The organism is Kluyvera sp. 1366, assembly GCF_054823405.1.
Map to the genome: position 1 here is coordinate 230,687 of NZ_JBTRDW010000003.1, position 114,031 is coordinate 344,717.

General features: G+C 55.5%; 111 protein-coding genes, 7 tRNA genes and 1 pseudogene (2 of these 119 cut by a window edge). 47 read left to right on the forward strand and 72 right to left on the reverse strand.

Annotation, left to right across the window (positions count from 1 at the left end):
• On the forward strand, window positions 1–832 hold the 3' portion of the coding sequence (locus tag ACVLVH_RS07820; RefSeq protein WP_192233261.1) for a sugar-binding transcriptional regulator. 116 nt of this gene lie to the left of the window's left edge; the window shows 832 of its 948 coding nt (coding positions 117–948); the start codon falls outside the window, past its left edge; its stop codon occupies window positions 830–832.
• Between the two features lie 172 nt (window positions 833–1,004).
• On the opposite strand, the gene hisP is transcribed toward ACVLVH_RS07820, so the two are convergent.
• The 15 genes and pseudogenes from hisP to ACVLVH_RS07895 form a co-directional block, all read right to left on the reverse strand.
• On the reverse strand, window positions 1,005–1,778 hold the full coding sequence (gene hisP, locus ACVLVH_RS07825; RefSeq protein ID WP_101763641.1) for a histidine ABC transporter ATP-binding protein HisP: 774 nt from the start codon (window positions 1,776–1,778) through the stop codon (window positions 1,005–1,007).
• Between the two features lie 8 nt (window positions 1,779–1,786).
• The gene (locus ACVLVH_RS07830) at window positions 1,787–2,503 is read right to left on the reverse strand and encodes an ABC transporter permease (RefSeq protein ID WP_008105190.1); all 717 of its coding nucleotides are present in this window, start codon (window positions 2,501–2,503) and stop codon (window positions 1,787–1,789) included.
• Window positions 2,500–3,186 carry a histidine ABC transporter permease HisQ gene (locus ACVLVH_RS07835; protein ID WP_008105192.1) on the reverse strand — a complete coding sequence of 229 codons (687 nt, stop codon included), beginning with the start codon at window positions 3,184–3,186 and terminating at the stop codon, window positions 2,500–2,502. Before ACVLVH_RS07835 ends, ACVLVH_RS07830 begins: the two co-directional genes overlap by 4 nt.
• 194 nt (window positions 3,187–3,380) lie before the next feature.
• Window positions 3,381–4,163, reverse strand: a complete 783-nt coding sequence (gene argT / locus ACVLVH_RS07840; protein WP_101763640.1) for a lysine/arginine/ornithine ABC transporter substrate-binding protein ArgT — start codon at window positions 4,161–4,163, stop codon at window positions 3,381–3,383.
• Between the two features lie 278 nt (window positions 4,164–4,441).
• Entirely contained in the window at window positions 4,442–5,011 is a 570-nt protein-coding gene (locus ACVLVH_RS07845) for a UbiX family flavin prenyltransferase (protein ID WP_061717852.1), read from the reverse strand.
• A gap of 116 nt (window positions 5,012–5,127) precedes the next feature.
• Complete coding sequence (purF, locus tag ACVLVH_RS07850; protein ID WP_101763639.1) at window positions 5,128–6,645, reverse strand: amidophosphoribosyltransferase; 1,518 nt, start codon at window positions 6,643–6,645, stop codon at window positions 5,128–5,130.
• Window positions 6,646–6,681: 36 nt separating this feature from the next.
• Window positions 6,682–7,167 (reverse strand): colicin V production protein, encoded by a 486-nt coding sequence (gene cvpA / locus ACVLVH_RS07855; protein ID WP_064739347.1) that lies wholly within the window; start codon window positions 7,165–7,167, stop codon window positions 6,682–6,684.
• 250 nt (window positions 7,168–7,417) lie between these two features.
• Entirely contained in the window at window positions 7,418–8,167 is a 750-nt protein-coding gene (gene dedD, locus ACVLVH_RS07860) for a cell division protein DedD (RefSeq protein ID WP_192411465.1), read from the reverse strand.
• The gene (gene folC / locus ACVLVH_RS07865) at window positions 8,157–9,422 is read right to left on the reverse strand and encodes a bifunctional tetrahydrofolate synthase/dihydrofolate synthase (RefSeq protein ID WP_192411464.1); all 1,266 of its coding nucleotides are present in this window, start codon (window positions 9,420–9,422) and stop codon (window positions 8,157–8,159) included. The genes dedD and folC overlap by 11 nt, the downstream gene beginning before the upstream one ends.
• 126 nt (window positions 9,423–9,548) lie before the next feature.
• Entirely contained in the window at window positions 9,549–10,457 is a 909-nt protein-coding gene (accD, locus tag ACVLVH_RS07870) for an acetyl-CoA carboxylase, carboxyltransferase subunit beta (protein ID WP_008105205.1), read from the reverse strand.
• Between the two features lie 132 nt (window positions 10,458–10,589).
• Complete coding sequence (locus ACVLVH_RS07875; RefSeq protein ID WP_061717855.1) at window positions 10,590–11,243, reverse strand: DedA family protein; 654 nt, start codon at window positions 11,241–11,243, stop codon at window positions 10,590–10,592.
• 36 nt (window positions 11,244–11,279) lie between these two features.
• Entirely contained in the window at window positions 11,280–12,086 is an 807-nt protein-coding gene (gene truA, locus ACVLVH_RS07880; RefSeq protein WP_192411463.1) for a tRNA pseudouridine(38-40) synthase TruA, read from the reverse strand.
• On the reverse strand, window positions 12,086–13,096 hold the full coding sequence (locus ACVLVH_RS07885; protein WP_101763634.1) for an aspartate-semialdehyde dehydrogenase: 1,011 nt from the start codon (window positions 13,094–13,096) through the stop codon (window positions 12,086–12,088). Before ACVLVH_RS07885 ends, truA begins: the two co-directional genes overlap by 1 nt.
• 101 nt (window positions 13,097–13,197) lie before the next feature.
• A complete protein-coding gene (gene pdxB / locus ACVLVH_RS07890; RefSeq protein ID WP_192411462.1) occupies window positions 13,198–14,322 on the reverse strand; it encodes a 4-phosphoerythronate dehydrogenase PdxB in 1,125 nt (374 codons plus the stop codon).
• Window positions 14,323–14,378: 56 nt separating this feature from the next.
• Window positions 14,379–15,158, reverse strand: a pseudogene (locus tag ACVLVH_RS07895) (AraC family transcriptional regulator).
• Window positions 15,159–15,252: 94 nt separating this feature from the next.
• On the opposite strand from ACVLVH_RS07895, the gene ACVLVH_RS07900 reads away from it, so the two are divergent.
• Window positions 15,253–16,158 (forward strand): DMT family transporter, encoded by a 906-nt coding sequence (locus tag ACVLVH_RS07900; RefSeq protein WP_498949154.1) that lies wholly within the window; start codon window positions 15,253–15,255, stop codon window positions 16,156–16,158.
• A 112-nt stretch (window positions 16,159–16,270) separates the two neighbouring features.
• A complete protein-coding gene (gene flk / locus ACVLVH_RS07905) occupies window positions 16,271–17,302 on the forward strand; it encodes a flagella biosynthesis regulator Flk (protein ID WP_101763630.1) in 1,032 nt (343 codons plus the stop codon).
• A 115-nt stretch (window positions 17,303–17,417) separates the two neighbouring features.
• On the opposite strand, the gene ACVLVH_RS07910 is transcribed toward flk, so the two are convergent.
• Together ACVLVH_RS07910 and fabB are read right to left on the reverse strand one after the other, a co-directional pair.
• The gene (locus tag ACVLVH_RS07910) at window positions 17,418–18,599 is read right to left on the reverse strand and encodes an MFS transporter (RefSeq protein WP_498949155.1); all 1,182 of its coding nucleotides are present in this window, start codon (window positions 18,597–18,599) and stop codon (window positions 17,418–17,420) included.
• Window positions 18,600–18,830: 231 nt separating this feature from the next.
• Window positions 18,831–20,051 carry a beta-ketoacyl-ACP synthase I gene (gene fabB / locus ACVLVH_RS07915; RefSeq protein WP_192411457.1) on the reverse strand — a complete coding sequence of 407 codons (1,221 nt, stop codon included), beginning with the start codon at window positions 20,049–20,051 and terminating at the stop codon, window positions 18,831–18,833.
• Between the two features lie 153 nt (window positions 20,052–20,204).
• Here fabB and mnmC point away from each other — a divergent pair, with 153 nt between their 5' ends.
• The gene (gene mnmC, locus ACVLVH_RS07920; RefSeq protein ID WP_192411456.1) at window positions 20,205–22,217 is read left to right on the forward strand and encodes a bifunctional tRNA (5-methylaminomethyl-2-thiouridine)(34)-methyltransferase MnmC2/FAD-dependent 5-carboxymethylaminomethyl-2-thiouridine(34) oxidoreductase MnmC1; all 2,013 of its coding nucleotides are present in this window, start codon (window positions 20,205–20,207) and stop codon (window positions 22,215–22,217) included.
• A 29-nt stretch (window positions 22,218–22,246) separates the two neighbouring features.
• Here mnmC and ACVLVH_RS07925 read toward each other — a convergent pair whose 3' ends face one another.
• The 6 genes from ACVLVH_RS07925 to prmB form a co-directional block, all read right to left on the reverse strand.
• Window positions 22,247–22,528, reverse strand: coding sequence for a YfcL family protein (locus tag ACVLVH_RS07925; RefSeq protein ID WP_008101252.1), 282 nt, complete (start codon window positions 22,526–22,528; stop codon window positions 22,247–22,249).
• Between the two features lie 30 nt (window positions 22,529–22,558).
• The gene (locus ACVLVH_RS07930) at window positions 22,559–23,104 is read right to left on the reverse strand and encodes an elongation factor P hydroxylase (protein WP_101763626.1); all 546 of its coding nucleotides are present in this window, start codon (window positions 23,102–23,104) and stop codon (window positions 22,559–22,561) included.
• Window positions 23,105–23,171: 67 nt separating this feature from the next.
• A complete protein-coding gene (locus ACVLVH_RS07935; RefSeq protein WP_498949157.1) occupies window positions 23,172–23,969 on the reverse strand; it encodes a sulfite exporter TauE/SafE family protein in 798 nt (265 codons plus the stop codon).
• Window positions 23,970–24,102: 133 nt separating this feature from the next.
• Window positions 24,103–24,930 carry a penicillin-insensitive murein endopeptidase gene (mepA, locus tag ACVLVH_RS07940; RefSeq protein ID WP_498949158.1) on the reverse strand — a complete coding sequence of 276 codons (828 nt, stop codon included), beginning with the start codon at window positions 24,928–24,930 and terminating at the stop codon, window positions 24,103–24,105.
• Between the two features lie 5 nt (window positions 24,931–24,935).
• A complete protein-coding gene (aroC, locus tag ACVLVH_RS07945) occupies window positions 24,936–26,021 on the reverse strand; it encodes a chorismate synthase (RefSeq protein ID WP_101763624.1) in 1,086 nt (361 codons plus the stop codon).
• A 46-nt stretch (window positions 26,022–26,067) separates the two neighbouring features.
• Window positions 26,068–27,000, reverse strand: a complete 933-nt coding sequence (prmB, locus tag ACVLVH_RS07950; protein WP_110866547.1) for a 50S ribosomal protein L3 N(5)-glutamine methyltransferase — start codon at window positions 26,998–27,000, stop codon at window positions 26,068–26,070.
• Window positions 27,001–27,160: 160 nt separating this feature from the next.
• Between prmB and smrB the strand changes: the two genes are divergently transcribed.
• Window positions 27,161–27,709 (forward strand): endonuclease SmrB, encoded by a 549-nt coding sequence (gene smrB, locus ACVLVH_RS07955; protein WP_101763622.1) that lies wholly within the window; start codon window positions 27,161–27,163, stop codon window positions 27,707–27,709.
• A gap of 53 nt (window positions 27,710–27,762) precedes the next feature.
• On the opposite strand, the gene sixA is transcribed toward smrB, so the two are convergent.
• The 4 genes from sixA to ACVLVH_RS07975 all read right to left on the reverse strand — a co-directional run bounded on the left by sixA (window position 27,763) and on the right by ACVLVH_RS07975 (window position 32,343).
• Window positions 27,763–28,245, reverse strand: coding sequence for a phosphohistidine phosphatase SixA (gene sixA, locus ACVLVH_RS07960; RefSeq protein ID WP_101763719.1), 483 nt, complete (start codon window positions 28,243–28,245; stop codon window positions 27,763–27,765).
• Between the two features lie 195 nt (window positions 28,246–28,440).
• Window positions 28,441–30,570 (reverse strand): fatty acid oxidation complex subunit alpha FadJ, encoded by a 2,130-nt coding sequence (gene fadJ, locus ACVLVH_RS07965; protein WP_462061910.1) that lies wholly within the window; start codon window positions 30,568–30,570, stop codon window positions 28,441–28,443.
• Window positions 30,570–31,880: an acetyl-CoA C-acyltransferase FadI gene (gene fadI / locus ACVLVH_RS07970; RefSeq protein ID WP_192411453.1), complete on the reverse strand. Its 1,311-nt coding sequence runs from the start codon at window positions 31,878–31,880 to the stop codon at window positions 30,570–30,572. Before fadI ends, fadJ begins: the two co-directional genes overlap by 1 nt.
• 166 nt (window positions 31,881–32,046) lie before the next feature.
• Window positions 32,047–32,343: a YfcZ/YiiS family protein gene (locus tag ACVLVH_RS07975; protein WP_101763619.1), complete on the reverse strand. Its 297-nt coding sequence runs from the start codon at window positions 32,341–32,343 to the stop codon at window positions 32,047–32,049.
• A gap of 359 nt (window positions 32,344–32,702) precedes the next feature.
• Between ACVLVH_RS07975 and fadL the strand changes: the two genes are divergently transcribed.
• Window positions 32,703–33,986 (forward strand): long-chain fatty acid transporter FadL, encoded by a 1,284-nt coding sequence (fadL, locus tag ACVLVH_RS07980; RefSeq protein WP_192411452.1) that lies wholly within the window; start codon window positions 32,703–32,705, stop codon window positions 33,984–33,986.
• Window positions 33,987–34,033: 47 nt separating this feature from the next.
• On the opposite strand, the gene mlaA is transcribed toward fadL, so the two are convergent.
• From mlaA to ccmA, 10 genes are read right to left on the reverse strand one after another with little or no spacing between them, the layout of a single operon-like run.
• Window positions 34,034–34,801 (reverse strand): phospholipid-binding lipoprotein MlaA, encoded by a 768-nt coding sequence (gene mlaA / locus ACVLVH_RS07985; RefSeq protein ID WP_101763617.1) that lies wholly within the window; start codon window positions 34,799–34,801, stop codon window positions 34,034–34,036.
• A gap of 35 nt (window positions 34,802–34,836) precedes the next feature.
• Window positions 34,837–36,048, reverse strand: a complete 1,212-nt coding sequence (gene ccmI, locus ACVLVH_RS07990; protein ID WP_192411451.1) for a c-type cytochrome biogenesis protein CcmI — start codon at window positions 36,046–36,048, stop codon at window positions 34,837–34,839.
• Window positions 36,048–36,503: a cytochrome c-type biogenesis protein gene (locus ACVLVH_RS07995; RefSeq protein WP_101763615.1), complete on the reverse strand. Its 456-nt coding sequence runs from the start codon at window positions 36,501–36,503 to the stop codon at window positions 36,048–36,050. Before ACVLVH_RS07995 ends, ccmI begins: the two co-directional genes overlap by 1 nt.
• Entirely contained in the window at window positions 36,500–37,057 is a 558-nt protein-coding gene (locus ACVLVH_RS08000) for a DsbE family thiol:disulfide interchange protein (protein WP_101763614.1), read from the reverse strand. Before ACVLVH_RS08000 ends, ACVLVH_RS07995 begins: the two co-directional genes overlap by 4 nt.
• Entirely contained in the window at window positions 37,054–39,012 is a 1,959-nt protein-coding gene (locus ACVLVH_RS08005; protein WP_192233233.1) for a heme lyase CcmF/NrfE family subunit, read from the reverse strand. The genes ACVLVH_RS08000 and ACVLVH_RS08005 overlap by 4 nt, the downstream gene beginning before the upstream one ends.
• Window positions 39,009–39,494 carry a cytochrome c maturation protein CcmE gene (gene ccmE, locus ACVLVH_RS08010; protein ID WP_008101293.1) on the reverse strand — a complete coding sequence of 162 codons (486 nt, stop codon included), beginning with the start codon at window positions 39,492–39,494 and terminating at the stop codon, window positions 39,009–39,011. The genes ACVLVH_RS08005 and ccmE overlap by 4 nt, the downstream gene beginning before the upstream one ends.
• Window positions 39,491–39,724: a heme exporter protein CcmD gene (ccmD, locus tag ACVLVH_RS08015; RefSeq protein ID WP_137386222.1), complete on the reverse strand. Its 234-nt coding sequence runs from the start codon at window positions 39,722–39,724 to the stop codon at window positions 39,491–39,493. The genes ccmE and ccmD overlap by 4 nt, the downstream gene beginning before the upstream one ends.
• The gene (locus ACVLVH_RS08020) at window positions 39,721–40,491 is read right to left on the reverse strand and encodes a heme ABC transporter permease (protein WP_498949268.1); all 771 of its coding nucleotides are present in this window, start codon (window positions 40,489–40,491) and stop codon (window positions 39,721–39,723) included. Before ACVLVH_RS08020 ends, ccmD begins: the two co-directional genes overlap by 4 nt.
• 27 nt (window positions 40,492–40,518) lie before the next feature.
• Window positions 40,519–41,178, reverse strand: coding sequence for a heme exporter protein CcmB (gene ccmB, locus ACVLVH_RS08025; protein ID WP_192411449.1), 660 nt, complete (start codon window positions 41,176–41,178; stop codon window positions 40,519–40,521).
• Window positions 41,178–41,792 (reverse strand): cytochrome c biogenesis heme-transporting ATPase CcmA, encoded by a 615-nt coding sequence (gene ccmA / locus ACVLVH_RS08030; protein WP_192411448.1) that lies wholly within the window; start codon window positions 41,790–41,792, stop codon window positions 41,178–41,180. The genes ccmB and ccmA overlap by 1 nt, the downstream gene beginning before the upstream one ends.
• A 243-nt stretch (window positions 41,793–42,035) precedes the next feature.
• Between ccmA and ACVLVH_RS08035 the strand changes: the two genes are divergently transcribed.
• Window positions 42,036–42,950 carry a formate/nitrite transporter family protein gene (locus ACVLVH_RS08035; RefSeq protein ID WP_137386225.1) on the forward strand — a complete coding sequence of 305 codons (915 nt, stop codon included), beginning with the start codon at window positions 42,036–42,038 and terminating at the stop codon, window positions 42,948–42,950.
• A gap of 87 nt (window positions 42,951–43,037) precedes the next feature.
• Window positions 43,038–43,112: transfer RNA gene (locus tag ACVLVH_RS08040), tRNA-Arg, on the forward strand.
• A gap of 20 nt (window positions 43,113–43,132) precedes the next feature.
• Here ACVLVH_RS08040 and ACVLVH_RS08045 read toward each other — a convergent pair.
• The 3 genes from ACVLVH_RS08045 to ACVLVH_RS08055 form a co-directional block, all read right to left on the reverse strand.
• Complete coding sequence (locus ACVLVH_RS08045; protein WP_192411441.1) at window positions 43,133–43,342, reverse strand: hypothetical protein; 210 nt, start codon at window positions 43,340–43,342, stop codon at window positions 43,133–43,135.
• A gap of 25 nt (window positions 43,343–43,367) precedes the next feature.
• Window positions 43,368–43,598, reverse strand: coding sequence for a hypothetical protein (locus tag ACVLVH_RS08050; RefSeq protein ID WP_137386900.1), 231 nt, complete (start codon window positions 43,596–43,598; stop codon window positions 43,368–43,370).
• Between the two features lie 187 nt (window positions 43,599–43,785).
• Window positions 43,786–44,655 carry an AraC family transcriptional regulator gene (locus ACVLVH_RS08055; RefSeq protein ID WP_277973918.1) on the reverse strand — a complete coding sequence of 290 codons (870 nt, stop codon included), beginning with the start codon at window positions 44,653–44,655 and terminating at the stop codon, window positions 43,786–43,788.
• A gap of 180 nt (window positions 44,656–44,835) precedes the next feature.
• Here ACVLVH_RS08055 and ACVLVH_RS08060 point away from each other — a divergent pair, with 180 nt between their 5' ends.
• Window positions 44,836–45,735 carry a DMT family transporter gene (locus ACVLVH_RS08060; RefSeq protein WP_498949161.1) on the forward strand — a complete coding sequence of 300 codons (900 nt, stop codon included), beginning with the start codon at window positions 44,836–44,838 and terminating at the stop codon, window positions 45,733–45,735.
• A gap of 38 nt (window positions 45,736–45,773) precedes the next feature.
• Here ACVLVH_RS08060 and ACVLVH_RS08065 read toward each other — a convergent pair whose 3' ends face one another.
• Entirely contained in the window at window positions 45,774–46,013 is a 240-nt protein-coding gene (locus ACVLVH_RS08065) for a hypothetical protein (RefSeq protein ID WP_008101313.1), read from the reverse strand.
• Between the two features lie 269 nt (window positions 46,014–46,282).
• On the opposite strand from ACVLVH_RS08065, the gene ACVLVH_RS08070 reads away from it, so the two are divergent.
• Window positions 46,283–47,500 carry an L-lactate MFS transporter gene (locus ACVLVH_RS08070; RefSeq protein WP_277973920.1) on the forward strand — a complete coding sequence of 406 codons (1,218 nt, stop codon included), beginning with the start codon at window positions 46,283–46,285 and terminating at the stop codon, window positions 47,498–47,500.
• Window positions 47,501–48,015: 515 nt separating this feature from the next.
• On the opposite strand, the gene ACVLVH_RS08075 is transcribed toward ACVLVH_RS08070, so the two are convergent.
• The 4 genes from ACVLVH_RS08075 to ACVLVH_RS08090 form a co-directional block, all read right to left on the reverse strand.
• Complete coding sequence (locus tag ACVLVH_RS08075) at window positions 48,016–48,297, reverse strand: putative periplasmic lipoprotein (RefSeq protein WP_008101319.1); 282 nt, start codon at window positions 48,295–48,297, stop codon at window positions 48,016–48,018.
• A 252-nt stretch (window positions 48,298–48,549) separates the two neighbouring features.
• Window positions 48,550–49,353 carry a hypothetical protein gene (locus ACVLVH_RS08080; RefSeq protein ID WP_277973921.1) on the reverse strand — a complete coding sequence of 268 codons (804 nt, stop codon included), beginning with the start codon at window positions 49,351–49,353 and terminating at the stop codon, window positions 48,550–48,552.
• Window positions 49,354–49,362: 9 nt separating this feature from the next.
• On the reverse strand, window positions 49,363–49,815 hold the full coding sequence (locus ACVLVH_RS08085) for a universal stress protein (RefSeq protein ID WP_101763602.1): 453 nt from the start codon (window positions 49,813–49,815) through the stop codon (window positions 49,363–49,365).
• A gap of 7 nt (window positions 49,816–49,822) precedes the next feature.
• Entirely contained in the window at window positions 49,823–50,608 is a 786-nt protein-coding gene (locus tag ACVLVH_RS08090) for an IclR family transcriptional regulator (protein WP_008101326.1), read from the reverse strand.
• A 150-nt stretch (window positions 50,609–50,758) separates the two neighbouring features.
• Between ACVLVH_RS08090 and ACVLVH_RS08095 the strand changes: the two genes are divergently transcribed.
• The 3 genes from ACVLVH_RS08095 (at window position 50,759) to ypdK (ending at window position 53,668) form a co-directional block, all read left to right on the forward strand.
• Window positions 50,759–52,360, forward strand: a complete 1,602-nt coding sequence (locus ACVLVH_RS08095; protein ID WP_336768629.1) for an MFS transporter — start codon at window positions 50,759–50,761, stop codon at window positions 52,358–52,360.
• 5 nt (window positions 52,361–52,365) lie between these two features.
• Window positions 52,366–53,394, forward strand: a complete 1,029-nt coding sequence (locus tag ACVLVH_RS08100; protein ID WP_101763599.1) for an HlyD family secretion protein — start codon at window positions 52,366–52,368, stop codon at window positions 53,392–53,394.
• Window positions 53,395–53,596: 202 nt separating this feature from the next.
• On the forward strand, window positions 53,597–53,668 hold the full coding sequence (gene ypdK / locus ACVLVH_RS08105; protein ID WP_099686956.1) for a membrane protein YpdK: 72 nt from the start codon (window positions 53,597–53,599) through the stop codon (window positions 53,666–53,668).
• A gap of 41 nt (window positions 53,669–53,709) precedes the next feature.
• On the opposite strand, the gene alaC is transcribed toward ypdK, so the two are convergent.
• Both alaC and ACVLVH_RS08115 read right to left on the reverse strand, forming a co-directional pair.
• Window positions 53,710–54,948, reverse strand: a complete 1,239-nt coding sequence (gene alaC, locus ACVLVH_RS08110) for an alanine transaminase (protein ID WP_008101332.1) — start codon at window positions 54,946–54,948, stop codon at window positions 53,710–53,712.
• 118 nt (window positions 54,949–55,066) lie between these two features.
• Window positions 55,067–55,591, reverse strand: coding sequence for a GNAT family N-acetyltransferase (locus tag ACVLVH_RS08115; RefSeq protein WP_280171931.1), 525 nt, complete (start codon window positions 55,589–55,591; stop codon window positions 55,067–55,069).
• A 270-nt stretch (window positions 55,592–55,861) separates the two neighbouring features.
• Here ACVLVH_RS08115 and ACVLVH_RS08120 point away from each other — a divergent pair, with 270 nt between their 5' ends.
• Window positions 55,862–57,553 carry a sensor histidine kinase gene (locus ACVLVH_RS08120; protein ID WP_110866529.1) on the forward strand — a complete coding sequence of 564 codons (1,692 nt, stop codon included), beginning with the start codon at window positions 55,862–55,864 and terminating at the stop codon, window positions 57,551–57,553.
• Complete coding sequence (locus tag ACVLVH_RS08125) at window positions 57,550–58,275, forward strand: LytR/AlgR family response regulator transcription factor (protein ID WP_280171932.1); 726 nt, start codon at window positions 57,550–57,552, stop codon at window positions 58,273–58,275. The genes ACVLVH_RS08120 and ACVLVH_RS08125 overlap by 4 nt, the downstream gene beginning before the upstream one ends.
• Before the next feature lie 31 nt (window positions 58,276–58,306).
• Here ACVLVH_RS08125 and glk read toward each other — a convergent pair whose 3' ends face one another.
• Window positions 58,307–59,272: a glucokinase gene (gene glk, locus ACVLVH_RS08130; RefSeq protein WP_101763595.1), complete on the reverse strand. Its 966-nt coding sequence runs from the start codon at window positions 59,270–59,272 to the stop codon at window positions 58,307–58,309.
• Between the two features lie 160 nt (window positions 59,273–59,432).
• The gene (locus tag ACVLVH_RS08135; RefSeq protein ID WP_498949163.1) at window positions 59,433–61,085 is read right to left on the reverse strand and encodes an alpha-keto acid decarboxylase family protein; all 1,653 of its coding nucleotides are present in this window, start codon (window positions 61,083–61,085) and stop codon (window positions 59,433–59,435) included.
• A 213-nt stretch (window positions 61,086–61,298) separates the two neighbouring features.
• Here ACVLVH_RS08135 and mgrA point away from each other — a divergent pair, with 213 nt between their 5' ends.
• Together mgrA and ACVLVH_RS08145 are read left to right on the forward strand one after the other, a co-directional pair.
• Window positions 61,299–62,288, forward strand: a complete 990-nt coding sequence (mgrA, locus tag ACVLVH_RS08140) for an L-glyceraldehyde 3-phosphate reductase (protein ID WP_277973924.1) — start codon at window positions 61,299–61,301, stop codon at window positions 62,286–62,288.
• A 159-nt stretch (window positions 62,289–62,447) separates the two neighbouring features.
• The gene (locus ACVLVH_RS08145; protein WP_101763592.1) at window positions 62,448–62,804 is read left to right on the forward strand and encodes a DUF2502 domain-containing protein; all 357 of its coding nucleotides are present in this window, start codon (window positions 62,448–62,450) and stop codon (window positions 62,802–62,804) included.
• A 45-nt stretch (window positions 62,805–62,849) separates the two neighbouring features.
• Here the strand turns inward: ACVLVH_RS08145 and ACVLVH_RS08150 are convergent, their stop codons facing one another.
• The gene (locus ACVLVH_RS08150; protein ID WP_192411431.1) at window positions 62,850–64,091 is read right to left on the reverse strand and encodes an Nramp family divalent metal transporter; all 1,242 of its coding nucleotides are present in this window, start codon (window positions 64,089–64,091) and stop codon (window positions 62,850–62,852) included.
• 369 nt (window positions 64,092–64,460) lie between these two features.
• On the opposite strand from ACVLVH_RS08150, the gene ACVLVH_RS08155 reads away from it, so the two are divergent.
• The 4 genes from ACVLVH_RS08155 to ACVLVH_RS08170 all read left to right on the forward strand — a co-directional run bounded on the left by ACVLVH_RS08155 (window position 64,461) and on the right by ACVLVH_RS08170 (window position 69,137).
• A complete protein-coding gene (locus ACVLVH_RS08155; protein WP_101763591.1) occupies window positions 64,461–65,651 on the forward strand; it encodes a NupC/NupG family nucleoside CNT transporter in 1,191 nt (396 codons plus the stop codon).
• A 192-nt stretch (window positions 65,652–65,843) separates the two neighbouring features.
• Window positions 65,844–66,932, forward strand: a complete 1,089-nt coding sequence (locus ACVLVH_RS08160; RefSeq protein WP_137386237.1) for an LLM class flavin-dependent oxidoreductase — start codon at window positions 65,844–65,846, stop codon at window positions 66,930–66,932.
• A 5-nt stretch (window positions 66,933–66,937) separates the two neighbouring features.
• Entirely contained in the window at window positions 66,938–67,528 is a 591-nt protein-coding gene (locus tag ACVLVH_RS08165; RefSeq protein WP_498949165.1) for a cysteine dioxygenase family protein, read from the forward strand.
• Window positions 67,521–69,137: a rhodanese homology domain-containing protein gene (locus ACVLVH_RS08170; RefSeq protein ID WP_498949167.1), complete on the forward strand. Its 1,617-nt coding sequence runs from the start codon at window positions 67,521–67,523 to the stop codon at window positions 69,135–69,137. Before ACVLVH_RS08165 ends, ACVLVH_RS08170 begins: the two co-directional genes overlap by 8 nt.
• 125 nt (window positions 69,138–69,262) lie before the next feature.
• Here ACVLVH_RS08170 and ACVLVH_RS08175 read toward each other — a convergent pair.
• Window positions 69,263–69,338 (reverse strand) — tRNA-Ala (locus ACVLVH_RS08175).
• Between the two features lie 42 nt (window positions 69,339–69,380).
• A tRNA-Ala gene (locus ACVLVH_RS08180) sits at window positions 69,381–69,456 on the reverse strand.
• 362 nt (window positions 69,457–69,818) lie between these two features.
• Between ACVLVH_RS08180 and ACVLVH_RS08185 the strand changes: the two genes are divergently transcribed.
• Both ACVLVH_RS08185 and ACVLVH_RS08190 read left to right on the forward strand, forming a co-directional pair.
• Complete coding sequence (locus ACVLVH_RS08185) at window positions 69,819–70,607, forward strand: formate/nitrite transporter family protein (protein ID WP_498949169.1); 789 nt, start codon at window positions 69,819–69,821, stop codon at window positions 70,605–70,607.
• 111 nt (window positions 70,608–70,718) lie between these two features.
• Complete coding sequence (locus tag ACVLVH_RS08190) at window positions 70,719–71,072, forward strand: YfeC-like transcriptional regulator (protein WP_192411427.1); 354 nt, start codon at window positions 70,719–70,721, stop codon at window positions 71,070–71,072.
• A gap of 35 nt (window positions 71,073–71,107) precedes the next feature.
• Here ACVLVH_RS08190 and gltX read toward each other — a convergent pair whose 3' ends face one another.
• Window positions 71,108–72,529, reverse strand: coding sequence for a glutamate--tRNA ligase (gene gltX / locus ACVLVH_RS08195; protein ID WP_101763585.1), 1,422 nt, complete (start codon window positions 72,527–72,529; stop codon window positions 71,108–71,110).
• Between the two features lie 273 nt (window positions 72,530–72,802).
• On the opposite strand from gltX, the gene ACVLVH_RS08200 reads away from it, so the two are divergent.
• From ACVLVH_RS08200 to ACVLVH_RS08220, 5 genes are all read left to right on the forward strand, one after another.
• Window positions 72,803–72,878, forward strand: a tRNA-Val gene (locus ACVLVH_RS08200).
• 49 nt (window positions 72,879–72,927) lie between these two features.
• Window positions 72,928–73,003 (forward strand) — tRNA-Val (locus tag ACVLVH_RS08205).
• A 41-nt stretch (window positions 73,004–73,044) separates the two neighbouring features.
• Window positions 73,045–73,120 (forward strand) — tRNA-Val (locus tag ACVLVH_RS08210).
• 4 nt (window positions 73,121–73,124) lie between these two features.
• Window positions 73,125–73,200, forward strand: a tRNA-Lys gene (locus ACVLVH_RS08215).
• A 161-nt stretch (window positions 73,201–73,361) separates the two neighbouring features.
• On the forward strand, window positions 73,362–73,691 hold the full coding sequence (locus tag ACVLVH_RS08220; protein ID WP_498949172.1) for a FlxA-like family protein: 330 nt from the start codon (window positions 73,362–73,364) through the stop codon (window positions 73,689–73,691).
• Here ACVLVH_RS08220 and ACVLVH_RS08225 read toward each other — a convergent pair.
• Window positions 73,688–74,608, reverse strand: a complete 921-nt coding sequence (locus ACVLVH_RS08225; protein ID WP_101763583.1) for a LysR family transcriptional regulator — start codon at window positions 74,606–74,608, stop codon at window positions 73,688–73,690. The genes ACVLVH_RS08220 and ACVLVH_RS08225 overlap by 4 nt on opposite strands.
• Before the next feature lie 102 nt (window positions 74,609–74,710).
• On the opposite strand from ACVLVH_RS08225, the gene ACVLVH_RS08230 reads away from it, so the two are divergent.
• Complete coding sequence (locus tag ACVLVH_RS08230; RefSeq protein ID WP_498949174.1) at window positions 74,711–75,712, forward strand: bile acid:sodium symporter family protein; 1,002 nt, start codon at window positions 74,711–74,713, stop codon at window positions 75,710–75,712.
• 31 nt (window positions 75,713–75,743) lie between these two features.
• Here ACVLVH_RS08230 and ACVLVH_RS08235 read toward each other — a convergent pair whose 3' ends face one another.
• The 3 genes from ACVLVH_RS08235 to zipA all read right to left on the reverse strand — a co-directional run bounded on the left by ACVLVH_RS08235 (window position 75,744) and on the right by zipA (window position 79,028).
• A complete protein-coding gene (locus tag ACVLVH_RS08235) occupies window positions 75,744–75,962 on the reverse strand; it encodes a DUF3820 family protein (RefSeq protein ID WP_101763581.1) in 219 nt (72 codons plus the stop codon).
• 1 nt (window position 75,963) lies between these two features.
• Window positions 75,964–77,982: an NAD-dependent DNA ligase LigA gene (gene ligA, locus ACVLVH_RS08240; protein WP_498949176.1), complete on the reverse strand. Its 2,019-nt coding sequence runs from the start codon at window positions 77,980–77,982 to the stop codon at window positions 75,964–75,966.
• Window positions 77,983–78,050: 68 nt separating this feature from the next.
• Window positions 78,051–79,028, reverse strand: a complete 978-nt coding sequence (gene zipA / locus ACVLVH_RS08245; protein WP_137386242.1) for a cell division protein ZipA — start codon at window positions 79,026–79,028, stop codon at window positions 78,051–78,053.
• 217 nt (window positions 79,029–79,245) lie between these two features.
• Between zipA and cysZ the strand changes: the two genes are divergently transcribed.
• From cysZ to crr, 5 genes are all read left to right on the forward strand, one after another.
• Window positions 79,246–80,004, forward strand: a complete 759-nt coding sequence (gene cysZ / locus ACVLVH_RS08250; protein WP_101763578.1) for a sulfate transporter CysZ — start codon at window positions 79,246–79,248, stop codon at window positions 80,002–80,004.
• Between the two features lie 140 nt (window positions 80,005–80,144).
• Window positions 80,145–81,116 (forward strand): cysteine synthase A, encoded by a 972-nt coding sequence (gene cysK, locus ACVLVH_RS08255; RefSeq protein WP_101763577.1) that lies wholly within the window; start codon window positions 80,145–80,147, stop codon window positions 81,114–81,116.
• Between the two features lie 388 nt (window positions 81,117–81,504).
• Window positions 81,505–81,762 (forward strand): phosphocarrier protein Hpr, encoded by a 258-nt coding sequence (ptsH, locus tag ACVLVH_RS08260; RefSeq protein WP_101763576.1) that lies wholly within the window; start codon window positions 81,505–81,507, stop codon window positions 81,760–81,762.
• Between the two features lie 157 nt (window positions 81,763–81,919).
• The gene (gene ptsI / locus ACVLVH_RS08265; RefSeq protein WP_110866519.1) at window positions 81,920–83,647 is read left to right on the forward strand and encodes a phosphoenolpyruvate-protein phosphotransferase PtsI; all 1,728 of its coding nucleotides are present in this window, start codon (window positions 81,920–81,922) and stop codon (window positions 83,645–83,647) included.
• Window positions 83,648–83,688: 41 nt separating this feature from the next.
• Window positions 83,689–84,192, forward strand: a complete 504-nt coding sequence (gene crr, locus ACVLVH_RS08270; RefSeq protein WP_097096509.1) for a PTS glucose transporter subunit IIA — start codon at window positions 83,689–83,691, stop codon at window positions 84,190–84,192.
• A 224-nt stretch (window positions 84,193–84,416) separates the two neighbouring features.
• On the opposite strand, the gene ACVLVH_RS08275 is transcribed toward crr, so the two are convergent.
• The 11 genes from ACVLVH_RS08275 to ACVLVH_RS08325 form a co-directional block, all read right to left on the reverse strand.
• Window positions 84,417–85,778, reverse strand: coding sequence for an ATP-binding protein (locus ACVLVH_RS08275; RefSeq protein WP_312464473.1), 1,362 nt, complete (start codon window positions 85,776–85,778; stop codon window positions 84,417–84,419).
• Window positions 85,775–86,455 carry a response regulator transcription factor gene (locus ACVLVH_RS08280; protein WP_008107810.1) on the reverse strand — a complete coding sequence of 227 codons (681 nt, stop codon included), beginning with the start codon at window positions 86,453–86,455 and terminating at the stop codon, window positions 85,775–85,777. Before ACVLVH_RS08280 ends, ACVLVH_RS08275 begins: the two co-directional genes overlap by 4 nt.
• A gap of 176 nt (window positions 86,456–86,631) precedes the next feature.
• Window positions 86,632–87,513: a cysteine synthase CysM gene (gene cysM, locus ACVLVH_RS08285; protein WP_110866517.1), complete on the reverse strand. Its 882-nt coding sequence runs from the start codon at window positions 87,511–87,513 to the stop codon at window positions 86,632–86,634.
• Between the two features lie 72 nt (window positions 87,514–87,585).
• Window positions 87,586–88,674 carry a sulfate/thiosulfate ABC transporter ATP-binding protein CysA gene (cysA, locus tag ACVLVH_RS08290; RefSeq protein WP_101763572.1) on the reverse strand — a complete coding sequence of 363 codons (1,089 nt, stop codon included), beginning with the start codon at window positions 88,672–88,674 and terminating at the stop codon, window positions 87,586–87,588.
• The gene (gene cysW, locus ACVLVH_RS08295) at window positions 88,664–89,536 is read right to left on the reverse strand and encodes a sulfate/thiosulfate ABC transporter permease CysW (protein ID WP_101763571.1); all 873 of its coding nucleotides are present in this window, start codon (window positions 89,534–89,536) and stop codon (window positions 88,664–88,666) included. The genes cysA and cysW overlap by 11 nt, the downstream gene beginning before the upstream one ends.
• Window positions 89,536–90,369 carry a sulfate/thiosulfate ABC transporter permease CysT gene (gene cysT / locus ACVLVH_RS08300; protein WP_064739484.1) on the reverse strand — a complete coding sequence of 278 codons (834 nt, stop codon included), beginning with the start codon at window positions 90,367–90,369 and terminating at the stop codon, window positions 89,536–89,538. Before cysT ends, cysW begins: the two co-directional genes overlap by 1 nt.
• Window positions 90,369–91,385: a sulfate ABC transporter substrate-binding protein gene (locus tag ACVLVH_RS08305; RefSeq protein ID WP_498949178.1), complete on the reverse strand. Its 1,017-nt coding sequence runs from the start codon at window positions 91,383–91,385 to the stop codon at window positions 90,369–90,371. The genes cysT and ACVLVH_RS08305 overlap by 1 nt, the downstream gene beginning before the upstream one ends.
• A 269-nt stretch (window positions 91,386–91,654) precedes the next feature.
• Window positions 91,655–92,551, reverse strand: coding sequence for a Dyp-type peroxidase (locus ACVLVH_RS08310; RefSeq protein ID WP_280171937.1), 897 nt, complete (start codon window positions 92,549–92,551; stop codon window positions 91,655–91,657).
• A 101-nt stretch (window positions 92,552–92,652) separates the two neighbouring features.
• On the reverse strand, window positions 92,653–93,273 hold the full coding sequence (locus ACVLVH_RS08315; protein WP_498949179.1) for an RpoE-regulated lipoprotein: 621 nt from the start codon (window positions 93,271–93,273) through the stop codon (window positions 92,653–92,655).
• Between the two features lie 63 nt (window positions 93,274–93,336).
• Window positions 93,337–93,810: a DUF2919 family protein gene (locus ACVLVH_RS08320; protein WP_498949181.1), complete on the reverse strand. Its 474-nt coding sequence runs from the start codon at window positions 93,808–93,810 to the stop codon at window positions 93,337–93,339.
• Window positions 93,811–93,818: 8 nt separating this feature from the next.
• A complete protein-coding gene (locus ACVLVH_RS08325; RefSeq protein WP_061717913.1) occupies window positions 93,819–94,244 on the reverse strand; it encodes a GNAT family acetyltransferase in 426 nt (141 codons plus the stop codon).
• Window positions 94,245–94,455: 211 nt separating this feature from the next.
• Here ACVLVH_RS08325 and amiA point away from each other — a divergent pair, with 211 nt between their 5' ends.
• Complete coding sequence (gene amiA, locus ACVLVH_RS08330; protein ID WP_498949182.1) at window positions 94,456–95,313, forward strand: N-acetylmuramoyl-L-alanine amidase AmiA; 858 nt, start codon at window positions 94,456–94,458, stop codon at window positions 95,311–95,313.
• A gap of 48 nt (window positions 95,314–95,361) precedes the next feature.
• On the forward strand, window positions 95,362–96,282 hold the full coding sequence (hemF, locus tag ACVLVH_RS08335; protein ID WP_217548937.1) for an oxygen-dependent coproporphyrinogen oxidase: 921 nt from the start codon (window positions 95,362–95,364) through the stop codon (window positions 96,280–96,282).
• A 104-nt stretch (window positions 96,283–96,386) separates the two neighbouring features.
• On the opposite strand, the gene maeB is transcribed toward hemF, so the two are convergent.
• Window positions 96,387–98,666, reverse strand: coding sequence for an NADP-dependent oxaloacetate-decarboxylating malate dehydrogenase (gene maeB, locus ACVLVH_RS08340; protein WP_377725584.1), 2,280 nt, complete (start codon window positions 98,664–98,666; stop codon window positions 96,387–96,389).
• Window positions 98,667–99,007: 341 nt separating this feature from the next.
• Between maeB and tal the strand changes: the two genes are divergently transcribed.
• The 3 genes from tal (at window position 99,008) to ampH (ending at window position 103,353) form a co-directional block, all read left to right on the forward strand.
• Window positions 99,008–99,958, forward strand: a complete 951-nt coding sequence (gene tal / locus ACVLVH_RS08345; RefSeq protein ID WP_101763551.1) for a transaldolase — start codon at window positions 99,008–99,010, stop codon at window positions 99,956–99,958.
• Window positions 99,959–100,027: 69 nt separating this feature from the next.
• Window positions 100,028–102,037 (forward strand): transketolase, encoded by a 2,010-nt coding sequence (tkt, locus tag ACVLVH_RS08350; protein WP_110866508.1) that lies wholly within the window; start codon window positions 100,028–100,030, stop codon window positions 102,035–102,037.
• Window positions 102,038–102,183: 146 nt separating this feature from the next.
• Window positions 102,184–103,353: a D-alanyl-D-alanine-carboxypeptidase/endopeptidase AmpH gene (gene ampH / locus ACVLVH_RS08355; protein WP_008107847.1), complete on the forward strand. Its 1,170-nt coding sequence runs from the start codon at window positions 102,184–102,186 to the stop codon at window positions 103,351–103,353.
• Window positions 103,354–103,445: 92 nt separating this feature from the next.
• On the opposite strand, the gene ACVLVH_RS08360 is transcribed toward ampH, so the two are convergent.
• Window positions 103,446–104,525, reverse strand: coding sequence for a DUF1176 domain-containing protein (locus ACVLVH_RS08360; protein ID WP_498949186.1), 1,080 nt, complete (start codon window positions 104,523–104,525; stop codon window positions 103,446–103,448).
• A gap of 489 nt (window positions 104,526–105,014) precedes the next feature.
• Here ACVLVH_RS08360 and ACVLVH_RS08365 point away from each other — a divergent pair, with 489 nt between their 5' ends.
• From ACVLVH_RS08365 to ACVLVH_RS08400, 8 genes are read left to right on the forward strand one after another with little or no spacing between them, the layout of a single operon-like run.
• A complete protein-coding gene (locus tag ACVLVH_RS08365) occupies window positions 105,015–105,845 on the forward strand; it encodes a DeoR/GlpR family DNA-binding transcription regulator (RefSeq protein WP_101763547.1) in 831 nt (276 codons plus the stop codon).
• A 12-nt stretch (window positions 105,846–105,857) separates the two neighbouring features.
• Window positions 105,858–106,841: a substrate-binding domain-containing protein gene (locus tag ACVLVH_RS08370; RefSeq protein ID WP_110866506.1), complete on the forward strand. Its 984-nt coding sequence runs from the start codon at window positions 105,858–105,860 to the stop codon at window positions 106,839–106,841.
• Between the two features lie 2 nt (window positions 106,842–106,843).
• Window positions 106,844–108,349 carry a sugar ABC transporter ATP-binding protein gene (locus ACVLVH_RS08375; protein ID WP_110866694.1) on the forward strand — a complete coding sequence of 502 codons (1,506 nt, stop codon included), beginning with the start codon at window positions 106,844–106,846 and terminating at the stop codon, window positions 108,347–108,349.
• Window positions 108,342–109,331 carry an ABC transporter permease gene (locus tag ACVLVH_RS08380; protein ID WP_101763545.1) on the forward strand — a complete coding sequence of 330 codons (990 nt, stop codon included), beginning with the start codon at window positions 108,342–108,344 and terminating at the stop codon, window positions 109,329–109,331. The genes ACVLVH_RS08375 and ACVLVH_RS08380 overlap by 8 nt, the downstream gene beginning before the upstream one ends.
• A gap of 16 nt (window positions 109,332–109,347) precedes the next feature.
• Window positions 109,348–110,397 carry an ABC transporter permease gene (locus ACVLVH_RS08385; RefSeq protein ID WP_101763544.1) on the forward strand — a complete coding sequence of 350 codons (1,050 nt, stop codon included), beginning with the start codon at window positions 109,348–109,350 and terminating at the stop codon, window positions 110,395–110,397.
• Entirely contained in the window at window positions 110,397–111,089 is a 693-nt protein-coding gene (gene alsE / locus ACVLVH_RS08390) for a D-allulose 6-phosphate 3-epimerase (protein WP_061717928.1), read from the forward strand. The genes ACVLVH_RS08385 and alsE overlap by 1 nt, the downstream gene beginning before the upstream one ends.
• Window positions 111,086–111,979: an allose kinase gene (gene alsK / locus ACVLVH_RS08395; RefSeq protein ID WP_462061925.1), complete on the forward strand. Its 894-nt coding sequence runs from the start codon at window positions 111,086–111,088 to the stop codon at window positions 111,977–111,979. The genes alsE and alsK overlap by 4 nt, the downstream gene beginning before the upstream one ends.
• Window positions 111,979–112,941: a ribokinase gene (locus tag ACVLVH_RS08400; protein ID WP_210081493.1), complete on the forward strand. Its 963-nt coding sequence runs from the start codon at window positions 111,979–111,981 to the stop codon at window positions 112,939–112,941. Before alsK ends, ACVLVH_RS08400 begins: the two co-directional genes overlap by 1 nt.
• Before the next feature lie 103 nt (window positions 112,942–113,044).
• Here ACVLVH_RS08400 and nudK read toward each other — a convergent pair whose 3' ends face one another.
• Both nudK and napC read right to left on the reverse strand, forming a co-directional pair.
• Window positions 113,045–113,623, reverse strand: coding sequence for a GDP-mannose pyrophosphatase NudK (gene nudK / locus ACVLVH_RS08405; RefSeq protein ID WP_101763541.1), 579 nt, complete (start codon window positions 113,621–113,623; stop codon window positions 113,045–113,047).
• 228 nt (window positions 113,624–113,851) lie between these two features.
• Window positions 113,852–114,031 carry the 3' end of a cytochrome c-type protein NapC gene (gene napC / locus ACVLVH_RS08410; RefSeq protein ID WP_101763540.1) on the reverse strand. The gene runs 405 nt beyond the window's last position, so 180 of the gene's 585 nt are visible here — the last part of the coding sequence; its start codon lies off the right edge, out of view; its stop codon occupies window positions 113,852–113,854.

The following is a 114,031-nucleotide window of genomic DNA, read 5'->3' on the forward strand; positions in this document are numbered from 1 at the left end:
GCAGCGATTGGTCTCCAGCGCGCGTGAAATGGGCATGGTGAGCGTAAAGATTGATCATCCGGTTACCCATTGCTTGCATCTGGCGCGCGACGTTCAGGAGAAATTTGGCCTGCAACTGTGCCGTGTGGTGCCATCCGCCAATCTGGATGATGACGCTATTCAGCAGATGCTGGCAGTGGAAGGCGCGGCGGTGATGGCGCAATACATCAGCGAGGAGCAGCCGCAGGTATTTGGCATTGGTTCCGGTAAGACGCTGCGCTCGATGATTGATGCACTTCCCTGGGTTGAACGACCGCAGCATCAGTGCGTTTCGATGATTGGCGCGATTGCGCGGGACGACTCGGGTACGCGCTACGACGTGCCGCTGAAGATGGCGGAGAAGATGCAGGGCAAGTATTTCTTCATTCCTGCGCCGCTGTATGCGGATACGCCCGAAGATAAAGAGATGTGGATTCAGCATCAGGTTTATCAGCGCGTGACGTTACGCGCCTTGCAGGCGAATGTGGCCTTCGTTGGCATCGGCGAAGTGCAGCCCGGCTGCCCGCTGCATGCCGAAGGCTTTATCACCGATGCGCAAGTTGCTGCGCTCAACGCGCGCGGCGTGGTGGGCGAAATGCTCGGGCACTTTTTCAATCAGCAAGGTGAACGCGTGTGGGGTGAAACCGATGAACTGCTCACCAGCGTGTTGCTGGAGAGCCAGACGCAACGCCAGATTATTGGCTTTGCCGGCAGCGAGCGTAAATATCCGGCGATTCGCGCGGCGTTGCAGGGCGGCTGGGTGTCAGGTCTGGTGACCGATGAGGATACGGCGCTGAAGTTGTTGCGGGGATAGAGGGTGCTTGCTGTCCCCCATCCCGGCCTTCCCCCGCCCGCGGGGGAAGGAGACGCTGCCAAATGCCACTTCAACACCCACAGATAGCAGCATCTTCCTCCCCCAATTTTGGGGGAGGACCGAGGAGGGGGACAGCGAGCACTGGCCGGGATGGGGGACAGCGGGCACAAAACTACTTCAACGATCCCTTCAAAAACTGCTGCAAACGTGGGCTTTTTGGATTGCCGAACAGCTCATCCGGCGTGCCCTGCTCTTCAATTTTGCCCTGATGCAGGAAGATCACATGATTAGAGACGTGACGAGCAAACTCCATCTCATGCGTCACCACCACCATGGTTTTGCCCTCTTCCGCCAGTTTCTGCATAATGCGCAGCACTTCGCCGACCAGTTCCGGATCGAGCGCAGAAGTGGGTTCGTCAAACAGTAACACTTCAGGCTCCATCGCCAACGCACGCGCAATCGACACGCGCTGCTGCTGACCACCGGAAAGGTGCACCGGATATTTGGCACGCGCACGCGCATCAATGCCGACTTTATCCAGATACTTGATCGCACGCTCACGCGCTTCCGCCTTGCTCAGCCCCAGCACCTGAATCGGCGCTTCGGTAACGTTGTCCAGCACCGTCATGTGGCTCCACAGGTTGAAGTGCTGAAACACCATGGTCAGGCGCGTGCGCAGCATACGCAGCTGCTCTTTGTTCGCGACTTTCAGTTGACCATCGGTGTCGCGCACCAGATTGATCTGCTGGTTGTTGACCGCAATGGTGCCTTCGCTCGGTTTCTCGAGGAAGTTAATGCAGCGTAAAAAGGTACTTTTCCCGGAACCGGACGAGCCAATAATGCTGATCACATCGCCGGCATTTGCCTGCAGCGATACGCCTTTCAGAACTTCATGTTCACCGTAACGTTTGTGCAGTTCGGTAACGCTTAATTTATTGTCAGCCATAGTGATACTCAATGCGATGAAGAAGGTTTTACGTGCGCCAGGAAGCGTTGTTCAGCTTTGCGGAACAAGCTAATCAGCCCGTAAGAGATAATCAGATACAGCACCGCAGCGATGCCAAACGCGGTAAACGGCTGATAGGTGGCCGAGTTGATATCGCGCGCGATTTTTAACAGATCCGGCACCGTCGCGGTAAACGCCAGCGCGGTGGAGTGCAGCATCAGGATCACTTCATTGCTGTACGCCGGCAGCGCGGTGCGCAGTGCCGACGGCAGAATGATGCAGCGATACAATTTAAACGGTGAGAAGCCATAGGCGCGCGCCGCTTCGATTTCACCGTGCGGCACCGAACGAATCGCACCGGCAAAGATTTCGGTGGTATAGGCGCAGGTGTTCAGCGTGAACGCCAGCAGCGTACAGTTCAATCCACTGCGGAAGAAGGCGTTCAGCAGCTCGGTGCCCTTCACAACTTCCAGCGTGTACATGCCGGAGTAGAACACCAGCAGCTGCACATACAGCGGCGTACCGCGAAACACATAGGTGAACAGCCAAACCGGCGTGGAGATAAAGCGGTTAGAGGAGACGCGCGCAATCGCCAGCAGCACCGCGAGCGAACCGCCAATCACCACCGAGATGATCAATAACCACAGCGTAATCGCGATGCCGGTAAAACGGTAACCATCGGTCCAGAGCAGCTGTTTCCAATACTCCTGAATAATCTCAATCATAGCTCTGCCCTTTTCACACCCACCGTGTAGCGACGTTCAAGCCACCACAGCACGCCATTCGACAGCGTGGTAAACACCAGATAAATCACACCTGCCACAATGGCGAAGTAGAACGGCTGCCAGGTACTTTTACCTGCCAGCTGCGTGGCTTTCACCACATCTTCCAGCCCCAGCAGCGAAACCAGCGCCGTGGCTTTGAGAATAACCTGCCAGTTGTTGCCGATGCCCGGCAGCGCGAAGCGCATCATGGCCGGGAACAGAATGCGACGGAAGGTTTGCGAGCCGGTGAAACCGAAGGCGGTTGCCGCTTCGATCTGCCCTTTTGGCACCGCGAGGAACGCACCACGGAAGGTTTCAGTGAAGTAAGCACCGTAGATAAAGCCGAGCGTGATGATACCGGCGACCATCGGGTCGATATCAAATTGCGCCAGTCCCAGCGCATCAGTGAGGGTATTCAAGGCGATCTGCAGACCGTAGAAGATCAGCAGCATCAACACCAAATCGGGCACACCGCGGATTAAGGTGGTGTAGCCTTCAAACAGCATCGCCAGCGGGCGACTGCGGGAAAGTTTGGCGCCAGCGCCAATCAAGCCGAGCACCACCGCCAGCAACACGGAACTGAGCGCCAGCTCCAGCGTTACAAGGGTGCCCTTGAGGATTACTTCGGAATAGCCATACAACATGGGTTCAATCCTGTCGTGAGGGTAAGTTACAAACGCTGCCCAACTGACGGACAGTCCTAACCAGGAAATTTGAATCGCAGGATGGATGGCGGCAAGCGTATGAAGCCGGGCAGTTTACATAGGTAAGCGCCCGGAGTGAATACTTATGTGCAACCTTCCTGCCTTTCACAGACCAGGATTAGGAAACAGGATAATTAATCGCCGTACACGTTGAAATCAAAGTACTTCTTAGCAATCTTGTCGTAAGTGCCGTCTTTACGCATCTCAACAAAAGCTTTATCGATCGCGGCCTTCAGATCGGCATCATCTTTACGCAAGCCCATACCGGTACCGACGCCAAAGATCTTGTCGTCTTTCACTGCCGGGCCGGCAAACGCATATTTAGCGCCAACAGGCTGCTTCAGGAAACCTTCGCTCGCCTGCACTTCGTCCTGGAACGCGGCATCAATACGACCGGCATTCAGATCCTGATACACCAGATCCTGGTTAGCGTAAGGCGTAACGGTGACACCTTTTGGCTGCCAGTACTCTTTTGCATAGGTTTCCTGGGTGGTGCCCTGCAGCAGACCGATGTTTTTCCCTTTCAGGGATTCAATGGTCGGTTGCAGCGTAGAACCTTTCGGTGCCACTAAGCGCGCGTTCGCCGCATACAGTTTTTCAGAGAAGTTGATCTCTTCCTGACGCTTTTCGGTAATTGACAGAGAAGAGATGATGGCGTCGATCTTCTTCGCTTTCAGCGACGGGATCAGCGCATCGAAATCACTTTCCACATAAGTACATTTAGTCTTGATACGTTTACAAATTTCGTTCGCCAGATCGATATCAAAGCCCACCAGCTGACCTTGCGCGTTCTTGGATTCGAATGGCGGATAAGTCGGGTCAGTTCCGATGCGCAGCGACTGCGGCACAGCGGCGAAGACGCTCGCGCTACTTACCATTGTCAGCATCAGAGAAAGAGCCAGAACTCGCTTTTTCATAGGTAACCCTCAAGTGAAGTGCTTATTGTTATGTGGTGCGTGATGTGTTGGTTTGCGCTGTAAGCTGTGCACGTTTCATGCCAGTTGTGCGAATTGGCTAAACGCTGCGCAAGCGCGCTAAATACTGCGCCGGTTAGCGGCGCAAGCACTTAGTTTGTGAGGGAAATATAACAGTGGTGTGAGGAAGAAAAAGCGACATTGTTAACTTTTGGTGCACAAGATGCACGAAGAGTGATCGCACACGCGAATTTGCACACGAGCAGTGCATTAATGCACCATTATGCACCACTCCAGCGAGTGAAAAGATCTTCTGGCAGCTCAATATCGAACTGATCAAGCACACGATTCACCGTTTGATCGACTAAATCGCCGATGGATTGCGGACGATGATAGAACGCTGGCACCGGCGGCATGATCAGCGCGCCCAGCTCTGCGGCGGTGGTCATCATGCGCAAATGTCCCAAATGCAGCGGCGTTTCGCGTACGCACAGCACCAGCTTACGCTGCTCTTTCAGCACTACATCCGCCGCGCGGGTTAGCAGGCTATCGCTGTAGCTGTGCACGATCCCTGACAGCGTTTTCATCGAGCACGGCGCGATCGCCATGCCGAGAGTCTTGTAAGATCCGGATGAGATGCTGGCGGCGATGTCGCGCACGTCATGCACCACATCGGCCATCGCTTGCACCTCGCGCAGGCTGAAATCGGTCTCCAGCGCCAGCGTTTGCCGCGCGGCGGGGCTGATCACCAAATGGGTTTCCACCTCCGCCAGCGGTTGCAGCACTTGCAACATGCGCACGCCGTAGATCGCGCCGCTGGCGCCGGAAATACCAATGATCAGTCGTTTCATAATTCAGCCTTGCAGGTTCAGATTGCGGCAATGATAGCGGCTCACTGAACAAAAATACAAAAACAAACAGGGCGGGATTGCGCCCGCCCTGCTTTTACTCTGCCATAACCTCTGGCTTAGCCTTCGTTGTGCAGCTCCAGACCTTCCACTTCTGTCTGACGCGCGATGGCTTTGGAATCGTCATTACGTAGCGACTGCAGATACTCAAGGTACTGTTGATCGACATCTTTGGTGACGTAGATGCCGTTGAATACCGAGCACTCAAAGTTGGCGATATCCGGGTTCTCTTCACGCACCGCTTCAATCAGGTCGTTGAGATCCTGGAAAATCAACGCATCCGCTTTAATCAGCTGGCAGATCTCATTCACTTCACGGCCATGCGCAATCAGTTCGGTAGCGCTTGGCATATCAATGCCATAGACGTTCGGGAAACGGATTTCCGGTGCCGCCGAGGCGAGATAGACTTTTTTCGCGCCCGCTTCACGTGCCATCTCAATGATCTGCTCGGATGTGGTGCCGCGAACGATGGAGTCATCCACCAGCAACACATTCTTATCACGGAACTCAGCACGGTTGGCGTTCAGCTTGCGGCGAACGGCGCTGCGGCGCTGCTGCTGGCCGGGCATGATAAAGGTACGGCCAACGTAGCGGTTCTTCACGAAGCCCTGACGATATGGCTTGTCGAGGATACGTGCGATTTCCAGCGCGATATCGGTTGAGGTTTCCGGAATCGGGATCACCACATCGATATCCAGATCTTCCCACTCGCGGGCAATTTTGTTACCCAACTTGGTGCCCATACGCACGCGTGCGCTGTACACCGAGATTTTGTCGAGGAACGAGTCCGGACGCGCAAAGTAGACGTATTCGAACAGGCACGGATTGGTTTTCGGGTTCTCGGCGCATTGACGCGTAGAGAGCTGGCCCTGCTCGGTGATGTACACGGCTTCGCCAGGCGCTACGTCACGAATGAACTCGAAGCCCAGCGTATCCAGCGCGACGCTCTCTGACGCCACCATGTATTCGGTGCGGCCATCGGCGATAACGCGCTTGCCCAGCACCAGCGGACGAATACCGTTGGGATCGCGGAAGGCGACCATTCCGTGTCCGATAATCATTGAAACCACTGCGTAAGCGCCGCGCACCTGCTGATGCACAGCCGCCACCGCAGCAAAAATGTTGTCAGCTTCCAGCGGATAGTGCTGAAAACGGTCCAGCTCCTGCGCGAAGATGTTCAGCAGGATTTCGGAATCTGAGGTGGTATTAACGTGACGGCGACCCGTTTCGAACAGCTGTTTACGCAGTTCGTGGGCGTTAGTCAGGTTGCCGTTATGCGCCAACGTGATGCCGTAAGGAGAGTTCACGTAGAAAGGTTGCGCTTCAGAGGCGCTGGAGCTGCCTGCCGTTGGGTAGCGCACATGACCAATCCCGATGTTGCCCTGCAGACGCTGCATATGGCGCGCTTCGAACACATCGCTGACCAGGCCGTTGGCTTTACGCAAACGGAAGCAGTTAATAGCATCGATGGTACAAATGCCGGCGGCATCCTGCCCGCGGTGCTGAAGCACCGTTAACGCGTCATAGATTGACTGGTTTACTGGCATGAAACCGGTGATACCAACAATACCGCACATATTGTCATTTCCTCATTAGCCGCACTCCCGATGGTGTCACCGGGGTAAAAAACTCGACGTGCTTTTCAGGTAATCGAAAAACCACCTGATGATGTAACTGAACTGGGGAATGAGTTGCGACTGTTGCCAGTCCGGGCTTTTAGAAAAGCCGGTGAATGTATCGAGAAAGAACAGCATAGCAGACACGATCAGCACACCGCGCAACGCCCCGAAACAGACACCCAACACCCTGTCGGTTCCCGACAAGCCGGTTTTTTCAACCAGCGAGCCGATCACATAGTTCACGATGGCACCCACAATCAGGGTGGCAACAAACAACACCGCGATAGCGATGCCGTTGCGAACCAGTTCGTCGTCAAAACCTGTAAACCAGACTGCAAGGTAGGCGTAATAATGACTGGCGACAAAAAACGCGCATCCCCAGGTAACGAGAGATAAGGCTTCCCGGACAAACCCGCGAATCAGGCTGACCAGAGCCGAAAAACCAACTACCGCAATAATGACGTAATCAATCCAGATCATGAACTCTTCCAGCCCAGTGCTATCGCACCCCTGCATCCAGTTCGGGGCGCATTCTAACAGAAAAAGAAAACGTTTGCGTAGGGTTTTCCGGTTCTGTTTCCGCAAAAAGGGCGATGAAAAAAACTTTCCTCGCCCTGTGTATTATCAGTGATTTAATCCACTGATATTCAATGATTTTCCTGTCGCGCTTCGCTACAAAAACTTTGTAAAGCCGCGCCTTTTTCTGCTATTGGCGCGGCTTATCAGCGCGTTATCGCGCGCTATACGGTTTCACCACGCCACCGAGGCCGGAGATGCTTTGCAACTCACTCAGCGAGCCTTGCAGCTTCGCTTTATTGGCATCCGGACCGACGTAAATGCGGGTGATTTGTCCCTGCACCGGCGTAGACGGCACGGTAAAGGCGCGATAACCGGAAAGACGCAGTTGCGCCACAATCTCGCTCACTTTCGCCGCATTCTTCAGCGCTCCGAGCTGCACCACAAATGCCTGACCAGCTGGCGCTGCGGGTTCGCTCTGCTTCGGCGTTTCCACCGGTTTCGCCTGCTCTACCGGTTTCGGCTGCTCGACGGGCTTCGGCTTCGGTTGCTCCACCGGTTTTGGCTTTGGCTGTTCAACCGGCTTCGGTTTCGGCTGCTCGACCGCTTTTGGCTTCGGCTGTTCCACCGGTTTCGGTTGCACTTGCTGATGCACCGGCGGCGGCGTAACCACGCTGGGCTCGCTATTCTGCGTGGGCTGCGCGCTGCCGTTAGTGGCGGTTTTACCACCGTTCTGATTCTGGGCCGCGCCCGCCCCTTCCGGCGGCTGCGCCGGCAAGGGTTGCGTCACCGGCGGCACCATTTCGCTATCCTGCTGATCGTCCGGTTTTGGCACCAGCGGAATGGCGGCGAACTCTTCTTTATAATGTTTCTTCTTACCGTCCAGTAGGCCGGGCAAGACGATGACACCAATCGCCACCAGAATGACCGTACCGACTAAGCGATTTTGGAACTTACTTGCCACTGCCGTTCTCCGCTGCCATCGATTCCATAACCTGCGCTACGGTGTGGAAAGAGCCACACACCAGAATCACATCTTCGGGACGCGCCTGCTGACGCGCCGCTTGCCAGGCTGCATCAACGTTGCTGTAAGCCACACCGCCGTCCAGATGAGCCAGCAGCTCATCGGCGGAGGCACCGCGCGGACCGTCGAGCGGCGCGCAGTACCAGCGATCAACCTGTGGTGCCAGCGCCGCCAGCGTGCCCGCGATATCTTTGTCGTGCAGCATGCCGACCACCGCATGCACTTCACCGCTGTGCGGCTCTTCAGCCAGACGCGAAGCCAGATAATAAGCGGCATGCGGATTGTGCGCCACATCGAGAATGACGCGCGGCGCTTCGCTGACGGTCTGGAAGCGCCCCGGCAAAATCGCCAGCGGCAGATGCTGACGAATAATCGCTTCGCTTACCGTTAAACCCGACGCACGCAGCGCGGTCAGCGCGGTGGCGGCATTGGGTAACGGCACCTGCGGCAGCGGTAAATCGCGCAGCTCGCCGTGCGCATCCTGCAACGTCCAGCTGGTACCCGTTTGCTGCCACTGCCAGTCGCGATTGCGCTGCAGCAACACCGCGCCCTTCTCCGCTGCAACGTCGGCGATGGTGCCCGGCATATCGGCTTCACCGACAATTGCTGGTTTACCTGCGCGGAACACGCCGGCTTTTTCCCGGCCGATACTTTCACGATCCGGACCCAGCCAATCGGTGTGGTCGAGCGCGATGCTGGTGATCACTGCCACGTCGGCATCGACAATATTGGTGGCATCAAGACGTCCGCCCAGGCCGACTTCAAGGATCACCACGTCGAGATTCGCCGCGCGGAACAGATTGAAGGCCGACAAGGTGCCGAACTCAAAATAGGTGAGCGAAATATCACCGCGCCCGGCTTCAATCGCGGCAAAACTGGCGCTGTGCTGCGCTTCATCCAGTTCAGCGCCCTGCACCCGTACACGTTCGGTGTAACGCACCAGATGTGGCGAGCTGTAAACGCCCACGCGATAGCCCGCGGCCATCAATAGCGTTTCCAGCGTGCGGCAGGTGGTGCCTTTGCCGTTGGTGCCGGCGACGGTGAAGACAAAAGGAGCGGGTTTGAGCAGGTCGAGGCGTGCGGCGACGCGTTGAATACGATCCAGACCCAGTTCAATGGCCTGCGAATGCAGATGCTCAAGATAATGAAGCCACGTGGCCAAAGGCGACGTGGCTTGAGGAAGAGATTTGTCCATGTGTCCCGTTCAAAATCAATACATCGAGTAACTTAAGGTCGCGGACCACGTTGGATGCAACCTTAAGTATTCTATGTAGACGGTGCATTGGAGGAAGGAAACATTACTGCCTCATTCCGTTGCCTGTCAGGCTTCGTTGCTCTCCGGCTCAGCCACATTTGGCTGATCACCATCCAGCTGCGGCGCTGGCAGGTTCATCATTTTCGCCAGCAGGCTTGCCAGCTTAAAGCGCATTTCCGGACGACGGATGATCATGTCGATCGCGCCTTTCTCGATCAGGAACTCACTGCGCTGAAAGCCCGGCGGCAGTTTTTCACGCACGGTCTGCTCGATAACGCGTGGACCGGCAAAGCCAATCAGCGCTTTCGGTTCCGCCACGTTGAGATCGCCCAGCATCGCGAAGCTGGCTGAAACGCCGCCCATGGTTGGGTCAGTCAGCACGGAGATATACGGCAAGCCGCGCTCCTGCATTTTCGCCAGTGCCGCACTGGTTTTCGCCATCTGCATCAGCGACTGCAGCGCTTCCTGCATACGTGCACCGCCTGACGCGGAGAAGCAGATCAGTGGGCAGTTGTCTTCCAACGCCTGCTCAACGCCACGCACAAAGCGCGCGCCAACCACTGAACCCATTGAGCCGCCCATAAAGGAGAACTCAAAGGCCACAGCGACAATTGGCATGCCGTGCAGCGTGCCTTTCATCGCCACCAGCGCATCTTTCTCACCGGTGTCTTTCTGTGCGGCGACCAAACGGTCTTTATACTTCTTCGAGTCGCGGAACTTCAGCAGATCTTTCGGTTCCAGCTCGCTGCCCAGCTCAACCAGCGAACCTTCATCCAGCATGCTATGCAGACGCTCACGGGCGTGCATGCGCATGTGATGGTCGCACTTCGGGCAGACCTCGAGGTTACGCTCCAGCTCGGCGCGGTACAGCACCTGCCCACAACTATCGCACTTGGTCCACACCCCTTCCGGGATGCTGGCTTTGCGCGTTGGCGTGGCAGTGCTTTTATTCAGTATGCGTTCAATCCAGCTCATTGATGACCTTTCTATTTAATGCTGACCTGGTCCAGTCTTCTCATTGCTGCTGAAATCACCTTCAGCAGGCCGTAAATGTCGCTCATTAAACCACAACCCGTTCACGCTGTGGATAAAAATCTGGTAACGAGCTTACTGCGACTTCTGCTGGCGGCGATGACGCCACACTTCAATTACGCCTGGCAGTATCGAAACCACGATGATGCCGACAATCAGCAGCTTCAGGTTCTCCTGCACAATCGGCAGGTCGCCAAACAGATAACCGGCGTAAGAGAACAGCAGCACCCACAGCAGTGCGCCCGTCACATTGTAGAGCGCGAAGTGGCGATAAGACATGTGTCCCATCCCCGCCACAAAGGGGGCAAAGGTTCGCACGATTGGTACAAAGCGCGCAAGTATAATGGTTTTGCCGCCGTGGCGATCGTAGAACGCGTGGGTTTTATCCAAATAACTGCGACGGAAAATTTTCGAGTTCGGATTGCTGAACAGCTTCTCGCCGAACAGACGCCCAATCGTGTAGTTCACCGCATCACCCAGGATGGCAGCGATCACCAACAGCGTTACCATCAGGTGCACGTTGAGATCGTTACCCGGCAAGGCCGCCAGCGCACCGGCAACAAACAGCAGGGAATCGCCTGGCAGGAACGGCGTGACCACCAAACCCGTTTCACAAAACAGAATCAGGAACAGAATGGCGTAAATCCAGATGCCGTACTGCGCCACCAGCTCGGCCAAATGCACATCAATATGCAGAATAAAATCGACTAAAAAGTGGATGAAATCCATATAACCACAACTCCCCTAACACCCAACAATTAACGGTTAATCCGCGAGGAACAACGGTCCCAACGCAGGCTGAGGTAATGCAAAGTGGGATGGATAATCCACCGCTACCAGATAAAGCCCCTCGGCTTTGGCGGTCGCCGCCGCCAGCTTACGATCTTTGGCCGCGAGCAGCGTCGCCATCCACTCTTCCGGCTGGTTGCCGGTGCCGATTTCCATCAGGCTGCCGACAATGTTACGCACCATGTGATGCACAAATGCATTGGCTTTGATATCCACCACCACATACGGCCCATGACGCGTGACGTTGAGATGCATCACGTTGCGCCACGGCGTGCGTGACTGACACTGCACCGCACGGAACGAAGTGAAGTCATTCTCGCCAATCAGCGCCTGACCAGCGCGCTGCATCTTATCTGCATCCAGCGGATGGTAATAATGGGTAATGCCATTGCCCAGAATCGCTGGACGCAGCCGATGGTTGTAAATCACGTAGCGATAGCGGCGTGCCGTGGCGCTAAAACGCGCATGAAAGTCGTCCGGCACCGCTTTCACCCAGCGCACCGCGATGTCATCGGGCAGATTGGCATTCACGCCCAACGTCCAGGCTGCGTCAGCACGCGGTGAGGTGGTTTCGAAATGCACCACTTGTCCGGTGCCATGCACACCAGCATCGGTACGGCCCGCGCAGAACACCACCACCGGATGATCGGCCACTTTCGACAACGCCTTTTCCAGCTTTTCCTGCACGCTGCGCACTTCATTTTGCCGCTGCCAGCCGTAATAACGGCTGCCATCGTATTCAATACCCAACGCCAGCTTAAGCGTTTTCCCTTCAGGCAACATTAATAGAAATACTCCTGCACCAGTTTCTCAGCCGTTTTCACCGCCATCAGTGCACCGCCGAAACGGATGTTATCTGCCACAGACCAGAACTGCAGCAGCTCTGGGATGCCGTAATCATTGCGCACGCAGCCAATGCTCAGCACGTCGCTGCCGGACGCATCGCCCACCTGCGTGGGGTAATCGCTCTCTTCAGTCAGGTTGATATCACCGGAGCGGCCCAGTTCATCGCGCGCTTCTTCTGCAGAGAGCGGACGCAGATTCTCCACGTGTACGATCTGCGCATTGCCGTAGAACACCGGCGCCTGCACGCTGCTTACCGCGATCGGCAAACCTTCGTCCTGCAGCACTTTACGTACCTGCTCAACCACGCGACGTTCGCTCTCGACGCTGCCATTGCTGTCCGCCAGCAGCGGCAAAATGTTGAACGCCAGCTGGCGGCCAAAATAGTGCGTTTCCGCCGGCACGCCGTTCAGCAAACGCGCACTTTCACCGGCCAAACCATCAACCGCCGCTTTACCATGGCTTGAGGCCGCAATCAGGTTGGTAACCTGCAAACGGCTCAGACCAGCCAGATCCACCAGCGGTTTGATTGAGCACAGCAGCTGGCTTACCAGGCTGTCGGCAACGGTAATGATGTTGCGATTGCGGTAATCTGCCAGCACCTGTGGATTCACATCCGGCACCACCAGCGGCACATCCGGTTCGAGCGCAAACAGATCGCTGCTATCGATCACCAGACACCCCTGGCTGGCGGCTTCTTCGGCATAGCGCGCCGAGGCTTCACGACCCGCAGTGAAGAACGCCAGCTGCACTTGCGTCCAGTCAAATTCGGCCACGTCCTGCACCAGCACGGTACGTCCCTCAAAACGTTTGTTCTCACCGGCACCGTTTTCACTCGCCAGCAAATACAACTCACCAACCGGGAACTGGCGTTCAGCCAGCAGTTCCAGTACAGCGTTCCCTACTGCGCCTGTTGCGCCCAAAAGCGCGATATTCCAGCCGTCAGACATGTTGGTTACTCCAGAGATTGACACAAAAACAGAAGGCGATGAAAACATCGCCCGAGATTTAGGAATTATCCCCCGCAATAGTGCAGGTGATTGAAATTTCTTTACAAACTGGCGCGGAAGCCAAGCTGATTGAGCATCGCCGCCGTCTCCGCATCATCGCAATGCACCTGCAGCGATGACCACTCACGACGCTCTTGATATTGCTTGCGCAGGCGATCAAACTCGCCTGGCTTTGCCGCCACTTTACGCAGTGGCGCATCATCGCGGCGCACATCATACACCAGATGCACTAAGCGTTTTAGCGTTGGCTGATCGAGTTTGCCGCGCAGAGTGACAGAACCGAATTCAGGTGCCGGCAGCAGGCTTTCCAACGCCACCTGCTGCGGCTGGCCGATAAAGTCGCACCAGGCTTCAAACACTTGCGTGGTGCCGCGCGCTTTACCTTCCAGCGTGTAGCCAGCGATATGGGCGGTGGCGATATCCACTTTATCCAGCAGATCGAGCGACAGATCCGGCTCCGGCTCCCACACATCCAATACCACGCTAAGATCGTGGCGCATCTTCAGCACTGCCTGCAGCGCCGCGTTATCTACCACCGCACCGCGGCAGGCGTTGATCAGAATAGTGTTGGGTTTGAGCGCCATCAGCAGCACCGCATCGGCCAAATGCCAGCTTTTATATGGGCCATCTTTAAACAGCGGCGTGTGGAAGGTCAGGATGTCGGCTTGCGCCACCAGATCATCCAGCGAATGGAAGGTTTCCTGATCGCCACGATCGGCGCGCGGTGGATCGCACAGCAGCGTTTTCACGCCCCAGGCTTGCAGACGCTTCTGCAGGCGGCCGCCAACATTCCCCACGCCAACGATGCCCACCGTGCGATCGCGCAGTGCAAAACCATCGCGCTCCGCCAGCAGCAGCAGCGAGGAGAACACATACTCCACCACCGCAATGGCATTACAGCCAGGCGCCGCAGAGAAGCTGATGCCTGCCGCCGCCAGTGATGCTTCATCAATGTGATCGGTGCCGGCGGTCGCGGTGCCGACAAACTTCACCGGCGTACCGGCCAGCAGTGCCGCATTCACTTTGGTGACGGAACGCACCATCAATCCGCTGGCGTCCTGCAGCTCAGCTTCCGGCAACGGACGTCCCGGCACCGCGAGCACATCGCCGGTGCGGCTGAAGAGTTCACGGGCATAAGGCATATTTTCATCGACGAGAATTTTCACTGCGGCGGTCCTGTCTGCAAAAATTTAAGGCGCGTATTTTGCCATAAAGCCGGGGATTAACCTAACCGACTACGATAGCGATCGGGCGTGGTACCGGCCTGCTGCTGGAACATCACAATGAGCGCCGACGCCGAGCTGTAACCCAGCTCGTGAGCGATGCCCTGCACGCTGCAACCCTACTCCAGCAGCGCGATAGCACGCAGAAAGCGTAAACGCTGCCGCCACTCGCTGAATGACATATTCAACTGCTGCTGACAGCGTCGCGCTAGCGTACGCTCGGTGGTGAACACGCGCTTCGCCCATTGTGCCAGCGTGGTGTTATCGCCGGGATGCGCTTCGAGCGCGCGCAGAATCGGCGCGAGGAATTTGTCATCCGACATCGGCAAATAGCTGTTATGCACCGGCGCCAGACGCAGGCGATCGATCAACACTTCACACATGCGCCAGTCGGCTTGCGTTTGCGGCTGCTCCAGTTCACGGCGGGCAAAATCATTCATGATGGCGTGGCCAATGGCATCAACATGCAATAAACAGGCTTTATCCGGCAGGCCCGCGCAGAGATCGGCGGCAAGATTAAAGGTGCGAAAACGCGCTTCGTTGTGGTTGTAGCTGCTGTGACGATGGCCGGCCGGAATCCAGATTGGGATATCTGCGGGCGTCAGCAGACGTTCGCCCTCCACTTCCATCTCCAGCACGTGGCTGGTGACGAAAATCACCTGGCCCCAATCATGCGCATGGGTGAGGTATTCGGTTTTGGCGTTGACCTCGTCATAACGCATGAAGAAGCGCAGCAAAGGCGCATCAATCGGCGGCTGGTATTCGACTTGTAGATTCATTCTGTCCGGTCACTAACAAATATTGTCCGATTTTAACTATCTGCTTTAAACCGGTCAAACGTAAACTATTCGCGATTATCTGAGGAGCTGTATCATGAATTTACTGTTTCCGCTGATCGCGGTATTGATCTGGTCGATCAACACTATCGTCAGCAAACTCTCGGCGGGAAGTATCGATCCTGCGGCGATCTCCTTCTATCGCTGGCTGCTGGCGCTGGTAGTACTAACACCGTTTTGCCTGCCGGGCGTGTGGCGCCATCGTCACACCATTAAAGCCAACGGCTGGCGATTGCTGTTCCTGGGTCTGCTTGGCATGGTGCTGTATCAAAGTCTCGCCTATTACGCGGCGCACAGCGTTTCTGCGGTGATGATGGGAATTCTCGGCGCGACCATTCCGCTGCTGACCATCCTGCTCAGTCTGGTTGTGCTGCGCCTCGCGCCGACGCGCGGCATTCTGATTGGCGGCGTGTTGTCGTTCGCCGGTTTGGTATGGCTGGTGAGCGAAGGCAACCCGGCACAGTTGCTAAATCAACGGCTCGGCAATGGCGAATTGATGATGCTGGCAGCATCGACCTCGTACGCCTTGTACGGCGTGCTGACCAAACGTTGGGCGATTCCGCTGCCGACCTGGCAAAGCCTGTATGTGCAGATTTTCTTTGGCGTACTGCTGTTGCTGCCTGGCTTCCTGCGCGCGCCGGATGTCACGCTCAACGAGCACAATCTGCCGCTGGTGCTGTATGCCGGGCTGTTTGCGTCGATCATCGCGCCGTTCCTGTGGATCCTTGGCGTGCAGCGTCTGGGCGCCAGCACCACCAGCATTTTTATGAACTTCGTACCGGCGTTTACGGCCATTATTGCCGTGATGTTCCTGCATGAGCAGCTGCATGGCTATCACTGGATTGGCGGTGGTATGACATTAGTCGGTGTTATTCTGGCGCAACGGCTGAAAACCCCGCTGTGTAAGCCGCGCAGCGCGAACCTTCCCGATCCCGCCGCCTGATTTTATTATCCGGAAAGGCCGCAGCCCCCGTGGATTTCCTGGGGGCTTTTGCTATGATGTGGCCTCTTTTTTCCGGCGCACCCGGATCTGACCCGTTTTCAAGGATTCCGCCATGCAACCTCTCAGCGGTCCCGGTGTGCCCGCGGGCGATCGTTCCCCTTTATCTCAGGCCACTGGCCCAACGCGACCTGGCGGTCCAGCCGGTGAGCAGCCGCTCTCTCCTGCCCAGCGCACCACGCTGGAACGTCTGATTGTTCGCATTATGTCTTTGAGTACGCTAAAAGCGCCGGAACTCTGGGCTGGCGTGCGGCATGAAGTCGGGGTGAAGAGTGAGGCGGAGCTGCAATCGCGCCACTTCCCGGCGGCGGAGCAGCATCTCAACGGTCGCTTAACCCAGGTGCAAAACAGTCTTGCTACGCGCCAGCTGCTGCAACAGCTGCTGGAAAAATTGCCGCAGGGCAATAATCGTCAGGCGGTGAGCGATTTTATTCGTCAGCAGTTTAACCAAACGGTGTTGAGCGCGTTGTCGCAGGATCAGCTGCGTCAGGTGCTGACCATGTTGCAAAACGGTCAGATGGCGATCCCGCAGCCGCAGCAAACGCGCGTGTCCGATCGCAGCTTGTTGCCGGCAGAACAGCAGTCGCTGAATCAGCAGGTGACGCGCCTTGCGGCGAAAACCGGTGAATCGCCGGTGAAACTGCTGGCCGATACGCTGAAGCTGGTGAATCTGAAAAGTGGCGATCCGATTCCCTCACGCCACTTCCCGCTGCTGACGCAATATTTGCAGGTGCGCCAGACGCTGGCTCAGCACAGTGCGCCAACCTTACAGATGCTGGAAACCTCACTGCGCCAGCCGTTAACCCATGATGAGCAGCGGCTGCTGGAAGATTACAGCCAGCAACGTTTCCAGGCGCTGCCGACCACCGTGCTGACGCCAGCGCAGACGCAGGATCTGCTGAATCTGCTGTTTAGCCGCCGCGCCGAGAAACTGCACGAACAGCCGCTGGCCGATAGCGAAATTCGGCCGCAGCCAATCTGGTCGCCGTTTATCCAGATGCTGCCGCAGCCGCTGGCGCAGCGCCCGGCGTTAACGCTGATTGTCGGCATCTTCCTGTTTATCTTCCTGCTGTGGCTGTTTATTTAGCAGCCACAGTTGGCAGCGGGCGTGGCGAGAATTGCCGTCCAGCTGCCAGTTAGCCAGCGACTGGGCTTTGCGGCGCTGACACCCGGGGAGATTGTCAGCGCCTGCGATAAGCTGGTTACGCTGTTGTCGCAGCCCGCGCAAAGCTCCAGGTAACCAGAATGCCCAGCGCCGCACAACAGGCTCCCGCGACATAGACCGAGCCGTAACCCAGCGCCGTCGCCAGTAAGCCGGTCAACGGGCCGCTGGCACCGTACGCGATATCCTGAAATGCAGAGAAACCGCCAAGCGCGGTGCCGCGAATCTGTGGCGATACGCGTTTAATCACTTCAACGCCCAGCGCCGGGAAGATCAGCGAGCAGCCGCAGCCGGTCAAAGCCGCGCCAATCAGCGCCATCCAGCCAGAAGTGGCGAACGCCAGTAGCAGCAGACCGGCGGTTTCCACCAGCAAGGAAACCATCGCCACTTTTACGCCGCCGTGACGATCCGGCAAGCCGCCGAAGAATACGCGCACCAGCACAAACGCACAGCCGAAGGCGGTCAGCGCGAAACCGGCATTGCCCCAGTTTTCCGCAGCAAAATAGAGTGACGTAAAGGTGCCGATCACCGCAAAACCGGTGCCCTGCAGCGCCAGCGCCAGTCCCGGCTGAAAGATGGTTTTCACTACGCTAAGCAGCGATGGCCGCTCGCCGCCCACCACCGGCACTTTGCGGATCCAGCCATTAATCGCCAGCGACAGCAGCGGCAACAGCAGCGCAACCGCGCCGAGAGCAGCAAAGCCGCCGTTCTGATTGATCAGCAAGCCGAGCGGTGCGCCAGCCGCCAGCGATCCATAAATCGCCATGCCGTTCCATGACATCACTAATCCGGAACGTTTGCTGCCCACCAATCCCATGCCCCAGGTCAAATTGCCGGTCAGCAGCAGGCTTTCGCCGAATCCCAACAGCAAGCGCCCCACTGCCAACAAACCAAACTTCGTCCACGGAGAAACCGGTAACAACACCGCCGCCAGATACGCCACGCCCACCAGCGCGATGGCCAGCATGCCGTGCTGGGTGGTGAGTTTCGCACCGTGTTGATCGGCTCGACGCCCGGCAAAGCTACGCGTCAACAGCGTGGCGAAGAACTGTATTCCCACTGCCACGCCAACCATCAGGTTGCTCATACCGAGTTCATGATGGACATACAGCGGGATGACCGGCAGCGCGAGGCCAGCGGTCAGATAGGTGAGGAATACCGCAAAGGAGGTGCAGGCCAGCGGCATAACGGATTGCGCCTGCGCGTCAGCAGTCGTGGTCATGGTGGGTCGAACTCCTTGTAATAACCAGACACGCGCTTGCTGCCAAAACAGAAACGGGATATTTGGTTCACACTAAGCTAAAAGCGATAATTTTGTTTCGTATGGAGTGGGAGTGTAGGCAAGCTGAAGGTGGAATGTCAAAACAACAAGGGCCGGATAACCGGCCCTTGTGATATTGCTAGCATAATTAGGTCGCCATGAATAGCGATCCTACGGGATTATGCTGGCAGCTTACGCATGATACTTACGCATGGTCAGAGTGGCGTTAGTCCCGCCGAAACCAAAGCTGTTGGACATCACGGTGGTCAGTGCTTTATCAGTCGGTTTGGTCACGATGTTCAGACCTTTGCCCGCTTCATCCAGCTCTTCCACGTTGATGCTTGGCGCGATGAAACCGTGCTCCAGCATCAGCAAGGTGTAGATCGCTTCCTGCACGCCCGCCGCACCCAGTGAATGACCGGTCATGGCTTTAGTGGCAGACAGTGATGGGCAGTTATCGCCGAACACTTCGCGAATCGCACCCAGCTCTTTCACATCACCAACCGGCGTAGAAGTGCCGTGGGTGTTGAGGTAATCGATTGGGGTATCCAGACCTTGCATCGCCATCTTCATGCAGCGCACTGCGCCTTCGCCTGAAGGAGCTACCATGTCTGCGCCATCTGAGGTTGCGCCGTAGCCCACGATCTCAGCATAAATGTGTGCACCACGTGCCAGAGCGTGCTCCAGCTCTTCAACCACCACCATACCGCCGCCGCCGGCAATGACGAAACCGTCACGGTTGGCATCGTAAGTACGTGAGGCTTTTTCTGGCGTTTCGTTGTATTTGGTCGACAGTGCGCCCATCGCATCGAACTCACAGGCCATTTCCCAGCTCAGCTCTTCACCGCCGCCAGCAAACACAATGTCCTGTTTACCCAGCTGAATCTGCTCAACCGCGTTACCGATGCAGTGTGCAGAAGTAGCACAGGCTGAACTGATGGAGTAGTTCACGCCGTGAATTTTGAACGGGGTTGCCAGGCAAGCAGAAACGCCTGAACCCATCGCCTTGGTCACCACATAAGGACCGACCGCTTTCAGGCCGCGTGGGCTACGCATGGCGTCAGCACCAAATACCTGATAACGCGGAGAACCGCCGCCAGAACCGGCAATCAAACCCACACGTGGGTTTTGCTGATACTGTTCTTCAGTCAGGCCAGAGTCTTTGATCGCTTCGGCCATTGAAAGGTAGGCATAAATAGAGGCATCACTCATAAAACGCACGATTTTGCGATCGATGAGCCCGTTGGTATCCAGTTTGACGTTGCCCCATACGTGGCTGCGCATACCGGCATCTCTCATCTCTTCAGAGAAAGTAATACCGGAACGGCCTTCACGCAGAGAAGCCAGCACTTCTTGCTGGTTATTACCAATGCTGGAAACAATACCCAGGCCAGTAATCACTGCACGTTTCATTCAATAATCCTCGTTCCACATATTTGGATGTGGTGCACTCTAGCGTACAGTTGTAAGCCGAACAAGTCCGATCAGCCATTTCCCTTTGTAAATTTGCGTCATGTGACGTCTATCGCTAAACTCGCGCCACTGCCTGAAATATGAGCCTTTCCCGTGAAATTAACCCCGGTTGAACACGCCCAAATAAACTGGAATGAACAGGGTACACCTGTGTCCCGAGCGTTCGGCGACGTCTATTTCTCCAACGATAATGGACTGGAGGAAACGCGCTATGTGTTCCTCGATGGCAACCATATTCCGCACCGTTTTGCTGAACATTCACGCGATTTATTTATTGTCGCCGAGAGCGGTTTTGGGACTGGTCTGAACTTTCTCACCCTGTGGCAAGCCTTCGATCGCTTCCGCAATGAGCAACCCAACGCCACTTTGCAGCGTCTGCACTTCATCAGCTGCGAGAAATTCCCGCTGACGCACGCCGATCTGGTGGCTGCGCATGCCCATTGGCCGGAGCTAAAGCCGTGGGCCGAACAGCTGCAACAGCAGTGGCCGCAGGCGCTGCCGGGTTGTCAGCGCCTGCTGTTCAACGGCGGCGAAGTCACGCTGGACCTCTGGCTTGGTGATATTAACGCGCTAATTCACACCTTTGATGACAGCCTCAATCGTCAGGTGGATGCGTGGTTCCTTGATGGCTTCGCGCCGGCAAAAAATCCTGAGATGTGGACGCCAGCGCTGTTCGCCGCGATGGCGCGCCTCGCCCGGCCGGGCGGCACGCTGGCGACTTTTACCGCGTCGGGGTTTGTGCGACGCGGGTTGCAGGACGCCGGTTTCAGTATGCAGAAGCGCAAAGGCTTTGGTCACAAGCGTGAAATGCTGGTCGGCGTGCTGGAGCAAGCCGCTGCATTGCCGCACAGCCAACCGTGGTATGCGCGCCCGCCGGCAGGCAGCAATGAAGTGGCGCTGATTGGCGGCGGCGTCGCCAGCGCAGTATTGGCGCTGGCGCTGCTGCGACGCGGTTGGCGCGTAACGCTCTACTGCGCCGATGACGCGCCCGCGCTGGGCGCATCCGGCAATCGTCAGGGCGCGCTCTATCCGCTGCTGAATCAGCACGATCCCGCGCTGGCCACCTTCTTCCCGGCCGCTTTTGGTTTTGCCCGACGTCTGTACGATCGGCTGCCAGTGGAGTTTGAACATGACTGGAGCGGCGTGTTGCAGCTGGGGTGGGATGATAAAAGCGCGGAGAAAATTGCGCAGATGCTCAACATGGCACTGCCGCATGACATCGCGTACGGTGTTAATAAAGAAGAAGCGCAACAGCTGGCGGGCGTTGAACTTGATGTCGGCGGGATTTTTTATCCGCAAGGCGGCTGGTTGTCGCCTGCACAACTGACCAGCAATCTGCTGGAGTACGCGCAATCGCGGGGATTACGCCTGCACTGGCTGCATCGCGTCACGCAATTAACGCGCGATGAAGATCGCTGGACGCTGCACTTTAGCGAGCAGCCGCCGGTGCAGCATTCCCAAGTGGTGCTGGCGAATGGTCACGCGTTGCTGGAACTTGAGCACAGCAAAACGCTGCCGGTGTACGCGGTGGCGGGACAAGTGAGCCACGCGCCGACTAATACGTCGTTGGGTGCGCTGCGCACCGTGCTGTGTTACGACGGCTATCTCACGCCGGTCAGCCCGAACTTCGCCACCCATTGCATCGGCGCCAGCTATCATCGCGGCGATACCGCCACAGATTTCCGCGCCGACGATCAGCAGGAGAATCGCCAACGGCTGATTAACTGTCTGCCGCAGAGCCAATGGCCGCAACAGGTTGATGTGTCCGATAACCAGGCGCGCAACGGCGTGCGCTGTGCCACGCGCGATCATCTGCCGATGAGCGGCAGCGCGCCAGATTATGAAGCGACACTCACGCAATACGCCGATCTGCCAGAACAGTGTGCGCGCGGTGCAAGCGTAGCCGATGCGCCGGTGCATAACGGTTTGTTTGTGTTGGGCGCATTAGGTTCGCGTGGTTTGTGCAGCGCACCGCTGGCGGCCGAAGTGCTGGCGGCGCAGATGAGCGGCGAACCGCAGCCGCTGGATGCAGCCACGCTGGCGGCGATGAGTCCGAATCGCTATTGGGTGCGAAAACTGCTGAAGGGTAAAAAAGCGGGTCGATAATCTGCGGGGCGAGCGATCGCCCCGAGACGTTAAGCGGTTTGACGTGCCTGCAGGAACAGATTGTCCCACATGCCGGTGACCAGCGCCTGATCGCGTGGCGACAGTTCGCCAGCAGCAATGGCTTTTTGCAGGCTGTTGGTGACGTGAGTTTGCAGCGCTTCCGGCGTGTGTTCACCGCTCAGCTCAATCTCCGCCACTGCCAGGGTCAGATGACCACGCAGATAGCCGCCTGCAAACAGCTCGTCATCGCTGGCGTGATCGACCATGTCATCAATCAGGGCCAGAATGCGGGTTTCAAATTCTACGATCATCTCTTCCTCTCTTCTTATAACCTTCGCGGATTACAGATCTTCCGGCCAAGGGAATTGTGCCGCCGTCAGTGGCGGCGTGCCGTAATAATTCGTCAGTGCATCGATGAAGCGAGCTGGTCGTGCCGGAATGCCCTGCTGCAGATACGTCATCACCTGTGCATGCACTTTGCGCTGAAACGCTATGCGATCTGGCTCACAATCGCCTTCGAGATTGTCACAACTTACGTTGAAGGGAAAGCCCGCCGCCACGCAGAATAACCACTCCAGCGCCTGCGGTTTTACCTCAACCGATTCGAACTGGCTCTGCGTTTGCGCATCGCGTCCGTCCGGACAATACCAATAACCAAAATCCACCAGCTTGCGGCGCGCTTCACCGGCAATGCACCAGTGGGAAATTTCATGCAGTCCGCTGGCGTAGTAGCCGTGCGCGAACACCACGCGATTCCACGGTGAGGTTTCATCCGCTGGAAGATAAATAGGTTCGTCGTCGCCTTTAATTAGACGGGTCTGAAAATCGTCAACGAAACAGCCATCAAAGATGGTAATCAGCTGATCGTAATGGTGTGTTGTACTCATAATTTTTAATCTTAAAAAAAAACCGGCGCCATTGTCGCATTGGCAGCCGGTCTTGACGAGTGTTGGATTACAGCGTGGCCAGCCAGGCCATCAATTCTGCGCCGTGACTGTCCCATAACAATTTAGCGCTCATTACCGCAGAAACGATCACTACCATGGGGCGAATCAGTTTCTGACCACGGCTCAATACCAGCCTGGCGCCGAGGCGCGCGCCAATAAAGGCGCCGAGCAACATAATCGCGCCGGTGCCCCACACCACTTTTCCGCCGAACATAAAGAACAGCAAACTGCCAAAATTCGAGGTGAAATTTAGGATTTTGGCGTGGGCGGTGGCTTTCGCCAGATTGAAGCCGCACAGCGTAACAAAGGCCAGCGCATAGAACGAGCCGGCGCCGGGACCAAAAAAGCCATCGTAGAAGCCGACGCAGCCGCCGCCTACCAGCGCATAGGGCAAACCGTGCAGACGACGTTCGCGATCGGCTTCGCCCAAACGCGGCATCAGCAGGAACCACAAACCGATGCAGATCAGCAGCAGCGGTAAGATTTGGCGCAGTACATCCGCTTGTAAGTGCTGAATCAGAATGGTGCCAGCAATCGCGCCGAGGAAGGTCATGGCGATATTCAGCCACTGCTCGCTCAGATTCACCGCACCACGTCGGATGAAATAGAGGCTGGCGGAGAACGATCCGCCGACCGATTGCAGCTTATTGGTGGCTAACGCCTGTGCCGGCGACAGCCCAGCAGCCAATAAGGAAGGCACGGTGAGTAAACCACCGCCACCAGCAATGGAGTCGATAAACGCCGCCAGCACCGCCACAAAAAACAGCACACAGATGATCAGTGGGCTGACAACGAACCAATCCATTTTAATCCTCAAATAACCGCGATCCTTTGAGCTGCAGCTGCGTTGGCTGCGCTCGCCCACTCCAGTCACTTACTTAAGTAAGCTCCTGGAGATGAACGAACTTGCCGCCTTGCCGCAACTCAAATTCTCACGGTTATAATAAATGACGGTCTAATAAAGCCTGGCAAGACGGCGGCAATGGCGGCGGCGTTTTCTTCACCGGCGGCGTGCTGCCTGGTTTTTTCGGCAGGAACCAGCTGTCCAGCTCAGCGCCACAGCCATCGCCCGCTGGTTGAGGTGCCTGGTCTTCACATTCAAGGCTCCCCGCCGGACAACGCAGACGCACGTGCATGTGCGCGCGATGGGCGAACCACGGACGCACTTTATTCAACCACGCGCGATCGCTGCCAGCATCGGCGCAAAGCTGCCTTTTGATTGCCGGATTGACGAAGATACGCGTCACTTCATCATCTTTCGCCGCCAGTTTAATCAGGCTATCGATTTGCGGCTGCCAGTGACGCGCAATCACCTGTTTATCATCGGCAGAAACCAGATCGAGCGGCTGCGGCTTGAGCAATTGCTGCGCCGTCCAGCGGGTTTTCGGCAGCTGCAGCCAGATATCGACGTCTAAACCCGTTTGATGGCTGGCGTGGCCGCTGCTAAAACGTCCACCCGCCGCCATGCCCATATCGCCAATCAGCACTTGTCCCAGCTGAAGCTGATGAACCTGGGTGCTGAGACGCTGAATAAAGGCGATCAGATCGGGATGGCCGAAATAGCGGCGCTGATCCTGGCGCATCACCTGATAATTGGGTGAGTTAAGCGGCAACTGCTGCGCACCCACAATACAGCCGTTGGCGAAGCCGCCAATTGACTGCGGGCTGCCGGCAATCGGCTGATGAATTTGCTGCCACGGCGTGGCAGCAACGGCGGCCGCACTGCATAGCAGCGCGGCACAGATAATGAGCAGACGGCGCATCATCGGGTTTACCAGCGCGGAACGCTGCTGTTGACGTCACCGTTTTGCGCACGCTGGCGCAGCAGGTGATCCATCAACACAATCGCCATCATCGCTTCGGCAATCGGCACAGCGCGAATGCCGACGCAGGGATCGTGACGACCTTTGGTGATCATCTCGACTTCTTCACCCTCGCGGGTGATGGTGTTGCCTGGCACGGTGATGCTGGAGGTCGGTTTCATCGCCAGATTGGCGCTAATGGTTTGGCCGCTGCTGATGCCGCCCAGAATGCCGCCCGCGTGATTGCTCTGGAAACCGTTGGCACGGATCTCATCGCGATGTTGACTGCCGCGCTGATTGATCACCGCAAAACCGTCACCGATCTCCACGCCTTTTACCGCGTTGATGCTCATCAGCGCATGCGCTAAATCCGCATCCAGACGATCAAATACCGGCTCGCCCAGGCCCGGCGGCACGTTCTCTGCCAGCACGGTAACTTTGGCGCCGATAGAGTCACCCTCTTTTTTCAGGCCGCGCATCAGCTCATCCAGCGCTTCCAGTTTAGAGGCATCCGGGCAGAAGAACGGGTTCTCTTCCACGATGCTCCAGTCTTTCAGCTCGCAGGCCACATCGCCAATCTGCGCCAGATAGCCGCGCACCACGATGCCATGCTTCATCTGCAGATACTTCTTGGCAATCGCCCCTGCTGCCACGCGCATCGCGGTTTCACGCGCCGAAGAGCGGCCGCCGCCACGGTAGTCGCGCAGGCCATATTTCTGCTCGTAGGTATAATCGGCATGGCCAGGACGGAACAGATCTTTGATGGTGCCGTAATCCTGTGAACGCTGGTCGGTGTTCTCAATCAGCAAACCGATTGAGGTTCCCGTCGTCACGCCCTCAAACACGCCAGACAAAATTTTCACCTGATCCGGCTCGCGGCGCTGCGTGGTATAGCGCGAAGTGCCAGGACGACGACGATCGAGATCGTGCTGGATGTCGGCTTCCGTCAGCGGAATGCCGGGTGGCACACCGTCAACGATGCAGCCCAGCGCAATACCATGCGACTCGCCAAAAGTGGTTACGCGAAAAACTTGTCCGATGCTGTTTCCGGCCATGCTGGTTCCTTGTTGCGATGTTGCGGGCGAGCGCTCGCCCTCTTATTTAGTCTTTGTAAAATGAGAAGTGATGCTGTGCCGCCACGATTTGCTCGCGCGTCAGCATAAACACGCCGTCACCGCCATTATCAAACTCCAGCCAGGTAAACGGCACGTCTGGATACTGATCGATCATGTGCACCATGCTGTTACCCACTTCGCAAATCAGCACGCCTTGCTCAGTGAGGTAATCCGGCGCACAGGCCAGAATGCGACGCACCAGTTTCAGGCCGTCGCTGCCCGCCGCCAGACCCAGTTCTGGCTCGTGGCGATATTCGTTCGGCAGATCGTCCATATCTTCCGCATCCACGTACGGTGGATTGGTGACGATCAGATCGTATTTCACCGGCGGCAAGTTGCGGAACAGATCGGCGCGGATTGGCGTGACGTGGTTCAGCAGGCCGTGCTCTTCAATGTTCTGCTCGGCGACAGCCAGTGCATCGGTGGAGATATCGACTGCATCCACTTCCGCTTCCGGGAAGGCGTAAGCGCAGGCAATGGCGATGCAGCCGCTGCCGGTACACATATCCAGAATGTGATGAGGCGAATCGCTGATCAAACCGGCAAAGCGGTTCTCAATCAGTTCACCAATCGGTGAACGCGGCACTAATACGCGCTCATCAACGTAAAATTCGTGGCCGCAGAACCAGGCTTTGTTGGTGAGATACGCCACCGGAATGCGCTCGTTGACGCGGCGAATCACGCGCTCAACAATGCGATGACGCTCGCTGGCAGTCAGGCGCGCATTGCGCATATCTTCTGGAATATCCAGCGGTAGCCACAGCGTTGGCAGAACCAGTTGGACTGCTTCGTCCCAGGGATTATCCGTGCCGTGGCCGTACCAAATGCCTGCCGCCGAAAAACGGCTGACAGCCCAGCGCAGCATGTCCTGAATGGTGTGCAGTTCATTCACTGCCTCATCGACGAATATCTTGTCCACGTAGCCCTCCGCAGGCCATAAAATCAATCGGCCGATAGTGTGCCACGAAGCCGGGCAGAATTCAGCGCAGCGAGGCGAAAAAGCTGACATTTGTTAACAGTAACGGTTAAGGTATGCCACCGGCTGTTTAACCAGCCTTTTCTGACCCAATCACAGAGCCATGAGTAAGAAAACGCCGCTAAGCCAGGACGATCAGGAGATGTTCCGCCAGTTAATGAGTGGAACCCGCAAGCTGAAACAGGACACTATCGTGCATAAACCGGTAGTGAAAACGCGCGAAGTACCGCTTAAACGCCTGCTTTCAGAACAGGTCGATAACAGCCATTATTTTTCAGACGAGTTTCAGCCGTTGCTGTCGAGCGAAGGTCCGGTGCGCTACGTGCGCGCGGATGTCAGCCATTACGAGCAGAAGAAATTGCGTCGTGGCGATTACACGCCGGAAATTTTTCTCGATCTGCATGGCTTAACGCAGATGCAGGCCAAGCAGGAACTCGGCGCGTTGATTGCCGCCTGTCGTCGCGAACATCTGTTCTGCGCCAGCGTGATGACCGGGCACGGTAAACACATCCTCAAGCAGCAAACACCGCTGTGGCTGGCACAACATCCGCATGTGATGGCGTTTCATCAGGCACCGAAAATGTTTGGCGGCGACGCCGCACTGCTGGTGTTGATTGAGGTGGAAGAGTGGCAACCGCCTGAACTGCCGTAAAGGCTACGGTAAAAAGGATAGGGCCGCATTTGTAAGCGGCCCATAGAGCGGAATTACATCGCTTTAGCCAATTTTGACGGGCTGACCTGCCACTCCAGCTTGCCTTCGCAGGCCTCTGCATCAAAGTTTACGCAGGCTATTGCCGAGGTCGCGAACATCGGCGGCGCTTCCTGCGGGCAGAGTTCAGACACCAGATAACCCACCAGCGGCAGATGCGAAATCACCAGCGCCGATTTAACCCCTTTTTGTGCCAGCGCCTGCAGATAGCAGGCCACCATGCCTGGATCGCCGCCCGGCGTCAGTTCCGGCAAGACATCCTGCCCTTCTGGCAATTTCAGGGTTTCGCGTACCGTGGCGAGCGTTTGCTCGGCACGCAGGTAAGGACTGACTAATACCCGATCAATTTCTGGCGTTTTGCCGTTGAGCCAGCTCGCCATCGCTCTCGATTCATCACAGCCACAGAGTGTGAGAGGTCGAACAGAATCACTCGCTGCTTCCAGAGCTGCATCGCCATGACGCATGATAAAAACTTGCATAAAGCACCGCTGTTGTTTGTCGATATCGGCCGGTACCACAGCACCAGACGCTTCATTCTGCGAATGAACGGTGTGTTTTACCCCAATGGCTTCAGTATAGTCAACCGGTTGTTTATTAAATAAGCATATCTCAGAATGGTGCCGCGCTTACCGCTGCACGGCCCGCTGACTAACCCGCTGAATCTGTGCGCCTATTCACGATTGTGCAGAAGTGTAAAAATTCGTTTGCTGTTCTGACATTGCAATCAGCGCCTCACTCGGCGTAAAACGCTCGCCGTGCTGCTGCATTAATGACCTTAATGCTTTGACGATATCGCCAATGCCGCGCTGATCCATATAGCGGAACGGACCGCCAAGGAACGGCGGAAAACCGATGCCAAATACCGCCGCAATATCGCCATCACGTGCGTTGCGGATCACCGCTTCATCCAGACAGCGTGCCGCTTCGTTCAGCATTATCAATACGCAGCGATCTGCGATCTGCGCTTCGCTCTGCCTCGCCTGCGGTTTGATATTCAGCAGTGAATAAAGGGAAGCATCGACTTTGCGTTTTCCCGGCCAGCGCGAACGTTGATAGAGGTAAAACCCTTTGTGATTTTTGCGCCCTTTTCTGCCGTCGGCCAGAATGGCGTTCGCGGCGTTGGGGGCGCTGAAACGTATACCGTAAGCCTGCTCAAGAATCGGGCTGATTTTGCTGCCGACATCAATGCCCACTTCATCCAGCAGCTGCAGCGGCCCAACCGGGAAACCAAACTTCACTAGAGCGCGATCGATATGCTCAATCGGCTCACCTTCCTGCAAGCAGTGCATCGCTTCATTTATATAGGGCGCGAGAATGCGGTTAACGTAAAAGCCGGGACGATCCGCCACCACCACCGCCGTTTTGCCCTGCTGACGCGCCAGCTGCACCGTATTTGCCAGCGTTTGCGCCGAGGTATTGGCGTGAGGAATCACCTCCACCAGCGGCATTTTGTCCACAGGACTGAAGAAATGCAGACCGATCACGTTTTCAGGCCGCTGGGCTTTGGCTGCGATATCAGCAATTGGCAGCGACGAAGTATTGGAGGCGAAAATGGTGTGCGGCTGGCAATGGCTTTCGATTTCGCTGACCATCTGCTGCTTGAGCGCCAGATCCTCAAATACCGCTTCAATCACCAGATCGCGCTGGCTGAACCCCTGGTAATCGGTGCCGCCGCTGATGCGCGCCATCTGCTGCTGACGTTCGGCGGCTTTTAGCTGACGCCGCTTCACCTTGTTGCTCAGCAGATCCCAGCTGTATTGCAGCGCATGATTCACGCCGACCAGATTGATGTCTTTAATGCGCACCGGCAAACCGGCTTTCAGCGCCGTAACGCTGGCGATGCCACCGCCCATCAAACCGCCGCCGAGCACGCCAATCTGCTTCAGCACTTGCGGCTCGACACTGGCCATCGACTCTTTCTTTAAGGCCGTTGAGGCGAAGAACAAACTGCGCAGCGCGGCCGATTCTGGCGTCATCGCCAGTTGGCCAAAGGCGCGCGCTTCCGCTTCATGCCCGGCGCTGCTGCCCTGCTCCAGACCGATGCGCACCACGTCAAGAATGCGCTGGGCCGCTGGATAGTTGCCCTGGGTTTTGCTGTGGGTTTGCCGCTGCGCCAGCGAGAACAGCACCTGACGCGCGATTGGTCCCTGCAGCAAACGATCGCGGCGCGAAAGCTCCCGCCGTGCGCCTTTTCCTTTGTGTACGCGCGCAAGCGCCGTTTCCAGCAGAATTGATTGCGGCACCGCGTCATCGACAATCCCCAGCTTGAGCGCCTGTTTAGCGCGCAGCTGTTTGCCGGTAAGGATCAGCGGCAGCGCCTGCTGTACGCCAATCAGGCGCGGCAAACGTTGCGTACCGCCAGAACCCGGCAGCAGACCGAGCTGTACTTCCGGCAAACCGAGGCGCGTTTTGTCATCCAGCGAACAGATGCGCGCATCGCAGGCCAGCGCCAGTTCCAGACCGCCGCCGAGGCAGGCACCGTGAATCGCCGCCACCACTGGAAACGGCAGCGCGGCAATCATCGCCATCACATCTTGTCCCTGTTTTGCCAGCGCCTCAGCTTCCTGCGCCGTTTTGCAGTTGGCGATCATGCTGATATCCGCACCAGCAACAAAGTTGTCTGGCTTGCCGGAGATCAACACTAATCCAGCCAACTGCTGATGGCTGCGAGCTTCGTCCAGCACCGCTTTGATCTGCGGCACAAACTCGGCCTTCAGCGTGTTCATCTTCTCGTCCGGCACATCGATGGTGATCACACCGACGTGGTCGAGGCGCATGTGTAAATGAAAGGCGGATTCGCTCATTATTCGGCCTCCAAAACCATTGCCGTGCCCAGGCCGCCCGCCGCGCAGGCGGTGACCAATCCCAATCCGCCACCGCGCCGCCGCAGTTCCTGCAGCGTTTGCGTAATCATGCGTGCGCCAGTAGCGGCAAACGGATGACCATAAGCAATCGATCCGCCGAGCACGTTAAAGCGTTCTTCATTGACTTCACCTAACGCATGCGGACGATTCAGCACCTCGCGCGCAAAGCGTTCGTCACGGAACATCTTCAGGTTGGCTAAGGTTTGTGCGGCAAAGGCTTCGTGCATATCAATCAGCGTCAGATCGTTGAGCGTGATGCCGGCGCGCTCCAGCGCCAGCGGCGAGGCGTAGGCCGGTCCAAGCAGCATATCGTGCCAGACATCAATCGCCGTAAAAGCATAGCTGCGCAGATAGCCGAGCGGCTGAATGCCGAGTTCGCGCGCGCGCCCTTCACGCATCAGGATCACCGCTGCGGCGCCATCGGTCAGCGGCGTGCTGTTGGCGGCGGTCACCGAACCGTGGCGACGATCAAACGCCGGGCGCAGTTTGGCGTAATCGGCGGCGCTGGCGTTGAAGCGAATATTGTTGTCCTGCTCGATGGGCGCTTTCCACGGCGGCACAAATGCGGGCATCACTTCCTGGCTTAACACGCCCGATTGCCAGGCGCGCGCCGCATGCCGGTGCGAACGCAGCGCTAACGCGTCCTGCTGTTCACGCGTGATGCCGTGACTTTTCGCCATCTGCTCGGCGGTATCGCCCATGCGTAATCCGGTAGAATACTCCGCTACCGCCGGTGGCACCGGCAACAGATCGCGCGGGCGCAAACGACGCAGGATGCTGAGTTTTTGACTAAAGCTGCGCGCTTTGTTGAGATCCACCAGCGCACGCGCCAGAGTTTTACTGACGCCAATCGGCAGCACCGAGGATGAATCCGCGCCACCGGCAATGCCGGCATCGATGGTGCCCGCCACTAAACTTTCCGCCACGTTTGCCACCGCCTGAAAACTGGTGGCGCAGGCGCGGCTAACGCTATAGGCATCGGTATGCACGCCTAATCCGCTGCTCAGAACAATTTCACGCGCAATATTGGGCGCTTCCGGCATCTGCACCACCTGGCCAAACACCAGTTGATCGATAATCTCGACCGGTAATTCGCTGCGCGCCATCAGTTCGCTGATCACCATGCGCCCCAACTCCAGCGCGGGAATGCCGTGGAAATCGGTCGCCTGGCGGGCAAAAGGGGTGCGTAATCCGTGGGTTATGGCGATACGTTCGCCCTGACGCGTCAGCAGCGGCTGCGCTTTGCTCATTGCAATCACCTGTATTTTTCGACCGGGGCATCATTGCCAAACAGGTCTGACCTGATCATCAGTGTTAACTAAGTGTTGCTAAGTAGCCAATAAGCAGAGGAAAAAAGTGCGAGGGAATACACGAAAATGAGTTAAGGCTGCCGAAGGGGTTTCGGCAGCAGGGAGATTAGCGTAGGCCGAGCTGGAAAATCAGGGTTTCGGCCTGGCAGGCAAAGGTGAAGTCGATAGACAGGCGCACCGCGTCGCCTTCATTGGCAAAATCCGCGCGAATATCGCAAGGATCGGATTCCACCTGACGCGCGCGCTCAGTCAAATGCGCCAGCATCGCTTCCGCCGCATGGCGATCGGCAAACACGCCAGACCAGCTTGCGGTGCAATCGGTGTTATCCATCACGGTTCCCACATCAACACAGCAGCAGGCCGCCGTTTCGTTGGCATTACACTTTTTAATGGCATCAGTCATGATTCTCTCCTGACGATAATTTCAACATAATCGGATTATTTTCTGCCGCAAAGTGTACGCCTGCTGCGTTTTCACATCCACGATCAAGCCGCTAAGTGACGAATATCACACTAAAAATTGATCCACAGCAAAATTGAACGCTATGTTTAAGTCGAACCGCTAAGATTTTGTTAAGCAGATCTGATTTTATCGATCAAATCAGAAATATTTAAAAAACAATATTGCAACAAATACACAGGTCGGACCTATACTCGTCGCACTGGTCTGATATGTGGTTTTGCCATCAGTCCCTACAATTCGCCGCTCTTTGTTACGCGACGTAACAACGTTAAATAATAAATCTGGATGAGGTTGTGGTCATGAACCATAAAAACCTGTTTGCAAAGTCAGCTGTGGCAGCTGCAGTAACGCTCGTCTGTTCACATGTTTACGCCGCGGGCTTTCAACTGAATGAATTCTCAGCAATTGGTTTAGGTCGTGCATATTCCGGCGAAGGTGCGATGGGTGATACCGCCGCCTCTGCCAGCCGTAACCCGGCAACCATGGCATTAATGGATCGCCCTTCTTTCTCTATCGGCGCGGTTTATATTGATCCCGAAGTGGATATTAGCGGTCAGAGCCCGACAGGTCGCAGCCTCGATGCCAAAAATATCGCCCCAAATCAGTGGATCCCTAATCTTCACTACGTGCACCCAATTAACGATCAGTGGTGGATTGGTGCATCTGCGACCTCAAACTATGGTTTAGCAACCGAATTTAATGACGGCTATACCGCAGGTGGTTATGGCGGCAAAACCGACCTGATGACCGGTAATTTTAATATCAGCACCGCTTATCGACTGAATGAGAATTTCAGCTTCGGTATCGGCTTTGATGCGGTCTACGCAAAAGCGAAAATTGAGCGTTATGCAGGTGAAGCAGGTGCCGTGGCAGGATTGCCAGCCGATACCCAGATTGCGCATTTAAAAGGTGATGAATGGGGCTACGGCTGGAACGCCGGCATCCTGTACGAAGTGGATAAAAATAACCGCTTTGGCTTTACCTACCGCTCAGAAGTAAAAGTCGACTTTGATGGTGACTACAAGAGCAACATCCCCACCGCCTTTAACGGTACACCGCAGGCACTGGCTTTAGGCCTGCCTTACGGCACCAGCGGCACCACGATTCCGGGTTCTCTGACTTTGAATCTGCCAGAGATGTGGGAAGTGTCAGGCTGGCATAAAGTGGCGCCGCAATGGGCGGTTCACTACAGCCTGACGTATACCAGCTGGAGCCAATTCCAGGAGCTGAAAGCCACCGGCAGCAATGGCCAGACGCTGTTCTATAAGGATGAAGGTTTCCACGATGCCTACCGTATCGCGTTGGGTACCACTTACTTCTACGACGATAACTGGACCTTCCGTACCGGTATCGCCTTTGATGACAGCCCGGTTCCGGCCGATAAGCGTTCAATCTCTATACCGGATCAGGATCGTCTGTGGCTGAGCGCCGGTGCGTCTTACGCGTTCAATGAAGATGCTTCCGTAGACCTGGGTATTTCTTACATGCACGGTCAGAAAGTCACCGTCAAAGAAGGCCCGTATACCTTTAACTCTGAAGGTAAAGCCTGGCTGTACGGCGCGAACTTTAACTACAAGTTCTGATACGTAGCTTGATAAAAAAAGGCGACTCATTGAGTCGCCTTTTTGTTTTATTCAGAATCGATATCTTTCAGATCGTCCTGAATCGCACTGGCGTTCGGATTATCTTCCGGCTTCAGCTTACCGCCGTTGGCAATAAAGTCATGTCGCTGGAAGTAGGCATTACGAATAAAGGCGTACGGATCTTGCTGCTGACGCAAAATGGCGTCCGAATCCAGCAACTGCGCACGGGTTTCAATCCCTTCCAGCGTCCATTTACCTACCGAGATCGGCCAGCTCAACCAGCTTAAGACCGGATAGAGCGTATCAACGAAGTCACCGCCATCTTCACGGATGGTGAAGCTACCGTAGGCCGGCAATTCAACATACGGGCCGTAACCGACGCCATAACGTCCCAGCGTGCTACCAAAGCGATGCGGCACTTCACGCGCCAGTGCCGGATTGGCTTTGCCCGCCACGTCGATAAAGCCACCCAGCCCTAACACGGTGTTCAGGAAGAAGCGGGTAAAGTGGATGCCTGCCTGGCGCGGTTCACCCACCAGAATGGCGTTGACCATGCTGGCGGGCTCTTCAACGTTGGATAACACATTACTGATGCCGCTACGTGCCGGCACCGGCACATAATCGCGCCAGGCGACTGCCACCGGACGCAGAACATACGGATCCAGCACGTTGTAGTTGAAGTTAAACATCGTGCGGTTAAAGCCTTCCAGCGGATCGCTGCGCTGCGCAGGTTCCGTATTTTCAGCCGGTTTTGAGCTGGCACAACCCACCAGCAGTAAGCTGGCTAGCGCCAAACCGGTCAGGCGGTTATTCATTCTTCTCTCCCTGTGCGGATCAGTAAGGTATCGCTTCAGGGCTGCTGTTGATTAATTTCCACAGCCAGTTGCTGATGACCATCCCAGGGTGTGACCGCGCTTAAACCCAACCAGTCGCCAGACTGTGGATTGGCACTGCCATCGCGCGAAATGCGCACCCTGACTTGCACCTGATGCTGTGCCGAAAGCAGGCGATCGGGCATCATGGCATTGCTGTCATCGAGCGTGAGCGATAACGGGAAGTGGCTCAGCGGTAAACGCTTCACAGCCACAGGCACCGGTGAAACACCGTCAGACACAGAAATATACAACACTCCGCCTTGCGGTAACATTTTTTCTGCCGGCGGCGTCAAACTCACCGTCAATGCCAGGCTGCTATTTTGCTGTCCCGCGTCAGTTTTCGCTTGTTCAATGCTGCGCTCGATCATGGTGATGCGACGATCGCCTGCCGGTAACAGTTTCAACATCACCTGCCATGCACCAATCGCCTCATTGTACTGCTGCTGCTCAAAGGCATTAAACGCCAGCAGACTCAGCGTGCGCACATCGCTGTGATCGCGTTTAAGCAGCGCTTTCAGCAACACGTTGGCCTGACGGTTATCCTGCGGATCGCTGGAGCGCGTCAGCACTTCGGCATAATCCTGCTGCAGTTCGATATTGTCTGGCGCCAGCTGTAGCGCATGTTCAAATGCCTGGCTGGCATCGGTGGCATTATTCAGCACCATGCCTAAGCGGCCCAGCATCGCCCAATCGTTGAGGTTCGTTGCGTCGTGCTGCAGCGAACTGCGCAGACCCAGTTGCAGACGCGCCAACTCTTCCATGGTTAGCGGCTGAGCTTTAGTATCCATCACGCGCGCACGTAACGCAGGATACTCCTGCTGTACGCTGACAAACGCGGTTTGCTGCGTAAGTCCGCCGGTTTTCAGATACATGCCAACCGACACCACCAGCAGCACAATCACGCCCGGCAGCAACACCCAGCGACTGCTGCGATGAATGGTCGCGGCATCCTGCTGCGGCACATCGGTTAACAGCGTTTGTTGCAGTTCGCGCACCATTTCCGGGCGCTCAGCCACCACGCCCTCTTCTTCATCACGCTCCAGCTCGCGCAGGCGTTGCTGATAGAAATCGGTGTTGAGACGATCGCGATCGCCACTGCTGGCCTCGCGCTGACGCCAGCCAGCACGCAGAAACAGCGCGATAGCCGCCAGCAGTAAAATAATCAGGGTAATCCAGAATCCAGTCATTACGGCTTCCCGTCACGCTTGAGTAACGCCGCAAGGCGCTGTTGTTCACTGTCGTCGAGTTCGCTACGCGCTTTGCCGCGACGATTACGCAGAATAATGATCAGCGCGCCCAGCACCACAAACAGCGCTGGCCCCACCCACAAAATCAGCGTGGAAGGCGTTACCGGCGGCTCATACGTCACGAAATTACCGTAACGCGCCACCATGTAATCAATGATCTGCTGGCGGCTTTCGCCCTGCTTCATTAACTCGTAGACTTTGAGACGCATATCCGACGCGATCATCGCATTGGAATCGGCAATGCTGTTGTTCTGGCATTTTGGGCAACGCAGCGATGCGGTGAGATCGCGGTATTGTTCTTCCTGCTGCACCGAATCGAACTGATACGTATCAATCGCCGCCCACAGGCTGGTGCTGAGCAGAATGCCCGCTAACAGTAGAAGCAGCCGTTTCATACGCCCGCCTCCTTGTTGTATTTGTCCCACAGCGGTTTCACTTCTTCGAGCCAGACACGATCGTTCATGTCGCCTGCGTGGCGATAACGAATGATCCCTTTGCCGTCGATCAGAAAGGTTTCCGGTGCGCCGTAAACGCCGAGATCGAGACCGAGCATCCCGTTGCCGTCATACAGGCTGAGCGCATAAGGATTGCCCAGCGTGTTCAGCCAGGTCACCGCTTTGGTGCGATCGTCTTTATAGTTGAGGCCAACCACGCGAATGCCTTTTTCCGCCAGCGTGTTGAGGTATTGATGCTCCGCGCGGCAGGTTGGGCACCAGGTTGCCCAGACGTTGAGCAGAATCGGTTTGCCGTCGGTCAGCACCTGCTGATCGTAGATTTTGCCGGGCTGATCCAGCGCTTCCAGTTTGAATACGGGTACCGGTTTGCCGATCAACGCTGATTCGAGACGCGTTGGATCATCGCCGTTGGCGTTGCGCGACAGCTGCCACAGCAGCGCCGCGGCCAGCAGCAAAAACAGAACTAACGGGATAAACAGGATTTTTTTGTTCATGCCAGCTCCTCGCGCTGCTCTTTTTTGCGTGAGCGATAGCGCGGATCGAACAGGCAGAACAAGCCGCCCACCGCCATAAACACGCCGCCGTACCAGATCCAGCGCACAAACGGTTTGTAGTAAATCCGCACCGCCCACGAACCGTCATCCAGCTCTTCGCCCAGCGCCGCATACAGATCGCGGGTGAAACCGCCGCTGATCGCCGCTTCGGTCATCATGGTGCGCGCGGCTGCATAGAAGCGTTTTTCCGCCTGCATCACCGCCTCCAGCTTGCCGTTGCGCGTCACTTCAATCACCGCCACGCCGCCGCTGTAGTTCGGCCCTTGCAGGTTGCGCACGCCGTGGAAGGTAAAGTGATAATTGTGGATATCAACGGTATCACCCGCCTTCATGCGCACATCACGCTCAACGCTGTATTGGGTGCTAAAGGCGATACCGACCACGGTCACCGCCACGCCTAAATGCCCCAGCACCATGCCCCAATGGCTGCGCGATAGATGGCGTAAACCTTTGAAGAAAGAGTGGCGATGGGTGGCGCGCTCGTGCAGTTCCATCAACGTCAGCATGATCACCCAGATCGACATCAGCAGGCCGATAACCGTCATCGCCTCAATGCGATCCTGCAGCAGCCACGGCAGGGCGATCGACAGAATCAGCGTCACCAACAGGCCCACGCCAAGGCGTTTCCACAGTTTCTGTGGTTGGTCACGACGCCAGCGCACCAGCGGACCGATACCGAGCATCAGCGCGAACGGTGCCATCAGCCAGGTAAACATGGTGTTGAAGAACGGCTCGCCCACCGAGATGCTGCCGAGACCGAGCTGTTTATGCACCAGCGGCAGCAGCGTACCGAGTAACACCACCAGCATCGCGGCGATCAGCAGCACGTTATTACCCAGCAGGAAGGATTCGCGTGACCAGGCTTCGCTCTGTACGCGGCTGCGCACCTGACCACCTTTCAGCGCGTACAGCAGCAGCGAGCTGCCAATCACAATCACCAGGAAGGCGAGAATAAACATGCCGCGCGCCGGATCGGAGGCGAACGAGTGCACGGAAACCAGCACGCCGGAGCGCACGAGGAAAGTGCCAAGCAGGCTTAACGAGAACGCGGTGATCGCCAGTAACACCGTCCACGACTTGAAGCTGCCGCGCTTTTCCGTCACCGCCAGCGAGTGCATCAGCGCTGTTCCGGCCAGCCACGGCATAAAAGAGGCGTTTTCGACCGGGTCCCAGAACCACCAGCCGCCCCAGCCGAGTTCGTAATAAGCCCACGCCGAACCGAGCACGATACCGATGGTCAGGAAGACCCACGCGGCGGTGGTCCACGGACGTGACCAGCGCGCCCATGCGGTATCCAGACGTCCGGCCATCAGCGAGGCAATGGCAAACGCAAAGGCCACCGAGAAGCCGACGTAACCCATGTACAGCAGCGGCGGATGGAAGATCAGCCCGATATCCTGCAGCATTGGGTTGAGATCGCGCCCGTCAATCGGGAAGTTTGGTAAGGTGCGGGTAAATGGATTCGAGGTGAGAATGATAAACAGCAGGAAGCCGAGATTAATCATGCCCATCACCGCCAGCACGCGTGCTAGCGCATCCTGCGGCATCCCGCGACTGAAGATCGCCACCGCCAGCGTCCAGGTGCTGAGCAGCAGCACCCACAACAGCAGTGAACCTTCGTGCGCACCCCAGGTTGCCGCGATGCGATAATAGACCGGCAGCAAGGTGTTGGAGTTGGTGGCGACATAGCCAACGGTAAAGTCATTCACCACAAAGGCGTGCACCAACACCACAAAAGAGGCGGCGACACAGATAAACATGCCCCAGGTTAACGGGCGCGCCATGGCCATCAAACGCGCATCCTGCCGCGCAGCGCCCCACAACGGATAGACGCTCAACAGGAGCGCTAAAGCCAGCGCCAGACACAGCAGAAAGCTACCAATTTCTGGCATCATGATTGCGCACCCGACTGCTGATAGGCTGCTGCAGGTCCTGTGTGATTCTTCTTCATGGCATCTTCAATTTCGGGAGGCGTATATTTTTCATCGTGTTTCGCCAGCACTTCTTTGGCGTTCACCAGATTGCCCTCTTCCAGCACGCCTTGCGCTACCACGCCTTGCCCTTCACGGAACAGGTCCGGCAGAATGCCTTCATAGGTCACACTGACCACGCCGTTGGCGTCATACAGTTTGAAAGAGACGGCGAGCGTTTTCGGATCGCGCTTTACGCTGCCCGGCATCACCATGCCGCCAATGCGCAAGCGCTGGCCCGGCTCAGGCTTCTGATGATCTTCACCTTTGCCGTTGATAATTTCACTCGGGGTATAAAACAGGTCGATGTTGGAACGCAGCGCGTACATCACCAGCGCAGTCGCCAGGCCAAGCCCGATCAACACCGCGATCGCCACATAGAGGCGATTACGACGACGGATATTCACACGGATTCTCCCGCTGCTCCACTGGCAGCTTTTTTCGATTTAGCCGCGCGAATGCGGCGCTCCCTGGACTGACGCTGGCGAATTTCCGCCAGCAAACGGCGGCGGAACAGTATGGTGTGCAGCACCAGACCGAATAACGGGATCAACGTAAGGATAACGGCGAGCCAGACGTAAAAGGCATAGCCGCCCATGGCGAAGAAATCGCTCCACGATGCAAAGGCTGGCGTCATGATTTGCTTCCTCCCTGCGCCACATCAATCGCCCACGGACGATGACGCTCGGTGAATAGAATTAAATTGCGCAGGCGCATTAAGGTCAGCGCACCAAACACCAGCAGGTAACCGAGAATGGACCAGCGCAGCGGTGTGCGCATGCTTGGATCGATAGCCTGCTGCAGAATGCCTGATGAGCCCTGATGCAGCGTGTTCCACCATTGCACCGAGAAGTGAATGATCGGCAGATTAACCACGCCAACCAGAATCAAAATGCCGGCGGCGCGCCCGGCGATGCGGCGGTCTTCAAAGGAGTGATACAGCGCGATAACGCCCATATAGAGGAACAGCAGCACCAGCTCAGATGTCAGGCGTGCATCCCAGATCCACCAGGTTCCCCACATCGGTTTACCCCAGGCGGAACCGGTAATCAGCGCGATAAAGGTGAACACCGCGCCAATCGGCGCCATCGCCGCTGAGACCAGATCGGCCATCTTCATCTGCCACACCAGGCCGATAAATGCCGCAATAGCCATTGATGCATACACGCCCATCGACCACATCGCTGCAGGCACGTGAATGTACATAATCCGGAAGCTGTTGCCCTGCTGATAATCCGCCGGTGCAAAGCCGAATCCCCAGACCCAACCGAGTAACAGCGTGCCAACACCCAGCACCGCGAACCACGGAATCAAGCGACCGCATAGCTGGTAAAGCCGCTCAGGCTTTGCCCACTGGTATAACCATTTCCACATTTTGCATAGCTCACAATAAAGAGAATTCAGGTTTCGACCGCTCTGGGGCGGCACGAATTAATGCAGACTGATACGCAAGGCCGCTGCCGTCGCGAACGGAGACAGCGTTGCGCTTACCGCCAGCATCGCGCCAAGAATCGCCAGATAACCCCCGATCGGCAATCCCATTGCGGCGGCATCAATCGCCGCGCTGGCAAATATCAAAACCGGTATCGACAACGGCAATACCAGCAAACTCAGTAATACGCCGCCGCGCCGCAACCCAACGGTTAATCCGGTCCCAATCGCGCCGAGAAAACTCAGCGTTGGCGTGCCAAGTAATAACGTCAATGCCATCGCGCGCCAGCCGGCAAAATCCAGCGACAGTAACAATGCCGCCAGCGGCGACAATAAAATCAGCGGTAGCCCGGTAATCAGCCAGTGCGCAATCACTTTGCCCAGCACCGTGATCGGCAGCGGCGTCGGCAACAGAAGTAGTTGCTCAAGCGAACCATCAAGAAAATCGTCACGAAACAGCCGTTCCAGCGCCAGCAATGAGGCGAGTAACGCGGCAACCCACGCCACGCCCGGCGCAATCCGCGCCAGCTGCTGTGGCTCCGGTCCGATACCTAACGGAAACAGCGTGATAACAATCAGGAAAAACCACAGCGGATTGATCACTTCCCCGCCGCTACGAAAGGCGATTTTTAATTCACGCTGAATGACCCGGCCTAACATCAAGCCCACTCCGAAGTAAGACGAATTTTACGCACGCGCGCGCTGTGATCGGGCAGATCCTGATGCGTGGTCAGAATCACCGCTCCGCCGTTATCGGCATGGCTGACGAATCGCGCCATTAATTTTTCCACACCGCCTTTATCGATGGCGGTTAAGGGTTCATCGAGGATCCATATCGACGCTGGGCTAAGCCATAAGCGTGCTAATGCCACGCGCCGCTGCTGTCCGGCGGAGAGTTGTGCCACCGGCACCTCTTCAAAACCCAGCAGATCGACCTGCTCGAGCGCAGCAAAAATCGCGTCTTCTTTGCTGCTACCGTGCCAGAAATGCAGGTTCTCCAGCGGTGAGAGTACCGATTTCACGCCGGGGTGATGGCCAAGATAGAGCAGATTTTGTTGCCATACTTCGCGCTGTTGACGAAGGGGCTGTGACTGCCACGTTACGTCGCCCTCTTCCGCCCGGCTTAATCCGGCCAGCAGGCGCAACAGCGAAGTTTTCCCGGCTCCGTTTGGCCCTTCAATTTGCACAATGTCACCCGGTTGCACGCGGAAGCTCAACCCATGAAACAAGGTTCGCTCATCACGAACGCATGAGAGATTAATGACTTCGAGCATAGAAGGGAGAATCGCGGCAATGAATGAGGCGGGGATAATACCACATTGAATCTGTGGGCCGAAGTCTGTGAGCTGGCTCCCACTTACCCCAAATGGGGTATTCGTGCGCCCCAGATCAACAAATTGCTCAAAAATCCAACTCAGTTAAAATTTCGTTACTCTTAATTTGAATCTTCGTAACAAATCGACCTTGCAAAAACCAGCTACGCTTATGACGCAATGGCATTATCACCTGAGGAAAACATGAAACAATCACCATCGATTTCAAACAGTGACAACGATGTAGAGAGTGATGAGAAGGAGCAAGGCAAGGAGATAGAAGTCGATGAAGATGCCCTGCCCTCGCAGGCTGCGGCGATTCATGAAGAGATACGCCAGGATGGGGAAAAAGAACTCGAGCGTGACGGCATGGCGCTGCTCTGGTCCGCGGTTGCGGCGGGACTGTCAATGAGCGCTTCGCTGATGGCGAAAGGCATTTTTCAGGTCCATCTTAAAGGCGTGCCGGGCGCATTTTTACTGGAAAATTTGGGTTATACCTTTGGCTTTGTCATCGTGATTATGGCGCGCCAGCAACTGTTTACCGAGAATACCGTTACCGCCGTTTTGCCGGTGATGCACAAACCGACCGGCAGCAACTTTGCGCTGCTGTTACGGCTCTGGTGCGTGGTGCTGCTCGGCAATCTGATTGGCACTGCATTGGGGGCGCTGGCCTTTAATCATATGCCAATATTCGACGATGCGACGCGTCAGGCCTTTACCGCCATCAGTGAAAAAGTGATGGTGAACTCACCAAGCGAAATGTTCGCTAATGCGGTGATATCAGGCTGGATTATCGCCACCATGGTGTGGATGTTCCCGTATGCGGGTGGCGCAAAGATTGTAGTGATTGTGATGATGACCTGGCTGGTGGCGTTAGGTGATTTAGCGCATATCGTGGTCGGTTCGGTCGAGGTGCTATATCTGGTGTTTGCGGGCACGCTGCCGTGGTACGAATTCTTTTGGCCATTTGCCTTGCCTACGCTGCTTGGCAACATCACGGGCGGTACGCTGATATTTGCGTTGATCAGCCATGCGCAGATTCGTAACGACATGAGTGAAGCGGCGAAAGCCAAAGCGCGTGCGGAACAGAAGCGGAAAGAGAAGCAAAAACAGGCGTAAGCCTGGTCTTAAATTGCTGATAGATTGAGCAAACAACCGCTACATAGTTAAAATCAGGTTCGCGGTGCGCTATACTGCGCGCCCGGCGTCTCCTTAGTTAAATGGATATAACGAGCCCCTCCTAAGGGCTAGTTGCAGGTTCGATTCCTGCAGGGGACACCAGATTTTCATCGTTCTCCCGCCTAAAACAGCCATCTCGCCAGAGCAAGTGTCAGTCCAGCGGTGCTCATTATTCCCGCCACAATCCATTTCGTTTGTTGATTTATCGCCTGATGAAGATCGCTTTTAGTGGCGTAGTTCGATTTAATCTCCGCAATATCCGTTTTCATCAGCGCCATATCGGTTTTGATATCGTCGATATCCGCTTCAAGCTTTGAAACGCGCTTTTCCATGTTCACTCCTTGATCATCAATTCACTCAAAACAACCAGCGAGCCAGTGCCAGCGTCATACCTGCGGTACTCAGCATCCCCGCGACTATCCATTTTGTCTGTTTGCTCAACTCCTGATGAATTCTCCCAATATCCTGATGCACTTTGCCGATCTCCTGATAAAGATCGCTTTTGGTGACGTAATTCGATTTGATCACCGCGATATCCATTTTCATTTCATGAATATCCGCTTCCAGCTTTGACACGCGCTTTTCCATAATTATGGCTTCTCGTAACTTGTTATTTTAATCAATGGGATAGATTGAATTTCCTGCAAAGCATCCTACTCCGAAATCCATCGAAAAAATGCCTCACTGAGTGTGAGAATGCCTAATTGAGAGGTGTGTTCAGAAAAAAACAGGGGTTCTTGCAGCCGATTACAACGTTTTAAAAGTGAGATCGTAATTAGACGTGATCTTGGCGCCATGCCGATGGCGTCACGCCATGCAGCTGACGGAAGCGGTTACTGAAGTGACTCGAGGAGTGAAAACCGCAGCGCAATGCGATTTCTGTTAGCGGTAAACGGCTGAATTTCAGCAACTGCAGCGCCGCATCCATGCGGCGGCGCATCACATATTGATGCGGGGCCTCGCCAACGCTGCTGCGGAACATGCGGGCAAAATGGTATTCGCTCAGCGCCGCTTCAGCTGCCAGTTGCGCCAGCGTTAATGGCTGATCGAGCTGCGCATCAATATACGCCATGACTCGCCGCAACACGGCGGGCGCCAGTCCGCCACGCACCTGCGGCGCTTGCCATTGCACATCGCTGTAGCGTTGCAGCAGATGCGTCATCAGCAACGTTGATGCACTGCTGAGCATCAATTGGTTCGCTGGCTGTTGCCAGTCGGTGCTCAGCAAGAAGTGGCGATAAAGTTGGGTGATGCGATCGTCCGCCGCGAAGATCTTTTCATGCAGATTGAGCCGCGACGGACTGCGATCCCAAATCTGCTCGCCCAAATGCCGCAGATGTTCGTCGGTGCAATAGAGATGCACAAACGACAAATCGGCGCGAATATCCCACACCGATTCTACCCCGCTGGGCATCAGGCAAAAGCGATCCGGGCCGCCGCCGTTGCGCCAGCCGTTTTGGGTTTTATGCCAGGTTTCATAGCCGTCGGCGGTATACAGGCTCAGCGTATGATGATCGCTAAGATTGGTGACGCGATCGCCGCTGTTAAACCAGGCCGCCAGCTTAATGCCGCTCGACAACTGCACACTGTCGCGCAGCTGCGCTTTGTGGCGCTGCAGCATGTTGAAGGTCTGGTAATCGGCCATGGTTCATATCACTCGAAGTTCATGAGCGCCCAGTGTACGGATCTCCGCAGACAGAAAACAGGTCACAGCCGGACACAGAAGTAAAAAGCGCAAGATTTTGCAATTGCCGCGCAAAAACGTGCAAGCCGCAGGTTGCTTTTCACGCCACACTGCGGGCCAGATTATGTCGGAGAGTGCGCTATGAATGTGATGTTATACCTTGCCGTGGTGATGATTTGGGGAACCACCTGGATTGCCATTTTCCTGCAGCAGGAAGCGGGCGATACGCCCGTTTTAGTGGCGGTATTTTGGCGTTTCTTACTGGCGTCGCTGGTGATGCTGGTGATCCTTAAACTGTTGCGTCGCCTGCGAATACTGGATAAACGCGATCATCTGTTTTGTCTGCTGCAGGGCTGCTGCGTGTTTGGCTTCAACTTTGTCTGCTTCTATCATGCTGCCGCGTGGATCAGCAGCGGACTCGAGTCGGTGATATTCTCGATGGCCTTGCTGTATAACGCGCATAACAGCTGGATCTTCTTCCGTCAGCGCCCATCGTTTCGCCTGTTGCCAGCGGCGGTGCTTGGCCTGGGCGGTATTGTCGCACTGTTCTGGAATGATATTCAGGCGGCGCATCCGGCTCCACAGTTGCTATGGGGCGTGGGCCTCAGCGCGCTTGGCACGCTGGGCTTCTCCTTCGGCAATATGATTTCGCTGCGCCATCAACGCCGTCAGCGTGATGTGTTGACCACCAATAGCTACGCGATGCTGTATGGCGCTTTGGTGATGGCCGCACTGGCATTCATTAACGGCGATTCGCTGGCGCCAGCGCTGAATATGCAGTGGTTAGGCGCGATGAGCTACCTGGCGATATTTGGTTCGGTCTTGGGATTTGGGGCCTACTTCACGCTGGTGGGCCGTATTGGTGCCAGCCAGGCCGCTTACAGTACTTTGCTGTTCCCGCTGGTGGCGCTAACGCTCTCCACGCTATACGAAGGTTATCACTGGCACAGTAATGCGATTGTCGGGTTGGTGATGATTCTGGCGGGGAATATGGTGATGTTTGTACGCTGGCCGACGATGGGGCGATTACGGACCGCATAAATAACGAGAGCGGGCATTGCGCCCGCTCTTTTGTTCCTCTAGCGCCAGCCCTGAACGCCGATATTGAGCTGGTGAGGTTTAGTTATGGCTTTTCTGGCAATCCAGTAAAGCAGGACGCGTTCATCATCTTTGTCGCGGTCGGCCATTGCCAGTAATTTCAGCGACAACGTGGATTTATTCACTGGTTGATGCTCATCGCTTAACTCGATCACCGCCTGACCGATAATGCAGCAAACCTCATCCTCATTTGACGCGGATTCATATGTTCGGTCTTTCATATTTCCTCCTTTTGAATGAATTCTAAGCCTGGCAAACATCCACAACTTTGCAGGCGATACGGCGCGATCGATACAAACACTTACAGATGGTTACCCGTAGCAACCGCTACGGCTTAAATGACATCACTTACTGTCATCACAATGCCATTCATACCCGCTTTACTGCATTTCGTTCCACCATCCGGTTCATTCACGCCTCTGCATCCCCCGCACGCGCGAGAGCAATTTATTATCTCCACAGATTCCGCTTTCTCGAGTGAGAGATAAAAATGACAACAGCAACCCCCGCGAATGACCAACGTACTCGCATGCTCACCCTTATCGGCACTATTATCACGCAGTTCGCTTTGGGCTCGGTTTATACCTGGAGCCTGTTTAACGGCCCGCTGGCAAATAAGCTGAATGCGCCGATCAGTGAAGTGGCTTTCTCGTTCGGTTTACTCAGTCTTGGCCTAGCGATTGCGTCATCGCTTGCCGGGAAATTGCAGGAGCGCTTTGGCGTGCGCAACGTCACCATCGGTGCGGGCATGCTGATGGCGGTAGGTTTCTGGCTGACCGCGCATGCCGATAATCTGATGATGCTCTACCTCAGCGCGGGGATTCTGGTGGGATTGGCCGATGGCGCCGGTTATCTGATGACGCTCTCTAACTGCGTGAAGTGGTTCCCGGAGCGCAAAGGGCTCATTTCCGCCTGCTCGATTGGTGCGTACGGTTTGGGTAGCCTCGGCTTTAAATTCATCTGCGGCGCACTGCTGAGCGCACAAGGTCTGGAGAATACCTTCATGATCTGGGGCGTGCTGGCGATGAGCATGATCATTGTCGGCGCGTTGCTGATGCGTGACGCACCGATGCAGAAGAACAGAGGTAATACGCAGCTGGAAGCCAAAGATTACACGCTGGCGCAATCGGTGCGTTTACCGCAGTACTGGATGCTGGCGCTGATGTTCCTGACTGCCTGCATGAGCGGCCTGTACGTGATTGGCGTGGCGAAAGATATCGGTGAAGGCATGGTGCATCTGAGCGCGCAAACCGCCGCCAATGCGGTCACGGTGATTGCGATTGCCAACCTCAGCGGCCGTCTGATTCTTGGCGTGCTATCGGATAAAATGGCGCGCATCCGCGTGATTATGCTGGCGCAAATCGTCTCGCTGCTGGGCATGAGCATTTTGCTATTCACCCATATGAGTGAATCGACCTTCTTCCTCTCCTTAGCCTGCGTAGCCTTCAGCTTCGGCGGCACCATTACCGTGTTCCCATCGCTGGTCAGCGATTTCTTTGGCCTGAACAACCTGACCAAAAACTATGGTCTGATTTACCTGGGCTTCGGTATCGGCAGCGTGCTGGGTTCGCTGGTTGCTTCCGCCTTTGGCGGCTTCACCGTCACCTTCAGCCTGATTATGACCTTGCTGGTGATTTCGCTGGTGTTGTCGCTGAGCATCCGTCTGCCAAATCGCCAAAACGTGGCAGAACCTTTACTGCATAATTAAATTCGCTGGGATGCCGCATGAATATGCGGTATCCCATTTCTCCACAATTGATCCACAATAAAAAGTTAATTGAGAACCACTATTATTAAGCCTTGCCTTTCGGAGTAATCTCGTTATTATTATCAGGCATTCAGCTTATTCCGATTGGTTTATTTTATCCCGCGACTTTTTTAGCATTTAATTGACACACTCCGTAATACATTCCGTAATAACTCTACATTTCCTGCATCTTCACTCCACTATTCCCCTGTAATCTGGCGTCATTGGAACAGAGGAGGACTCTCCATGAAGAAAGTAATTAAGCTTGCATCGGTTGTAGCCATTATGACGATGTTGAGTGGCTGTATTATCGATCATCATCGTGGAGGCGGCGGCCCAGGCTGGGGCCATCATGGTGGTGGCGGCGGCTGGCATCATGGGCACGGCGGTCATGGACACCGCAGATAGTTGGGCAAAGCACACACAGCAAATAATAAGAAAATAAAAAGGGCGGGAAATTATCCCGCCCTATTTTTTTAGCTTTTTACCGCGTAATTACATTGATACCAGGCTTTCTTTAGTCCGGGCAAATGGCTATTTTGCGACGGCAGGGATTCCACCTTATCAAATCCACGCTGACTGCAATAATTAGCAAGGTCGATCTCCATTGCGTCTTTATTCAGCGTGTGCGGATCGTAACGATACTGCACGGTATTTGAGCTGGTATCTTCATCAACACGCTCAAATCCTCCTGGTTTGCTGACGCTACAACCCGCCAACATAAAAAGCGCCAATGCGCTAATAAGCATTTTTTTCATTAGGGTTTCCTCTTGAGCGTAGCAGTCTAAAAGGCAACGCCGCGCTTATCTATAGGAATAAAGCGCGAAATGTCCGGGATTAGTGAAGCTTTCGCCAATCAAATCGATAAAACCAAACGGTTTCACTTATCAAGGTAAGAGTGCGATTATCTGTTCAGACAAAACGAAGTCTGCACCACACCAGGTGAATTAATAATAAACATACTGATAATGACCTTCATGCCCGCGCTGAGCGGGCTTTTTTTTTGCCTGCTAACCAGTAAGGCTGACCATCTTACGTAAAAGATTGGCCGCTTGTTTGTCAGGCAATGCGAGAATGCCGCTGTAGAGATCAATCGACATCGCGCACATGGCGCCGCGATCAACCGCGGTGTCCGCCGGCATATTCAGCTGTTGCAGCCGATCGCCCCACTTGCCATACAGTTTTTCCACCACGCTTTGTAAATCGCGCTGCGCCGCAGCCTGATCCAGCGGCTTTTCATTGCCGGTACTTTGCTGCAGCAGCGTTTCGAGTGCTTGCGCATCGCGCTGATTCAGTTCCGGTGACAGCACCTGTTGCAAATTGACGCCGCCATTCACCTGCGGATAGAGGAAACGGAAGCAGCGCTGCGGTTCCTGCTGCTGCAACGCCCGCATTTCCTCGACCGAGACGCGGATGTAATCAATGATCGCCGCATCGCTGGCGCGCGTCAGACGCTGATTAACCAGATCCATCAACCAGCCGCGCATATCTCCCAGCGCCTGATTGGCGGGCACACCTTCCAGCCGTTTATGCAGCAGCTCGCGATTAAGCAACTGCCACAATGCGGGTTCCTGAATTTTTAGCAGACGATAACCGGGCGCAAGGCTGAGTTGGGTTGCGACCTCTTCCATCAGCGCCTGCCGCTCCTGACGTGGATGAAGCCAGCTGAACCACAGTAAATTCGCCAGTATCAGCGGCAAGATAAACAACAGAACGCCTTGCCACAGTCGCAGCGAGGTGGTGCGCACCAGCAGAATAATAATGATCGCCAGCAGCGCGAACGCCGCTAGCGTAATCGGAAAAAGCGAGAGCATCGAGCGGGGTTAATCCTTACGTACATCAATTAAAACGGGGCAATTGGCGCGTTCAATCACCGCAGCGCTGACCGAACCTTTCAGCAGACGATTAAACGGCGACAGATGACGGCGTCCCATGATGATCATGCTGGCATGCAAAAGTGTGGATTGCGCCACAATGGTTTCCGCTGCTTCCCCCGCCAGAATCAACCCCTTTGCCGCCACGCCCGCGCGTAAAAGCGGCGCCAGCGCGTGACGCACCACCATTTCGGCGGTGTTCTGCTCATCTTTCGCCGCCACAAAATCATCCGGATCTTCACCGGCATCAATCTCAATCGGTTGATTGCAGGAGGAGTATGCGGGATCAACGCAGCACAGCACCGTGACCTGTGCCTGATGCGCCAGCGCTTGTTCAATGGTCAACGCAATCACTTTTTCCGCCACCGGAGAGTTATCGATGGCCATCAGCAAGGTTTTCATCAGTTGGTTATCCTTCCACAGCGGTCATTTTGCCAATTTCACGAATCAAGGCGTCTTTGCACTTGATGATTTGCTCACGATAATGCGCTTCCTGCTTATGAAAACGCGCGGTCGGCACCAATAATGAGATGGAGAAGCGGCCAAACAGCGTATCAATGGCGACCGCCATGGTCGAAATGCCCTCCAGCGTCTCACCGCGATCGATCGCCAATCCGCTAGCGCGTACCTCGGCAATCAGCTCCAGCAATTGCGGCAGCGTTTTCACCGTCATCTCGGTTAACTCTTTATAGGCTTCGCCCACCATCACGCGCACATCTTCATCGCTCTCCAGCGCCAGCAACGCGCGGCCGCCCGATGTGCTGTAAAGCGGCAAATTCAGCCCGATGCGCGGCACCACGCGCAGTTCGCGCGAGGCCACCACATAATGCACGATAGCCAGCTGCGTGCCGCTGGCCCGCGCCAGCGATACCGTTTCGTTAATCTCTGCAGAGAGTTGTTCGAGGAATGGACGCACGATTTCCACCACGTCGCTGTGCACGCTGGAGATCAGCTTGAGCAGCGCCGGACCGAGACGTAACCCGCCAGCACCGCTGCTGCGCACCAGCTGTGCGCTGTCCAGCGCACCAATAATGCGCTGCACCGTCGAGCGCGGCAGATCAACCACCTGCGCAATTTCACCCAAACTCATGCCGCCGGGATGCTCACCCAGCGCGTTCAGAATTTTTGCCGCACGCGCGATGACCTGAATGCCACCCGCTTTTTCATCCTCACGGCTTGAGGGAAGTTCAACCATGATGCGTTCCTTTTTGGCCTGCCCTACTTTAACGCGAATGATCGCACTTTTACACCCTGTATCACATTGCAATACAGCATATCGATATGTAAGATGCCACCTGTATCACATCGCAATACACTGCATCAACATCATAACGAGAAGCCTGCTATGAACGCCCAGCCCATTGCGGCTCCGGCCCCCCATCCGTTTACTCTGCGCCTGGCGCTGGGATTGGTTGGCGTGCTGATTGCCGCGCTCACATCGGGATTAAACGATCGCGTCACCGATATCGCGTTAGCCGATATCCGCGCTGCCATCGGCATCAGTTACGATCAAGGCAGCTGGATCATCTCCGCGTATCAGGCCGCTGAAGTGGCGGCAATGATGATTGCGCCCTGGTTCGCCGTCACCTTTTCGCTGCGCCGCTTTGCGCTCACCGTCTCCGCTGGTTTTATGCTGAGCGGTCTGCTGCTGCCGCTGATGCCTAACGCCACGCTGTTTATCGCATTGCGCGTGGTGCAGGGGTTATTTGGCGGCGCGCTGCCGCCAATGCTGATGACCGTTGCGCTGCGCTTTCTTCCGCCGCCGATCAAATTATACGGTTTAGCCGGATATGCGCTGACCGCCACCTTCGGTCCGAATATGGCCGCTTCGCTGGCGGCGTTCTGGACCGATGACGTCAGCTGGCTGTTTGTCTTCTGGCAAGTGGTGCCCGCCATGCTGATTGCCATGCTGCTGATTAGCTGGGGTTTGCCGCAGGATCCGCTGCGCCTTGAGCGTTTTAAACAGATCGACCTGTTTGGCATGCTGACCGGCTGCTCCGGTATGGCGCTGTTGATTCTGGCGCTGACGCAGGGCGAGCGACTCGACTGGCTCGAATCGCCGTTATTTTGCGGCCTATTATTCAGCGCACTGGCGTTGCTGACTGTGTTCTTTATTAATGAATGGTTTCACCCGCTGCCGCTGTTCAAATTGCAGATGCTGGGGCGGCGCAATCTCGCGCACGGATTGCTGGTGCTGGCGGGCGTGCTGATTCTGTCGCTGTCAGGTTCGGCGCTGCCGTCGGCCTATCTGGCGCAGGTGCAAGGCTTCCGCACGCTGCAGTTCGCCCCGCTGGCGTTGACCATCGGATTGCCGCAGTTGCTGATCGCGCCTTTTGTTGCGGCGCTACTGAATATTCGCTGGGTGGATTGCCGCTGGATGTTGACAGCGGGCGTAGCGCTGTTGGTGACGTCCTGCCTGATGGGCATGCACATCACCACCGATTGGGCGCGGCAGAATTTCTGGCTGATTCAGATTTTGCAGGCGTTCGGCCAGCCCATGGTGATTTTGCCGGTGCTGATGAGTGCCACCAGCGTGGTTGCACCACCAGAAGGCCCCTTTGCCTCGGCGATGTTCAACACGGTGCGCGGTTTCTCCAGCATCGCCGCCAGCACGCTGGTGGAATGGTTTATCAGCCACCGTGAAAAATTCCACTCCAACGTGCTGGTCGATAGCGCCGCCAGCCGTTCATGGCTGATGACGGCGCCGAACAGCGCACAATCCAGCAGCAGCGCGCCGTTGCTGCCGGACGGCAGCGTCAGCAGCGCGGAAAATCTCAGCGGCTTCGCCACCTTGCTGAAACAGCAGGCGATGGTGCTGAGCCTGAGTGATTGCTACCAGATGCTGATTGCCTTCGCCGCCCTGCTTTTACTGTTAACCGCCTGGCTGCCAAAACGCGTGTGGCCACCACAAACACTGATTCAACCTGTTACGACGACGTCGAGATAATTGATATGCAAGCTTTTGCTTTGAAGAGAACGGTGCTGTTGAGCGCCTTATTACTGGTGTTATTAGCGATGGCCTTTTTTGTCTGGTCATCAATGACCGGCAACGATCACCGCACCACCGATGCCTACGTGAATGCCGATTACACGCTGGTTGCACCGAAAGTTTCCGGCTACATCGCCAGCGTCAACGTGCAAGACAACCAGCGCGTAAAGGCCGGCGAACTGCTGGCGACACTCGATGATCGCGATTACCGCGTGGCATTAGAGACCGCGCAGGCCAATTTGCAGGTCAGCGAGGCGAAGCGTTTGAGTAGCCAGGCGCAGCTGGAACAGCAGCAATCCACTATCGACCAGGCGAAGGCCACGTTAGCGGCGAGCCAGGCTTCCGCGCAGTACGCCGGACAAAGCGCCGCGCGTTACAACCAGCTGTATAAAAGTGGCACCATCGCCGCAGACGATCAGCAAAAAGCCAACTCAACGCAGCGCTCCGCCTCGGCTACCGTCCGCCAGAGCGAAGCGGCGCTGGCTTCCGCCGTCAAGCAGGTTGGCGTGCTACAAGCTGCGGTGCGTCAGGCCGCTGCCGATGTCGCTGCCGCGCAGGCCAGCGTCGATCAGGCGCAGCTCAATCTTTCCTATACACGGATTGTGGCGCCGGTGGATGGCATGGTCGGTCAACGTTCGGTGCGCCTCGGCGCCTACGTTAGCGCAGGCACGCGTTTGCTGGCGGTGGTGCCGCTGCAGCAAACCTATATCACCGCTAATTATCTGGAAACCCAGTTGGCGGATGTGCAGCAAGGGCAGAAAGTGAGCGTGAAGGTGGACGCCTTGCCAGGCAAGGTATTTAGCGGCCGCGTCGACAGCATCGCTCCGGCGACGGGCGCGACCTTTTCCGCCATTTCGCCGGACAACGCCACCGGCAATTACACCAAAGTGGTACAACGTTTACCGGTGAAAATTGTGCTCGATGAGAACCAGCCGGATCTGGCAAAACTGCGCGTGGGGATGTCGGCGATACCGGAGATTGAGACCCGCTGAAAATGTGAGCGATATCTCAGAAGCGGCCTATTTATTTTTGGGACAAATCCGCGTAAATTAGCCCTCGATCCTGTTCCGGGCTTGCCTGGAGCGACCTGAGAAGAAAGCGTGTAGCGATGATGAACTCCACCTTTCTCTTATTCTGTTCGGGTTACGCGGGTTTGGGATCGCCCGCCGGGTAGCCGCTCAGAGGAGTTGTTTTGTGAGATACGCTTTGATGGGAATATCTTTCTTCCTGTTGCTTTGGGTCGGTACTTTTGTACTGATGCTGTAGAGCCGCCAGGCGGGGCGACGCTGAGTCGCCCCACTTAATGGTTATTCCTCTTCTTCTTCCAGCGCTTTCACCGTTCCCGGCAAAATGCCATCGGCACGGAACATCGATTTAATCCCCCGCACCGCCTGACGAATACGATCGCTGTTTTCAATCAGCGCGAAACGCACGTGGGTATCACCGTAATCACCGAAACCGATGCCCGGCGAGACGCACACTTTGGCTTCCTGCATCAGTAATTTGGCGAACTCCAGTGAGCCAAGATGCGCGTAGTGATCGGGAATTTTCGCCCAGACGTACATCGACGCCTTCGGCAGATCGACCATCCAGCCCGCTTCGTGCAGGCCTTTCACCAGCACATCGCGGCGGCGTTTGTATTGTTCAGCGATATCGCGCACGCACTGTTGATCGCCTTCCAGCGCCGCAATCGCCGCGACCTGCAGTGGCGTGAAGGTGCCGTAATCGTGATAACTTTTGATGCGTGCCAGCGCGGAGACCAGCTCTTTGTTACCGACCATAAAGCCGATGCGCCAGCCCGCCATGTTGTAGCTTTTCGACAGGGTAAAGAATTCTACCGCCACATCACGCGCGCCTGGCACCTGCATAATCGACGGCGCTTTCCAGCCATCGTAGGTGATATCAGCGTAGGCGAGATCGTGGATGACCAGCACGTTGTACTGCTTCGCCAGCGCGATGACGCGCTCAAAGAAGTCGAGCTCAACGCATTGCGCTGTAGGGTTCGACGGGAAGCCGAGAATCATCATTTTCGGTTTGGGATAGCTTTCGCGAATCGCCCGCTCCAGCTCGTTGAAGAAATCAACGCCCGCTACCAACGGAACAGAACGCACCTGCGCGCCGGCAATGACCGCGCCGTAAATGTGAATTGGATAGCTGGGATTCGGCACCAGCACGGTGTCGCCGTGATCGAGCGTGGCCAGCATCAAGTGCGCCAAACCCTCTTTGGAGCCGATGGTGACTATTGCTTCCGATTCTGGATCGATCTCTACCTGATAACGGTCTGCGTACCAGCGCGAAATCGCGCGACGCAAACGGGGAATACCTTTCGAGGTTGAGTAACCGTGCGTGTCTTCGCGCTGCGCCACCTGGCAGAGTTTTTCGACGATGTGCGGCGGCGTGGGGCCATCCGGATTGCCCATCGAAAAATCGATGATGTCTTCGCCGCGCCGACGCGCAGCCATCTTCAATTCAGCGGTAATGTTAAAAACATACGGGGGAAGGCGTTCAATACGCGAGAAACGACGGGGTGTGCTGTTATCAGCCATGATGTCCTCTGGTTTACGTAAGCGCCCGGACCGTCCGAGCGACGTGGGTCACTGTGGTGACCGCACCAAGAACATAACGCGCTGATAACAAGATTGTCGAGAGCAGACGGAAATTTTTTTAATGTTGCGGATTCAGGCGGCCAAACACCCAATCGCTTACCCATTGGCCGTTTAGCAGATAATTATCCCGCAGCGTACCCTCAAGGACGAAACCATTCTTCTCCAGAATGCGGCGTGACGGCCAATTCCCCTCAATCACCATCGCTTTCAACTTATGAAATTCTGCCTGCAGCAAAAACTGGCACAGCGCGTCGAGCGCTTCACTGCCATAACCCATTCCGGTAAACGCCGCGCGCAGCATGTAACCCACTTCGGCCTGACGATAGGGATGCCACTCGGCGCTGCAGCCAAACAGGCCAATCGGCTCGCCGGTTTCCCGGATGCGCGCCACCAGACACAGCATATGAAAACTGCTCGCCTGCCATGGCGCCAGACGCTCAGTAAAGCGTTGACGAATATCGTTTTCATCCGGGATTTCACTGACCCACGTCATGGTCGCGCGGTCCTGATGTACCGTTTTGAAAATCCGCCAGTCTTCAGGTTGAAGCCGACTGAGGGACAAACGTGGCGTGAGTAATTGCATGGCTGAGCTCCCCTTTTTTATCCGGCAACATAGCAAACCGGCGTATTGACAACCAGCGATCGGCGCACGCTTTCGCTAATCCTCTTTTTGTTACTCAAGTTTTCCTCTTTTGGCGGATGTCGCTATTTATGGCGACCAGGCATGCTCAAAATTGATCCCGGCTACGAGAAAGGTCTGCAGATTGCCGTGGCGCTGGCGGATCGTGACCACATTTTTTATCATAGCCTCCCGTTTCTTGCCTGAGAGATGCCCTTGCCTTCCCACTTCGACATGCTGCTGGCGGTTTTTGACCGCGCGGCGCTGATGCTGATCTGTCTGTTCTTCCTCACGCGCACGCGGGTGTTTCGTCAGCTGTTGCAAAAAGATGAGCATTCGGTGCGAGAAAAACTGGTGGTAACGGCAATATTCTCGCTGTTTGCGCTGTTCAGCACCTGGTCAGGCATTAACGTCGACGGCTCGCTGCTCAATGTGCGCGTGATTGCGGTGATGTCCGGCGGCATTCTGTTTGGTCCGTGGGTAGGCATCGCCACCGGCGTGATTGCCGGTTTGCATCGCTATCTAATTGATATGGATGGCGTCACGGCGGTGCCTTGCCTGATCACCAGCATTATTGCCGGTATCGCTTCGGGCGTGATCAACCGCCGGGTGAATAAAGAGCAGCGCTGGCGCGCCGGTATTCTTGGCGGCATGTTGTGCGAAAGCCTGACCATGCTGCTGATTGTGCTGTGGGCCAAGCCGATGACGCTGGGACTGGCGATTGTGTCCGAGATTGCGCTGCCGATGATTCTGGGCGCCTCAAGCATCGGTTTAATCGTGCTGCTGGTGCAGAGCGTCGAAGGTGAAAAAGAGGCGATTGCGGCGCGTCAGGCCAAGCTGGCGCTGGAGATCGCTAACAAAACATTGCCGCTGTTTCGCCAGGTTGATAGCCAGTCGCTGCATAAAGTGTGCGATATCATCCGCACCGACATTCACGCCGATGCAGTCGCCATCACCAATAACAAACAGATTCTCGCTTACGTCGGCTACGGCGAGCAGAACTATCACAACGGCGATGATGCCATCAGCCCGACCACCGCGCAGGCAATCGCCAGCGGTAAAATCATTATTAAAAACAACGACGAGGCGCATCGTACCAAAGATATTCACTCGATGCTGGTTATTCCCCTTTGGGAAAAAGGGGAAGTCACCGGCACGCTAAAAATCTATTATCGCCGTGCGCATCGCATCACCGGTTCGCTGAAAGAGATGGCGATTGGGCTGTCGCAAATCATCTCCACCCAGCTGGAAGTCTCGCGGGCTGAACAGCTGCGCGAGATGGCGAACAAGGCAGAATTGCGCGCGCTGCAAAGCAAAATTAACCCGCATTTCCTGTTTAACGCCCTGAATGCTATTTCCTCTTCGATTCGCCTTAATCCGGACACCGCGCGCCAGTTGGTGATCAATCTGTCACGTTATCTGCGTTACAACCTCGAACTCAACGATGACGAGCTTATCGATATCAAGAAAGAGTTGTGGCAGGTGAAGGATTATATCGCGATTGAGCAGGCGCGTTTCGGCGATAAGCTGTCGATGATTTATGACGTGGATGAAGATCTGCACTTCACGCTGCCCAGCCTACTGATTCAGCCGCTGGTAGAGAACGCGATTGTGCACGGCATTCAGCCTTGCCGCGGCAAAGGCGTAGTGACGCTGAGCGTAAAGGATTTAGGCGATCGAGTGCGCGTTGCGGTGCGCGATACCGGCGATGGCATCAGCGATGATGTGATGAGCCGCGTGGCGCGAAACGAGATGCCCGGCAACAAAATTGGTCTGCTGAATGTGCATCATCGCGTTAAGCTGCTCTCCGGCCAGGGTTTGGTCATCACCCGCCATCATCCCGGCACGGAAATCGCCTTTACGCTTAGCAAGAATGGCCAGCGGCTGCCTGCCCCGCTGCGCCCCACCACGGAAACCGCCACGTGAAAGCCATCATCGTTGAAGACGAGTTTCTCGCCCAGCAAGAGTTAAGCTGGATGATTCAGCAACATAGCCAAATCAGCGTTGAGGCCTGCTTTGATGATGGGCTGGAAGTGCTGAAATATCTGCAGAACCATCGTGTGGATGTGATTTTCCTCGATATCAACATTCCTTCGCTTGATGGCATGCTGCTGGCGCAAAACATCAACCAGTTTGCTCATAAGCCATTGATTGTGTTTATCACCGCGTGGAAAGAGCATGCGGTTGAAGCGTTTGAGCTGGATGCGTTTGACTACATTCTCAAGCCGTATCATGAGTCGCGCATCATGACCATGCTGCGGAAACTGGAAGCCAGCGCGCAACAACAGTTGCAACCACAAAACGCGGCGGCCAGCTCGCCACAAACCGTCAATCTGGTGAAAGATGAACGCATTATCGTCACCGATATCAACGAGATTTATTACGTTGAGGCGCACGAGAAGTTGACGTTTGTGTATACGCGGCGCGAAGCCTATGTGATGTCGATGGTGATCAGTGAGTTTTGCAGCCGTTTACCGGAACAGCAGTTCTTCCGCTGCCATCGCTCTTACTGCGTCAACCTGAGCAAGATTCGTGAAATCGAGCCGTGGTTTAACAATACCTATTTGGTGAAGTTGCGTGATTTGGATGCGCAGGTGCCGGTGAGTCGCAGCAAGGTGAAAGCCTTTCGGCAGTTGATGAGATTATAAGGCGAACGGCGGATGCCGCTCGCCTGCGTGTTTACAGCTCGCGGCCCAACACCTGACGCAGGTGCGCACCGGCGCCGAGTAAGCCCGGCTGATCGTGAGTGATCATATATACCGGAATATCGACCAGGTAATCGCGGAAGCGACCTTTATCTTCAAATGCCGCGCGGAAACCGGAAGCTTTAAAGAAATCGAGGAAGCGCGGCACAATACCGCCCGCGATATAAACGCCGCCGAAGGTGCCCAGATTCAGCGCCAGGTTGCCGCCAAAACGGCCCATGATCACGCAGAACAACGACAGCGCGCGACGGCAATCAATGCAGGTATCTTTTAATGCGCGTTCGGTGACATCTTTAGGCTTGAGGTTTTCTGGCTCACGCTCATCTGACTTCACGATGGCGCGATACAGATTAACCAAACCGGCACCGGACAGCACGCGTTCCGCCGAAACGTGGCCAATCTCCGCGCGCAGCACTTCGAGAATTTCACCCTCTTCTTCGCTATTTGGCGCGAAGTCAACGTGACCGCCCTCGCCCGGCAAGCTGATCCAGCGCTTATCCACGTGCACTAAATGGCTGACGCCGAGGCCGGTACCCGCACCATAAATCGCGATAGGCTTGCCTTCAACCGGCGCTCTACCGCCAAACTGAATCACTTCCTGTTCGCTCAGCATCGGAATCGCCATCGAAACGGCGGTGAAATCATTGATGATTTCCAGGCTTTCCAGCGCCAGATGCTCTTTCATCACTTTGGTCGAGAACGCCCAATCGTGGTTGGTCATCTCCACCCAATCGCCGGTAATCGGACAGGCAATAGCGATACAGGCGTGCTTAATGTCCTGTTTTTGCTCGTCCAGATAGTGGCGAATCACCGCTTCGAGATTGTCGTAGTCTGATGTTGAGAAAGTTTGGGCTTGCGAGATAGCGCCGTTTTCTACCTCACACAATGCGAGACGGGCATTGGTACCGCCCACATCGCCGACCAGGGCGTATGTTGTCATTCTTCTGCTGCTCCGCTTGGGTCATAAACAATTGCAGGACACTATAAAAGCCTGCCAATAAAACAACAACGCCCACCTGCACGATGGGCGTAATCCATTCAAAGATGCTGCACAGCCTACCGATCACCTGCCCGACTTCCCAGCGGCAACTTTCCGAAATTTAGCCACTATTACGCTGATGCAGTGCGGCGGTGACTTTACGCAGCAGCGGCGGCAAGTCCTGTTTGTCCATCACCACTTCCACCAGCGACAGACGTCGATTCCGCATTAATTGTTCCATCACCGCGTCGAGTTGCACCGTTTCGCTGACGCGCCAGCTTTGCGCCGCACAGTGCTGGCTCAGCGCCTGCGGTAGCGCGGTCCAGTTCCATTGCGCGATATCATTGTAACGTTGCTCAGCACCGTGAATCGCGCGCTCAACGGTATAACCATCGTTATTAATCAAGAAGATAATCGGCTGCTGGCCGTCGCGTAGCATCGAACCTAACTCCTGAATCGTCAGCTGCGCAGAGCCATCGCCAATGATCAGGATGACCCGCCGATCTGGCTGCGCGGTTTGCGCACCAAAAGTGGCGGGTAAAGTATAGCCAATCGATCCCCACAGCGGTTGCACCAACAGTTGTGCATCCTGCGGTAAACGCAGCGCCGCCGCACCAAAGGCCGCAGTGCCTTGATCGGCAAGGATAATATCACCGTGTTGCAGGAAGCGCTGCATCGCCTGCCAGAATGCCTGCTGACTGATTACCGCCGCAGCAATTTGCTCACTTTCCTCGCACTCAGGCGCATCTGCCAGCCGCCAGTGCGCGCAGTGACGCTGATAAATCGGCGTCAGCGCCGCCAGCGCCTGCTGCATGCTCAACGGCGCAAACACCTCGCCAGCGACCGTGGCCTGAAACGGCTGCAAATCGATCACGCGCTCAGCGGGCAGATTTTGTGTGAAGCCGGCGGTTAAGGTGTCGGTAAACCGCACGCCGACGCACAGCGTAACGTCGGTATCTTCGATGGCCTGACGCACCGCATCGCTGCTGCCTTGCGCGGCATACGTACCGACGAAGCCCGGCTGCTGCTCGTTCAGCACGCCCTTGCCCATCAACAAGGTGGCGGCAGGAATCGCACGCAGCTGGCGCAACGCCTCAAGCTGTGGCTGCAACTGCCAGCGTGAGGCCAGGAAATCAGCCAACAGCGCCACGCGCTGTGCCGGTGCCAGCAAGCGTTCTGCCGCATCGGCAAAGGCCACGGCAACCTGCTGATGGTTATCTGCGGCTGTATTTTTTTCTTCTGGTAGCGAAATCTCAGCCGCCGCCACATCCACCGCCAGCAATAAATAGCCGGGGCGATGTTGCGTTAGCGCCTCGCTGATAACGCGATCAATCTCAGTCACTGCGTTTTCCGCCGTCAGCACCGCCGATGCCACACTGACTTCCTGCGCCATACGCAGGAAGTGACCAAAATCGCCGTCGCCCAGCGAATGGTGCACACAATCGCCCTGTTGTTGCGCCTGACTGGCGGGGGCGCCAACGATATGAATCACCGGCACATATTCGGCATAGCTGCCGGCGATGCCGTTGATTGCGCTGAGCTCGCCGACGCCAAAGGTGGTCAGCAGTGCCGCCGCACCGTTGCAGCGCCCGTAACCATCCGCCGCATACGCCGCATTCAGTTCATTGGCACAGCCAACCCAGGCAATGTCGGGATGCGCAATCACGCTGTCGAGAAATTGCAGGTTGTAATCGCCGGGCACGCCGAACAGATGACGGATGCCAGCTTGCTGTAATCGGTGCAGTAAATAATCGCCAACGTTCGGGTTTTTCATCGACAGCTCCTTGTTAAGGGGATAATCAGGAGTATTAGCGATGTGGCTGAATTGGCGAGATATTCATCATCGTGGCGTGGTGATTTGTGGCAAGCATTCGTTACGACGACAGATAATTCTGTAAGTTGCGATCTTCGGCGCGTTTCACCTTAGTGTAAACGCATACACTGATAGGCTGATGTCACTTTCTCCCCTATGAGACAGGAACGCTGCATGAGTGCTTTTCCCCATCCCGAACGTTATCAACAGATGCAATACCGCCGCAGTGGCCGTAGCGGCCTGAAGTTACCGGCGATTTCACTGGGTTTATGGCATAACTTTGGCGACAGTACCCGCGTCGATAACAGCCGTGAACTGCTGCGCCATGCCTTTGATCGCGGCATTACCCATTTCGATCTCGCCAATAATTACGGCCCGCCGCCGGGATCGGCGGAATCCAACTTTGGTCGCATTCTGCGCGAGGATTTTCAGGGGCTGCGTGACGAGCTGGTGATTTCAACTAAAGCCGGTTACACCATGTGGGACGGCCCATACGGCGATTGGGGTTCGCGCAAGTATCTGATTTCCAGTCTCGATCAAAGCCTGAAGCGCATGGGATTGGAGTACGTTGATATCTTCTATCATCACCGCCCCGATCCCGAAACGCCGCTGGAAGAGACCATGCGTGCGCTGGATCAGGTGGTGCGTCAGGGCAAAGCGCTGTATGCCGCCATCTCCAACTATCCGGCAGACAAAGCCGCCGAAGCGATTGCGATTCTGCGCGATCTCGGCACGCCTTGCCTGATCCACCAGCCGCGTTATTCGATGTTTGAACGTACGCCTGAACAGGGTTTACTGGATGTGCTGGGCGACAACGGCGTTGGTTGCATCGCCTTCTCGCCGCTGGCGGGAGGCGTGTTAACCGACCGCTATTTGCAGGGTATTCCACAAGACTCGCGCATCGCCAGCGGCAGTAAGTTCCTGAATGAAAACCAGCTGACGCAAGAGAAGATGGAAAAAGTGCGTCAGCTGCAGGCGATTGCCCAACAGCGCGGCCAGAAGCTGGCGCAGATGGCGCTGAGCTGGGTGCTGCGCGATGCGCGTGTTACCTCGGTGCTGATTGGCGCCAGTAAAACCACGCAAATTGATGATGCGGTTGAGATGTTGAGCCAGCCGGAACTAAGCCAGGATGAGATCGACGCTATCCACAATATCTTAGTGTAAACGTTTACCCGCCCGGCATTGGTCGGGCGTTTTCCGCAGCAGAAAATTCTCATTTCAGATTTCCCTCAGCGTTTTCAGACGGATTCTCAAGGCTTCCCTGGTCCGATGTGGCAAACTAGCGCAACGGTGGCAGTTATAAGCTACTGAAAAGGAGAAGTTATGAAACGTGCCATTTTGTTTGCCGCCTTGCTGGCAACCTTATCCCCATTGGCTATCAGCACAGCACAAGCCGACAGCGCCACCATCAATTTGGGTCCGGGCGTTACGCTGCATCTCGGCGATCGCGATCGTCACGGTAATTACTGGGACGGGGGGCGCTGGCGCGAGCCGCGCTGGTGGAACGATCGTTATCAGTACAACGATCATCGCTGGTGGCGTCACGAAGAGTGGAAACGTCATCGCGCCTATGAACGTGAGCGCGAACGCCGCTGGCATGAGCGTGAACGTCGTGAACATCACCGCCACGATCATCGCCATGATGATCGTCGAGGTCACCACGATCACCATCATCACTAAACAAAAAATCCCGCACAATGGCGGGATTTTTCTTTTCTCTGGCAGTTACCAACCGAGCGCTTCGCCGACCAGCAAATAGAGATTGAGGGCGATCACCAGCATCACAATCAGCCGCCCGGCATTTTGCATCAGGCGTGAGTTCACCATCTCATCGCCCATCAATTCGCGGTTGCCGGTAAAGGAGAGCAGCGGAATCAGCGCCAGCGCGATACCGAAACTCAACAGCACCTGACTCATTACCAGAATGCGCGTGGGATCCCAGCCCGCCCAAATTACTATAAAAGAGGGCAACATGGTGATAGTGCGGCGGAACCACAGCGGAATGTGGAAACGGATAAAGCCCTGCATCACCACTTGTCCCGCCAGCGTGCCAACCACGGTTGAGGAGAGACCAGCAGCCACCAGACTCAAACCGAACACAATCGCTGCCGCTTCACCCAACAGCGGTTGCAGCGTTAAGTATGCCTGATCGAGATCGACGATGCTGGAGTGACCGCTAAAGTGAAATGCCGCAGCGGCGGTGGCCATCATCGCCAGATTCACAAAGCCAGCGATGGTCATGGCGATAGCCACATCCAGCTTGGTTGAACTGTAACGTTGCGCCTTGCTGCCTTTATTGCCGTGCTGCGTCAGCGCCGAGTGCAGATAAATCACGTGCGGCATAATGGTGGCGCCTAACACACCAGCTGCGAGGAATACCGCATCCGATGTTGGCAGCGATGGCAGCGCCATGCCAACCACCAGCTCACTCACTTTAGGCTGGGAGAAAAACAGCTCCACAATATAAGCCGCCGCTACAAACAGCAGCAGACCGCCAATCACCAGTTCCAGCGGCTTCTGCCCGCGACTTTGCAGCATCAGAATCAGGTAGGTCGCGATACCGGTTAACACCGCCCCCTGCAGCAGGGAAATGCCAAGTAATAGCTTGAAGCCGAGCGCCGCGCCGATAAATTCAGCGAGATCGGTGGCCATGGCGATGATTTCCGCCTGCACCCAATAGAACCACACCGCCGGGCGCGGGAAGCGATCGCGGATGTGTTCTGCAAGATTTTTGCCGGTAGCAATGCCCAGCTTGGCGGACATCAGCTGGATCAGCATCGCCATGACGTTGGCCCACACCACCACCCATAACAGCTTGTAGCCGTAGGCGGCGCCGGCCTGAATGTTGGTCGCGAAGTTGCCGGGATCGATGTAGCCAATCGCCGCAATAAAGGCGGGGCCCAGCAGCGCGAGTTTGATCTTTCTGGCTCCGCGAGCGGCGCGCTCGGCGGTGCGGCTTTCTAGCATAGTTTTACCCTGTCCTAATGCTTGTTGACCTGTTCAGATTAAGGGTCATTCAAGGCAGATGAAATTTGGTTATAGTTATTGTAGTAATAGATGGTGCTATAAAGTATAGCCATTGCTATACATTGCGGTAAAGTCAGTTCTTGCTAAAAACAAGTGCAACGCAAAAGACTCTACTCTTGGGTTATTTTATAGACAATGTTTTTGTGGATATTTCTTGTGATGAATTTGTAATAGGGTTGTGAGCGGTCAGACTTATCTGAGAAAAAACGCGATAGCGAATACTTATAATGTGGTTTTGATCTCGTTTTTAAGTAACGCGTTACATAGAATACGCAACAAAATACAACCCTCCTCAAATTTGGAGCCGACATGTCCCATGTTTTGCATTTTCTTTTAGCACTAGTGGTGGTAGCGGTGCTGGCCTTGCTGGTCAGCCACGATCGTAAAAGCATCCGTCTTCGTTATATCGTTCAACTTCTGGTAATCGAAATTCTGCTGGCCTGGTTCTTCCTGAACTCCTCCATCGGTCTCGGCTTTGTGCAGGGCTTCGCAGGATTCTTTGATCATCTGCTCAAATATGCCGCCGAAGGCACCAACTTCGTGTTTGGCAATATGAGCGAAAAAGGTCTCGCTTTCTTCTTCCTTAACGTGCTTTGCCCCATCATTTTCATCTCTGCGTTAATCGGTATTTTGCAGCATTTCCGCATCTTGCCGTGGGTGATTCGCGGCATTGGTACCGTGCTGTCCAAAGTAAACGGTATGGGCAAACTGGAATCCTTTAACGCCGTGAGTTCTCTGATTTTGGGACAGTCAGAAAACTTCATCGCTTATAAAGATATCCTTGGCAAAATGTCACAGCGCCGTATGTACACCATGGCAGCGACTGCCATGTCGACAGTTTCGATGTCGATTGTCGGCGCCTACATGACCATGCTGCAGCCAAAATATGTGGTGGCCGCGCTGGTATTGAACATGTTCAGCACCTTTATTGTGCTGTCGCTGATTAACCCGTACCGCGTGGACAGCGAAGAAGATCTGCAACTGCAGGACCTGCATAAAGGCCAGAGCTTCTTCGAAATGCTGGGCGAATACATCCTCGCCGGTTTTAAAGTTGCGATGATTGTTGCCGCAATGCTGATTGGTTTTATCGCCTTGATCACCGGTCTGAACGCGCTGTTCGACCTGATTTTCGGCATCAGCTTCCAGGGCGTGCTGGGTTATGTGTTCTATCCATTTGCGTGGGTGATGGGTGTTCCTTCACACGAAGCGCTGCAAGTAGGCAGCATCATGGCCACCAAACTGGTTTCCAACGAATTCGTGGCAATGATGGATCTGCAGAAAATCGCCGGTCAGCTGTCGCCACACTCGGAAGGTATTCTCTCGGTGTTCCTGGTCTCCTTTGCTAACTTCTCCTCTATCGGGATTGTGGCGGGCGCGATTAAAGGTCTGCACGAAGAGCAAGGTAACGTGGTTTCACGCTTCGGCCTGAAACTGCTGTACGGTTCAACGCTGGTGAGCGTGCTGTCAGCCGCTATCGCTGGTCTGGTATTGGCCTTCTGATATACGGGGCGAGCTGCGGCTCGCCCTTCTCTTCTTAATTATTTCCATCGGTTCTAATCCGCGTCGCTTCCGCTTTTCCCCCGCTATCACCCGCTTCACTGTTAAACGCAAAACCTTTGCACAATATTGAATTTCCGTTCACACCGCCTGCGCCCGTAGTTTTTCTCCATGACGTCACTTCAGGAGAACCGCATGAGCATTCAATTCCTTGGCATGATTGGCCACCGCCTCGCTTCCGAAATTATTCCGGCTAGCGGCCCGCTGTTCGATAAAGAGTACATTGCGCGTTTTGCGCGGGCGCACGAAGACGCCGGTTTTGATCGCATTCTGGTGGGCTATTGGTCGGATCAGCCGGATGGTTTTCTGGTCACCGCGCACGCGGCGGCGCACACCTCGACGCTGAAATTTTTGCTGGCGCATCGTCCCGGCTTTGTCTCGCCGACGTTAGCGGCGCGCAAACTGGCTTCGCTTGATCACCTCACCGACGGTCGCTTAGCGGTGCACATCATCAGCGGCGGCAGCGATGCTGAGCAGCGCCGCGACGGTGACTTCCTCAATAAAGCCGAGCGCTATGCGCGTAGCGATGAGTTCCTCACCGTATTGAAGCAGAGCCTCGAATCCGCGCAGCCGTACGATCATCAAGGCCAGTTTTATCAGGCCGAGCAGGCGTTCTCAGCCATCAAACCGCTGCAGAATAAACTGCCCATCTATTTTGGCGGATCGTCGCAGGAGGCGATTGATGTTGCAGCACGCCATGCCGATGTGTTTGCGCTGTGGGGCGAGCCGCTGAAAGGCGCGGAAGAGACGGTACGCAACGTGCGTGCCGCTGCCGCCAGACAGGGCCGCGAAATTAACTTCAACATCTCGTTCCGGCCGATTCTTGGCACAACTGAAAAAGAAGCCTGGGAACGTGCGGAGCACATCCGCGCCACGGCCGAAAAACAGCTTAACGAAAGTGGCTTTGCCTTTGGTAAGGCGAAGCCGCAGAGCGTTGGCGCGCAGCGTTTACTCGCCGCCGCCAATGAAGGCGATCGTCTGGATAAAGTGCTGTGGACCGGCGTCGCAAAATTGGTCCAGGGCGGCTACAACTCCACTGCGCTGGTGGGAACGCCGGAGCAAGTTTCCGATGCACTGCTGGAATATTATCGCCTTGGCATTCATAGCGTGCTGATTCGCGGCTTCGATCCGCTTAACGATGCGGTGGAATATGGTCGCGAGCTGATTCCGCTGACGCGCGAGAAAGTCGATGCGCTCTCAGCCGCCGATAAAAGGAGCGCCTGAAGCTTATGAGCCAGTATCAGCACCAGCGCCTGCGTGATTTTGTCACCAATCTTGCCAACTTACTGGATGCGCAGCCGGAGGAAGCCACGGTGTTGCAGCGTGGCAGCGCGTGGCTTGTCGAGTTGATTCGCCACGACGACTGGCTGGACGACGCCTTTACCCAACCTCATCCCGAACACTATCAACAATATTTGTTGTATGCCGATGCGCAGCAGCGCTTTTCGGTGGTGAGTTTCGTCTGGGGGCCAGGCCAGCAAACGCCGATTCACGACCATCGCGTATGGGGATTGATTGGCATGCTGCGCGGCGCAGAGATTTCACAATCCTGGCAGCCGGGGCCAAACGGATTGCAGCCGGAAGGCGCGCCAGTCCGACTAGATCCCGGCCGCGTTGAAGCGGTGTCGCCGACGGTAGGCGATATTCATCGCGTCAGCAACGCCTATGACGACCGCGTCTCCATCAGCATTCACGTTTATGGCGCCAACATTGGCGCGGTCAAACGCGCGGTCTACCGCGAAGACGGCAGTGAAAAAACGTTTATCTCCGGTTACAGCAACCGTTACTTACCGAACATTTGGGACCTTTCACATGACTAAACCGGTTTTCCCTTTACGCCAGGCGGCGGAAATTATTGAGGCCCTGCGCCAGCAGCAGGAAGTGGCGATTGTCGATGTGCGCGATGAAGCGCTATTTGCCACCGCGCATCCGTTGTTTGCGGTGAATATTCCACTGTCAAAACTGGAGCTTGAGCTGCTGGACCGCATTCCGCAGCGCACCACCGCGATCACGCTGTATGACGGTAACGAAGGCCTGGCGCAAACCGCTGCCGAACGGATTGCCGCGCTGGGTTACAGCAACGTCGCGCTGCTGGCAGATGATTTGGCCGGCTGGCAAGCGGCGGGCGGCGAACTGTTTATCGACGTGAATTCACCCAGCAAAGCCTTTGGCGAGCTGGTTGAGCATCACAATCACACACCTTCTTTATCTGCGGACGAGGTGCATCAGCTGATTAACAGCGATGCTAACGTGGTGGTGCTCGATGCGCGTCGTTTCGATGAATATCAAACCATGAGTATTCCAGGCGCCACCAGCGTGCCGGGCGGTGAACTGGTGCTGCGCGTACGTGACATCGCGCCATCGCCGGAGACCACGGTGATAGTGAACTGCGCCGGCCGCACGCGCAGTATCATTGGTACGCAATCGCTGGTGAACGCCGGGATTCGCAATCCGGTGTTCGCACTGCGTAATGGTACCATCGGCTGGACGCTGGCCGGGCATGCGCTGGATAAAGGCCAGTCGCGCCGCTACGGTGAGGCCAGCGAAACCGCACAGCGTCAGGCGTCGAACAATGCGCGCATCATCGCCGATCGCGCCGGTGTGGAACGTATCCCACTCGCCACGCTGAAACGCTGGCAGCAGGAGACGCGCACCACTTATCTGTTTGATGTGCGCGGTGCCGACGAATACGCCGCCGGGCATCTGCCTGGTAGCCGCCATGTGCCGGGAGGTCAACTGGTGCAGGAGACCGATCATTACGCCAGCGTGCGCGGTGCGCGCATTGTGCTAATTGATGATGACGGCGTGCGCGCCAATATGACCGCATCCTGGCTGGCGCAGCTTGGCTGGCAGGTTTCGGTGCTGGAGGAGCTGCAGGCCAGTGATTTCAGTGAACGCGGTAACTGGAAAGCGCAGGTGCCGCCCGTCGCTCAACCCGAATTCATCTCACCGCAGCAGTTAGCGGAATGGCTGCAGGAAGGACAAACGCAGGTACTGGATTTCACCACGCGCGCGAACCATCTCAACAGCCATATTCCGGGCGCGGCCTGGTTGCTGCGCTCTACCCTGCAGCAGCAAGGCAAAGCGTTGTTGCCGGAGGCACGTCGCTATGTTCTGACCTGCGGCAGCAGCCTGCTAGCGGGTTATGCGGTGCAACAAGTGGCTGAGCTGACCGACAAGCCGGTGTTTGTGCTGGAGGGCGGTAACGCTGCCTGGCGCGAAGCGGGTTTGCCGACGGAGCAAGGAGAGCAGCAACTGCTGTCCCCGGCCATTGATCGCTATCGCCGCCCGTATGAAGGCACCGATATTGAAGCGGGCGTGATGCAGGCGTATCTGGACTGGGAATACGGTTTGGTGGCGCAGCTGGATCGCGATGGCACGCACGGTTTCCGGGTGCTGCAATGGCAGCCGCAGGCTGTTTCGGCCTGATGATAGTTTCGCGTGGTGAGCGATGAGGTCGCCAAAATGGCGGCCTTTCAAACGACAAAATCGCAGTTTACTGCGTTGCGTTTAAGAAGGTAATTTTTTGAATGTGTTCAGAATGAACAGAGATTTGGTGGAGATAAGCGGGATCGAACCGCTGACCTCTTGCATGCCATGCAAGCGCTCTCCCAGCTGAGCTATACCCCCACATCTGGAAATCATTTTTCGGTCAAACCGTTGGGAGCGGTTTGGTGGAGATAAGCGGGATCGAACCGCTGACCTCTTGCATGCCATGCAAGCGCTCTCCCAGCTGAGCTATACCCCCGAACCGAAAAACTGCCGAGTAAACTCGACGGACGGGATAATATGAAACCGCCCCTTGAGTGTCAACGTCAAATTCTCGTTCTGTGTTTGATCGCTGAAAAAGGCGTCAACCCCGCGTCAGCATGGCTTTTTTTTCAACACTCCATCCCGCTTCGCGACTATTTCTATGCAACCTCCGGCAATGCTTCCCTACTCTAACCTCAACCCAGCGTTAACTTTAGGTTAAAGATGTTAGAAGCAGTCTTGTTTTCGTTAAAAGTGCGTGTAAAACTTAGCGCGCTAATTAACCGGTCATCCTACCAGGGTGTTCTCTCAATGACCGGCCAGCAACGTCCCCATTAATCCATAAAAGAAAAGTGAACTATGTCGCTGCATACACCTAAAGAGATCGCCCAACTGGCGATTCAAGCTGGCGTGGCTAAAAGCCGCCTGCCTATCTCCACCTTGTTGATTCTTGGCTTTATGGCCGGTGCGTTTATCGCCACTGGCTTCCTGCTCGATCTGCATGTCATTAACCAACTGCCTGCTGAATGGGGTTCATTCGGCGTGCTGCTCGGCGCTGCGGTGTTCCCGGTCGGGTTGATCATGACGGTACTGGCGGGCGGCGAGCTGCTGACCGGCAATATGATGACGATGCCCATCGCCTGGTTCGCTCGTCGCATCAGTAGCTTCAACGTTCTGCGTAACTGGTTTTGGGTTACCCTCGCCAATTTCATTGGCAGCGTTGCGGTTGCATGGTTCTTTGGTCACATGCTGGGCATGACCGAAGGCGATTACCTGAAAAAAACCGTGGCGATTGCGCACGCTAAAGTGAATGCCGATTTCCTGCACGCCTTTATTTCCGGCGTGGGCTGCAACTGGCTGGTGTGTCTGGCGGTGTGGCTCGCCTTCGCCAGTAAAGATGTGGTAGGTAAAATCTTCGGTATGTGGTTCCCGGTGATGGCGTTCGTGGCGATTGGCTTCCAGCACGTCGTCGCAAACATGTTTATTGTTCCGGCGGCAATTTTTGCCGGGCAGATGAGCTGGGCGGAATTTGCGCCAAACGTGATCGCGGTGTTCCTCGGTAACGGCGTGGGCGGTGCAATTTTTGTTGGCCTCACCTATTTCATCGCTTTCCGTCCGGAACAACCCGCAGTGAGCCAGGCGCAATAACCTAATTTTGCCTTTTGTTGGAGAGCAGAAGGCATTTTCTGTTCAGGTTACTTTTCCCCGTTACGTTTTGTTGTAATATGTAGAACTAATGTATTTAACAGGGACAGCATCGTGAAAAAGGAATGGCTTACCCCCGAGGAGCTCGCGCAGGAAACGGGCTACAGTCGGCAAACGGTGAATAAATGGATCAAGCGTGAAAACTGGACAACCACGCCAAAGCCCGGTGTTCAGGGCGGTAAAGCGCGATTGATCCATATAGACGAGCGCGTAAAGAGCTTTGTTCAATCCACCCGCCACGCGAACGAACCGGCGGCTAATTACGGTGCACAACAAAATACGTTACCTGCGTTATTAATAAATTCTGTCCAGCAAATGACGGCAGCGGAGCAAGAGCAATTTGCGGCGTTGTTGTTGCGGGAGGGAATTCGAGGCGTAATGGAACGTCTGGGGATTCAGGAAGAATAAATAAGCCGGAAGCAGATGCTTCCGGCTTTTTCATATTATGCGTTTGCCTCGCGCTCCGCGATGAATGCCAGCGCTTTTTCGATTCGCGCAACGCTGCGGCTGCGACCAATTGCTTCCACCGTCACATCCAGCGCCGGTGACTGACCAGAACCGGTCACCGCTACACGCAGTGGCATACCGACTTTGCCCATCCCCAGCTCCAGCTCATCTGCCGCAGACTGAATTGCATGATGCACATTCTCTGCGTTCCAGTTGCTGTCGCTGATTGCAGCCAGTTTGTCGCGCACCACTTCCAGCGGCTGACGCGCGACCGGACGCAGATGCTTCTTCGCCGCGTCAGCATCAAAGGCTTCAAACTCTTCATAGAAGTAACGACAAGATGCCGCGATCTCTACCAGGGTTTTGCAACGCTCGCCCAACAAGGTAACCAGCTTTGCCAGCTCCGGACCGGTGCGGGTATCAATCTTCTGCTGCTCAATATGCCATTGCAGCTGCGTAGCAACGTACTCCGGCGGCAGCGTATTAATGTAGTGATGATTCAGCCACTGCAGTTTTTCAGTATTGAAAGCACTGGCCGACTTACTCACGGCATCCAGAGTGAACAGCTCTGCCATTTCCGGCACGCTGAAAATCTCCTGATCGCCATGTGACCAGCCAAGACGTACCAGATAGTTGAGCAGCGCTTCCGGCAAATAACCGTCATCACGATACTGCATCACGCCAACAGCGCCATGACGTTTGGACAACTTCTTACTGTCATCGCCGAGGATCATTGATACGTGCGCGTAGGTTGGCACTTCTGCACCGATCGCTTTCAGGATATTGATCTGGCGTGGCGTGTTGTTGATATGGTCTTCACCACGAATCACGTGAGTGATGCCCATATCCCAGTCATCCACCACCACACAGAAGTTATAGGTGGGTGAACCGTCGGTACGACGAATGATCAGGTCATCCAGTTCCTGATTGCTGAATTCAATCGGACCACGAATCTGATCGTCAAAGATGACAGAACCATCCTGCGGGTTACGGAAGCGCACCACGCACGGCTCATCAGCGGCGTGATGTTCATGGCTGTCGCGGCAGCGACCGTCATAACGCGGTTTTTCGCCTTTTTCCATCTGCTCTTCACGCAGCGCATCGAGACGTTCTTTGCTGCAGTAGCATTTATAGGCCGTGCCCGCTTCCAGCATATCGTCGATCACCGCGTTGTAGCGATCAAAACGCTTGGTCTGATAATACGGACCTTCATCCCAGTTAAGGCTCAGCCAGTTCATACCATCCATGATGGCTTCAATGGCTTCCGGTGTGGAACGCTCCAGATCGGTATCTTCGATACGCAGAACGAATTCGCCTTTGTTATGGCGAGCATAAAGCCAGGAGTAAAGAGCAGTACGAGCACCGCCTACGTGCAGATAGCCCGTTGGGCTGGGTGCGAAGCGAGTTTTGATTTTCATTCAGCATTGCCTTAAATGCGCAGGTTTCATTGTCTGGATGACAAAAAAACGGGTTAACGCGAAAAAACAGTGCGCACATTCTAGCAGGTGAGGCTGATTCCTCAATGATTGTCGCGGTGGCATCCCGGTTTGCTGTGCGCTTTTCTGCTAATAAAACCAGCACATTGGCGAAAAGCGCCCCACGATGATTATTTTTAAAGCGAACGCACATTTATGTTTTAAAAACCGTTGACTCACTTTGAAGGATCCCTATAATGCGACTCCACACAGCGGGGGTGATTAGCTCAGTTGGTAGAGCATCTCCCTTACAAGGAGGGGGTCGGCGGTTCGAGCCCGTCATCACCCACCACTCTTTTGAAGGTTTAAAGATGGCCCGCAGTGAACAAGAGATAAGATATGGGTGATTAGCTCAGTTGGTAGAGCATCTCCCTTACAAGGAGGGGGTCGGCGGTTCGAGCCCGTCATCACCCACCATATCTTAGTCAGATGACACTCTTGTTAAGCAGTACCGAAGTGGGTGATTAGCTCAGTTGGTAGAGCATCTCCCTTACAAGGAGGGGGTCGGCGGTTCGAGCCCGTCATCACCCACCACTTCGGGTCGTTAGCTCAGTTGGTAGAGCAGTTGACTTTTAATCAATTGGTCGCAGGTTCGAATCCTGCACGACCCACCAATGTAAAAAGGCGCCCTAAAGGCGCCTTTTTGCTGTGCGTTAAATCTGTGGTTAATGCGCTAAATCCCAACGAACCCTTTTCGCAAGTTTAACACTCCCTGCCCTCAAGCCTCCTTATACTCTGACCGATAACGATAATGGTCTATTGCAAGGAGAAAACCATGTCTGTATCCAGCGTAAGTAGTTTCAGCACCGCAAGTAGCGGCGGCGGTTCTACCTCAGAAATCGCCAGCCTGTATAAACAGATTCAATCCATCACTAAGCAGCTGAAAGATCTTTCCAGCGACGATACGCTCACCGATGAGCAAAAGTCTGAACAGGAGCAGATGCTGCAATCACAGATTCAAATGATTGAAGCGCAAATCGCGCAAATTGAGCAGCAGCAAGCTGAGAAAGCGCAACAGAAACAGGAAGCACAGCAACCTGCGGCCACCAAAGCTGATGGTATTAACCGCCCAACTGATACCAATCAAATCAACGTGTACGTTTAAAACGCCGGCTTTAGCATGCGTTGTTGCGTCAGCAGGGCTGCCTGCTGACGCACTTCCTGCCAGATCGCTTCTGCGGCGGGTGTCAGCGAGCGGTTTTTGCGCTTTATCAGCATCAGGCTGCGATTAATTTCCGGATAAAGACGCCGCACCGTGAGTTTGCGTCCTGACGGCAACGGCAAGGCCAGCGCAGGCAGAATGCTGATGCCAATTCCCGCTTCCACCATCGGATAAAGCGTAGCGGGATGACCGATTTCCTGCACCACATGCACACTCAACGCCAGCTGTTGCAGCGCGGCATCAACTAACACGCGACTGCCAGAGGCATAATCCTGTAGCACCATATTGCGTCCGGCCAGCATTGACCATTGCGCCTGTTCAATTTGCGCCAGCTCGTCATCTTCATGACACAGCAGTAAAAAAGGCTCCTGCAGAATCTCTTCGCTGTCGAAATCAGTGTCGTTGAGCGGGCCAATTACAATGCCAAAATCAACCTCCGCATTGCGTACGCTTTGCAGCACCCATTGCTGTACGCGGTCATGCAGGATGACGCGGATATCCGGATAGCGCTGCTGGCTGCTGGCCAGGCACTGCGGCATCAGATGGGCAGAAGGCGTTTGGCTGGCGGCAACACGCACCGTGCCGCTGCGCTGTTCGCCATAGCTGCGCACATCCAACACGGTGGTATTGAGGTCGTCCAGCAGACGATTAAGCCGTGTGGCCAGCTGCTGCCCCGCCTCGGTCAGCATTACTTCCCGCGTAGTGCGATCGAGTAAGCGCACGCCCATTTCCGCTTCCAGCTCTTTAATGCTATGGCTGACCGCCGACTGACTTAAACCAATCGCTTGGCCGGCCAGACTGAAGCTGCCGTGATGCGCCACCGCGACAAAGGTACGCAACTGACGTAAGGTGTAATTCATCGATATCGCTCATAGATTGATGCAATAAATCAATTTTATTTCTAAACCCAGCAGGCGCACAATCAGCACCATCATTTTTTTAAATTTAACCGGATTTTAACAATGGGATTTTTACGCCTCGATCCGATGATGATTAAACTCATCATTACCGTGCTGCTGGCCAGCTTTATTCCTGCCAAAGGCGTCTTTGTCGATATCTTCGAATATCTGACCACCGCCGCCATCGCCCTGCTGTTCTTTATGCATGGCGCCAAACTGTCGCGCGAGAAGATCATTGCCGGCAGCAGCCACTGGCGTTTGCACTTGTGGATTATGTGCAGCACCTTTGTGATTTTCCCGATTATTGGTTTGCTGATTGTCTGGTGGCATCCTGTTAACGTCGGCGCGGAGATTTACACCGGCTTTATCTATCTGTGTATTCTGCCAGCGACCGTGCAATCCTCAATCGCCTTCACCTCAATGGCGGGCGGCAACGTCGCCGCTGCGGTCTGTGCAGCTTCAGCCTCCAGCCTGCTCGGCGTATTTGTCTCGCCGCTGCTGGTGAATCTGGTGATGAATGTGCACAGCGAAATGCCGGGCAACGGTCTGGAGCAGATTGGCAAAATTATGCTGCAACTGCTGGTGCCGTTTGTTTTAGGACATCTGTCGCGTCGCTGGATTGGCGCGTGGGTCGAGAAGCATCGCAGCCTGATTGGTAAAACCGACCAAACCTCGATTCTGCTGGTGGTTTACTCCGCCTTCAGTGAAGCGGTGGTGAACGGCATTTGGCATCGCGTGGGCTTGGATACCTTGCTGTGGATTCTGGTTGGCAGCGTGCTGGTGCTGTTTATCGCACTGGCGATTAACCTGGCGGCATCGCGCCTGTTTGGCTTCAGCCGTGCGGACGAGATTGTGGTGCTGTTCTGTGGCTCGAAAAAGAGTCTGGCGAACGGTGTCCCGATGGCCAACATCCTGTTCCCGGCCAGTTCCGTGGGGGTTATCGTGCTGCCGCTGATGATCTTCCATCAGGTGCAGTTAATGGTGTGTTCTTTCATTGCCCAGCGCTATAAAGCCGGCAATGAAAAACTGCTGGCGCAGCAGCAAGTAGAAGCGCAGAAGTCCTAAATACAACGGCCCGCAAAAGCGGGCCGTTTTGTTATTCATTGCGCTTGAGCGGTTTGATTAAACCTTCCAGCCCTTCGATCTTGATGGTCAGCGTCAGCTGCATCAATTCGCCTAACTTACCGGCCGGGAATTCATCTTTGCGAGCGAACCACAGCAAATACTCCTCCGGCACGTCAATCAGCGCTCTGCCCTTGTACTTGCCGAACGGCATCACGGTGTTAGCGATTTCAACCAGTTGCTGTTTATCCACGTTACGCTCCGAGCAGGCGAATCATTTCCGCTTCGTCGATCACCGGAATGCCGAGCTCCTGCGCTTTCGCCAGCTTGGAACCGGCCGCTTCACCCGCAATCAGCAAATCGGTTTTCTTCGACACGCTACCGCTCACTTTAGCGCCCAACGCTACCAGACGCTCTTTGGCATCATCGCGATTCATCTGCGACAGAGAGCCGGTCAGTACCACGGTTTTACCGGCAAATGGACTATCAATTTCTTCGACATTGATCACTTCAACCTGCGGCCAATGCACGCCAATCTCTTCAGTAAGATCGTGAATAACGGCGCGGTTGCTCTCTTCATCCATAAAGTTACGCACATGCGTCGCCACCACTTTGCCAACATCCTGCACTTCAATCAGCGCATCGAGATCGGCATTCATCACCTTTTCCAGCTCGCCAAAGTGATTGGCAAGGTTGGCGGCAGTGGCTTCGCCCACTTCGCGAATACCCAGCGCATAGAGGAAACGTGCCAGCGTGGTGGATTTGGCCTTTTCCAGCGCATCAACCACGTTCTGAGCCGATTTAGGGCCCATGCGATCGAGTCCGGTTAGCTTACCGGCAGTAAGGCGGAACAGATCGGCAGGCGTTAAGACGTACTCTTTCTCCACCAACTGATCGATGATCTTATCGCCCATGCCATCGACATCCATCGCACGACGCGAAACGAAGTGTTTAAGTGCTTCTTTACGCTGCGCGCCACAAATCAGGCCGCCGGTGCAGCGCGTCACAACTTCACCTTCCACGCGTTCAACGTCTGAACCGCACACCGGGCAATGACCTGGGAAGACGATTTCACGCGTCTCTGCCGGGCGCTCCGATTCCACCACGTTGACCACTTGCGGAATCACGTCACCGGCGCGGCGAATCACCACCTTGTCGCCAATGCGCAAACCCAGTCGGGCAATTTCATCGGCGTTGTGCAGCGTGGCATTACTTACCACAACCCCCGCAACCTGAACCGGCTCCAGACGCGCGACGGGCGTAATCGCGCCGGTGCGGCCCACCTGGAATTCGACATCGCGCACGAACGTCATCTGTTCCTGCGCCGGGAATTTAAAGGCTACAGCCCAGCGCGGCGCTCGCGCCACAAAGCCGAGCTGCTCCTGCAGCGCCTGCGAATCGACCTTGATAACCACGCCATCGATATCGAAGCCGAGCGACGGGCGCTCCTGCTCAACCTGACGATAAAACGCCAGCACCTCATCGGCGCTGTGTGCCAGGCGAATACGATCGGTGACTGGCAATCCCCACGCCTTAAACTGTTGCAGACGTTGCCAATGGCTGGCAGGCATTTCACCGCCTTCCAGCAGACCAAAACCGTAGCAGAAGAAGGTCAGTGGACGTTTAGCGGTGATGCGTGGATCGAGCTGGCGCAGTGAACCGGCTGCGGCGTTGCGTGGGTTAGCAAAGACTTTCGCGCCGGTGCGACGCGCTTCTTCATTCAGCTTTTCAAAACCGCTTTCGGTGATAAACACTTCGCCACGCACTTCAACGCGTGCGGGGATGTTATCGCCATGCAGACGCAGCGGAATGGCGTGAATTGTGCGCACGTTCGCCGTGATGTTCTCGCCGGTGGTACCATCTCCGCGCGTCGCCGCACGCACCAGCAGGCCATCTTCATACAGCAAGCTCACGGCTAGACCATCCAGCTTGAGCTCGCAGCAGTAAGTCAATTCGTCAGTGCTTTTAAGGCGATCCTGCACGCGTTTATTAAAGGCAAGGAAGCCCGCTTCATCAAAGGTGTTGTCCAGCGACAACATCGGCACTTCATGACGCACTTGCTCAAAAGTGGCTAGCGGTGCCGCGCCCACGCGTTGGGTGGGTGAATCAGGGGTAATCAAATCAGGATGTGCGCTTTCCAGCTCACGCAGCTGAACCATCAATCGGTCATACTCTGCATCCGGAATTTCCGGCGTATCCATCACGTGGTAGAGATATTCGTGGTGACGTAACGTGGTGCGCAGCGCGGTGATCTGCTCCTGAACCGATTTCATAGTCTCTTATCCGATAAAAAACCCCCGACAGGCGGGGGTTATATTTGTTTTGACTCAGCTAACGGCGATTAACCGATAACTTCGCGAATACGCGTTTTGTAGGTTTCCAGCTTCTGCGGCGTCATCATGCGACGCTCATCATCCAGCACCACGCCGCCTACATCATCAGCGATACGCTGCGCGGATTGCAGCATCAGCTTGAAGTTCTGATTCGCATCGCCGTACGACGGCACCATCATGAAGATCGAGACGCCAGGCGTAGAGAAATTCCCCATTTGATCCGGATCGAATGAACCCGGCTTCACCATGTTCGCCAGGCTAAACAGCACCGGACCGCTGCCGGCTGGGCTAAGATGGCGATGGAAAATGTTCATCTCACCAAACTGGAATCCGGCCTGCAGGATGCCCTGCAACAGCGCTTCACCGTTCAGTTCGCCGCCCGCATGTGCAGCGACGTGCAGCACTAATACGGCCTCTTTTTTACTGCCAGGCGCAGCAGCCGCTGGCTGTGGCGCTTCTGGTTGATGTGCAACTGGCGCTTCAGGTTCGAATTCTGGCTCTTCTGCGGCGAGGAATTCAGGTGCAGGTTGAGTCGCGGAAAGCGGTTCGTTATCCAGCAATGGATCGGCCTGAATTGGTTGTGGTGCAGGCGCTGGCGCTGGCTTCGCCACTGGCGCTTGCGGCGCAGCCGGCTTACGCACGTCTGGCTCGTTATCCAGCAGCGGATCGCCTAATAATGGGTCAGCCTGACGTGATGCCGGTTGACGTACAGGTTCAGGCGCACGCGGCGCGCTCGCTGGACGTGCAGTGAATTCAGGTTCTTCATCCGCATCACGAGGACGACGTACACGGACTTCGCCGACGCCATCATCTTCTTCGCTCAGCAGATCTTCATCGGCTTCTTCGCGCTGTTTCAGACGTTTGTGCGGGCGATCACGAAACACGGAGGAGCGCTCTTTACGGCTGGTCCACAGTCCATGAAGTAGCAGCGCTATTATGGCGATCGCGCCAACAACGATTAATATCAGACGCAAATCCTGCATCATTGTATTCTCTGTTGTTCCAATACCTTGCCACCACGGCAAACTTTATCCTCTAACTGTATTTGCCCAGCTAAACAAGTGCAAGTCTGTGCAGTATTTTCTGACAAATTAGATAGCTGCCCCACGCTTTTTTGCTGTTTTTTCGCGCAAACACTGCCTGAAGCCGATAAAAAGCCAGGTTATGATGGTCGCGCCGCTATATTTAGGAGAAAGGCTCGCTATGCCCGCAGGAAATTCGGTCTCAACATTTAATGGTGTTCACTACTTCGCTGAAGGATGGAAACTGGTGCGCCTGCCCGGCATTCGTCGCTATGTCATCATGCCGCTACTGATCAACATCGTGCTACTTGGCGGTGCCTTTATCTGGTTGTTTCAGCGCTTGGGTCAGTGGATCCCGGCTTTAATGTCACATATCCCTGACTGGCTGCAATGGTTGAGTTATCTGCTGTGGCCGCTCTCAGTGATTTCGATTGTGTTGGTATTCAGTTACTTCTTTTCGACTCTGGCAAATCTGATTGCCGCGCCCTTCTGTGGCTTGCTCGCCGAGCAGCTTGAAGGGCGATTGACCGGAACGCCATTACCAGATAGCGGTTGGGTGGGCCTGATAAAAGACATACCGCGCATCATGAAGCGAGAGTTTCAGAAGCTCGGTTACTATTTGCCGCGTGCGCTTGGTTTGCTGTTGCTGCACTTTATCCCCGGCTTTGGACAAACGGTGGCGCCCGTTCTATGGTTTTTATTCAGTGCGTGGATGTTGTCCGTGCAGTATTGCGACTACCCATTTGATAACCACAAAGTGAGTTTCCAGCAGATGCGCCAGGCGTTGCGCCAGCACAAAAGCGCAAATATGCAATTTGGTGCGCTGGTTAGCCTGTTCACCATGATCCCGATTATCAATCTGGCGATTCTGCCGGTTGCGGTATGCGGTGCAACGGCCATGTGGGTGGATCGTTATCATGCACAACATGCACGCCGCTAAAGCTTTAAATCGTCTTATGCATTTTTGCGTAAGGCTTATGGTTGTGCGCTATATAGATATGCGATTTCTTTCCTTCCGCACATCATTAGAAAAGGTATGCTCTGAGGGTTCCCAATATTTCATACAGTTAAGGACGAGCTATGAGTAAGATCTATGAAGACAACTCTCTGACAATTGGTCATACGCCGCTGGTTCGACTGAACCGCATCGGTAACGGCCGCATTCTGGCTAAGGTCGAGTCGCGCAACCCGAGCTTCAGCATCAAATGCCGTATCGGTGCCAATATGATTTGGGACGCGGAAAAACGCGGTATTTTGAAGCCGGGCGTTGAGCTGGTTGAACCAACCAGCGGTAACACCGGTATTGCGCTGGCTTACGTCGCCGCAGCGCGCGGTTACAAGCTGACGCTAACCATGCCAGAAACCATGTCAATTGAGCGCCGCAAGCTGCTGAAAGCGCTGGGAGCTAACCTGGTGCTAACCGAAGGTCCTAAAGGCATGAAAGGTGCCATCGCGAAGGCGGAAGAGATTGTCGCCAGCGATCCGGACAAATATGTGCTGTTGCAGCAGTTCAGCAACCCAGCCAACCCGGAAATCCACGAAAAAACCACCGGTCCAGAAATTTGGGAAGACACCGACGGCGAAGTGGACGTGTTTATTGCGGGCGTGGGCACCGGCGGTACGCTGACAGGCGTGAGCCGCTATATCAAGAATACCAAAGGCAAGACCGAGTTGATTACCGTTGCCGTTGAGCCAACCGATTCACCGGTTATTGCTCAGGCACTGGCGGGCGAAGAGATCAAACCAGGCCCACATAAAATTCAGGGCATCGGTGCCGGCTTCATTCCTGGCAACCTTGATCTGGAATTGATCGACCGCGTAGTGGCGATCACCAATGAAGAAGCCATTAGCACCGCCCGTAAGCTGATGGAAGAAGAAGGTATTTTAGCAGGTATCTCTTCAGGTGCTGCCGTTGCTGCCGCGCTGAAGCTGCAAGAAGATGAAGCCTTCGCCAACAAGAACATCGTGGTGATTCTGCCCTCCTCCGGCGAACGTTATTTAAGTACCGCACTGTTTGCCGATCTCTTCACTGAGAAAGAACTCCAGCAGTGATGCCTAAAGTCTGAAACTGACGAAAAAAGCACCCGAATGGGTGCTTTTTTGTGGTGCAGATCTCACTTTTATCACCAGACAGATTGCTTTCAGTGATGCGGCTCTGGTATTTAAGCTTCCAATTATTTCGGTGCCTGAAATTAATCTGCCTTTGAAGTGGATCAAGCTGAATCGATTTACTGATTTGGCGAAACGGCGAATCACGGCATAATGAGAAGAGTGACGCATTCGTGCAGTTTTTGATCTGTCACTGTTAATGACGTACTCATTCGAGCGCATTTTATGGTGAGCTTAAAGCCATACCAGCGCACCTACACAGGCTAAAGTTACGGCTCCAGGCTAGACTTTAGATCCATAACACCAAACCTGATAAAGTTGGGGAAATAGAATGTTCCAGCAAGAAGTTACCATTACCGCACCTAACGGCCTTCATACTCGTCCTGCAGCCCAGTTCGTTAAAGAAGCAAAGGCTTTTAAGTCAGAAATCAATGTGACCTCTAATGGCAAATCTGCCAGCGCGAAAAGCCTTTTCAAACTGCAGACTTTGGGTCTGACTCAAGGTACGGTTGTTACGCTGTCTGCTGAAGGTGAAGACGAGCAGCAAGCGGTTGAGCACCTGGTCAAGCTGATGGCTGAGCTGGAGTAACCGGCTCAGTTCGCAACTAAACCAACCCCTTTGCCCCATTGAGTGCAAATATCTTGATCGCGGACAATCTGTCCGCGTTATTGCATCTTTAGAGTACTGCTCCGCGACAGTGGCGACGCATCGGGTCAATGAGCCATCGTGATTAAAAGGTAGGGTTATGATTTCAGGCATTTTAGCATCACCGGGTATCGCTTTCGGCAACGCACTTTTGCTGAAGGAAGATGAGATCGTCATCAGCCGTAAAAAAATTACTGACGATCAGGTTGAGCAGGAAGTCCAGCGCTTCCTTGATGGACGCAGCAAAGCTGCTTCACAGCTCGAAGCCATTCGCATTAAAGCCGGTGAAACCTTCGGTGAAGAGAAAGCGGCGATCTTTGAAGGTCACATCATGCTGCTCGAAGACGAAGAGCTTGAGCAGGAAATCATCGACCTCATCAAGAAAGACCACGCTACCGCGGACGCCGCTGCTCACACCGTGATTGAAGGCCAGGCCGTTGCACTGGAAGAGCTGGATGACGAATACCTGAAAGAGCGTGCGGCTGACGTACGTGATATTGGTAAGCGTCTGCTGCAGAACATTCTCGGTCTGCACATTGTCGACCTGAGCGCGATTGCTGACGAATCTATTCTGGTGGCGAAAGATTTAACGCCGTCAGAAACCGCACAGCTGAACCTGAAGAAGGTGCTGGGCTTTATTACCGATCTGGGTGGGCGTACTTCTCACACCTCGATCATGGCGCGTTCGCTTGAGCTGCCTGCGATTGTCGGCACCGGCAACGTGACTGCCACCGTAAAAAACGGTGATTTCCTGATCATTGATGGCGTGAACAACAAAATTTACGTCAATCCAACTGATGACGTGCAGGAAGAACTGAAAGCAATTCAGACTCAATATCTGTCTGAAAAGCATGAACTGGCGAAACTGAAAGATCTGCCAGCCATTACGCTGGACGGCCATCAGGTTGAAGTCTGCGCTAACATCGGTACCGTGCGTGATGTTGCCGGTGCTGAGCGCAACGGCGCGGAAGGTGTTGGCCTGTATCGTACCGAGTTCCTGTTTATGGACCGTGATTCACTGCCAACCGAAGAAGAACAGTTCCAGGCTTATAAAGCCGTGGCTGAAGCCGTGGGTTCGCAGGCGGTTATCGTGCGTACCATGGACATCGGCGGCGACAAAGATCTGCCTTACATGAACCTGCCGAAAGAAGACAACCCGTTCCTCGGCTGGCGCGCGATTCGTATCGCAATGGACCGTAAAGAGATTCTGCATGCGCAGCTGCGCGCGATTCTGCGTGCATCCTCATTCGGTAAACTGCGCATCATGTTCCCAATGATCATTTCAGTAGAAGAAGTTCGCATTCTGAAAGGCGAACTGGAGCTGCTGAAAGCGCAACTGCGTGAAGAAGGCAAATCCTTTGATGAGACCATCGAAGTCGGCATCATGGTTGAAACGCCAGCATCCGCAGTGATTGCTCGCCATCTGGCGAAAGAAGTCGACTTCTTTAGTATTGGGACAAATGACCTGACGCAGTATACTCTGGCGGTCGATCGTGGTAATGATTTGATTTCACACCTCTATAACCCAATGACGCCATCTGTTCTTGGCCTCATTAAGCAAGTGATCGACGCATCACATGCCGAAGGGAAATGGACCGGCATGTGTGGTGAGCTGGCTGGTGATGAACGTGCTACACTACTGTTACTGGGAATGGGGCTGGACGAATTCAGCATGAGCGCCATTTCAATCCCAAGCATCAAGAAAATCATTCGTAATACTAATTTCGAAGATGCGAAGGCATTGGCGGAGCAGGCTCTGGATCAACCAACAGCGGATGATTTGATGAATTTGGTCAACAAGTTCATTAAAGAAAAAACGCTCTGCTGATCCACGGACGCTAGCCTCAAATTACTGCTTAGGAGAAGATCATGGGTTTGTTTTCTAAACTTTTTGGCGAAAAATCAGAGAGCGCGTCAGGCACTATTGATATCGTTGCGCCTCTGTCAGGCGAAATCGTAAATATCGAAGACGTACCTGATGTGGTATTCGCTGAGAAAATCGTGGGTGACGGTATCGCAATCAAACCTACCGGCAACAAAATGGTTGCACCGGTTGATGGTACTATCGGCAAGATTTTCGAAACTAACCACGCATTTTCAATCGAGTCTGATAACGGTATCGAACTGTTTGTTCACTTCGGTATCGACACGGTTGAGCTCAAAGGTGAAGGTTTCAAACGCATCGCTGAAGAAGGCCAGAAGGTTAAGAAAGGCGACGTGGTGATCGAGTTTGATCTGGCACTGCTGGAAGAGAAAGCGAAATCCACGCTGACGCCGGTTGTGATCTCGAACATGGACGAGATTAAAGAGCTGATCAAACTCTCCGGTCAGGTAACTGTGGGCGAGACTCCGGTTATCCGCATTAAAAAGTAAACTTCGGCTGATTCGTGAGAATTGCAAAACGGCACCCAATGGGTGCCGTTTTTTGTTTACTTAACTCTGTATGTGCGAGCAGCGGTCAGGACGACGGGTCAGATCGTAAAGACGGCATAAACCGTCCCTGGGCCTCGGCCCGCGCCGTCCATGGCGCGGGACGCTTTACTCCTCTGCCCCGTCGTCCTGCCCGGTGTAGCAAATGTGCGCGTTATCAGGAAAAATCATTCCTGCTTCCAGCGCGGTAACCTTAACGTTAACTCCAGACCGCCTTCCGGGCGATTTACCGCCTGAACCTCACCGTGATGCGCCAGAATCACCTTACGCACAATCGATAACCCCAAACCGTAGCCTTTGCCCATCAGCGGAGAATTCACCCGTACGAAAGGATCGAAGATGCTCGAAAGCTTCTCATCGTCAACGCCCGGTCCTTGATCGCGCACGCTAATTGCCAGCCACTGATTTTCCGCCTGCAGCCGCACGTTGATGTGCTGCCCTTTGTGCGAGAAACGCAGCGCATTGCGCAGCACATTCTCCACACCACGGCGTATCAGTTCCGCATTGCCGTGAACGGTGTAATCCGCATTCTCATCCACCTGGAAATCGACATTCACGCCGGGAATCTGCGCCTCGTAGCGCACATCGGTGACCACCGCATGCAGCAAGCCGGTGAGATCGAAATACTGTTCGCCCGGCATACTTTCGTGCTCAGCGCGCGAAAGCGTCAGCAGCTCGCCAATCATCTTATCGAGGCGTCGCGCTTCCTCATCAATGCGATTGAGCGAGGATTCGACAGATTCTGGCGTCTGGCGCGCCAGGCCAGTCGCCAGCTGCAATCGCGCCAGCGGTGAGCGCAGCTCGTGGGAAATATCATGCAGCAGCTCCTCACGCGCTTTCACCAGCGTATCGAGGCGCTCTACCATCGCATCAAAATCCTGCGCAACGTTCGAGAGTTCATCATGGCGTTTACGCATCACCGGATAGAGCCGCACCGATAAATCACCGCTGGAGACGCGCGCAAAGCCCTCACGCAGCTGCCGCATGGGTCGCGTCAGGTTCCACGCCAGCAGCAGGCTAAACAGTAGCCCCAATGCGCCAGCGAAGGTAAACATCGGTTCGGGGATATTCAGGATGCGGCGCGGGCGGCCGCCGCCCATTGAGCTGTCTTCGCGCAAGCCTTTAACGTCGTAACGCAGCTCATACTGTTTGCCATCCTGCCCTTTCACCCAGCGCACAATCACATCAGGAAACGGTCCCTGAAAGGGTTCGTTGATGCTTTCTGGCGGCGCATTGTTGGGCGTCGCAGCGGGCTTATCGTGCTGGATCACCGAGAAGAATTGCCGATCGTTCGGTTCCCAGTCGGCCATCATGTCATCAAGCGAACTGGGACCACCGCGCTCCAGCACTGAAACCGCCGACGCCATCTGCAGATTGACGATACGACGAATCGCCACCAGCTCTGGCGGCTCATGTCGATTACCGGAGAGCGTAAAGCCCAGCCACAACAGCTGGCTGATGATGACGAACACAATCCAGAAGCCCAGCAAAATCTTCCAGAACATGCGGCCGCGATAGCTGTGTTTCATCGAATGCGATAACCAATACTGCGCACAGTTTCAATGTTGACGCTGTCGGCAGTTAACGCTGCCAGTTTTTGACGGATGTTGCTGATATGCACATCAACGCTACGATCGTAAGCTTCGCGCGGACGACCAAGGCCTTTTTCCGACAGCTCATCTTTCGACACCACGCGATCCGGCGCACGCAGCAGCAGATCCAGCAAGTTAAACTCTGAAGCCGTCAGATCGAACGCTTTGCCCTGCCATTCGGTGATACGCGTGGCGGGATTGAGGCTGAGATCGCCCCAGCGCAGCAGCTCTTTCTTATCCGGCAGCGGAGTCTGATCTTCAAAGCGACGCAGCACGGCGCGCAGACGGGCCACTAGTTCACGCGGATAGCACGGTTTCGGCATGTAATCATCCGCACCCATTTCCAGGCCGATCACCCGATCAATATTGTCGCCTTTCGCCGTCAGCATAATTACCGGTAATCGGCTGTTCTGCCGCACCTGGCGCAGCACATCGATGCCGCTCATATCAGGCAGCATGATGTCGAGAATCATTGCGGTATAGTTGCCCGATAACGCGCCTTCCACCCCGGCGCTACCGGTTAAAACCAGTTGTGTTTCAAAACCTTCAGCAATCAGGTATTGGCTCAACATGGTGCCAAGTTCTACATCATCATCAACCAGCAGAATTTTCATCGTTATCTCTCGTGTAAATTGCCGCTATTTTGTCCTGAGTCCACAACGAACGCAGCCGGTTTTACGCGATCCTTACGTTGCTAACGTCAGACGGATATTACGAAGACTATAGACAAAAATGGCCTGGACGTACCATCACAGTACGCGCAGGCCAGATCACCGACGGGAAGGTGGGATCAGTGGAAAACGCCGGTAGAGAGATAGCGGTCGCCGCGATCGCACACAATCGCCACCACCACGCTGCCAGGCTGGGCCGTGGCGATACGCAATGCGCCGGCCACCGCGCCGCCAGAGCTGACGCCACAGAAAATCCCTTCACGCTGCGCCAGCGCGCGCATGGTCTCTTCCGCCTCGCGCTGCGCCATATCTATTACCTCATCCACTAACTCCGGACGGAAAATGCCGGGCAGATAGGCTTCCGGCCAGCGACGTATACCGGGAATGCTGCTGCCCTCTTGCGGCTGCAGGCCAATTATCTGCACCGCTGGCGCGAACTCTTTCAGGTAACGCCCAACGCCGGTAATGGTGCCGGTGGTGCCCATGCTGGAGACAAAATGCGTCATGCGGCCAGCGCTTTGCTGCCAGATTTCCGGGCCCGTGGTGAGATAGTGGCCCAGCGGATTATCGGGATTGTTGAACTGATCCAGCACGCGTCCTTCGCCGCGATCGGCCATCGCCTGCGCCAAATCGCGTGCCCCTTCCATGCCCTGCTCGCGCGATACCAGCAGCAATTCAGCGCCATAGGCGCGCATCGCATCCTGGCGCTCCTGGCTCATGTTGTCGGGCATCAGCAGGCGTAGCTTGTAGCCCTTCATCGCCGCGATCATCGCCAGCGCAATGCCGGTATTGCCGCTGGTGGCTTCAATTAAGGTATCGCCCGGTTTGATGTCACCGCGCAACTCCGCCTGATGAATCATCGACCAGGCCGCACGATCTTTGACGGAACCGGCTGGATTGTTGCCTTCCAGCTTTAGCCAGATCTCGCTGCCGTTATCAGGCGTCAGGCGCTGCAACTTTATCAACGGCGTATTGCCGATGGTATTTTCCAGTGTGGTCACGGTTTAATTCCAGACGAAAGAGGGGCAAATAAAACGGGCGGGAAAGTCCCGCCCGAAGGAGTGTCAAAAATATCAGGCGCTCTCGGCAAAGGCAACCGGGCGCAGCGGCGTAGTGCCATGGTAAATTCGCGCCTGTTGCAGGCCAACGAACAGGCGTTCACCACGCATCGGCGCATGGTGATCGCCGTCGAACACCACGGAGAACACCTCGCCCTGCCAGCCGCTCGGCTGAACGACCAACTGCCAGAAGTGGCCGCGCGGGCTGATCTCCAGCACCTGCACCGGCAAAGGCGTTTCCAGGCTACTCTGGCGTGAAATATCGATTTCCCACGGACGCAGGAACAGTTCAACTTCGCCCTGATGCGCAGGCGTGTAGCCCAGCGGCCAGCGATGCGCGGCCACATGGAACTGCGAGCCATGTACTTCGCCTGTAAAGCGATTCACTTCGCCAAGGAATTCCAGCACAAAGCGCGTCGATGGATCGCGCCATACGTCATCTGGCGTACCAACCTGTTCAATGTTGCCCTGGCTCATCACCACCACGGTGTCCGCCACTTCCATCGCTTCTTCCTGGTCGTGGGTCACGAACACGCTGGTGAATTTCAACTCTTCATGCAACTGACGCAGCCAGCGACGCAACTCTTTACGCACCTGCGCATCCAACGCGCCAAACGGCTCATCCAGCAGCAGAATTTGCGGTTCTACCGCCAGTGCACGCGCCAGCGCTACACGCTGCTTCTGTCCACCCGACAACTGTGCCGGGAAGCGGTTGCCCAGATGGGAAAGTTGTACCATCTCAAGCAGACGCGTAACGCGCTGTTTGATCTCAGCAGCACCTGGACGTTCGCGACGTGGCAGAACGGTAAGGCCAAAGGCGATATTGTCGAACACCGTCATGTGGCGGAACAGCGCGTAGTGCTGGAACACAAAGCCCACCTGACGATCGCGCGCATGGATGCGGCTGACGTCTTTGCCATTGAAATGGATCTGTCCGCTGTTCTGATGTTCCAGCCCAGCGATAATGCGCAGCAGCGTGGTTTTACCAGAACCGGATGGCCCCAGCAGCCCCACCATCTTGCCGGAAGGAATATCCAGAGAGATGTCGTTAAGAACCGATGTGCGGTCAAACGATTTATTGATTTGTTTAATCTCAATGCTCATGATTTTCCTCCTGTAGGCGCTTCTGCTGATGCTCTAATCGCCACTGCACCACGCTTTTCAGAAACAGCGTTACGATTGCCATCAGGGTCAGCAGCGCGGCGGCAGTAAAGGCGCCCACGGTGTTGTAATCCTGATGCAGTAATTCAACCTGAAGCGGCAAGGTATAGGTTTCGCCGCGAATCGATCCCGAAACCACCGAGACCGCACCAAATTCGCCAATCGCACGTGCGTTGGTTAGCACCACGCCATACATCAGCGCCCAGCGGATATTCGGCAACGTCACGCGGCGGAACATCTGCCAGCCGGATGCGCCAAGCAGCACCGCCGCTTCATCTTCGTGACTGCCCTGGCTCAGCATCACCGGCACCAACTCACGCACCACAAACGGACAGGTAACGAAGATGGTGGCCAGCACCATGCCCGGCCAGGAGAACATAATCTGAATATTGTGCGCATCCAGCCAGCCACCGGCAGGACCGTTGACGCCCCAGAACAGCAGATACATCAAACCGGCAACCACCGGCGACACCGCAAACGGGATATCAAACAGCGTCAACAACAGCTGGCGGCCGGGAAAGGTGAAGCGCGTCACCAGCCACGCCAGCAGCGTACCGAACACCATGTTGACCGGTACGGTAATCAGCGCCACTAAGAGGGTCAGCCAGATGGCGTGCAGCATGTCGCCATCTTTCAGGTTACTCAGCGAGGCAACCAAACCCTGGTTGAGCGCTTCCCAGAAGATGGAAACCATCGGCACCACCAGCAGCAGGATGGAAACCAGCGCACCGATGCCAATCAGCAGCCACTTGCCCCAGTTGATTGGCTGGCGGTCGGCGTGATTGATGTGTGAAATTTCCGCCATCAGTGGCCTCCTAAGCGACGGCCAAAGCGGCTCTGCAAGGTGTTAATCGCGAACAGCAGCAGCAAGGAAGCCGCCATGATCACCGAGGCGATGGCACTCGCCGCCGGATAATCAAACTCCTGCAGACGCACGAAAATCATCAGCGAGGTCACTTCCGTTTTCCAGGCGATGTTGCCAGCGATAAAGATTACCGCGCCAAACTCACCGATGCTGCGGGTAAACGACAGCGCAGTGCCGGCAAGCAATGCCGGCGCCACTTCTGGCAGCACCACGCGACGGAAGCTCTGCCAGCGCGTTGCGCCCAGCGTTTCCGCGGCTTCTTCATATTCCGGACCTAACTCTTCCAGCACCGGCTGCACGGTACGCACCACAAACGGAATGCTGGTAAAGGCCATCGCCACAGCGATGCCGAGCCAGGTGTAAGAGACTTTGATATCAAAATGCGCCAGCCACTGACCGTACCAGCCGTTGACCGAAAACAGGCCCGCCAGCGTTAAACCTGCCACCGCAGTCGGCAGCGCAAATGGTAGATCCATCAAACCATCCAGCAGCGTGCGGCCGGGGAAGCGATAACGCGTCAGAATCCACGCCATCAGCATGCCGAAGACGGCGTTGAACAGCGAGGCCACGCCCGCCGCCAGAATCGTCACTTTATACGCGGCGATCAGCTGTGGATGGCTAATCACCGCCCAGTATTGCGCCAGCGTCATCTGCGACAGCTGCATCAGCAGCGCGCTGATCGGCAGCAGCAGAATCAGACAGGTGAAGAGTAAGCTGGTGCCGAGGCTCAATCCAAAGCCCGGCAAAACACGTTTTTGAGCGAGCGCGAACATTAACCGCGCCCCGCTGCCAGTAATTTGTCCAGCTCGCCATCATTGGCAAAATGGACTTTCATCACGTTATCCCAGCCGCCAAAGGCGTCTTTGACGTTGAACAGTTCTGTCTGCGGGAAGCGATCTTTCTGCTCCGCCATCAGCTGCGGGTTATTCACGCGATAATAATAATTAATGATGATTTTCTGCGCTTCAGGCGTGTAGAGATAATTCAGATAAGCTTTGGCCGCGTCTGCGGTGCCGTTGTGCTCGACATTTTTGTCGACCCACGCCACCGGGAACTCCGCCAGAATATTGGTTTTTGGCACGATCACTTCGTAGTCGTCTTTGCCGTACTGATTACGGATGTTATTCACTTCCGATTCAAAGCTGATCAGCACATCGCCCAGACCGCGCTCGGCAAAGGTGGTGGTCGCACCGCGACCGCCGGTATCAAACACTTCCACGTTCTTGAGGAACTTCGCCATAAAAGCTCTGGTTTTGGCTTTATCTTTGCCATCCGCCTGATCGGCAGCGCCCCACGCGGCGAGATAAGTGTAACGGCCGTTACCCGAGGTTTTTGGGTTAGGGAAAATCAGCTTCACGTTATCGCGCGCCAGATCGGCCCAGCTGTGAATCTGCTTCGGGTTACCTTTACGCACCAGAAACGCCATGGTGGAGTAAAACGGTGAACTGCTGTTTGGCAGACGTTGTTGCCAGTCAGCGGGAATCAGTTGGCCTTTGTCGTGCAACACCTGCACATCGGTCACCTGATTGTAGGTCACCACATCGGCGCGCAGCCCTTGCAGAATCGCCAGCGCCTGCTTAGAGGAACCGGCGTGAGACTGCTTGATGGTCAGCTTGTCATTAGGATGGGCAGCGTCCCACTGTTTTTCAAAGGGTGCATTCAGGGCAACGAACAGTTCGCGCGAAACGTCGTAAGAGCTATTCAGCAACTCGGTCGCTTGCGCCGCACCGGCTAAAGCACACGACAGCGCGATACCGCCAAGCCATTTTTTCGAAATCGGAAGTGTCATGCTGCACCCTGAAAGACGGCAGTTAAGCCAATGCCATTAGATGCTGTCAGTGTATTTATAACTCAGGGGAAAGCTGTAACGGTTTTATATATCGTTTAGGGATTTCAAAGTCTAAAAAGGCATAAGACGGCGGGAGAGTTTATGCGGCGAATGGAAATGTAAATCGGCATTAAGCGATTCATTGCGCAATAAATTGCGCCGCGACAAATAAGGGCTGATATCCGTAGCGGCGCGGTGAATCGCGCCAGGTTGACCTTAATACAAAGAGGTTACAGCGCTTGCAAAGCATCCAGCGACGGCGCAAAAAAGTAGCTGCCGCTAACCGGTTTGGTGAAACGCAACATGGCGTCCATTTTGCCGTCGCGCTCGCCGAACATGCTCAGCAGTTGCTGCTCAATATTGTAGAGACGATGACAATACGAGATGAAATAGAGGCCATGCGTGCCGCTGGCGCTGCCGTATGGCAGGCTCTGGCGCAGAATCTTTAGCCCTTTGCCCTCTTCTTTCAGATCGACGCGGCTGAGATGCGATGTCGCAGGACGCTGATCGCCCGGCAACTCTTCATCCGTCTCTTTAGTACGGCCAATAATCGCTTCCTGTTTCTCCACCGCCATGCGGTTCCACAGCTTAAGGTTGTGCTCCCAGCGCTGGGTAAACACATAGCTGCCGCCCGCATCCGCGCCTGCGCTGATAATCGCTACCTCCTTGCGCGCTTCGCCCTGCGGATTTTCCGTGCCATCGACGAAGCCCGATAGATCGCGATCTTCAATCCAGCGGAAACCGTGCGTCTCATCTTCGATATTGACCGCAGCGGCAAAGGCGCTAAGTGCCGCCTGAGCCAGCGCGAAGTTCACGTCGTGTCGTTGAGATTGAATATGAATCAGCAAATCGCGCTGCGTGGCAGGCGCAATGCCGTTACCAAGCGCGGCGAAAGCTTTGAGTTCAGGTGCAGAAGCGTTGCCTTGCAGATCGCGCCACAGCGCATCACCAAAGGCGATCACCGCGCCCAATCCGGCATCACTGAATTGCGTCTGCAGCGCTTCAAGCTGCTGTAAGAAGAATTTGCTGCCCTGGCGCAGCGCGTCAAGATCGCCCGTGACGCGGGCTTCGAGCCAAATGGCGAAACGGCGGTGCTCCAACAGGATCCCGCTCTGAAACTGAGACATTGCTATGCTCTCCGGCATGAAGGTTAGACGATATTTTTTCGCCCGCATCATACCGGAAAGCCACACTTTTTGAGCGGGTTTTTAAGCAAGTTTTATCTGGTTTAACGCTGCCAAACGATCTTGCTGATTTTCCAGCTTTTCAGGGTATCGTCCGACGGCATCAAGCCTTCCGGACCATGCCATTCACCGCTGTAAATGTAGGAGATGTGCTGGCTGCCCGGCGCACGGCACTCAACATCGCGTGCATCAAGACCGGTGGCCATTTTGCAGTTGTTAAAGGCTTTGCTGAACTTGTCGCTGAACAGATCGCCGATCTTGCTGCCGTCCGCCGCTTTGGCATCGGCATCCTGCACTTCGATGCGCTCCACGCTGCTGCTGCCGTTAATCACCAATTTAACGTTGTCGCCATCCAGCGCCTGCCAGAAATCCACCACCTGACCATTCTGCGTGCGCATGCCCTTACGCAGTTTGTAATCGCCGTTCAGCGCTTTATGGATGGCGTCTTCCGACATTGAGGTGGTGCTCGTCAGGCCCGCAACGCCTTGCTCGGTGACCTCCAGCGATCCACCAAACCAGCCGAGTGGATTGAGCGCCGACCAGTGATAGCTAAGCGGATTGTACCAATGGCTTTCGCTATCGCTCGCGCTGCCAGAGGAACCCGAACTGGCGCAGCCGGCCAGAACCATGCTGCTAACCAGCAGTGCGTGACGAACAACTTTCATGAAAACTCCTTGATCTGCTAAGCCGATTGGCGTGCCTGTTGGAGTCACAAACCGGCAAAAAGTTTATTCGACCTGCTGATGTTCCGGCAGAAAGCAGTCGCGCAGGCGAGGTTGCGTTTGCAGCCAGAACAACGCCAGCAGGTCAAACAGCGTCAATAACAGCGGCAGCGGCGAGTCGGGAAAGGCGCCTTGCAGCAGGCTGGAACCCTGCCACAGCAGGCTGGAACCCTGCCACAGCAGGCTGACAAGGAGCGATGCGCTCAACACATGACGCCAGCTTTGCCACAGGCGCGGCCAGCGCTGGCGATAGCCGGTCAGCAATAAGCCGATAGCCGCCGGAATGCCTAACGCCAGCCCCAGCCAGAAGCTTTGGCGGTCGGGATAGAACAGCGCCAGCAAATCATTGCCCTGCTGGCGTGATGCGCCCGCCATCACCAGCAGCAGACAGGTGCGCGCCTGCAATAACAGGATCAGCCAGAAAAGAAACGGCAGCCGCAGCTGCCCTTTCGCATCGTACTCTTCGGGAAGGTATTTCAAACCGACTCTCAATACTCGCGATCTTCAATCAAACGCTTGCCCAGCAGCAGCGAGTCCACCGGCTCGTATTCGAGCTTTTCGTAAAACGCCACCACCTGATCGTTCTCTTCGCGCACCATCAAATTGATTTTTGGGCAACCGCGCGCAATCAGCTTCTTCTCAAGACGATTCATCAACGCATTGGCAAAGCCACGGCCCTGATAATCAGGATGCACCGCCAGATAGTAGACGGAGCCGCGATGGCCGTCGTAGCCGCCCATCACCGTACCGACCACTTCGCCACCGACTTCCGCGACCAGAAACAGTTCCGCGTCGTGGTTCATTTTGCGTTCAATGTCCAGCTCCGGATCGTTCCATGGGCGTAACAAATCGCAACGCTCCCAGAGCGTGATCACTTCTTCAAAATCTTCCTGGCGGAAAGAACGGATTTCCATCGACGTTACCCTGCTGTTAGGCACAATTCGCTGATTATCACGCATTCTTTGCCAGGCGCAACCCTCACGCGTGACAACGGAGCAAAAAAAGCGCGACATCGCTGTTAGTCTGTTGCAATAGAAAGTAAACACTTGAAATAGTTGCGAGGTCGCCGCCTGGCAATTGTTACGCTATAACACGGGGCAGGATTTACCTGCCATGGACCCGTAAATGATGAAGATTTCACTGCTTAAGCGCCTTACCAATCGTCGCCAACTGATACTTTCCGGTTTAGCGCTGGCGGTGTTGTCACCGCGTGCGGTGCAGGCCAAAGAACAGAACAGCGATTTGCGCGTTAGTCCGCGTCATACGCCACCGAAACCCGCCAGCAACGGCAAACGTATCGTGATGATTGATCCCGGCCACGGCGGCATCGATTCCGGCGCCGTCGGCGAAGAGGGTTCGGAAGAGAAACACATTGTGCTGGCGATCGCCAATACCGTGAAGACGCTGCTGCAATCGCATCCCCGCATCGAAGTGCGCCTGACGCGCGACAGCGACCACTTTATTCCGCTCTATCAGCGCGTCGAAATCGCCCACCAGCACGGCGCTAACCTGTTTATGTCGATTCACGCCGATGGCTACATCAGCCCGGATGCTAACGGCGCATCGGTTTTTGCCCTTTCCAATCGCGGTGCCAGCAGCGCGATGGCGCGTTACCTTTCGCAGCGTGAAAACGATGCCGACAAAGTGGGCGGTGCTGAGGTGCAGGATAAAGATCATTACCTCAACCAGATTCTGTTCGATCTGGTGCAGACCGATACCATTCGCAACAGCCTGACGCTGGGTAAACACGTCCTCGATCAGATTCGCCCGGTGCATCATCTGCACAGCCAGCACACCGAACAGGCCGCGTTTGCGGTGCTGAAATCGCCGTCGATTCCTTCGGTGCTGGTGGAAACCTCCTTCATTACCAATCCGCGTGAAGAGCAGCTGCTTGGCACGCAAGCGTTCCGCCAGAAAATTGCCAGCGCCATTGCCGACGGCATCACCCGCTACTTCGATGAGGTCGATCGTCGCGAAGCATAGCCTTTATCCTGTGGTAGAATAGCGGCAAATTTCCGGAACGAGTGACTGATGAGCAATCCCGATATTTCCCGCGTCAAAGCCTTTTTGCTGGCGCTGCAAGATGATATTTGCGCCCAATTAGCGGCGGAAGATGGCAAGGCGAGCTTTGCCGAAGATGAGTGGCAACGTCCCGGCGGCGGCGGCGGACGCAGTCGCGTATTGCGTGATGGTGCGGTGTTTGAACAAGCCGGCGTTAACTTCTCGCACGTGCACGGCGATCAAATGCCCGCATCCGCCACCGCGCATCGTCCCGAACTGGCTGGCCGCAGCTTTGAAGCGATGGGCGTGTCGCTGGTGGTGCATCCATCCAATCCTTACGTGCCAACCAGCCACGCCAACGTGCGCTTCTTTATCGCGGAAAAACCGGGCGCCGATCCGGTGTGGTGGTTTGGCGGTGGTTTCGATCTCACGCCATATTACGGCTTCGAACAGGATGCGCTGCACTGGCATCAAACCGCGCACGATCTGTGCCAGCCGTTTGGTGAGGAGGTTTATCCGCGCTACAAAAAGTGGTGCGACGATTACTTCTACCTCAAGCATCGCGACGAGCAGCGCGGTATCGGCGGCCTGTTTTATGACGACCTGAACACGCCCGATTTCGATTACTGCTTCGATTTCATGCAGGCAGTCGGCAACGGTTTTGCCAACGCCTACCTGCCGATTGTGGCCAGGCGCAAAGCGCTGCCGTGGGGCGACCGCGAGCGCCAGTTCCAGCTCTATCGTCGTGGTCGCTACGTCGAGTTCAATCTGGTGTGGGATCGCGGCACGCTGTTTGGCCTGCAAACCGGCGGCCGCACCGAATCCATTTTGATGTCGATGCCGCCGCTGGTGCGCTGGGAATACGATTATCAGCCAGAAGCCGATTCCCCCGAAGCCGCCTTGTACCGCGATTTCCTGCCAGTCAAAGATTGGTTGAAGCTACATAATTAACAAACCGCACACCCCGTAGCGGCGCGATTTATCGCGCAATGAATTGCGCCGCGAAAAGGTTTGCAGAATTTCATTGCGGCGCAACACATTCGCCAATCAAGTCGTTACAACGGCTCGGTCTGCGCCTCCACCACCGCTAACGCCACCATATTCACGATGCGCCGCACCGAGGCGATACGCGTCAACACATGTACCGGCTTGCTGATCCCCATCAACACCGGTCCCACCGTGACACCTTCGGAGCAGGAGACGCGCAGCAGGTTATAGCTGATACGCGCCGCTTCGACGTTCGGCATAATCAGCAAATTCGCGGTGCCTTTCAGCGGGCTGTCCGGCATCAGTTCACGGCGAATGCTCTCGACCAGCGCCGCATCACCGTGCATTTCGCCGTCAATCTCCAGATCCGGGGCGCGTTGCTGAATCAACGCGAGTACGTCGCGCATTTTGCGCGCGCCCGGCGCATTTGAGGTGCCAAAGCTGGAGTGCGACAGCAGCGCCACGCGCGGTTCAATGCCGAAGCGTCGCACCGTTTCCGCCGCCAGCAGCGTGATATCCGCTAGCTGTTCTGCGCTGGGATCTTCATTAACGTAGGTGTCAGCTATAAAGGTATTACCGCTCGGCAATAGCAACGCATTCATCGCGCCCGCCACCTTCACGTCCTCTCGCAGCCCGAACACTTTCTCCACCACATCATAATGTTCCTGATAATCGCCGATGGTGCCGCAGATCAGCGCATCGGCCTCACCGCGATGCACCATGATCGCGCCAATCAGCGTGGGATTACCGATCACCGCGCGCTGGGCAGTTTCCGGCGTCACGCCGCGCCGTTTCATAATCTGGTAATACTCATTCCAGTACTCTTTGAAACGTGGATCGGACTCGTTATTGACGATCTCAAAATCTTTGCCCGCCTCGATCTTCAAACCCTGCTTTTGCAGACGCATAGCGATGACGTTCGGCCGGCCAATCAGAATCGGCTTCGCCAGCCCTAACGTTACCAGCTCCTGCGTGGCATGCAGCACGCGCACCTCTTCGCCTTCTGCCAGCACCACGCGTTTGGGATCTCTACGCGCCTGCGAAAAGATCGGCTTCATAAACAGGTTGGTTTTATAGACGAACTCGGTGAGCTGCTCACGATAAGCATCAAAGTCCTCAATCGGTCGCGTGGCGACGCCCGATTCCATCGCCGCTTTCGCCACCGCGGGCGCGATCTGCACGATTAAACGCGGATCGAACGGTTTGGGGATCAAGTATTCCGGGCCGAAACTCAGATCCTGATCGTCATACGCCGACGCCACCACATCGCTCTGTTCCGCCTGCGCCAGCGCCGCAATCGCGTGCACCGCCGCCAGCTTCATCTCTTCATTGATCGCCGTGGCACCCACGTCCAGCGCGCCACGGAAGATAAACGGGAAGCACAACACGTTGTTCACCTGATTGGGGAAATCAGAGCGCCCGGTGCAGATAATCGCGTCGGGCCGCACCTGTTTTGCCAGCGGCGGCATGATTTCCGGTTCGGGATTGGCCAGCGCCAGAATCAGCGGATCCTGCGCCATCTTCTGCACCATCTCCGGCGTCAGCGCTTTGGGGCCGGAACAGCCAAGGAAAATATCCGCGCCGCCAATCACCTCGTCCAGCGTGCGTGCGCCGCTGTCGGCCACCGCATAGGCCGCTTTGGTCGGCGTCATATTCGGCTCGCGATCGCGATAGATCACGCCTTTGGAATCGCACACCACAATGTTGTGCTGCTGCATGCCGAGCGCCACCAGCAGATTCAGGCAGGCAATCGCCGAGGCACCTGCGCCGGAAACCACCAGCCGCACCTCGCTGATGGCTTTTTTAACGATGGTTAAGCCGTTGAGCACCGCCGCCGTACAGATGATCGCCGTGCCGTGCTGATCGTCGTGGAATACTGGGATCTGCATGCGCTCACGCAGCTGTTGCTCAATATAGAAACACTCGGGCGCTTTGATATCTTCCAGATTGATGCCACCAAAAGTGGGTTCCAGCGCGGCAATCACCTCAATCAACTTATCGGGATCGCGCTCATCGATTTCGATATCAAACACGTCAATGCCGGCGAACTTTTTGAACAGCACGCCCTTGCCTTCCATCACCGGCTTACTCGCCAGTGCGCCAATGTTACCCAGCCCCAGCACCGCGGTGCCGTTGGAGATCACCGCCACCAGATTGCCACGCGCGGTGTATTTGCGCGCCGCCAGCGGATCGGCGGCAATTTCCAGACAAGGCGCAGCGACGCCAGGCGAATAGGCCAGCGCCAGATCGCGCTGCGTGGCTAACGGTTTGGTGGGTGAAACCTGAATTTTTCCGGGCGTAGGGAATTGATGAAAATCGAGCGCGCTTTGCTTGAGTTGATCGTCCATTGGGCATCCTTTGGCATCGCTAAATAGGCATTCAGTATAGGAATGTGCGGCACAAAAGAGGGTGAAGGCGCTCAAAGAACGCACAGACTGAAAGGCACGGATTGCCACCGCTTCGCCTGCGAGATCGGCACAGCCTGCTATCCTTATTGATGGCAAAAAGCGTAGCTGAACCGTTTAGGCCAGTCCTCCTTTCACTATCGCACCTCTTAAGCGCCACGACGCCACAATCAGAGAAAACGCATTTTCTTCGTGTAACGTCTGTAGCACTGTGTTGGACCAATACTTAACAGGAATGGGTGCAACACCTTTGCCCACATTATTGCTAATCAAGGAGTTAAGTGATGAACCAGCTAGATGCATTGAAACAATACACCACCGTGGTGGCGGACAGCGGCGATATCGAATCCATTCGCCATTACAATCCAGAAGACGCGACCACCAACCCCTCATTGATTCTGAAAGCCGCCGGTCTTGAGGGTTATAAACATCTGATTGATGACGCCATCGACTACGCGAAAAAACAGGGCGGCAGCAAAGAGACACAAATCATCAACGCCAGCGACAAAGTGGCGATTAACCTCGGTATGGAAATTCTGAAAAGCATACCGGGCCGTGTTTCGACCGAAGTGGATGCGCGCCTCTCCTTCGATCGTGGCATGTGTGTCACCAAAGCTGAGAAGCTGGTGCGTCTGTACGAAGAGCACGGCATCGACCGCTCACGCATTCTGATCAAACTGGCGTCAACCTGGGAAGGCATCAAAGCCGCTGAAGAGCTGGAGAAAAACGGCATTCAGTGCAACCTGACGCTGCTGTTCTCCTTCGCTCAGGCGCGAGCCTGTGCCGAAGCTGGTGTGTTCCTGATTTCGCCATTTGTTGGCCGTATTTACGACTGGTACAACACCCGCAAACCGATGGATCCGTATGTGGTCGATGAAGATCCGGGCGTGAAATCTGTGCGCCGTATCTACGATTACTACAAGAAGCACCGTTACAGCACCGTCATCATGGGTGCCAGCTTCCGTAAAGTGGAACAGATTCAGGCGCTGGCCGGCTGCGACCGTTTGACCATTTCCCCTAACCTGCTGGAAGAGCTGGCCAACAGCGACGCGCCGCTGGAGCGTAAGCTGGAGCCATCAACCGAAGGTTTCCATCAGCCGGCTTCACTTTCAGAAGCGGAATTCCGCTGGGAACACAATCAGGATCCGATGGCGGTAGAAAAACTGTCAGACGGCATCCGTCAGTTCGCCGTCGACCAGCAGAAGCTGGAAGACGTGCTCTCTTCTCGTCTGTAATCCGCACTCACTCTTATGGCGGATGGGCATTGGCTCATCCGCTATCGCCAAATCACAAGGGAGAACCTTATGTCTTCACGCAGAGAGTTGGCTAACGCAATTCGTGCACTCAGCATGGATGCGGTACAAAAAGCAAATTCCGGGCACCCAGGTATGCCGATGGGCATGGCAGATATCGCCGAAGTGTTATGGCGCGATGTGTTGAAACACAATCCCAACAATCCGGCGTGGGCCGATCGTGACCGTTTTATTCTTTCCAACGGTCACGGCTCGATGCTGCTCTACAGCCTGCTGCATCTCACCGGTTACGACCTGCCGATGGAAGAGTTGAAAAACTTCCGTCAGCTGCACTCTAAAACGCCGGGACACCCTGAACTCGGTTACACGCCAGGCGTGGAAACCACCACCGGCCCGCTCGGCCAGGGCCTGGCCAACGCGGTAGGTTTAGCGATTGCCGAACGCACGCTGGCGGCGCAGTTTAACCGTCCCGGCCACGACATCGTCGATCACCACACCTACGTGTTTATGGGCGATGGTTGTTTGATGGAAGGCATCTCGCACGAAGTGAGCTCGCTGGCCGGTACGCTCGGCCTCGGCAAACTGATTGGCTTCTACGATCACAACGGCATCTCCATCGATGGTGAAACCGAAGGCTGGTTCACCGACGACACGCACAAACGTTTCGAAGCCTACAACTGGCACGTCATCGGTAGCGCAGAAGGTATCGATGGCCACGATTCGGCAGCGATCGCTGCGGCGATTAAAGAGGCGCAAAGCGTTACCGACAAGCCGTCACTGATTATCTGTCGCACCACTATCGGTTTCGGCTCGCCGAACAAAGCCGGTAAAGAGGAGTCGCACGGCGCGGCGCTGGGCGAAGAAGAAGTGGCGTTGACGCGGCAGAAACTGGGCTGGCACTATCCGCCGTTTGAGATCCCGAAAGAGATTTATCAGCAGTGGGATGCCAAAGAAGCGGGCGCGCAGCGCGAGAAATCCTGGGATGATAAGTTTGCCGCTTATAAAGAGGCACACCCCGAGTTGGCGCAGGAGTTTACCCGTCGTCTGAGCGGTGAAATGCCGGCTAACTGGAGTAGCGAAGTGCAGAAGTTTGTTGAAGAGCTGCAGGCTAATCCACAGAAAATCGCCAGCCGTAAAGCCTCACAAAATACGCTGGAAGTGTTTGGCAAGCTGCTGCCGGAATTCCTCGGCGGCTCAGCGGATCTGGCACCCAGTAACCTCACCATCTGGTCGGGCTCAAAATCGATCAAAGAGGATAGTGCCGGTAACTACATTCACTACGGCGTACGTGAATTTGGTATGACGGCGATCGGCAACGGCATCGCGCATCACGGCGGCTTCGTGCCATACACCGCTACCTTCCTGATGTTCGTCGAGTACGCGCGTAATGCGGTGCGCATGGCCGCGCTGATGAAGGCGCGTCAGGTGCTGGTCTATACGCATGACTCCATCGGCCTCGGCGAAGATGGTCCGACACACCAGCCAGTTGAGCAGATTGCCAGCCTGCGCGTTACGCCAAACATGAGTGTGTGGCGTCCGTGCGATCAGGTGGAAACCGCCGTGGCGTGGCAAGCCGCCGTTGAGCGCCATCATGGGCCAACCGCGCTGATCCTGTCGCGTCAGAACCTGCTGCAGCCTGAGCGCAGCAAAGAGCAGGTGGCGAATATTGCGCGCGGTGGCTATGTGCTGCAGGACAGCAACGGCACGCCGGATGCGATCATCATCGCCACCGGTTCGGAGATTGAAATCGCGCTGGGCGCGGCGGATAAACTCACCGCTGCTGGCCATAAGATTCGCGTGGTTTCGCTGCCGAGCACCGACGTGTTTGATAAGCAGGATGTCGCGTATCGCGAATCGGTGCTGCCATCCGGCGTGAAAGCGCGTGTGGCAGTCGAAGCCGGCATTGCTGATTACTGGTACAAGTATGTTGGTCTGGATGGCGCGATTGTCGGTATGACCACCTTTGGTGAGTCAGCCCCCGCCGGCAAACTGTTCCCGGAATTCGGTTTCACCGTCGAGAACATCGTCAGCCATACTGAAGCTTTACTCAAGCCGCACTAATCGATCTGGCCCTGCGTCTTTTTGGCGTAAGGGCCATTTTTTGATCACAGCCTGAAACAGAAAAAAATCCGCCCTGCCCCCTTCACGCCTCGCGCAAACTGATTACTATAAGCTTTCCTCCGATTCTTATAGCGGACGCTTTCCCGTTGAAAAAACGTACTCCTTTTTTACTGGCCTTAATGGTTTCTGTGCTTCCATTAAAAAGCATGGCGCAGTCGTCGCCCGATCCGCTGTTGGCATCGCAAATTGTTGATCGCTACGCCGAGCACATTTTCTATGGCAGCGGCGCAACCGGCATGGCGCTGGTGGCGATTGATGGCAATCAGCGGGTTTTCGCCAGCTTTGGTGATACGCGCCCCGGCAACAACGTGCGTCCGCAGCCCGATTCGGTGATTCGTATTGCCTCGCTCAGCAAGCTGATGACCAGCGAAGTGATGGTGAAGATGGCCGAACGCGGTCAACTGCGTCTTGACGATCCGCTCAGCAAATACGCGCCGCCTGGCGCACGCGTGCCAAGCTATAACGGCCAGCCGATTCGCCTGATTAACCTCTCCACCCACACCAGCGGCCTGCCGCGCGAACAGCCTGGCGGTAAACCGCATCGTCCGGTGTTTGTCTGGCCGACCAAGTCCGATCGCTGGCAGTGGCTGAGCGGAGCGGCATTAAAGGCCGCGCCAGGCACCAATGCCGCCTATTCCAACCTGGGCTTTGATCTGCTGAGCGATGCGCTCGCCAAAGCGGCGGGCATGCCCTATCCAGCACTGTTCCAGCAGTTGATAACGCGCCCGTTAGGTATGAAAGACACCACCTTTACGCCGTCACCGGATCAGTGTCAGCGTCTGATGATTGCCGAGAAAGGTGCCAGTCCGTGTAACAACACGCTGGCGGCCATCGGTAGCGGCGGCGTTTACTCAACGCCAGACGATATGGGCCGCTGGATGCAGCAGTTCCTTAACTCGGCGGTGAATCACCGCACGCCGCAAATTGATCGCCTGCAAACGCTGATTTATCGTCGTGACCAGCTAACCAAAGTGGAAGGCATGGATGTGCCGGGCCGCGCCGATGCGCTGGGCATGGGTTGGGTCTATATGGGGCCGAAGGAAGGTCGTCCGGGGATTATTCAGAAAACCGGCGGTGGCGGCGGCTTCATTACCTATATGGCGATGGTGCCGCAGCACAACGTCGGCGTGTTTGTGGTGGTGACTCGCTCGCCGTTAACGCGTTTCACCCCGATGAGCGATGGCGTGAATAATATGCTGACCGAGCTGGTGGGCAATCAATCGGGTTCACCGATGACGGTGCAAGCCATCCGCTAACTGGGTTGTGGTGCAGGCTGTAGCGGCGCAATTCATTGCGCGATAAATCGCGCCGCTACGGAATGTGCAATGATTTAATGCTGCACGTGGTATTAACGCGACTGCACCGGATTTTGCGATTCAGTAACCCATAATGTTGGCCAATCCTCACTGCTGTGCCACGCATCGCAGGTCTTCTCTTCCGCATACTCCGCCAGCACAAACTCGTTGCCGTCATACTGCCAGCGCGTTGCCACGCCGCAATCCCCCAAACCACGTCCTTTACTGAAGGTGTAGAGCAATCCATGGCTGGCATCAAATTCCGCGTTCACCAACTCCAGCTGATTATCCCCGCGTGACGGCGGCGTAAACGGCAGCGTTAAGCTCAGACCGCGCGACACATAAGGCTGCGTGCGCGTCACTTCAAAGGCCAGATCGATCACGTTATACGCACCGGTTTCGCAGCTGATCAGCAGCAGCGCTTTGCTGTCGGTCAGCGGCGACACGCTCACTTCACGCCGCAGTGGATCGAGCGAGCAGTTATCGGTATTCACCCGCCAGGTACCAAAATCAATTAAACCGCTGGTCTCTTCCTGCGTCAGCGGCGGCGGCGGCGGCGGCGGTAATGGCGAAGGTAACGCCGGCAACGCTGGCTGCGGCGGTACATCCCACTGCACGCGGTCGCCACGCTTCACCCAGGCGCTGGCACCGTTGACGCGGCCCTGCACGTCATCCATCAACAGTAATGCCGCCTTCATACCGCTGAGCGGAATAGTGGCGTTGGCTTTATAGGTCAGCTGCAGATTTTGCGCATCCAGCGTCTGCGCCAGAAACTCGTCGATGGCGATAGCATTACTGGTCGCCAGATGATGCGGTTCCACCGTCCAGTGTTTAAGGTCTGGTGTGAGACGGCGTTGATCGAGTAGCAGGTTATCCTTGAGCGGGCCGCCCGGCAGCTCACCGCTGTATGCGCTGCCGTAATCAATACGCAGCAAGGGACGATCGTTGACGCCAGCATGACGTGAGAGCGTCATCACTAAGCCGTTGTCACCGGGAAAACTGCGTGCCACGCAAAAAGCCGCGTTGTTACAGGTCAGTTGCCAGTCAGAAAATGACTTTTGCAGTGGCTGAGCCTGAACGCACGCGACAAAAAGAAAGGGCATTAAAAGCAGTAACTTCATCCAATACGACATCAAAAAAATCGGTCCCCAAATTCCTGGAAAGAAAATAATAGCGCAACGGGAACGCTGTCAGCAGGCCTAAACTGTGAGCCGGCCCTAAAAGCGAGGTTAACCGCTGAAAAAGCCGTCACCTGTGGCGAACGGGTACTGGATGGGGCAAGCGCTCATCATCCGTTTTGACCAATTACTGCTCAATCGGATTCGTCGGACTCTTGTTAACTCATCACAAAACGGTCAAATACACACAAAAGGTCATAAGCGGTCATGTTAGGTTAAATCCATGTTTTGGATTTGCAACGCGCGTAGAACGCGGATTTCGCGCCATTAGGCTTATTTATGTGAGACATATCACTTAATTTTGATAACCAGACATCTCATTTACATATAAGACAGATCCAGATCACTCTAATCAGCTAAGGCGTTTTGGTGACTGTGGACTCGTGCGCAGCCCACACTTTCTAAATGCGCTATCCAGTAATTTATAGCCATCGGAGGTTAGTTATGTTGCCGATTGAAAGACAGCAGCGAATTATTGACGAATTAAATTTAAATGGTCGGGTCATTGTCGCTGAATTAGTCACGTTATGTCAGGTTTCACAAGAAACTATTCGGCGTGATTTAACGCAGCTGGAGAAACGTGGTCTGTTACAACGCAGTCACGGTGGTGCGGTACCCGCAAAACGACAGGCCGCCAACATTCAGGGAAATACGCGAGGTGTTAACGAGTATGAATTATCTTTCCGCCAGAGAGTCAATGAACATGTTGATGCAAAAATGGCTATTGCCAAACGCGCACTCGATTTCATTAGCCCCGGCGATTGTATATTACTCGATAGCAGCACCACTTGCTGGTATTTAGCGCGACAGCTGCCGGATATTGAATTAACGGTATTAACCAATTCCATCAGGATTGTGCAAACCCTTGCGGCGCGCGGCAGCATCCGCACCATCTGTCTGGGGGGAGAATATTCTGACCGTTATGAAGATTTCCACGGCGTCGTCGCCGAGCAACCGCTCAGGGAATTTCAGATCAATAAGATCTTTTTCTCCTGTAGCAGTTTAGGCAATGACGGTTATTTACGTGAAGGTAACGAAAACAACGCACATTTAAAACAGCAAATGTTATTAGCAGCGGAAAGAAAACATCTGCTGCTGGACGGGAGTAAATTCCTGCGGCCCTCATTCGCGCGTATTTGTCATTATCGCGATGTGGACTTTCTCATTACTGACCAATTAAAAGATAAAGAGCTGGAACAAGAATTAGCGTGGAACGGCGTCAATATTATTGATTGCTCCCAGCGCAGCCATTCTATGCAGCTAATAAAAAATTAAATCGGAGTCTTTATGAAAAAACATCTTATCGCCTGTTCTCTGCTCGCCCTGTTTGCCGCCTCCGGCGCGCAGGCTGCTGACAAATTACGCATGGGCATCGTGGTGAAAATTGGCGGTATTCCGTGGTTCAACGCCATGGAAGCGGGCATCAAGAGTGAAGCGGCGAAACGCGGCATTGACGCGTGGATGGTGGGACCAACGGCGGCCGATCCGGCTCTGCAGGTGCGCGCTATCGAAGATTTGATTGCCCAGAAGGTCGACATCATTGGCGTGGTGCCAAATGACCCGAAAGTACTGGAACCGGTGCTGAAGCGCGCCCGTGATGCCGGCATTGAAGTGATCACCCACGAATCGCCGGATCAGAAAGGCGCTAACTGGGACTTCGAACTGGTGGATGCGCCGACGCACGGCATCAACCATATGAAAGCGCTGGCGAAATGCATGCATGAAGAGGGCAAATACGCCATGTACGTCGGCAGCCTGACCGTGCCGTTGCACCAGCAGTGGACCGACGCCGCGCTGAATTATCAGAAAGAACACTATCCGAAGATGCAGATGGTCACCGACAAGTTTGGCGTCGGCGAATCGCTGGATGACTCGATTCGCACCACTAACGAACTGATGTCCAAGTATCCGGATTTGAAAGGAATTATGGCCTTTGGTTCACAAGGTCCGATTGGCGCCGGTCGCGCGGTGATGAACCGTAACAAGATCGATCAGGTCTGCGTAATTGGCGCCTTTAGTCCTGGCCAGGGCGCATCGCTGGTGCAGCGTGGCGCGATCAAAGGCGGCTACATCTGGAATCCACAAACCGCAGGCGAAGTGTTCGTACGTATCGCCGACATGATGCAGAAGAAAGAGCCAATCACCGACGGAATGACCATCGAGGGTTTGGGCAAAGTGAAAGTTGACGAGGCGACCCACACCATCCTCGGCAACAACACCGAAAGCCTGGACAAAGAGAACCTGCCAAAACTGGTGAAAATGGGGCTGTAATGATGAATGAGGTGATCCCACAGACGCTGATTGCGCTCGACAACCTGTCGAAAACATTTGGTGGCAACCGCGCACTGAGCGATATCTCGCTGACCTTACTGGCTGGCGAAGTGCACTGTCTCGCTGGCACCAACGGCTGTGGCAAGAGCACCTTAATCAAAGTCATTTCCGGGGTGCACGCCCCGGATAGCGGCAGCCGTATCACGCTGGGCGACGGCCCGAGCTTTCCGCGTCTGACCACTCGCCAGGCGCGTGACTTCGGTATCCAGGTGATTTATCAGGATCTGTCGCTGTTCCCCAACCTCAGCGTGGCGGAAAACATCGCCTTCGAGCACAACCTGAATAGCCTGCTCGGCTGGCACCGCAAAGCCAAACTGCGTGAAACCGCGCAGCGCATCATTGATGAACTGAAGTTTGAACTCGATCTCGATGAGAAAGTGGCGTCGCTGTCGATTGCGCAGCGTCAGCAGGTGGCGATCTGCCGCGCGCTGGTCGCCGATGCGCGGCTGGTGATCATGGATGAGCCGACGGCGTCGCTGACGCGCACCGAAGTGAATCAGCTGCTGCGCACCGTGCGTTACCTGAAAGACAAAAACATCTGCGTGGTGTTTGTCAGCCATCGTCTGGATGAGGTGCTGGAGATCTCAGATCGCGTGACGGTGATCCGCGACGGCCGCAAAATGGGCTGCTGGCCCGCCAAAGCGATGACGCCGCACCATCTGACCGAGCTGATGACCGGCCTGAAACTCGACTATCAGCTGAAAACGCCGACGCGCCATGACGATCGCCTGATCCTCGAAGTCGAAAAACTGACGCGCGCCGGACAATACCATGACGTTAATTTCAAACTCTATCAGGGCGAAGTGCTGGGCCTGTGCGGCCTGCTCGGCTCTGGCCGTACCGAACTGGCGCTGTCGCTGTTTGGCATGACCAAACCCGACAGCGGCAAGATCTGGCTCGACAGCAAACCGGTGCGCTTTCGTGGGCACGAAGATGCGATCAAAGCCGGCATCGGCTACGTCTCCGAAGATCGCTTAACCCTGGGTTTGGTGCAGCAACAATCGGTGGCCGACAACATGGTGCTGCCGATCCTCGACAAGCTGCAAAACCGTTTCCACCTGATTGATGAATACCGCAAGAACAAGCTGATCCTGCAGTGGATTCAGCAGCTTGGCGTGCGTGTTGCCGATCCCAATCTGGCCATCTCCACGCTCTCCGGCGGCAACCAGCAGAAAATCGTGCTGGCGAAATGGGTGCTGACCCAGCCGCGCATCCTGATCCTTGATTCGCCCACCGTTGGCGTGGATGTCGGCGCTAAAGCCAGCATCTATCAGCTAATTCATCTGCTGGCGAAAGAGGGTTTGTCGATCATCCTGATTTCCGACGAAGTGCCGGAGGTTTGGTACAACTGCGACCGCATCCTGCACTTCCGTGATGGCACCGTTCATGCCGAATACCAACCCGATACCGTTGAGCAACAGCAGCTGGCGGAGGTGATCAATGCCTGATTTTTCTCGTTTACGTCCGAGCTCCAGCCAGGGCTGGCTGGCCTGGGTTTTGCTGGCGTTCATTGTGTTTTTCTCTGCCGCCAGCGATCAGTTCCTGACGGTGCAAAACCTGCTGGATCTGGCAGAAAGCTACGCCGTGACCGGCATCTTTGCCCTCGGCCTGTTTGTGGTGCTGGTGACCGGCGGCATCGATATCTCCTTTGCTGCGGTGGCGTCGGTGGTGCAATACCTGATCGCCTCGCTGTTTGTGCAGTTCCAGTTTGATAACGCCCTGCTCAGCATCCTGCTGGCGGTGGTGTGCGGCACGCTGTTTGGCGTGATCAACGCCCTGCTGATCACCACGCTGCGCGTCGTCTCGATCATCATCACCATCAGCATGCAGTCGCTGCTGTTTGGCCTGTTGATGTGGGTAACCGGCGGCAAAAGCCTCTATTCGCTGCCGGACTGGTGGATCACGCTGCGCAGCGTGCTGCCATTCACCTGGCAAGGCAACAGCTTCCAGATTGGCTTGCCGCTGGTGACCATGCTGGTGATTGCCGGACTCACCGCGCTGCTGCTGAACAAAACCAATCTCGGTCGCCAACTGTATGCGGTGGGCGGCGATGCGGAATCGGCGCGCCGCATCGGTATTCGCGTCGGTCTGATTCATGTCTTCGCCTATGGCTGGCTGGGTGCCATGGCGGCGATTGGCGGCTTGGTGCAGGTCTATCGCATGGGCGAAGTGGTGCCAAATGCGCTGGTCGGCGGCGAGCTGGATGTGCTGGCCGCCACCGTTCTTGGCGGTGCCAGCCTGATGGGCGGCAAAGGCACGGTGAGCGGCACGCTGATGGGTGTCTTTCTTATCGCCATCCTGAAGAACGGCCTCAACCTGATTGGCGTCTCCAACTACTTCATGAACATCGTGGTGGGCGGCGTGATCATGGTGGCTATTGCCGTGACTCACTACAAAAAACGTAAAGAAACTGATGTCAGTTTCGTCTAACGGGAGCCGCATCAACATGAAATCACTCTCTGCTCTGCGTCCGGACGGCACCAATATCGGCCTGATGCTGTTAATCGCGCTGGCGCTGGCGATCTTTACCGTCATGTTGCCGGGTCGCTTTCTCACTGATTCGACCTTTATGAGTATGGCATTTCAGCTGCCTGAGCTGGGCTTGCTGACGCTGGCGATGTTTATCGCCATTCTCAGCGGCGGACTGAATCTGGCAATCATCGCCACCGCCAACCTGACGGCGCTGTTTATCGCCTGGACGCTGATGCGCGCCCTGCCCGCCGATGCCGGCACTGGCATGCAACTGCTGTGGCTGTTTATTGCGATTATCGGCGCGATGCTGATTGCGGCGGTGATCGGCGTGATTACCGGCGTGATGGTGACGCGCATCGGTGCGCACCCGATTCTGGTGACGCTCGCGACCATGATGACGCTGAACGGTATCGGCATCTGGCTGACCAAAGGCGCGGCCGTCAGCGGCATGCCGTCGGTGGTGCAGGCGCTCGGTTCCAACACGCTGCTTGGCGTTCCGCTGCCGCTGTGGGTGTTCCTGTTTGCCGCCGCGCTGCTGGCGCTGTTCCTCGGCAAAACCCGCGCCGGTAAATGCATCTATATGGGCGGCAGCAACATCAACGCCACCTGGTTTAGCGGCATCAATACGCATCGCATGGTGATTCTGGTGTACGTCATCTCCAGCCTGCTGTGCGTGTTGGCCGGTTTGATCATGATGGCGCGCTTCAACTCGGCGCGTATGGGTTACGGCGATGCGTATCTGCTGCTGACGGTGCTGGCCATTATCCTTGGCGGCACCGACCCGAATGGCGGGTTTGGTCGCGTGACCGGCGTGGTGCTGGCGCTGATCGCCCTGCAAGTGCTCTCCACCGGCTTCAACCTGATGAACATCAGCCAGCACGTTAGCCTGGCAATGTGGGGCGCGGTGCTGATTGTGGTGTTGGCCTTCAAACAATTCAAAACTCGCTTTAACGAACATCGTGCCGTCAAGCTCAGCAAACTGGCGGCGGCGCTTAACCCTTTGACCGAAAAAAAGGAAGTATGATGCGTATTCAAGTCTCCCCGTCGTTGATGTGTATGAATCTGATGGAGATCAAGCACCAGCTCGCCGTGCTGGACTCCCGCGCCGACTTCCTGCATATCGACATTATGGATGGTCACTACGTGAAAAATATCACGCTGTCACCGTTCTTTATTGAGCAGATTCGCCCGTTCACCAAAGTGGCGCTGGATGTGCATTTGATGGTCGAGCAGCCCACCGATTTCATTGAAGTAATTGCCAAAGCGGGTGCCGATTACATCTGCCCGCACGCCGAAACCATCAACCGCGATGCATTCCGGGTGATCAATATGATCCGCAGCTTCGGCAAGAAAGTTGGCGTGGTGCTTAATCCTGCTACGCCGGTCTCCTTTATTCATCACTACATTCATCTGGTGGATAAAATCACCGTGATGACGGTGGATCCCGGCTACGCCGGACAACCGTTTATTCCGGAAATGGTGCAGAAGGTGCAAGAGCTGAAAGCGCTGAAGCAGGCCAACGGCTATCAATATCTGATTGAGATCGACGGTTCCTGCAATACCCGCACCTACAACACGCTGGTCGGCGCGGGTGCAGAAGTGCTGATTGTCGGCACCTCCGGCCTGTTCAATATTCATGACGATCTGGAAACCGCCTGGAATATGATGCGCGAAAGCATTGATGAGGCTCAGGGATTGGCGCAGGTATCCGCATGAAAAAATGCTGGCTCGGTATCGACATTGGCGGCACCGGCACACGTCTGCAGCTGATGGAAGCAGGCCGCGTTTGGTCGAGCTTCCGTAAAGTGCCGACGGCCAGCTGGGCGCAGCAGCCTGATGCGCTTAACGCGTTGGGCCAGTTAATCAGCGAAACGCTGGAGCAGCAGCCAGTTAGCGGCGTGATGCTCGGATTACCCGGCATTCTCAGCCGTGACCGCCAGCAGGTGATTTCGCTGCCGTTTATTCAGGCGCTGGATCAGCAACCGGTTGCCGCGCGCCTCACCGAACGCCTTGGCGTACCGGTGGCGATGGACAAAGATGTTAACCATCTGATGCTGTGGGATTTACTGCAGCTGGAGCAGCTGCCAGACAGCGCGGTGGGTTTGTATCCCGGCACCGGCATGGGCAACAGCCTGTGGCTTAACGGCCAGTTTTATCATGGTCAACACGGTGGCGCGGGTGAGCTTGGTCATGTGCCTGTTGCCGGCAACGATCTGCCCTGCCCGTGCGGCAATCGTGGCTGTGCGGAAACCGTGACGTCGGGCCATTGGCTGAGTCGCTGGGCGAGCGCCCATGTGCCGGAAACTAACATGTCAGCGCTATTTACCCAGCATCGTGAGCATCCGGAGCTGCAGGCTTTTATACAGCGGCTGGCGCAACTGATTGCCACCGAGATGAACATCCTCGATCCGGAATACCTGATTCTGGGCGGCGGCGTGCTGGCGATGGCGGACTTCCCGCTGGCACAGCTGCGCAGCCAGATTCAGCAGCATCTTCGTCCACCCGCCACGCGTGAGGGTTTGAAGATTGTGTTTAGCCAATCCACCGACCACACCGGTTGTCGCGGTGCCTGTTTAGCCGCCGAACGTCTGTTCAGGAGTGCATGATGAAAGGAAAAGTGTGTGTGTTTGGCTCGTTCAACCTCGACGTAGTCGCGGTAATGAACCGCTTTCCAATGCCGGGCGAATCGCTCACCGCCCATACCAGCATGATGGGACCGGGCGGCAAAGGCGCGAACCAGGCGACGGCCGCGCTGCGCGCCGGCGCGCGCGTGCACTATATCGGTAAGATTGGTAATGATGACTTCGGCATGTTTGCGCGTCGCCATCTGGAAAAGACCGGTTTCGATGCCATTACCTTGTTTACCTGCAAGGAGAAACCGACCGGCAATGCGCTGATTTATGTCGCCGGGGACGATGCCGAGAACATGATTTCGGTCTATCCCGGCGCGAACACCACCGTAACAGCCGCCGAGGTGACGCGCTGCCAACCCACCGTTGCGGCAGCCGATATTCTGCTGGTGCAGCTGGAGAATAATCTCAGCGCCATCCAGCGCATGATCGACAACGCGCGCGCCGGCGGCACCTTTGTGATAATGAATCCCGCGCCCTGGCAAAAAGTCACCGATGCGCTGCTGGCAAAAGTGGATTTGCTGACGCCTAACAGTACCGAAGCGATGCAGCTGACCGGCGTGAAGGTCACCGACTTCGCCAGCGCGCAGCAAGCGGCAGAAAAGCTGCACCGTAAAGGCGCGCGTCAGGTAATTATTACGTTGGGGGTTTGCGGTGCGTTGCTGTCAGTAGCAGACCAGCCGCCGCTGCGTATTCCGCTGTTCCCGGCTCAGCCGCTGGATACCACCGGCGCGGGCGATGCGTTTAATGGCGCACTGGCGGCGCGGCTGGCTTCCGGCGATGAACTGCCACAGGCGGCGCTGTTTGCTTCAGCTTATGCTTCGCTGTGTGTGGAACGCTCCGGTGCAGCGCACTCGATGCCTTCGTATGCCGAAGCGCTGGCAAGACTGCAGGCGTATCCGGAATGTGTCCCGGAAACGTTGGGAGAGTGTGTTTAAGGCAAGATGGCCACACATTGCTGTAGCGGCGCAATAAATTGCGCATTTTCACATCGATGAAAAGGTCAAAAGAGCGCAATAAATTGCGCCGCTACGGTCAAAACTACGCCTGCAACCAACCGGCAATCTGCGCATGCTGCAGCAGCATAATGGCTTTACCGTCACGAATGCGGCCATCTTTCACCATCGCCAGCGCCTCCGGGAAACTCAGCTCCAGCACGGTAATCTCTTCATCCTCAACGCCACCGCCCTTGTTTGCGCGCTGTGCATCGCTGTATTCCGCGGCGAAGAAGTGGATCAGTTCAGTCACGCCGCCCGGCGACATGTAGGCTTCAAAAACTTTATCGACCTTACCCACCTGATAGCCGGTCTCTTCTATCGCTTCTTTGCGGATGCAATCTTCCGGCGAGTCGTCATCCAGCAGCCCGGCGCAGGTCTCAATCAACTCGCCACTTTCATTGCCATTGACATAAGTGGCAATGCGGAACTGACGCACCAGCAGCACGCTATTTTTTTCAGTGTTGTACAGCAGGATGGTGGCGCCGTTACCGCGATCGTACACTTCGCGCTTGTGACGCACGACTTCGCCGTTGTTGCGGGTGAGTTCGTAGGTGAAGTTGCGCAGCACAAACCAGTTTTCTGACAGCAACTTGTCTTTGATGATGTTGATCTTTAACGACATAACCGCTCCACTGCTAAATTGAGGGAGCCTGAGATGATAGGCCGAAGCGGTGGGGAAAACTATCTGAATTGTGAGGCCGGTCGCCGTGATGGGCGCTCCTGACTCAGTGCACAGAGTGTAGCGGCGCAATGGGTTGCGCGTTAAATCGCGCCGCTACGGATTGTGCAGTGGTTTGATGCGCTGCGGTAGTGATCGGCAGTACGCCAATTTATGCCGCGTTGTTAGGCCTCAAAAACCGTTGGGTTGGTCTTTCATATCGGGCAGATGGTGCGCGATACCTTTGTGGCAATCGATACAGGTTTTCCCTTCCTCAACTGCTTTGCTGTGCATCTTCGCGGCGACGGTTTTCTGCGCGGTGAAATCCATATAATCGAAGTTGTGGCAGTTACGACACTCCTGCGAATTATT

Coding starts and splice junctions, on each gene's coding strand:
- ACVLVH_RS08150 (WP_192411431.1), bottom strand. CDS start 64,091: ATGCTAGAAAGCCGCACCGCCGAGCGCGCCGCTCGCGGAGCCAGAAAG.
- ACVLVH_RS08100 (WP_101763599.1), top strand. CDS start 52,366: ATGCAAGCTTTTGCTTTGAAGAGAACGGTGCTGTTGAGCGCCTTATTA.
- ACVLVH_RS07910 (WP_498949155.1), bottom strand. CDS start 18,599: ATGACCACGACTGCTGACGCGCAGGCGCAATCCGTTATGCCGCTGGCC.
- hemF (WP_217548937.1), top strand. CDS start 95,362: ATGAGCAATCCCGATATTTCCCGCGTCAAAGCCTTTTTGCTGGCGCTG.
- cvpA (WP_064739347.1), bottom strand. CDS start 7,167: ATGATCTGGATTGATTACGTCATTATTGCGGTAGTTGGTTTTTCGGCT.
- ptsI (WP_110866519.1), top strand. CDS start 81,920: ATGATTTCAGGCATTTTAGCATCACCGGGTATCGCTTTCGGCAACGCA.
- ACVLVH_RS08385 (WP_101763544.1), top strand. CDS start 109,348: ATGAAATCACTCTCTGCTCTGCGTCCGGACGGCACCAATATCGGCCTG.
- truA (WP_192411463.1), bottom strand. CDS start 12,086: ATGTTGCCTGAAGGGAAAACGCTTAAGCTGGCGTTGGGTATTGAATAC.
- cysW (WP_101763571.1), bottom strand. CDS start 89,536: ATGGCGGAAATTTCACACATCAATCACGCCGACCGCCAGCCAATCAAC.
- cysZ (WP_101763578.1), top strand. CDS start 79,246: ATGCCCGCAGGAAATTCGGTCTCAACATTTAATGGTGTTCACTACTTC.
- cysK (WP_101763577.1), top strand. CDS start 80,145: ATGAGTAAGATCTATGAAGACAACTCTCTGACAATTGGTCATACGCCG.
- hisP (WP_101763641.1), bottom strand. CDS start 1,778: ATGGCTGACAATAAATTAAGCGTTACCGAACTGCACAAACGTTACGGT.
- ACVLVH_RS07935 (WP_498949157.1), bottom strand. CDS start 23,969: ATGGATTGGTTCGTTGTCAGCCCACTGATCATCTGTGTGCTGTTTTTT.
- ACVLVH_RS08145 (WP_101763592.1), top strand. CDS start 62,448: ATGAAACGTGCCATTTTGTTTGCCGCCTTGCTGGCAACCTTATCCCCA.
- zipA (WP_137386242.1), bottom strand. CDS start 79,028: ATGATGCAGGATTTGCGTCTGATATTAATCGTTGTTGGCGCGATCGCC.
- crr (WP_097096509.1), top strand. CDS start 83,689: ATGGGTTTGTTTTCTAAACTTTTTGGCGAAAAATCAGAGAGCGCGTCA.
- ACVLVH_RS08120 (WP_110866529.1), top strand. CDS start 55,862: ATGCTGCTGGCGGTTTTTGACCGCGCGGCGCTGATGCTGATCTGTCTG.
- ACVLVH_RS08225 (WP_101763583.1), bottom strand. CDS start 74,608: ATGAATTACACCTTACGTCAGTTGCGTACCTTTGTCGCGGTGGCGCAT.
- ACVLVH_RS08000 (WP_101763614.1), bottom strand. CDS start 37,057: ATGAACAAAAAAATCCTGTTTATCCCGTTAGTTCTGTTTTTGCTGCTG.
- ACVLVH_RS07885 (WP_101763634.1), bottom strand. CDS start 13,096: ATGTCTGACGGCTGGAATATCGCGCTTTTGGGCGCAACAGGCGCAGTA.
- ACVLVH_RS08370 (WP_110866506.1), top strand. CDS start 105,858: ATGAAAAAACATCTTATCGCCTGTTCTCTGCTCGCCCTGTTTGCCGCC.
- ACVLVH_RS07975 (WP_101763619.1), bottom strand. CDS start 32,343: ATGACTGATGCCATTAAAAAGTGTAATGCCAACGAAACGGCGGCCTGC.
- ACVLVH_RS08080 (WP_277973921.1), bottom strand. CDS start 49,353: ATGCTCTCGCTTTTTCCGATTACGCTAGCGGCGTTCGCGCTGCTGGCG.
- amiA (WP_498949182.1), top strand. CDS start 94,456: ATGATGAAGATTTCACTGCTTAAGCGCCTTACCAATCGTCGCCAACTG.
- maeB (WP_377725584.1), bottom strand. CDS start 98,666: ATGGACGATCAACTCAAGCAAAGCGCGCTCGATTTTCATCAATTCCCT.
- mlaA (WP_101763617.1), bottom strand. CDS start 34,801: ATGAATAACCGCCTGACCGGTTTGGCGCTAGCCAGCTTACTGCTGGTG.
- ligA (WP_498949176.1), bottom strand. CDS start 77,982: ATGAAATCGGTTCAGGAGCAGATCACCGCGCTGCGCACCACGTTACGT.
- tal (WP_101763551.1), top strand. CDS start 99,008: ATGAACCAGCTAGATGCATTGAAACAATACACCACCGTGGTGGCGGAC.
- ccmA (WP_192411448.1), bottom strand. CDS start 41,792: ATGCTCGAAGTCATTAATCTCTCATGCGTTCGTGATGAGCGAACCTTG.
- ACVLVH_RS08360 (WP_498949186.1), bottom strand. CDS start 104,525: ATGTCGTATTGGATGAAGTTACTGCTTTTAATGCCCTTTCTTTTTGTC.
- ACVLVH_RS07835 (WP_008105192.1), bottom strand. CDS start 3,186: ATGTTGTATGGCTATTCCGAAGTAATCCTCAAGGGCACCCTTGTAACG.
- ACVLVH_RS07925 (WP_008101252.1), bottom strand. CDS start 22,528: ATGATCGTAGAATTTGAAACCCGCATTCTGGCCCTGATTGATGACATG.
- alaC (WP_008101332.1), bottom strand. CDS start 54,948: ATGGCTGATAACAGCACACCCCGTCGTTTCTCGCGTATTGAACGCCTT.
- ACVLVH_RS08095 (WP_336768629.1), top strand. CDS start 50,759: ATGAACGCCCAGCCCATTGCGGCTCCGGCCCCCCATCCGTTTACTCTG.
- ACVLVH_RS08305 (WP_498949178.1), bottom strand. CDS start 91,385: ATGACACTTCCGATTTCGAAAAAATGGCTTGGCGGTATCGCGCTGTCG.
- ACVLVH_RS08165 (WP_498949165.1), top strand. CDS start 66,938: ATGAGCCAGTATCAGCACCAGCGCCTGCGTGATTTTGTCACCAATCTT.
- ACVLVH_RS07995 (WP_101763615.1), bottom strand. CDS start 36,503: ATGAAACGGCTGCTTCTACTGTTAGCGGGCATTCTGCTCAGCACCAGC.
- ACVLVH_RS08380 (WP_101763545.1), top strand. CDS start 108,342: ATGCCTGATTTTTCTCGTTTACGTCCGAGCTCCAGCCAGGGCTGGCTG.
- mgrA (WP_277973924.1), top strand. CDS start 61,299: ATGAGTGCTTTTCCCCATCCCGAACGTTATCAACAGATGCAATACCGC.
- glk (WP_101763595.1), bottom strand. CDS start 59,272: ATGACAACATACGCCCTGGTCGGCGATGTGGGCGGTACCAATGCCCGT.
- flk (WP_101763630.1), top strand. CDS start 16,271: ATGCAACCTCTCAGCGGTCCCGGTGTGCCCGCGGGCGATCGTTCCCCT.
- ACVLVH_RS08060 (WP_498949161.1), top strand. CDS start 44,836: ATGAATGTGATGTTATACCTTGCCGTGGTGATGATTTGGGGAACCACC.
- ACVLVH_RS08170 (WP_498949167.1), top strand. CDS start 67,521: ATGACTAAACCGGTTTTCCCTTTACGCCAGGCGGCGGAAATTATTGAG.
- ACVLVH_RS08070 (WP_277973920.1), top strand. CDS start 46,283: ATGACAACAGCAACCCCCGCGAATGACCAACGTACTCGCATGCTCACC.
- cysT (WP_064739484.1), bottom strand. CDS start 90,369: ATGTTCGCGCTCGCTCAAAAACGTGTTTTGCCGGGCTTTGGATTGAGC.
- ACVLVH_RS08185 (WP_498949169.1), top strand. CDS start 69,819: ATGTCGCTGCATACACCTAAAGAGATCGCCCAACTGGCGATTCAAGCT.
- cysA (WP_101763572.1), bottom strand. CDS start 88,674: ATGAGCATTGAGATTAAACAAATCAATAAATCGTTTGACCGCACATCG.
- alsK (WP_462061925.1), top strand. CDS start 111,086: ATGAAAAAATGCTGGCTCGGTATCGACATTGGCGGCACCGGCACACGT.
- fadL (WP_192411452.1), top strand. CDS start 32,703: ATGAACCATAAAAACCTGTTTGCAAAGTCAGCTGTGGCAGCTGCAGTA.
- tkt (WP_110866508.1), top strand. CDS start 100,028: ATGTCTTCACGCAGAGAGTTGGCTAACGCAATTCGTGCACTCAGCATG.
- ACVLVH_RS08155 (WP_101763591.1), top strand. CDS start 64,461: ATGTCCCATGTTTTGCATTTTCTTTTAGCACTAGTGGTGGTAGCGGTG.
- aroC (WP_101763624.1), bottom strand. CDS start 26,021: ATGGCCGGAAACAGCATCGGACAAGTTTTTCGCGTAACCACTTTTGGC.
- accD (WP_008105205.1), bottom strand. CDS start 10,457: ATGAGCTGGATTGAACGCATACTGAATAAAAGCACTGCCACGCCAACG.
- folC (WP_192411464.1), bottom strand. CDS start 9,422: ATGGACAAATCTCTTCCTCAAGCCACGTCGCCTTTGGCCACGTGGCTT.
- ACVLVH_RS08050 (WP_137386900.1), bottom strand. CDS start 43,598: ATGGAAAAGCGCGTGTCAAAGCTGGAAGCGGATATTCATGAAATGAAA.
- nudK (WP_101763541.1), bottom strand. CDS start 113,623: ATGTCGTTAAAGATCAACATCATCAAAGACAAGTTGCTGTCAGAAAAC.
- fadI (WP_192411453.1), bottom strand. CDS start 31,880: ATGAGCAAAGCGCAGCCGCTGCTGACGCGTCAGGGCGAACGTATCGCC.
- argT (WP_101763640.1), bottom strand. CDS start 4,163: ATGAAAAAGCGAGTTCTGGCTCTTTCTCTGATGCTGACAATGGTAAGT.
- ACVLVH_RS08045 (WP_192411441.1), bottom strand. CDS start 43,342: ATGGAAAAGCGCGTTTCAAAGCTTGAAGCGGATATCGACGATATCAAA.
- ccmD (WP_137386222.1), bottom strand. CDS start 39,724: ATGACGCCAGCCTTTGCATCGTGGAGCGATTTCTTCGCCATGGGCGGC.
- ACVLVH_RS07900 (WP_498949154.1), top strand. CDS start 15,253: ATGAATTTACTGTTTCCGCTGATCGCGGTATTGATCTGGTCGATCAAC.
- purF (WP_101763639.1), bottom strand. CDS start 6,645: ATGTGCGGTATTGTTGGTATCACCGGTTTCATGCCAGTAAACCAGTCA.
- sixA (WP_101763719.1), bottom strand. CDS start 28,245: ATGCAAGTTTTTATCATGCGTCATGGCGATGCAGCTCTGGAAGCAGCG.
- ACVLVH_RS07930 (WP_101763626.1), bottom strand. CDS start 23,104: ATGAGTACAACACACCATTACGATCAGCTGATTACCATCTTTGATGGC.
- ACVLVH_RS08135 (WP_498949163.1), bottom strand. CDS start 61,085: ATGAAAAACCCGAACGTTGGCGATTATTTACTGCACCGATTACAGCAA.
- ACVLVH_RS07875 (WP_061717855.1), bottom strand. CDS start 11,243: ATGGATTTCATCCACTTTTTAGTCGATTTTATTCTGCATATTGATGTG.
- ACVLVH_RS07830 (WP_008105190.1), bottom strand. CDS start 2,503: ATGATTGAGATTATTCAGGAGTATTGGAAACAGCTGCTCTGGACCGAT.
- ACVLVH_RS08055 (WP_277973918.1), bottom strand. CDS start 44,655: ATGGCCGATTACCAGACCTTCAACATGCTGCAGCGCCACAAAGCGCAG.
- ACVLVH_RS08075 (WP_008101319.1), bottom strand. CDS start 48,297: ATGAAAAAAATGCTTATTAGCGCATTGGCGCTTTTTATGTTGGCGGGT.
- ACVLVH_RS07845 (WP_061717852.1), bottom strand. CDS start 5,011: ATGAAACGACTGATCATTGGTATTTCCGGCGCCAGCGGCGCGATCTAC.
- ACVLVH_RS08365 (WP_101763547.1), top strand. CDS start 105,015: ATGTTGCCGATTGAAAGACAGCAGCGAATTATTGACGAATTAAATTTA.
- ACVLVH_RS08220 (WP_498949172.1), top strand. CDS start 73,362: ATGTCTGTATCCAGCGTAAGTAGTTTCAGCACCGCAAGTAGCGGCGGC.
- ACVLVH_RS08325 (WP_061717913.1), bottom strand. CDS start 94,244: ATGGAAATCCGTTCTTTCCGCCAGGAAGATTTTGAAGAAGTGATCACG.
- fadJ (WP_462061910.1), bottom strand. CDS start 30,570: ATGAGCGAATCCGCCTTTCATTTACACATGCGCCTCGACCACGTCGGT.
- gltX (WP_101763585.1), bottom strand. CDS start 72,529: ATGAAAATCAAAACTCGCTTCGCACCCAGCCCAACGGGCTATCTGCAC.
- ACVLVH_RS08310 (WP_280171937.1), bottom strand. CDS start 92,551: ATGTCTCAGTTTCAGAGCGGGATCCTGTTGGAGCACCGCCGTTTCGCC.
- ACVLVH_RS08090 (WP_008101326.1), bottom strand. CDS start 50,608: ATGGTTGAACTTCCCTCAAGCCGTGAGGATGAAAAAGCGGGTGGCATT.
- ACVLVH_RS08375 (WP_110866694.1), top strand. CDS start 106,844: ATGAATGAGGTGATCCCACAGACGCTGATTGCGCTCGACAACCTGTCG.
- ACVLVH_RS08035 (WP_137386225.1), top strand. CDS start 42,036: ATGAAACAATCACCATCGATTTCAAACAGTGACAACGATGTAGAGAGT.
- ACVLVH_RS08085 (WP_101763602.1), bottom strand. CDS start 49,815: ATGAAAACCTTGCTGATGGCCATCGATAACTCTCCGGTGGCGGAAAAA.
- ACVLVH_RS08280 (WP_008107810.1), bottom strand. CDS start 86,455: ATGAAAATTCTGCTGGTTGATGATGATGTAGAACTTGGCACCATGTTG.
- ptsH (WP_101763576.1), top strand. CDS start 81,505: ATGTTCCAGCAAGAAGTTACCATTACCGCACCTAACGGCCTTCATACT.
- ACVLVH_RS08275 (WP_312464473.1), bottom strand. CDS start 85,778: ATGAAACACAGCTATCGCGGCCGCATGTTCTGGAAGATTTTGCTGGGC.
- fabB (WP_192411457.1), bottom strand. CDS start 20,051: ATGAAACGTGCAGTGATTACTGGCCTGGGTATTGTTTCCAGCATTGGT.
- ACVLVH_RS08115 (WP_280171931.1), bottom strand. CDS start 55,591: ATGCAATTACTCACGCCACGTTTGTCCCTCAGTCGGCTTCAACCTGAA.
- ACVLVH_RS08230 (WP_498949174.1), top strand. CDS start 74,711: ATGGGATTTTTACGCCTCGATCCGATGATGATTAAACTCATCATTACC.
- alsE (WP_061717928.1), top strand. CDS start 110,397: ATGCGTATTCAAGTCTCCCCGTCGTTGATGTGTATGAATCTGATGGAG.
- mepA (WP_498949158.1), bottom strand. CDS start 24,930: ATGATGCGCCGTCTGCTCATTATCTGTGCCGCGCTGCTATGCAGTGCG.
- ACVLVH_RS08160 (WP_137386237.1), top strand. CDS start 65,844: ATGAGCATTCAATTCCTTGGCATGATTGGCCACCGCCTCGCTTCCGAA.
- ccmB (WP_192411449.1), bottom strand. CDS start 41,178: ATGTTAGGCCGGGTCATTCAGCGTGAATTAAAAATCGCCTTTCGTAGC.
- ACVLVH_RS08400 (WP_210081493.1), top strand. CDS start 111,979: ATGAAAGGAAAAGTGTGTGTGTTTGGCTCGTTCAACCTCGACGTAGTC.
- smrB (WP_101763622.1), top strand. CDS start 27,161: ATGAGTAAGAAAACGCCGCTAAGCCAGGACGATCAGGAGATGTTCCGC.
- ACVLVH_RS08065 (WP_008101313.1), bottom strand. CDS start 46,013: ATGAAAGACCGAACATATGAATCCGCGTCAAATGAGGATGAGGTTTGC.
- ACVLVH_RS08315 (WP_498949179.1), bottom strand. CDS start 93,273: ATGAAAGTTGTTCGTCACGCACTGCTGGTTAGCAGCATGGTTCTGGCC.
- ACVLVH_RS08005 (WP_192233233.1), bottom strand. CDS start 39,012: ATGATGCCAGAAATTGGTAGCTTTCTGCTGTGTCTGGCGCTGGCTTTA.
- ccmI (WP_192411451.1), bottom strand. CDS start 36,048: ATGACTGGATTCTGGATTACCCTGATTATTTTACTGCTGGCGGCTATC.